Here is a 115343-nt window from a genome sequence, read left to right as displayed (position 1 = left end):
CTGACATTATCATCGACGCTAAATTTAAAAGCTTTGGCTGTGGCACGGCAATCGCTAGTAGCGACACTATGGCGGCGCTTTGTATCGGCAAAACCGTCGATCAAGCTGTAAAGATTACAAATTTAGATGTCGAGCGCGATATGCGCGATACCCCTGACGAGCCAGCTGTCCCACCACAAAAAATGCACTGCTCGGTAATGGCGTATGATGTCATCAAAGCAGCTGCGGCAAAATACAAAGGCATAGATCCTGAGCATTTCGAAGACGAGATTATCGTGTGCGAGTGCGCCAGGGTGAGCCTTGGCACGATAAAAGAGGTGATTAAGCTAAATGATTTAAAAACTGTCGAGCAAATCACACAATACACAAAGGCTGGCGCGTTTTGCAAATCTTGCATTAAGCCCGGCGGACACGAGGCTAGGGAGTATTATTTAGAGGATATTTTAGCTCAAACAAGAGAGGAAATGGAGCTAGAAAAACTCCAAGCCCAAGCCGGTGCGTGTGCTAGCTCTGGCACGGCGCCAGAGGCGAAACTAAGCTTTGAAGAGCTAAATTTAATCGGCAAATTTAAAGCGGTCGAGGCGATACTTGATAGCGATATTCGCCCAATGCTTCAAATGGACGGCGGAAATCTCGATGTCATCGACATCAAACCAAGCGATGATGGCAAAACTGACATTTATATTCGCTATTTGGGCGCGTGCTCGGGTTGCGCTAGTGGCGCAGGCGCGACGCTATATGCGATCGAGGCGGTTTTGAAGGATAATCTAAGCGAAAATATCCGCGTAATGCCGATTTGATGATACGCAGGCTAAATTTGGGCTTTTGCTTCAAATTTAGCCAAATTTAATACCCTAAAAACACTTGCTTTTAAATTTTAAATTCACAGATTGCTTTGGCGATAAATCGCCTTGCAATGAATTTAAAATTTAAACGCTAAATTCGCAAATTTCGCGCCATAATAAATTTTATTCTAATCCTAAATTTAGTATAATCGCGAGATATTTTTTATTTGAGGACAAATCATGAGACCAGTTATACTCGATAGCGTAAAACACGCAGACCTAAAATACCACGCAGACGCGATTCCAAACGAGCCGTTTGTGCCTGTAATCGCGCCTGAGGTTCCAGCGTGTTCTGATAAATTAGTCATCGTTTTTACAAACGAACCTGAGCCAAAAATGGTAGCACTTCTAGGCCGTTCAAAAAACCTTTTAATCGACAAAAGCTACAAAGGCATGGTGCCATCAGCTATCCAAAACTACCCATTTTTCCTAGCCAAAATCGAAGATCGCATGGTGATTTGCTTCGATGAGGACGCCAAACAAATCAAAGGCGAGGGCGAGGCGCTGTTTGAAGACGGCAAACCAACGCAGTTTTTGGAAAATTTGAAAAGCGTAATGAAAAACTACTGGGAGCTAAACGCCATTACTAGCGAGGCTGCAAAAGAGCTAAAAGAGGCTGGCGTTTTGGAGGCAAAAGAGCTAAATATCCAAAAAGACGGCGAGACAATTACGCTATTAAACGGCTTTTTGATACTAAACCGCGAGAAACTTTTGGGCCTAGATGATAAAAAACTAGCTGAATTTGCGCGCAAAGGCTATTTGGAGCTAGCGTTTTTCCACCTAAAAAGCCTAAGCAATCTACAAACCCTAGGCGATAAAATCATGGCAAAAGACGCGCCAAAAAGCAATTAAAGAGCAAATTTAAAGGAAATTTAATGATACCATTTAGCGATGAAGAGCTTTTAAATCCTGTCAAGGCTAGCCTCGATACTATCCGTCCAATGCTACAAAACGACGGCGGTGATATGGAGCTTCGTGGCATTAAAAACGGCGTTGTGTATGTCACGCTCACAGGACATTGTCATGGTTGTGCTGCTAGCGGACAGACGCTGAAATTTGGCGTAGAAAGACAGCTTCGTATGGATATCCACCCAGAACTTAGCGTCGTAAATATCCCACAAGGCGAGAATTTTGAGTTATAAATCAAAAGGGCTAAACGCCCTAAAATCTGGTAAATTCGAGTTTGCTAAAACATTTTTTGCCCTAGCGCAAGAGCAAAAACCAAGCGATGAGCTTTTGTTTTTAATCGAGCTTTGCGATTTGGGGCTTAGCGAGCCAGAAGAGGCCTTGATGCTGTATGAATTTTACACCCTAAAACCTAAGCCAAAACCTAGCGTTTTGTTTCGAATTTTAAACTCAATTAACGAAAAAATCGCTAAGAAAAATGCTGAAATTTCAAAGAAATTTTCAGATGAGGCTGAGGGGATAGACGCGATTTTATACAAAGATTTCATGCGCGCTGTAAAGGAGAGTGGAAGCTTCAAAAATGTCTTTGAGAGCGTGATTTTCTCGTCAAAAATCGCAGTTGAGAACAAAGACGAGATGATCGAGTTTTTGCAAAATTTGCTTGCAAATGGATTTGATGAAATTTGCATTAATTATATCGAGGCGAGTTCGGAGCATTTTGCTGGGGATTTGCGCCTAGATGAGATTATAAAAAAGATAAAAAATGAAAATAGGGATTAAAAATAGCTTTATCACCGATAATTCGGGTGAGTGCGAGAGCGGGTGCTATTTTGTGCAAACTAGCGCAAATTCCAAATTTAGCGCACAAGCCGAGCAAAACGGCGCACAAATCATTTCTATTGGCGAAGCAAAGGCGCTTTTAGGGATTGATGAGAGTATCAAAATCGTAGGTATTACCGGCACCAACGGCAAGACCACGACCGCCGCACTGATTTATTCCATGCTTTTGGATTTGGGGTATTCTGTGGGGCTGTGTGGCACCAGAGGGGCTTTCATAAACGATAAAAGAATCGATGAAAAGGGGCTTACGACAAGTTCTGTTTTTAAAACGATGAGTTATTTGTGGGAGGCTAGCAAACAAAAATGCGAATTTTTCGTTATGGAGGTTAGCTCTCACGCAATCGCGCAAAACCGCATTGAAGGGCTAAATTTCGCGCTTAAAATTTTTACAAATTTAAGCCAAGACCATTTGGATTATCATAAAACTATGAGCGAATACGCCGCGGTAAAAAGCTCGTTTTTCGCCGATGAGAGCGCAAAACTTATCAACAAAGACGACGGCCATATCGAATTTAACCTAAAAAATGCCCTAACTTATGGCGTGAAAAATCCAGCCACTTTTAGCGTGCTAGCTTACAGCGTAAAAGGTGCAATCGACGCTATGATAAAAACTCCAAATGGTGAGTTTGAAATTTCTAGCGAATTAATCGGCGAATTTAACCTTTACAACGCCCTAGCAGCCTTTGGCGCAGTTAAAATGCTAACTAATAAAAACGAAAAAGATATCGCAAAGGCAATGTCGAATTTCGCAGGGGTTGAGGGCAGGGTGCAAGTAGTAGCCAAAAACCCCCTTGTCATCGTGGATTTCGCGCATACGCCAGATGGGATCGAAAAGGTGTTAAATGCGCTTAAAGATAACGAATTAATCGTGGTTTTCGGTGCAGGTGGCGACAGAGATCCTCTAAAACGCCCATTAATGGGGGCTATGGTGGAGCATTTCGCTAAATTTGCAATCATCACTAGCGATAATCCACGAAGCGAAGACCCCGAAAAAATCATCGCTCAAATCGAAGAGGGTATGCGAGATAAAGAAAAAATCACAAAAATCGCGGATCGCAAAGAGGCGATTAAAAAGGCGATAAATTTGGCGCAAAATGGCGAAGTGGTCGTGATTTTGGGCAAGGGCGATGAAACATACCAAGAGATAAAGGGTGTAAAATATCCATTTAGCGATAAAGATGTCGTTTTAGAGATTTTAAAGGAGCAAAAATGAAAATAACAATGCTTCAAAGCAAAATTCACAGAGCCCGTGTAACGGACGCAAATTTAAATTATGTCGGCTCGATTACGATTGATAAAGAGCTTTTAAAAGCTAGCGGTATGATAGAGTTTCAAAAGGTTGAAATTTTAAATATCAACAACGGCGAGCGATTTAGCACATATATCATCGAGGGCGAGAAAAAGGGCGAGATTTGCCTAAATGGCGCGGCTGCGCGCAAAGTCTGTGTAGGCGATGTGGTAATCATCGTAAGTTATGCTGATATGAAACCTGAGGAAGCGAAAAAATTCAGGCCAAAAATCGTGCATGTAAATGAAAAAAACGAGATTGTGGAGTAAGAAATGTTTGAGGGAATGGATTTTTCTAAAATGGGCGAAATGATCGAGCAAATGCAAGAAAAGGCAAAGCAGATCCAAGAAGAAAACGCCAAAAAAGAATTTAGCGTCAAAGTCGGCGCTGGTATGGTCGCTATCAAAATCAACGGCGCTGGCGAGGTTTTGGATGTGGAGATCGACGATAGCCTTTTGGAGGATAAAGACAGCTTGCAAATTTTGCTAATCTCAGCGATAAATGACGCCGTAAAACTCATAGAAAACGAAAAGAAAAACGCCGCAACTGCCATGCTAGGCGGTCTTGGCGGACTAGGCGGATTTGGCGCGAATTAGGAATAAAAATGGAAATTTTAAAGGAATTTAAAGAGTATTTGCGCGAAAATCCACTTCATGCGCCTAGTTTTCACCCATATTTCGAAGAGGCGTTAAATTATATGTTAGGTGCTGGCGGGAAGCATTTTCGCGCTCAACTGCTTCTTGGTGTGGTCGCTGCTATAAATAAAAATAAATTTGCAGACGCCCTACCTGTCGCAAAAGCCCTAGAAATGGTGCATACATACTCGCTAATCCACGATGATTTACCCGCTATGGATAATGCTGATTTTAGGCGCTCTCATCAAACCATACACAAAAAATACGATGAGGTTACAGCGATACTCGTGGGCGATGCGTTAAATACTGACGCTTTTTTGGTGATTTCTAAGTCAAATTTAAACGCAGAGATTAAGGTAAAATGCGTTGAAATTTTAGCCAAAAATGCAGGTTCGGCAGGCATGGTTTTGGGTCAAGCGATTGATTGTTATTTTGAGAAAAAACACTTAGAAATATCGGATTTAAAATTTTTGCACCTTCACAAAACAGGCGCCCTAATAGCCGCTTCGTTTGAATTAGGCGCTGTTATAGCTGGTTTGGGCGATGAAAAGGCAAGGAAATTTTATGGCGTCGGGCTAAATTTGGGACTAGCTTTTCAGATACAAGATGACATCATCGACGCCACGCAAAGCTCCCAAACCGCAGGAAAGCCTACTATGCACGACGGGGATAAAAATTCTTTTACAAATTTACTCGGCGTCGAACGCGCCAAAGAGTATAAAAACTCACTCATTTCGCAAATCGAAGAAAGTATGAGCGATGAGAGTGAAAATTTGCAAAATTTAGTATCAAATTTGATAAACAAATATCTGAAAGGATAAAAATGAGAAGTAAAATTTCAAACACCATTAAATTTTTGAGTGCGGATATGATCCAAAAGGCTAATTCTGGCCACCCAGGCACTCCTATGGGGCTAAGCGATGTGATGAGCGTGCTTATGGAAAAGCTAGTGCATAATCCAAAAAATCCAAACTGGCTAAACCGCGATCGCCTCGTATTTTCCGGCGGTCATGCAAGTGCTTTGGTGTATAGCTATCTCTATCTGAGTGGGTATGATATCGCGCTGGAAGATTTGAAAAATTTCCGTCAGCTCCACTCCAAAACCCCAGGTCACCCAGAAATCACAACCCCTGGCGTAGAAATTGCCACAGGTCCGCTAGGTCAAGGCGTAGCAAACGCTGTGGGCTTTGCAATGGCGGCAAAATACGCTGCAAATTTGCTAAATGACGAAAACACAAAGGTAATCGATCATAAAATTTACTGTCTTTGCGGGGACGGCGATTTAGAGGAAGGTATCAGCTACGAAGCATGCGCGCTGGCAGGTTGCCACAGCCTAGATAATCTAGTCATTATCTACGATAGCAATAAAATCACGATTGATGGCTCAACTTCGATTGCGTGGGACGAGGATATCAAGGTTCGCTTCGAAGCCCAAGGCTTTGAGGTGGCTCGCATAGACGGACACAATTTCGATCAAATCGAATTTGCCCTAGACGAGGCCAAAAACAAAACAAAACCATACCTAATCATCGCAAATACCGCTATCGGCAAGGGTGCATTAGAGCTAGAAGGTAGCCACAAAACTCACGGCGCACCTTTGGGTGAGGATCTCATAAAAAGAGCCAAAGAGGCACTGGGCTTTAACCCTGATGAGAGTTTTAGTGTGAGCGAAGATGTGCTTTTCGCCACTCGCGCAGCCGTAGAAAAGGGCGATTTGGCTGAGAAACTATGGAACGAAAAAATCGCAAATTTAAGCGCGGAGAAGAAAAATTTATTAAACTCGCTTCAAAATCCAAATTTTGACGCTATACAATTCCCTGATTTTAGCGGTCAAAAGATCGCTACGCGCGATAGCAATGGCAAAATTTTAAACGCAATTGCGGCCGCGCTTCCAAGCTTCATAGGCGGAAGCGCAGACCTAGCAGCGTCGAATAAAACAGAGCTTAAAGGCTTTGGCGACTTCCCGTATGGCAAAAATTTCCACTTCGGGATCCGCGAGCACTCAATGGCTGCGATAAACAACGCAGTGGCTAGATATGGGCTGTTTATCCCATTTTCTGCGACATTTTTTATTTTCAGCGACTATCTAAAAAATAGTGCTAGAATGGCGGCGCTTATGAGCCTAAGACACTATTTTGTTTTCACTCACGATAGTATCGGTGTGGGCGAGGACGGCCCGACTCACGAGCCAATCGAGCAACTCTCAACCTTCCGCGCAATGCCGAATTTTTACACCTTCCGTCCGGCTGATGGCAACGAAAATGTAGAGTGCTGGCGCGCAGCACTTGCCACAAACGCCCCTGCTGCCTTTGTTTGCTCGCGCCAAGGCTTAGAGGCTTTGCCAAAGGCTGTATTTGGCGAGGCAAAAAACGGCGCGTATTTGATCAAAGAGTGCGAAAACGCCGATATCACGCTAGTAGCTAGCGGTAGCGAAGTAGGAATCTGCCTAAAAGCCGCAGCTCTGCTTCAAAGCGAAAATATCAGAGCAAATGTCGTTAGTGCGCCTTGTTTCGAGCTTTTGTGCGAACAAAGCGATGAATATAGGGCTAGAATTTTCAAAGGCAAAGTCCTAGCCGTAGAGGCCGCAAGTGCGCTAGAATGGTATAAATTCGCTGATGAAATTTTAGGTATGAAGAGCTTTGGCGAGAGCGCACCAGCTGGCGAGCTATTCAAACTTTTCGGTTTTAGCGATCTAAATGTCGCAAACGAAGCGAAAAAACTACTAAATAGATAATCCAAAATTTAGCCAAATTTCAAAATTTGGCTAAATTCCTTTTAAATTTTATTAAATTTCACTAAATTCTATTTACAATCGCTTGGCGAAATTGCGATAGAAGTTAGGTTGGTATCAATCCCAGGCAGGGTGTAGCGCCACTCCATGGCTATTTCGTTATCTCTGTATTCGGCTAACTCCTCGGCCTTGCAGTAAAGCTCCAAAAGCTCACCACTTTTCAAAACCAAATTCGAGCGCAATTTATCCTCGATTTGGCTGATTTTTTCCATTGCCTCTGGCGGAAGGTCGAATTCATAGTAGTGCGTTAAAAGATTGTTTTGGCAGGTTATGTCGTTATAAATCACAACGCCGTTTTTGTATGGCAAATCCTTTTTGCTAGCCTTGATTAGCGCGATAGTTTCGGCGTTTTGGCATTTATCGGCGTTTTCTTGTGCGTTTTTATTTTGATTTGGAATTGATACAATTATCGTTTGCGTGGAAACGGCTGGCGCCTCTGCCATCTCGGGCACACTTGGCGCGAGATTTTTTGTATTTGGCTCGTTTGAAACACTCGGCGCGCTTTTTTCTTGCGCGAAATTTGGCGCTTCTAGCGTCTTTGGCGCGCTTACAATTTCACCCAAGCCATCTTTGCTCGCATCAAAAGTAGCTGGCGTATTGGGCATGGTTAGCGTGGTATAATTTATAGGTTTTGTCGGTGTTGCGGAGTTTGCGGCAGCGATTTTGTCAAATTCGCGCGAAATTTCTAGCTCTATGGAATCATTTTTTTTCGTGTTTGCTAAGCGCTGTTTTCCTCTTTTTTTCTCCTCCCCGCACCCCGCTAAAAGCACCAAAAGACCAGCCAAAACTAGAAATTTTCTCATAAATTTCCTTTTTTTTAAATTTTGCAAGAATTATAACGATTTAGGCTTAAATTTGTAATAGCAAAATTTAGTCAAATTTAATATATGATTAAAATAAATTTACCACGGGAGTGTATAATCCTCACATTTTATCTCATTTTAAGGAGTTTTAATGAAAAAATCTCTACTTAGCCTTAGCGTAGTTGCGATGATTGCGCTTAGTGGTTGCTCTAACAAATCGGAAACTTTGGGACCTGATGTCTATGACGAGCATGGATTAAACCAAGAACAAAGCGCCAAAACTATCCAAATTCTCTCAATCGTCCCAGCCAAGGTCAGGGTCGATAATACCGAAAACAAACGCTTAGCCCAAGCCGCAGGTGGCGTAGTAGGCGCTGTGGGCGGAGCTGTGCTAGGTCATAAAATGGGCGGTCGCCACGAAACAGGCGGAGCTGTGGCTGGTGGCGCGATAGGTGGCGTGCTAGGAGCGGGAGCAGGATCGATGGTAAGCGATACCAAGGTAATCGACGCCGTGACAATCACATACAAAGAGGGCAAATCGCTTAAAAGCTCGACACAAGCAGGTCGCGTGTGCCAGTATGCTAATGGCGAAGCACTGATGATTTCATCATACTCTGGCGAGACGAGAATCCAGCCAAATGCGGTGTGCGCTGATTAAATTTAGCCGAATTTACCCGTGAAATTTACGGGTAAATTCCACTTTGCAAAAAATCTAAAATTTACAAATTTTTATTAAAATATAGGACAAATTTCAAAATTTAGGATTACAATGAAACTTCAAATGTCCCTAATCTCGGCTGCTTGCGTGGTGATAATCATAGCAGGACTTAAAGCCGCTGGCTCGATTATCGTGCCGTTTTTGTTAGCGATTTTTATCACGGTTTTGATTTCGCCACTAATGCTATCTATCCAAAAACTGCGCGTTGGGCGATTGTTTAGCTTTTTGATCGTGGTTTTGGGATTTCTTGGCGTTATGGGATTTATGGGCGATATCGTATTTAAGGCGGTCAGAGAGTTTTCGGCGCAGTTACCAGAGCTGGGGGCGAAATTTAACCAGGTCTTAGGTGGCGCGCAAGAGCGGCTGAATAATTACGGCATTGATTTTGATTTAGCTAGTCTCGGTGCTGAGCCCTCTGAAATGGTATCTCGCGCGACAGCTGTGGCGAAAAAAACAGGCGGAATTGTCAGCACTGGGTTTTTCGTCTTTATTTTGGTCTCGTTTATGGTCTTTGAAAGCTCAGTAATCGATGCGAAAATCAAATATTTTTCCGCTCGCAACCGCGGTATGCATAAATTTATGAAAAAATTTGCCCCAAGCCTGAAAAAATATCTACTTATCAAAACGATTTCAAGCGCCACGACAGGTGCGCTAATCGGGCTTTGTCTGTGGCTACTTGGCGTGCCGTATGCTGCGCTTTGGGGGATTGTAGCCTTTATGCTAAATTATATCCCTACAATCGGCTCCATAATCGCCGTTTTTCCGACACTTTTCGTGACATTGGCGACAATGGATTTAAGCGTGAGTATTTGGGTCGTGGCGATCTATCTCATCGTAAATGTCGTCATTGGAAATATCATCGAACCGCGCTTCATGGGCGAGGGACTGGGGCTTTCGACACTAAGCGTGCTTGGAGGTCTTCTTCTTTGGGGATTTGTCTTTGGTGTGGGGGGTATGTTTTTGGCTGTGCCACTTACTATGAGCATACAAATCGCGCTAAATTCGAACGAACGCACGAAATCTATCGCTACGCTTTTAAGCAATAAAATTGAGCATTAAATTTTAAAATTTCGCTAGGGAAATCCTAGCGAAATTTAGCTATTAAACATAGCCTTGATCTATCATCGCATCGGCTACTTTGCGGAAACCTGCGATATTTGAGCCAAGAACCAAGTTGCCCTCATCGCCGAATTCTTTCGAGGTTTCATAGCTAGTGCGGAAGATATGCCTCATAATCTCGTGTAACCTGCCATCGACCTCTTCGAAACTCCATGATTCAAGTTGCGCATTTTGCATCATTTCTAAGCCACTTGTCGCCACGCCACCAGCATTTGCTGCCTTTGCAGGGCCAAATAAAAAGTCTTTTTGGCTTAGCATAAAATCAATCGCAGCTAGCGTGCTAGGCATGTTTGCGCCCTCGCATACAAGGCGACATCCGTTTGCGTATAGTGTTTTGGCGTCCTCTAAGCTTAGCTCGTTTTGTGTAGCGCTTGGGAAGGCTGCGTCGCATTTGACGCTCCATACGCTGTTTCTGCCCTCCGGATACTCGCTAACTGGGGTAAATTTAGCGTTTTTGCGCTCTTTGGTGTATTCGGCTAGTCCTACTCTAAGCTCTTCTTTTAGTTTTTTAAGTAGAGCTAAATCAATGCCATCTGGATCGTAGATAAAGCCGGTAGAATCGCTAACGGTAACCGGTTTGGCTTCTAGTTGATATAGTTTTTCGACTGTGTAGATTGCGACATTTCCTGCGCCTGAGATTGCGCAGACTTTGCCACGAAGCGCTTCGCCTTTTTTAGCTAGCATTTCTTGTGCGAAATACACTGAGCCGTATCCTGTGGCTTGCGTGCGAGCTAGGCTTCCGCCCCATGCTAGGCCTTTGCCTGTAAGTGCGCCATCAAATCTGCGAGTGATTTTTTTGTATGCGCCATATAGGTATCCGATTTCTCTACCGCCCACGCCGATATCTCCTGCCGGGACATCTGTATTTTCGCTAATTAGTCTGTGAAGCTCTAACATAAATGCTTGGCAAAATCTCATAATCTCGCCGTCGCTTTTGCCTTTTGGATCGAAATTTGCGCCACCTTTGCCGCCGCCGATATTAACACCTGTGAGTGAATTTTTGAAAATTTGCTCGAAACCTAAAAATTTCAAAACACCCATATTTACGCTAGGGTGAAATCTAAGACCGCCTTTGTATGGACCAAGCGCTGAGTTAAACTCGACGCGGTATCCCGTATGCACGCAAGGCTCGCCACGATCGTTTGTATAGACTACGCGAAAGCTTAGGCTTCTCTCTGGCACGGTGATTCGCTCTAAAATTTTGTGTTTTGTGTATTTTTCTTCGCGCTCGATTAGGGGAGCAAGAGAGTTAAAAATTTCAGTCGCTGCTTGTATAAAAACTTCTTCGCCCGGATTTTGCTCTTTTAGGTTGTTTAACAACCCTGCCACATAACTGTTCATATCTCCTCCTTAAATTGGTTTATAATTAAATTTGCTTGCTTTTTTTAGGAAAATTTTAAGTGCGCGCCTCTCGCGCGCGCCGACTTTGTAGCTTATGAGTTGGAGGTATTCTAAGATGTCTTTTTCAGCAATTCCTCTGCTTCTAGCGTATTTGATGAGGATATATTGCGGGATTTTGACCTTAGTGCGCAAAAACGCCTCGGTAAGTTTGGCGTAAATTTCGTGGTTTTTAACGGAGCATAAAATTCCAAAAACAAATGGTAAATTTGTGTTTTTGTGCCAAATTTCGCCCAAATCGTAAAATTTCTCTTCCCCTTGCGATAAAATCGCGCGCAGAGCGTTATCGCCGATGATGACCTCGCCATTAATGCCTAAAATTCGCGAGAGCATATTTGAGCTCATCGAGGCTGGATCTAGGCGCGGTGTGCTAGCTTTGCGCACGAGCACGCTTTTTACCTTTTTTTGGGCGACTATGCCAAGAGGGTGGGTGGAGTATTTTTTGTGGCGGGATTCTATGCTAGAAATCACGGCCGCATCGACACGCATTGCGCGCAAATCGCGACAGAGCTTGCTAGGCACACCTTTTTTGAGTTCTATGAATTTTTTGGTATGCGCTGGCAAAGGTAGAGATTTTAAATACACATGAAAAGGGAGTAAATTTAAATAATCTATCTTGCCAAATCGCATCCATATTCCTATTTTAAAATTCGTAAATTATATTACTATTTTTGTAAGAAAAAGTTAAAATTTTAAAATTAATAAAACTAATAAATTTTGCCACCAAAGAAGTGGCAAAATTTGGATTAATCGACTTGTGAGATTGGGAGTGAGTTGTATTTGCTAAACTCGACTATGCCCTCGCCACCTTCTTTGAAGTGGATACTCACACCTTTGTCATTTTCCATGTAAATTCCGCTAGCTGAGCGTTGGCGAGTTAGGTTGTGAGTTTTGCCCTCGCTATCAGTTAAAACCGCTGTGTCAAACAAATCGTTTGAAGCTAGGCTTAGTTTTTTGCCATTTTCGGTTTTGAAATTTAGCACTTCCATTTTGGCGGTTGCTGTGGTGTGGTTTTGCTCGTTAATCGCGTCCTCTGGGGATTGGCGAAGTTGCTTTGAGGCACAACCTGCCAAAAGTAAAAGTGCAGTCATGCATGAGAGAATTTTGCTCATTTTCTATCCTTTTAAAATGAAATTTTACGCAAGAAAATCTTGCAAACGCGCAATTATAGTCAAAATTTTTATTTCAAAAGTAAATAAAAATTTACTATTTTCTACGATTTGCCTAAATTTGCGTTTATTTCATCAATCAGCGATTTTCGCGTCTCCCAAAGCTTAGCCGATAAATCTACTTTGTAGGTTTGTGGGTGGATATTTCGCAGGTATTCGCACCAAAATTTCGCCTTAGCCTTGCGCGAAAATTCGGCGATTTGCATGACGGATTTTTTCTCGCCGACAAATTTACCATTTACAAACACAGGCTTTAACATAGCTTTTGCGCTGAAATTTTCGAGTTTTTTGCGTTTGTAGGTGTAGAGTGGGTGGAAAATTTCAAGCGGTGCGCTCTCATCGATACTTTCATTTTCAAGCGTGATTAAATCCGCTAGTGCCATGCCACTATCTTTGTCATAGAGTCTGAAAAACTGCTTGTAACCGGGGTTGTTTATCTTGCGTGGGTCGTTTGAAATTTTAATCTTTGGCAAAATTTCGCCCTCTTTTTCGATACCGCTTAGCTTATAAACGCCGCCAAGGCTTGAACTATCGCCACCTGTGATTAATCTCGTGCCAATGCCCCAGCTATCAATTTTAGCGTCGAAAAGTTTGAGCTGATCGATCGCGTATTCGTCCAAATCGTTGCTGGCTGTGATTTTGGCGTCCTTAAATCCAGCGTTATCAAGCATTTTGCGAGATTGTTTGGTCAGATACTCCAAATCACCAGAATCAATGCGAATTCCAAGCGGTTTGTGGCCTTGCTCGCGAAGTTCTTCAAAAACCTTAATCGCATTTGGCACGCCGGAATTTAGCGTATCGTAGGTATCTACAAGCAAAAGCGCGGAGTCTGGGTAAATTTTGGCGTAAGCGCGAAAGGCCTCGATTTCGCTAGGAAAGCTTCCGATCCACGCATGAGAGTGTGTGCCGATAGCTGGTATGTCAAAAATTTTGGCAGCCAAAACATTTGAAGTAGCCACGCAACCGCCGATTATAGCGGCCTTTGCGCCAAAAATCGCAGCACTTTTATCCTGCGCTCTGCGAAGCCCAAACTCCATTACGCTACCTTCTCCTGCGCTGAAATTTATGCGCGAGCTTTTGGTAGCGATTAGGGTTTGGAAATTTATGGTGTTCAAAATCGCAGTTTCGATTAACTGCGCCTCGATGATATTTGCTTTGACGCGGATTAGTGGCTCGTGTGGAAATACGACCTCGCCCTCATCGACAGCGTAAATTTCGCCACTAAATTTGAAATTTTCAAGGTAGCTTAAAAATTCGTCCTTAAAACTCCCAAGCGAGCGCAAATACGCTATATCATCACTGCTAAAATGCAAATTTTCTATATAATCCACCACTTCGCTCATACCGCAAAATATCGCATAACCGCCGCCGCATGGGTTTTTGCGGTAATACATATCAAAAACTGCGACTTCGTGCGGTTTTAAGAAAAAATATCCTTGCATCATTGTGAGTTGATAAAAGTCAGTAAGTAGGGCTAAATTTGATGAATTTTCGAAATTTTGCATTTTTTAAATACCTTAAATTTTGAAATTTCCCGAAAACGGGAAATTTCGATTATTTTGATTGTAAAGATTTTTTGTAAGTCTCGAAATCGAAATTGCTTACTCTTGCGACGCCATCATCGATCGCAGCCTTTGCCACAGCGGCTGAAATGATAGCAAATACGCGCGGATCAAATGGATTTGGGATAATATAATCTCGTCCAAATTTCAAATCCTTTTTGCCTAGCATTTTTAGCACATCTGGGTGGATTGGCTCACGGGCTAGCTCCGCCATAGCGCGAGAAGCGGCTAGTTTCATATTTTCGGTGATTTTTTTAGCTCTTACATCTAGCGCGCCACGGAAAATGTAAGGGAAGCCCAAAACATTGTTGATTTGGTTAGCAAAGTCGCTTCTGCCAGTGCCTACGATCGCATCGTCCCTCACGGCATGCACCTCATCTGGGTAGATTTCAGGCACAGGGTTAGCCAGAGCGAAGATTATCGGCGTTGGCGCCATTGATTTTACCATTTCGGCTGTTACGACGCCCGGTTTGCTAAGGCCAAGAAACATATCAGCCCCCCTCATCGCATCTGCTAGGCTTCTATCGTTTGTGTCGATAGCAAATTCCATTTTTTGTGGGTTTAAATCGCTTCTGCCAGTATGAATTACGCCCTTTGAATCAAGCATAATTACATTTTTTGCGCCAAGACTTTTATAGAGTTTCGCGCATGCAATACCTGCTGCGCCAGCACCAGATACTACGATTTTCATATCTTCGATTTTTTTGCCACTGATGTAGGCTGCGTTGATTAATCCCGCACCTGTAATCATCGCTGTGCCGTGCTGATCATCGTGCATGACAGGGATATCGACGGCATTTTGTAGCTCTTTTTCGATCTCAAAGCACTCAGGAGCTTTGATATCTTCTAAATTTATTCCGCCAAATGTCGGCGAGATAGCTTTGCAAATTTCGACTATTTTTTTAGGGTCTGTTTCGTTGATCTCGATATCAAAAGCATCTACGCCAGCAAATTTTTTAAACAAAACCGCTTTTCCCTCCATTACTGGCTTTCCTGCGATTGCGCCTATATCTCCTAGCCCTAAAACGGCCGTTCCATTTGTGATAACTGCGACAAGATTTGATTTGTTGGTGTATTTGTATGCTAGCTCATTATCGGCCTCGATTACCTTGCAAGGCTCGGCCACACCCGGTGTGTATGCTAGGGTCAAATCCTCTGGTTTAGCGCATGGAGTTTTGACATTTATGCCGATTTTTCCACCGATATGATACTCTAACGCCCTTTCTTTCAAATCATTTTGTGCCATTTAAATTCCTTTCTGTAATAAGCTAGAAATTCTAGCTTTAACCTCGTCGCTACCTAAAATTTCAATCATTTCAAATATCGACGGACTTACGCTCGTTCCTGTTATGGCGACTCGCAAAGGTTGGGCTAAATCTTTTAGCTTCACTTCGTTTGCCTCCAAAAATTCCATTGTCTTCGCCTCGATTTCGCTTGCTACGAAATTTGAGGTTAAAATTTCTTGGAATTTTGCGAGTAAGGCTATCGAATTTTCGTTGATAAACTTTTTATACGCTTTTTCATCATAAATTTTTAAAGGATTGATTAAGGTTGCGATTCCGTTCGCCATTTCGGCTAGGGTTTTTGCCCTCTCTTTGTATTGATCAATGATAAGCTCTTTTTTAGGGTGCTGGACTATATCTACGCCAAATTCTAGCAGGTGGGCGCAGGCTTCGGTAACGCTTAAATTTTTAATGTAGTGCGCATTTAGCCAATCAAGTTTGGTTTGGTTAAATGTGCTTGCACTTTTGCCGATATTATTAGGATTAAAGAGTTTTTTCATATCGTCCATGCTAAAAATTTCATCGTCCCCATGAGACCAGCCAAGGCGGACTAAGAAATTTAGCAAAGCCTGTGGCAAATAGCCCATTTTTTTGTATTCCATGACATCTGTCGCGCCGTGGCGTTTAGAGAGTTTTGAGCCGTCAGAGCCATTTATCATAGCGACATGGTAAAATTTCGGAACCTTAAATCCAAGTGCGTTGTAAAGCACGATTTGTTTTGGGGTATTTGATAGGTGATCGTCGCCTCTGATGATGTCTGTAACGCCCATTAGTGCGTCATCTATAACAACCGTGAAATTATAAGTCGGCGTGCCGTCGCTTCTAGCGATGATAAAATCGTCTAAAATGTCTTTGGCTTCAAATTTCATATCGCCTTTGATACCGTCGCTGAATTCTATCGTGCCATCAAGTGGCGATTTTATGCGGATTACTGGCTCGATACCAACCGGCGGAGTGCCTGTGAAATCGCGATACCTATTATCGTATTTTGGGCGCTCTTTTCTGGCTTCTTGCTCGGCTCTTAGCGCGTCTAGCTCAGCCTTGCTCATATAGCATTTGTATGCTTTGCCCTCATCAAGGAGCTTTTGGACATATTCTTTGTATAAATCAAATCGTGAGCTTTGATAGACGATTTCGCCGTCGTAGTCTAGACTGCACCATTTAAACGCCTCTTCGATAGCCTTTGCAGCCTCTACCGAATTTCTTTTTAAATCCGTATCTTCAATGCGAAGCAAGAATTTGCCGTTATTTGCTCTTGCGTATAGGTATGAAAACAGCGCAGTTCTTAATCCGCCGATGTGCAAATACCCTGTCGGGCTTGGTGCGAAACGAGTTACAATCATAAATTTCCTTTTTAAAATTTTACTTTTTAATGTTATAATCGTGGGATTATAAAGCAAAAAGACTAAATAAAGGTTGAAAATGATAAAAAAACTAGCCGTTGTTGCACTTTTAGGTTTTGGCGCGTTAAACGCAAATGTCGTAAATAGCGTCGTGGCTGTCGTAGAAAACGAGCCGATTACGAATTACGAATTAGCCAGAGTCCAAAAGGCCACAGGTGCCAGCCCGCAAGCTGCAATGGAAATTTTAATCAAACAAAAATTACAAGATTCTGAGATTAAGCGCAGAGGAATCACCGTAAGCCCAGCCGAAATCGATAACCGCATAAAAATGATTGCCGAGCAGAACAAACTTAGCCTAGAACAGCTACAAAAGGCGCTAAAACAGCAAAAAATGTCAGAAGAGGCGTTTAGAGAAAATGTGCGTCGCGGAATTTTAGAAGAAAAGCTCTATGGGCCGCTTTTTGCCGATGTGCAACGCACCGTAACGCCACAAAATGTGCGTAGATTTTACGAGCAAAACCCGTCTTTATTCACGACCTTTGATAGCATTACGCTAACTCGCTATATCGCCAAAACCGAAAGCGCTCTTAATCCTATCAAACGCAATCCAAACGCACGACCAGGAAATGTGTATGTAATGCGTGGCACGCTAAAAGCCAATCAAATGGACGCAGGGCTAAAATACATCGTCACAAGCGTGGATAAGGGCAAATTCTCGCCAGTTATCCCTACGGCAAACGGATATGAGATGTTTTATGTAAATGACAAAAAGGGCGTGCAAATGGCAGATTTCGAAAGCGTGCAAGAAAAGGCAATCGAAGCCTATGTGACAAACAAACGCAAAAAAATGGTCGAGGAATTTAACGATAGAATCCGTTCTAACGCCAATGTCCGCATAATTGACCGCAACCTAAACCCTACAAATTCTACAAAAAAATCTAAATAACTTACCCAAAATTTTGGAAATTTTAAAATTTCCAAAATTTAAATTTTAATGAAATTTTGAAATTTAACCCACGCTAAATTTGCGAATTTAGCGTGGAATTTAAAGTGTAGTTTTGAAATTTATTTTAATTTCGAAGTTTCGATGATAAATGGCACTGAATTTAGGCCAGATGAGAAGTATTTATCGGCGATAGCTTTTGCGCTTTTTAGCTCCTCAGGGCTTACGCTTGAAGCGTTTGCTTTGTTATCTTCGGCGTAGTATTTGCGCAAAACAGCGATTTTTTCGGCGTCAGTTTTGGCTGATTTGACCTCTTTGTAAATCAGCGCTGATTTAGCATGACCGCTATCTCCATGCACTGATGTCATTACGATTTCGACATTGTTGCTTTTAAGTGTTCGCTCGATTTCGGCTAGCTCTCTACGACAAAACGGACACTCAGCGTCAGTTAGCATTAGCAAAGTTGGCTTTTTAGGGTCATTTCCAAGGGTAATGATATTGTCTTTGCTTTCGCTTTTATAGACGCTTGCTACCCCTTTTGAAAGTCTAGATTGTTTGATTTGATCTTTGTAAAGAATCTGTTTTTTAGGGTCGATTACATCCATTAAAACCAAATCTCCACTAGTGAAAATCACCTCTTCTTGTGAAATTTCGCCATTTGAAATTTTCAAAATCACAGCTTGGATATCTTTTAGCCCCTCTACTGGCATACGCTCAGCCACGCTGATTTTTAAATTTGCTGGCAAACCGCCATACATAGATAAAATTTCGCTATCGCTAAGCGCGGCATTTAGGCTTAGCGCGCCCGCAAGCGAGAAAAGTAAAACTTTTTTCATTTTCTTCCTTTTTTAAAAAATCCAACGATTTTAGCCAAAATTTGTAAATAACTTATTTTTTTAAGTAGCGTTTATTATCGATTGTGATGATATCGCCTAGATTATCGAGGTATTCTAGGTAAGAAATCGCAAATTTCCTGCTTAAATTTAGCCCCTCTTTGACATTTGCTACATCGGCAAAACCAGCTTCTTTTATCAAATCATAAAGCTTTTTGATAATCTGGCTTAAATTTCCAGCCTCCACAAATAGATTGTGCGCTAGGCGAACTACCTTTTTAGAATATGTTAGTTTTTTCAGAGCGTCATCGCCACTGACGCGGTCGATATCGAGCATTTCGTAGATATTATATGGCGCAAGCGGGGCGATTCCGCCTTTTTTGATGATGTCAAAAATTTTGCCCTCCAAGCTCTGTTTTAAATCCTGTAAATTCGCCCCTTTTTTGATATACACGCCACCAGTTTTTTCTATCACACCGGCCCTTTCTAGCTCGCTAAGCACGAGGGAGGCTAAGCTTTCGCTAGCCCAAGAGAGTTTTAGGGCGATTGAGGTTGGGGAAAATACAGCGTGCGGGTTTTTGGCTATGATAAATTTAATCAGCTCTTTGATATCGCCAATCGCGCTATTATCATACACGCACAGCGTCGCTTCGTCAAAATATGTATTTGGTATCGTTTTAGCAATCGCTTTTGCGCTATCATAATCCATATCAAATCTCTGATACGCCGAAAACAGCCCAAATCCGTGGCGGTGAAATTTGCTTAAAATTTCAAAGGCTTTTTTGAAATTTTTGTGCAAAAGTGCGGTCAAAAACTCAGCCTTATTTGCCTTTTTTAGTGGCTCGATGACCGCATTTAGCACCCTTCCGCCCCCACACACGCGAGAGTTTGCCAAACATACAAATGGCTCGTCAAATTTCAAAAACATAGTTTTTTCAAATTTGAAATTTATCAAAAATTCGTCACTTCCAAGCTCTTTGATAATGCGCGCTTTGGCTGGCGTTTGCTTTGAGCCCACACAAAAGCTCACATCTTCCCCATGCGCTATTTTGCCACGAAAGAGTGTATCGGCTTCGTTAAATCCCCTAAAAAAGCCCTTTTTAGTGAGGATATAGCCTCGCTCTAATTCGCTAGTTTTAGCGTCAAGCGCGATTGCTACGCGGTTTGGCGCATACGCAACCTGTGTGTCGGTATCGTGGATTTGCAGGCTTTTGGCGGTTAAAATTTTGCCACAATCTGCGCAAAGAAGCTTTTCGCCCCGCGAAATCGCCCCGCTAATAAGCGAGCCAGTTACCACCGTGCCAATGCCTTTTAAAGTAAAAATTCTATCTATATAATAATGCAAAATTCCCCCATTTTTGCGCGCTTTTGGCTTTATGTTAAATAGATAAGATTTAAGCTCGTCAATGCCTAAATTTGTCTTTGCGCTTAGGAAAAATGTGTTTAAAATTTGCAAATTTGAAAATTTGGCTATAAATTCCTCGCACTCTTTTTTAACTTCGCTTTGACGCGCAGAGTCTGTGAGATCGCACTTTGTGATACACAAAACCACGCTTTTTACATCTAAAAGCGATAAAATTTCGATATGCTCCCTGCTTTGGGGCATTAGCCCGTCATCACTAGCGACAATCAAAAGCGCGCAATCAAACGCATACGCCCCACTAATCATGGTTTTTACTAAATTTTCGTGTCCCGGAACATCAATAAATGCGATATTTGCGCTTTTTGATTTTAAATTTGAAAAGCTTAAATCAATCGTGATTCCGCGCTCAATCTCGCTTGCTAGCCTGTCGCCATCAACGCCATTTAGCGCCTTTATAAGTGCGGTTTTGCCATGATCGATATGCCCTGCTGTGCCGATTATGACGCTATTCATACATTTCCTTTAAAATTTTTATTAGTTTTTGCAAATCATTTTGTAAAATGGCGCGAAAATCAAGCAAAAATTTATCATTTTCAATGCGCCCGATAATCCCGCGCGCCCTAAATTTCGCCGAAATTTCCTCTGGGCTAGCGTTTTGGTTAAGCACCAAAGCGACGCTATCGTAGTTTTTGCAAGGCAGACTCCCGCCACCCACAAAGGTTTTTGTGCGAATAAGGCTTGCTTGAAATTTAGTGTTTTTTAGCGCGTCCAAAACACCCTGCGCGCGCCTTTCAAGCTCGCTAAGGGGCAAGTGAATTTGATCAATCGTAGGAATTAGCGAAAATTCTTTGTTAATGTAAGCCTTAATCGTTTCGTTTAAAATCGCAAGTGTGATTTTATCAGCGCGAAGCATACGCAAAAGCTGATTTTTGCGCAATTTTTCGACTAAGGATTTCTCGCCCAGGATTATTCCACACTGCACACTTCCAAAAAGTTTATCCCCGCTAAAACTAATCAGCCTAGCCCCGGAGGCTAAAATTTCGCCAATTTTTGGCTCGTTTTTAGCTAAATTCGCGCCTAAATCATTTACGCTCCCGCTTCCAAGATCGTAATAATCAATGATTTCGCTAAATTTTTCCTCTTCGCAAATTTTAAATTCCAGCTCTTTTTTCTCGTAAAATTCAGCCTTTTTTTCGCTCGCAAATTTTGCTAAATGCGAAATTTCGCCTATTTCCACACTTTGCGTGAAACCTGAAATTTCAAAATTTGAACGATGAATTTTCATCAAAACTGCCGTATTTTCGTTTATGGCGTTTTGATAATCCGAAATTTTAGTCTTATTTGTGGTGCCAATCTCACGCAAAATCGCCCCAGAGTTCGCCATGACCTCGCTCACTCTAAAACTCCCGCCGATTTCGACTAGCTCACCACGACTTACCACGACTTCGCGCCCCGTAGCAAAGGTATTTAGCACCAAAAACACAGCCGCTGCGTTGTTATTTACCACAAGTGCGCTCTCGCAGCCAAAAAGCTCAGCCAAAAGCGCGCTAGTATAATCGTAGCGATTGGCGCGCGTTCCGCTATCTAGGTCGAATTCGAGGTTAGAGTAGGCGCAAATCGCCCCCTGCGCGCGAGATAAAATTTCAGGCGAAATCACGCTACGACCGAGATTGGTGTGAAGCACGACGCCGGTTGCGTTGATGAGCGGACGAAGTGCGAGATTTGCGAATTTTTCGTAGCGAGATTTGATTTGCGCGATGATTTGCTCTTCGCTAGCGCACGAATTTTCGCTATTTACTAGGCTGGTTCTAAATTCGTTTATAATCTCTTTTGCGATTCGCAAAACCACGGGCTTCAAAAGTCCGTGAAATTCCGCGCTATTTGCGATTTTATCGACTTTGGGAAGTTTGATTTGCATTTAAAAAATCCTATAAATTTTGTTTTTACGGACTATTTTTATCACTATTTTTATTAAAATTTAACATGCCAAAAAAATTACAAATTTAACTTATGTTTAGTTTAAATTTACATTTAACGATTGTTTAGAAAATGAGTGTAAAAAATGCGAATTTTGTTTTTAGGATAGAAAATGAGTGAATACGGATTTAGCCCAGTGGGCGTAAAAGAGGCTATTTTAGGCGATAGCATAGAGGTTTGCACTGATAGCGACAGACACTTTGTCGTGGCAAATTCGCCTAGCTTAAAGGCTGAAATTTACGCGCCAGAGATAAATTTTTATATAAATTCCACAAACGATGAAATGCTTCAAATCGCTAGAAATGTTGAAATTTTATACGAAGCAAAGGCGGTAATGTTTGATTATGGCGCGGATAATGCCTATCAAAAACCAGTGGGAAAAAATATAATTTTCGTAAGCGATAATGAGCGCAAAAGCTGTGTAAATGCGCTCAAAAATGCTGGATTTAAGGTGATTTGCCTAACTCACGCTGAGATAAAATTTGTCTATGGTGGGATTGGGGATTTGAGTGTAAGCGTGCTAAGTAACACCGATGAATACGAGGTTGAGGCTGATTTTTTCCTAGTAGAAAATGCAAAAAGCTATCAACTTCGCCAAAGTGGTTGCTATGAAATCGCAGGGTTAAATGATGATGAAATTCTAGCTCTCGTATCCGAAAAATCGCCGATTTACACTTACAAAAACAACATTTCATTTAACGCAAACCTCTGTCAATACGAGGGCAGGAGAGTGGAACTGTGCGCTAAATGCGTGGAGGTTTGCCCTAGCGTGGCGCTTTTGAAAGATGAGCAAAATCGCAAGCTTGAAATTTCGCATATTGATTGCATAGCCTGTGGTAGGTGTGTGAGCGTCTGCCCCACAGGTGCGATTAGCTCGGCAAAACAGCCACCAATCGCGATTAGCCAAATGGCAAAACTCTACGCCGGCAAAATTCCACTTCTTGCCCATGAGGCGAGCTTTGGCGAGATTTCGGGCGTGAGTTTGCCCTGCGGCGTGCTTCCATTTGGAATTTTTGCTAAATTTCAGCTAGATGAGGTTTTTTTGCTTAGCATAATGCAAGAAACAGGCTCGCAGGTTGTGCTTTTTGAGGGCGAGATTTGCGAAGCCACAAAAGATGCGATAAATCTCATAAATAGCGCGACAATGGCGATTTATGGCGTGCAGGGAGTGTTTGTGGCTAGCGATGAGGCCCAGCTAAAAACTGCGCTAAATTTGGCTAAAAGCGGGCAAAAATGGAAATTTAGCCTAAATGAGACAAATTTAAGCAAAATTGAAATTTTCTCATCTCGCATGGCATTTATGGTGGGCGAGGGCGATTACGGCGTGGTCGCAAACGGCGCGTCGCAAAGCCACGCTAAAATCAGCATAAACGAGCAAACCTGCACGCTGTGCCTATCGTGCGCGGGCGCGTGCAACACAGGCGCACTTTTTGCCGATAAAAGCGATAATTCGCTCAAATTTAACGCTTCGCTTTGCGTGGGGTGCGATTACTGCGTGCGAAGTTGCGCCGAAAAAGATACAATGGCGCTTGATTTGTGTGGCGTAGAGCTTAAAAAAGAGTTTTTCGAGTATCAAATTTTAGCTCGCGACGAGCTGTTTGAGTGTATCGAGTGCGGCAAAAAATTTGCCACAAAAAAGGCGATTATGAAAATCGCAAATTTGATGAGCGCGCACTTCGCGGACGACGCGGATAAGGCAAAAACGCTGTTTTGTTGCGCTGATTGCAAGGCGAAAATTATGATTTTAAAGCAAATGCAAGAGGAGATTTGAAAATGGATTTAAATTTGATTAAGGCTAGGTCGTATTATTATGAATTTTTCGCAATTCCGTTTTTTTTCTACGAAAACGGAGCTAAATTTAGCCTGTGGAAAGAGCAACTCGAATTTCTAAAATCATCGCCGATTAGCGAAGCGGACGCTAAGAATTTTGAAATTTTGCAAAATTTTAGTTTTGAGGAGTTTAGGCGCGAGCAAAACGATGTTTTGTTTGATTTTTCCTTTGTCAATGTCCCAACGACGGCTAGTTTTTACGACGAGGGCAGGGACGAGGGCAGGATGAAAATCCTCATCACAAACACCCTTAAAAAGAGCAAATTTCGCCGTAACAGCGAGCTTTGCAAGGATAGCGAGGATTTCGTGGGGTTTATTTTTTATCTGCAATCTTCGCTTTTGCGCGATGAGGCGGAGGCGCAAAATGGAAATATTTTCCTTTCAACCGAGCTTTTTGCAAGTGTGATAAATGAATTTTGCGACCATTTTATGGGGCTTTTAAAAGAGCATAAGAGTTCGAAATTTTTTAGGGCGTTGGCTGGGATTATGGAGAGTTTTTTTGCTTTGGAGCGTTCGCTTTTGGCCCTGCCAAAACCGCAAAAAGATAAAAACATCGCCAAAGAATCAATTAATGCCAAGCTTTATCGCGGAAATTTTAAAAATGCGAAGCACAATTTCGAATTTGACGAGTAAATTCGCTAAAATTTTGGCGAAATTTGGCTAAATTCGCTGAATTTTAGCCTTTCTTAAAATAAAATTAATCTTAAATTATAATTTTATTTTTAACCGCTTTATTATCAACTTTTCGTTAATATCAGCTATTTTAAGATATGTAGCAGGCGTTACGACAAAGATTAAAATAAAATTTCCTTTTAAAGGAGAGATTATGCAAAGCAAACGCAGAGATTTTCTCAAAAAATCTCTAAAAGTCGGCGCCGTCGGTGCCGTAGGTATAGCCGCTAGCGTGGCTAGTGCAAACGGTGATAAAGACACTTCCCAACCAAACACAGTTCGCGGAAAATCACCAAAAAAAGAGGTGCTTTACTTTGAAAGTGAAGCGTGGCAAAAATACTACAAAGTAGCGTATTAGGAGTAGATTATGAGTGAAAATACGATCGGCAGAAGGTCGTTTTTAAAACTCGCTGCTTTGGGCGGTGCTAGTGTAAGTGCGTTTGGAGCTAACGACACACTTCGCGAGGCGACGGAGCAAGAGATTAAAAACCCTTTTCCAAATTCGGTTTATAAAAAGACGGTTTGCTCGATTTGTTCGGCAGGGTGCGGTATCATAGCCCAAGTCGATGAGAGCACAAACACTTGGATTCGCCAAGATATGGCGGTAGATCACCCGATTTCGCAAGGAAGTCATTGCTGTAAGGGAATCGATCAAATCGATTTAACCAAGTCAAAAATGCGTTTAAAATACCCACTTAAAAAAGTTAATGGTAAGTGGGAACGCATAAGCTGGGAGCAAGCAGTTAATGAAATTTCAGCAAAAATGCTAGAAGTGCGAAAAGAAGATGGTCCAGATAGCGTAGAATTTTTAGGTTCAGCTAAATTTTGCAACGAACAGGCATTTTATTTTAGAAAATTTGCAGCATTTTGGGGTTCTAATAATATAGACCATGTTGCTAGAATTTGACATAGCGCAACAGTCGCCGGTGTGGCGAATACATGGGGTTATGGCGCTATGACAAATCACTTCGGTGATATGGCAGCAAACTCAAAAATGATACTTTTCATCGGTGCAAATTCAGCCGTGGCAAACCCAGTTGGTGGTATGAAACACGCTCTGCAAGCCAAAGATAGAAACGGCGCGAAAATCGTCGTTGTAGATCCTGCATTTACTAGAACTGCGGCCAAGGCTGATATGTATATTAGAATTCGCCCAGGAACGGACATTGCCTTTATTTATGGTATGCTTCATCTGATTTTCAAAAACGGCTGGGAAGATAAAGATGTCATCGCAAATCAATCTTACGCAATTGATGAAATTCGCGCAGAGGCCGAAAAATGGACGCCAGAAGAGACAGCAAATGTTACAGGCTGTAAGATCGAAGAGTTGCTCGAATTTACAAAAATGTTTGCTACGACCAAGCCAGCTACGCTGATTTGGGCTCTTGGTATCACTCAGCACTCTGTGGGTAGCTCAAATACTAGAATTCTTTCGATTTTGCAATTAGTTTTAGGAAATATGGGCAAACCGGGCGGTGGAACGAATATTATTCGTGGTCATGATAATGTCCAAGGCTCTACCGATATGGGCGATTTGGCTGATACACTGCCAATGTATTATGGATTAGGTGATGCGGCGTGGAAACACTACTGCAAGGGCTGGGGCGTGGATTTTGATACATTTGTCAAACGCTTCGCTACAACCATTAAAGAGCCAAAACAAGGCGGAAAAGTTCCTGGAACGAATTTTGATGAGTATTTCCATGTCGATCCAAACGCCGAAAAAGAAATAACTTGGCGCAATGAAAAAGGCTATTCGCTCTCTAAATGGTGGCAAGGTGTCTTAAAAGAAGAAAAAACATATTCGAGTGGAAATTTAAGAGTTCTTTGGGTTCAAGGAACAGGAATTACCTCTATGGCGCATTTGACTAAAATTCAACAAGCTGTTGATAAGCTAGATATGCTCGTCGTAGCCGAGCCTTTCTTAAACGAAGTTGCGATTTTAAGCGATAGAAAGGACGGCATTTATGTCCTTCCTACTTGCACGCAGTTTGAGACAGAGGGGCATTTACAAGCTACAAACAGAACTGGTCAGTGGCGTACTCAGGTCATCAAACCAATCTATGAGAGCAAGGAAGACCACGAGGTAATGTTTATGTTCGCCAAAAAATTTGGCTTTTATGATGAATACACTCGCGGTATGAAAATGGAAGTCGTAAATGGCGAAATCAAGCAGGTAAAAGCCGATAATGAGCCTTTCATCTGGCCAGATGACGCTACAAACGAGATCGCAAGGTGCGGTCATAGTATCGGCGCACAAGGTAGAACCGCAGAGAGATTAAGACGCCACCAAAGAAACTGGGAATTTTTCGATCCTGATACGCTAATGGGAATTGGTGGCGAAGTCGAGGGCGAATACTTCGGACTTCCGTGGCCTTGCTGGGACATTAAGCACCCAGGCACGCCTATTTTGTATGATTTAAGCAAACCTTATGAAAAGGGTGGTATGGGATTTAGAAATCGCTTTGGTTTAGAGCACGACGGCGTTTCACAGCTAGCAGGCGAGGACATAACTTTGCCAGGAGCGAAAATTTCTGGCGGACATGCACATTTGCTAAAAGATAATATCGAAGAAATGCTAGGAATCACGCTTAGCGAGGAAGAAAAGGCGAAAATGGGGCCTAGTTGGAGTGATGATTATAGCGGAATCATCAACCAAAAAGCGCGTGAATTTGGAATTTGTCCTTGTGGAAACGCAAGGGCTAGGGCGAAAGTTTGGGAGTTTGCCGATCCTATCCCTAAACATAGAGAGCCGTTACACTCTCCGCGCTGGGATTTGGTAGAAAAATATCCTACATTTGACGATCAGGCTAAAAATTTCCGTGTCGAGGTTAAATTTATCAGCGAGCAGAAAAAGCAGGATTGGAGCAAGGATTTCCCTACGATTATGAGCTCAATGAGACTTGTAAATTTAAGCGGTGCTGGTATGTTAGAGCGCACTAGCAAATACCTTGCAGCAATCACGCCAGAGATGTTTGCCCATGTCAATCCAAAACTAGCGGCAGATTATGGTATAGCTGACGGGGCGATGATGTGGATACACTCGCCACAAGGCACGAAAATCAAGGTCAAATGTATATATTCGCACTCTGTTACGCCAGATCGCATAGTGTTGCCGTATAACTTCGCTGGAATTATGCAGGGCGTGGATCTAAGCTCGCGCTATCCAGAGGGGGCGAAACCTTATGTCATCGGCGAGAGTTCGAACACTATCACGAATTACGGCTTTGATATAAATACGCAAATTTCGGAATTTAACGCCGGACTTTGCCGTTTGGAAAAAGCGTAAGGAGTAGATAATGGGAAGAATGAAATTTTATGTAGATGTCCAAAGATGTATCGCATGCTACGGCTGTCAAGTGGCCTGCTCTAATGCGCACGAAGTCCCTGTGGGCATTAATAGACGCAAGGTTTTAATCCTAAATGAGGGTGTCCCTGGCAAAGAGGTGGCTAGCTCGATCGCATGTCAGCACTGCACAGACGCGCCATGTGCGCAGGTTTGTCCAGTACAGTGCTTTTATATCAGGGCTGACGGAATTGTCTTGCATGATAAAGATAAGTGTATCGGTTGTGGATACTGCTTGTATGCGTGTCCGTTTGGTGCGCCGCAGTTCCCACGAGATGGCGCTTTTGGCATAAAAGGCGCAATGGATAAATGCACAATGTGCGCAGGCGGACCAGAAGAGACATTTTCTAGTGCTGAGCTTCACAAATACGGCCAAAACCGCATAGCCGAGGGCAAGGTGCCAATGTGCGCGGCGATTTGTTGCACAAATGCGCTTTTAGTCGGCGATAGCGCGAAAGTTTCGGAAGTTTATCGCAAACGCGTGCTTACTCGGGGCACAAATTTATAAAATTTTGGGAGAGAAATCTCCCAAAATTTCTTAATTCTATAAATTCTTAATCCTAAATTTGCTACAATCTCTGAAATTTTTTCGGAGAAATTTGATGAAAATTAAAATTTTAAGCGTTTTTACGATTTGTATTTTTGCGTTTTTTACAGGTTGCGCAAAAGCGCCGGTAAATAGCGGGATTGTGCGCACGAGCGAGCCGATTTTTATCACAAAAATGCCAGAGAAAAAATTCATCAGCGTGAGTTTTACAAATACTAGCACGAGTGATTTAAATCTAACCTCGGCTGTGAGCGAGTATCTGGTAAAAGACGGATTTGTGGTAGTAAAAAACGAAAAAGACGCCACGATTAAGGTGGGCGGAAATATAAATTATTTTCGCTTACTAAGCGTTGGTGGGGATTATTATGCAAGGCCTAGGTTTAGTTTTGGCTTTGGTTTTGGTGGTGGCAGAGGTCATAGACACAGCCACTGGGGCGTAGGTATGGGATTTCCGATGTTTTATGATCCATGGTATGATGATGTCCCCGAAAGGCTCTATGACGCGCAGGTTGGCTTGCTAATCAGTGTGAAAAATGGCAAAGCTTGGCAGGATTATACTACGAATTTGACCTATCAAAACAGTAGCTCAAATTTGTCAAAATCGCGCGCAATCGACGCATTTAATTATAAAATTTACGAACATATAAAACAAATTTTAAGTAGGTAAAAATGATAATAAACGAAAATAAAAAACCAGTTAGAGCAACCTTAGTCGCTGCCCTTATTTTGGCGGTTTGTGGCGGATATTTGTATCATATCGGATATGGTGGGATTGCACTTTTTATGTCAGCGACTTGTGCTGTGAGTGCGCTGTTTTGTCTGAAAAAAATGTTTAGCAAAAAACATATCGAAATCACCGATGATGCCCTAAAAATCGTCATAAACGAGCGCGAGTGTGAGTTTAAATTCGCCGATATTAAAAATATCAATGTCAAAACTTTCACCGCTGGCAAAAAGCAGGTTAAGCTTTTAAATTTCGAATTCAAGCGCGCTCTGGATTTAGACGATACTTATAACTTCTTGCATTTTTATACTGATAAAGAGGCTACGATGCCAGATATCTACGAAACCTCAATATATGAAATAAATAAAATTTTGCGCGCTAAAATGGGCTTTGAAAACGAACCCGAAGAGCCTAGCGCAAATTCTAAAAAACACGGCAAACGCAAATGATAGACCCAGCCATCACCAGCGCATTTTTGCGCGGGGCTGGGCTCATGCTATCGATGATTGTGGCGATTGGCGCACAAAATATCTTTGTCATCTCGCAAGGCCTAGCCAAAAGCTATATTTTCGTCGTTTGCGCACTTTGCACCCTGCTTGATATCGTTTTTACGGGCTTTGGCGTCTTTGTCGTGGGCGAGAGTTTCGCTAAAAACGAGCTTTTGACACTGATTTTGGGTGTGAGTGGAATTTTGTTTTTGCTAAGTTATGCGCTAGCCTCATTTCGTAGCGCATACAAAGGCTCGCACTTTGCCAAAATCAAAAACGCCAAAAACGCCTCACTACTTCCGGTGGTTTTAAAAACCCTAGCCGTAACCGTGCTAAATCCGCATGTTTATTTAGATACTATCGTCGTTATCGGCTCGACATCAGCACCCGTGCCAAGCGAGCTAAAAATTTGGTTTTTTTGCGGGGCGGTTTTGGTATCCTTCGCGTGGTTTTTTAGCTTAGGATACGCTGCTAGGGCGCTTGCTGGGCTGTTTGCGAACGAAAAAGCATGGCGGATTATAGATAGCGTGGTGGGCGTGATAATGGTCTATATGGCGTATTTGATAGCGGAATTTTTGTTTAAAATTTAGCTTTTAAGTGCGTTTTTGATAAAATTTGCAAATTTTGTTTAAAGGAAGAAAAATGAGCCATATTTTGATTATCGGAGCAGGTGGAGTAAGCCGCGTAGCAACCGTGAAATGTGCGATGAATTCGCAGGTTTTTACCAAAATAACTCTTGCAAGTAGAACTAAAAGCAAATGCGATGAAATCGCTAAATTTATAAAAGAACGCCTTGGCGTAGAGATCGCAACGGCCAAAATCGATGCTGATGATACCGAAGCTGTGGCAAAATTCGCCAAAGAAATCGGAGCAGATTTGCTTTTAAATGTGGCTTTGCCTTATCAAGATCTCACATTGATGGACGCTTGTTTGAAAGCGGGAATCCCATATATCGATACCGCAAACTACGAGCACCCAGACACAGCGCACTTTGAATACAAACTTCAATGGGCGAAAAATGATGATTTTAAAAACGCAGGAATTCCCGCACTTCTAGGAAGCGGATTTGATCCGGGCGTTACAAATGTATTTTGCGCCTATGCACAGCAAAATTTATTCGATGAAATAAATGAGATTGATATACTTGATTGCAACGCAGGAGACCACGGATACGCGTTTGCGACAAATTTTAACCCAGAAATTAATTTGCGTGAAGTATCAGCTAATGGCAGATACTGGGAAAATGGCTCGTGGATCACCACAAAACCGCTTGAAATAATGATGAAATGGGACTATCCCAAAGTCGGCGTGAAAGATAGCTATTTGCTTTATCACGAAGAAATGGAAAGTTTGGTTAAAAATATCAAAGGCTTAAAACGAATTCGCTTTTTTATGACCTTTGGGCAAAGTTATCTTACGCACATGCGTTGCCTAGAAAATGTCGGTATGCTTCGCATTGACGAAGTCGAGCATAACGGCATGAAAATCGTGCCAATTCAATTTTTAAAGACGCTTTTGCCTGATCCCGCAAGTCTAGGACCACGCACCAAAGGCAAAACAAATATCGGCTGTGTGATAAAAGGCGTCAAAGACGGCAAAGCTCGCAAGGTTTATATTTACAATGTCTGCGACCACGAAGAGTGCTACGCAGAGACTGGCGCGCAAGCCGTTAGCTACACCACAGGCGTGCCGGCTATGATAGGCTCGATGATGATAGCAACTGGCAAATGGAGCGGAAAAGGCGTATTTAATATGGAAGAATTTGATGCCAAGCCATTTATGGACGAGCTAAATCGCCAAGGCTTATCATGGGAAATCATCGAAATGGATCCAAACGAAAGTAGAGTTGTGGAGTAAAATTTGCCCGTAAATTCGCTAAATTTTGGCTCAAATTTGAGCCAAAATTTTAAATTTAAAGCAAAACCTTACCCATACTACTACTTATAAAATCCACAAGAAACGGCATTATAGCGCACAAAACCGCGCACAAAGCCACGGCGAAATTTATCGGCGCGCTACTTTGGCGCAGTGCGGCGCGAAATTTAGCCGAGCGAAAGTCCGCCTCGCACAAAAACATACACACGATTAAACGCAGATAATAATACAGCGCAACCGCGCTATTTACTGCCATTATCACAGCCAAGCCGTAAAATTCGCCCCTAATAGCAGAGCCAAGCAAATATAATTTACCCCAAAACAGCCCAAACGGCGGAATCCCAGCAAGGCTCAGCATAAAAATAACCAGAGCAATCGCGCGCAGTGGAAATGTGTGGATAAGACCGTTAAATTTCTCGTATGGATACTCAAAACGGCTCCAAATTTCGTTACTTGCGCCGTGCAAATCCCTTTTCTCTCTCGCGCTCCAAAGCACGGCAAACGCGCCTAAATTCGCCATTGCGTATAAAACCCAATAAACAAAAAGGCTTAAATTCGCTTCCGTCGTGCCGATAACTATGGCGCAAAGCCCAAATCCAGCGTGGCTAATCGCGCTGTAAGAGAGCATGCGTTTGACATCGTGCTGGACTAGTGCCATGACATTTGCCACGCTCATTGTAAGCACGGCGATTGCGTATAAAACCGAGTTAAGCCACGCTACGCCTATGTTTTGCAAACCTTCAAAAAGCCTAATGGCTACGATGAAGGCTGCGATTTTAGGCGCGACGGACATAAAGCCACTAAGGGCTGAGCTAGCGCCCTCGTAAGCGTCCATAATCCATGCGTGAAATGGGATAAACGATAGCTTAAAGCCGATAGAAGCTATCATAAATGCACTTGCGCCAAACAGAGCCGCGCTCGTGCTAAGGCCTGAATTTTGCGCAATCATAGCGATTTGCGAAATTTCAAACGAGCCTGTGATTAAGAAAAATAGCGCCGCGCCAAATGCGTAAAATGCAGAACCCAGCGCGCCCATTACGAAGTATTTGAGCGCAGCCTCAGCAGAGCGCGCGCGGTTGTGCATGGCAATGAGTGTATAAAGTGCCAGCGATGAGGTTTCAAGTCCAACGAAAATCATCATTAAATTTTCGCTTGATACCATAAATTCATACCCTAAAATCATAAAAAGAAAAATGGCGAAAAACTCCGCCACGCTGTATTCGTGCGCACTTTTAGCCCCCAAAGATAGCCAGATATAAAACACGCTACAACCCAAAATTATGAGTGTTGCAAGAATTGCTAGATTATCAACTAGCATAATATCGAAAAAGCCTCTTGCGCCGCCGCTGTATCCAAAAACGAAGCCAAAGTCCAAAATAAGGGCTAAAAGTGTGATTATGGCGTAGAAGTTTTGGGGTAATTTGCGCCCAAAAAGGCAAAGTACTAAAATCAGTAGCGCAAACACGCACAAAATCGCCATTGGCACGATTACGGCTAAATTTAAAAGACTATTTTGCATTTGTCACCACCTTGAAATTTGCTTTTTCTATATAGTTTTTGGTGGCTAAATTTTGGGCGTTGTGCGCCATGAGAGCGATATTTTCGCTCACACTTGGCGAAATGCGACTAAGCATAAAATTTGGCGCGACACCTAGGAAAATGCACAAAACACAAATCGGAACAATGCTTGAAATTTCACTAAATTTCAAATCTTTTAAGCTTCTGTTTTGTTCGACGCAAATTTTGCCAAAAAATGTTTTTTTGTATAAATTTAAGCTATAAATCGCCCCCATAACTATACCAAATCCGCCAAAAAGTGCATACGAAAAGCTGATTTTATAAATGCCAAGCAGACTTAAAAACTCGCCCACAAATCCAATCGTAAGCGGAAGTCCAATCCCACTAAATAAAACCACGCCAAAGCAAAAGGCATAAACTGGCATAATTTTGGCAAGTCCGCCAAATTCGCTTAGTAGCTTTGTGTGGCGTCTATCATAGATAAATCCCACAAGCATAAAAAGCCCGCCAGAGGTGATTCCGTGGCTAATCATCAAAAATATCGCCCCGCTAATGCCCTCGCTTCCAAGCGAGAAAATGCCTAGTATTATCACGCCCATGTGAGCGATAGAGCTGTAAGCGACGACTTGTTTTATGTCTTTTTGCGCAAATGCGATGAAGCTGGTATAAATCACCATAATTATCGCCAAAACGCACATTAAAGGGGCGAAATGCACGCACGCATCAGGGAAAAGTGGCAACGAAAATCGCACGAAGCCGTAGGTTCCCATTTTTAGCAAAACAGCCGCTAGCAAAACAGAGCCGATTGTAGGAGCCTGTCCGTGCGCGTAAGGTAGCCAAGTGTGAAATGGAAACATCGGCGTTTTTATCGCAAAAGCAATTCCAAAAGCCAAAAATAGCAAATTTTGCGCATTTATTGGCAAATTTAGCCCCTGCCATGCGATGAGATTAAAGCTTAGTTCGCCCGTGGATTTGTAGTATAAATACGCCATTGCGATTAGCCCCACGAGCAAAAACATAGAGCCAAAAAATGTGTAGATAAAAAATTTCACCCCAGCATAAATCCTGCGCCCGCTTCCCCACGCGCCGATGATATAGAGCATTGGGATAAGAGAGAGCTCCCAAAATATATAAAATAAAATCGCATCAAGCGCGACAAAAACCCCAATCATCGTCATTTCTAAAAACAAAACCGAGATGATTAAATTTTTAACCCTCTCCCTTATGCTTAGGCTAATTAGGGCCAAAAATGTCATTAGCGTGCTTAAAATCACCAAAAATAGGCTAATCCCATCTACGCCGATAAAATAGCTTATCCCATACGCGCTAATTATGCTAGCCGAGGTGCTAAACGCAATTCCGCCCTCATAAAAAGCCAGCAAAAAGAGCGAAAGCGCAAATTCTATCAAGCTCATAATCACAGCGTATGTTTTTATGCTCCTCTCATCGATAAAAACCCCAAGCGCCCCAGCAATGGCTGGGAAAAATATAATTAAACTTAAAAAATGCTCCATAATCTACCTTAAATCAAAAATACTAAAACCAAAAGCGCAAAAAAGCCAAAAATCATCAATCTCAAATTTGCACTCAAATTTGTCCCGTCGTTTGCGCCTTGGAGCGCAAAGCCCATTTTTAGTAGCGCCTTGGCGATTAAATCTACAATACTATCAATGATCGCGCTATCTATTTTGGCGCAAATTTGGCTTATGATTTTATAGCTTCCCACTATGAAAATGTCGTAAAATTGCGGTATGAAATACTGTGCGCTTAAAATTTTGTAAATTTTAGAATTTTTCAAATTTGGGCTAAATTTTGCGTTTTTATACGCAAAAATTGTAGCGATTGCCACAACGCTAATAGCACCTAGCGTCAAAGTGATTAGTAAAATTTCTGTGTTGTGCGAAATTTCATTATGAAAGCTTGGCAAAACATAGCCCACAAAGCCGTAAAACTCAGGCGCAAAAAAGCCGCAAATCATCGTCAAAACCGCCAAAACGCTCATTGCAAGCAGGGCATAAGACTTCGCTTCGTGCGGGTGGTGGTCGTATTTTTTTTCGCCAAAAAAGACAAGCATTAAAAGCCTAAAACTATAAAATGTAGTCAAAATTGCGCCAAAAAACAAAACCGCCCAGATAAAGTGCGCCCCGCTAGCAAAGGCAGTTTCTAAAATTTTATCCTTTGAGAAAAATCCAGAAAATGGATAAAATCCGCAAAGTGCTAGCGAACCGATACTCATAAGCGCAAGGCTAGGCTTCATAAATTTAGCCAGCGCGCCCATTTTTTGGATATTTAGTTTGCCCGCCATAGCGTGCATTACATTTCCAGCCCCAAGGAAAAGAAGCGATTTAAAAAACGCGTGAGTTACAAGGTGAAAAAGCGCGATAGCATACGCCCCAAGCCCTGCTGCTACGAACATATAGCCAAGTTGCGAGAGCGTAGAGTAGGCTATGATTTTTTTAAGATCATTATGCACGCACGCCATTGACGCGGCAAAAATCGCTACAAACGCCCCAAGATAGGTGATAGCTTGCGCCACATCAGGGGCGAGCGCAAAGATAGAATTTGCCCTAATCACCAAATAAACGCCAGCCGTAACCATAGTCGCAGCGTGGATTAGCGCAGAAACCGGCGTCGGTCCTGCCATAGCGTCAGCTAGCCATGTGTGAAATGGAAACTGCGCGCTTTTGCCCATAGCACCGATGAAAAGCAAGGCAGCAATGAGCGCAAGTGCGCCCCTATCGGCACTGCTAGCATTTGCTAGGACATCATCATAGGCAAACGAGCCGAAATTTAGATAAATCGCAAAAATTCCAAGTAGCATGGCAAGGTCGGCTACGCGGTTCATGATAAAGGCTTCGTTCGCGCACCAGCTGTTATTATCCCTATCGTGCCAAAAGCCGATTAGTAGCCACGAGCAAAGCCCCACGCCCTCCCAGCCGATAAAAAGCCCGATAAAGTTATCGCTTAGCACTAAAACTAGCATTGAAAAGACAAAAAGCCCAAGGTAAGCGAAAAATTTGGCAAAGCCCGGGTCTTTTTGCATATAATAAATCGAATAAATATGCACCACAGAGCTTACAATCCCCACGGTAATCGCCATAATCGTGCTAAGAGCGTCAATCATCACGCCGTATTTTATGTTTAGTTCGCCCACACTTATGAAATTTGCTAGCGCAATGTCCATACCGCCGTTTTGCAGGACAAATTCCACTAGCCACAGCGAAGCGATTGTGCCAAGCACTATTAGGCACGAGCAGATGATGCCTACGAATAATTTATCTTTTAATTTGATAAAAATCCCAGCGAAAATCGCCGAAACTAGCGGGGCAAAAAGTGCGATTAATAGCCAAAAAAACATAGTATCAAGCATTTTTTTCTCCGCGCGGAATTTTAAAATTTACAAAACTATCTATTTCGATACTGCCTGTTTTTTTATACCATAAAATCAAAAGTGCTAACCCCACGGCGATCTCGCTAGCAGCGATTGCAATGATAAAAAGGGCGAAAATTTCGCCATTTAAATTTTGGTGAAATTTAGCGATTGCCACAAGGGCTAAATTTGCCGAATTTAGCAAAATTTCGGTTGAGAAAAATAGCATTATTAAATTTTGCCTTTTCATAACCCCCACAAGCCCCAAAACAAACATAAGACTTGCCACGATTAAATAGTGATTTAGGCTCATGCTTCCTCCTTTATTGCGCTCTCTTCGTAGCTTTGGCAAACATCCATTTGTTTGTGAGTTAGCACGATAGCGCAAATCATCGCCACAAGTAGCATTATGGCGACCACCTCGAAAATCAGCAAATATTTCGTAAAAAGCAGAGTTCCGATAGCTTGGATATTGTCGCTATTTGGGATTTTTAGGCTTGGCGCGTCATTTGCGATGAGCGCACCTGAGATGATTAGCACTAGCAAAAGCGCGATAAAAACGGCTAAGGTGTAGAAAATTTTGGCATGTTTTGCGCTCTCTTTAACATTTTTGCTAGCGTCAAAAAACATAAGCGAAAATCCATACAGCACCATTACAGCGCCCGTATAGACTATGATTTGCACTACGCCTAAAAATTCAGCCCCGAGCAAAAAGAAAAATCCGCTCAAAAATATCATGCCACCAGCTAGCGCGCTCATAGCATAAAGCAAATTTCGCGAAAACACGCTCACGCTAAAAAGCCCCAAGGCAAGGATTGCGAAAAAATAAAACGCAAAAGCCTCTATCATAAGCTCTCCTTTTCATCGCTAAAATACGCAGTAGGCGTGCGCTTCACGCGCGCTCCTGCGTCCGCGTCCAAGTTTCCATAGCCTTCGAATTCTTTATTTGCATCTACTAAGCACAAATCCTCGCCCCTGCTTAAAAAATCCTCTTTAAATCCATAATACGCTCGCTGTTCGCTTGCTAGCTCGTATTCGCTACCATGGACGATTGCGATTTCTGGGCAGACATCGGCGCACAGCCCGCAATACACGCACCTGCCTAAATTTATGGAGTAGTTTTCGACCTTTTTGCGTCCGTCGCTTCCAAGGCTAGTTTGCATAGCAATACAGTTTGAGACGCAGATTTTTTCGCATAGCCCACAGCCTATGCAACGCTCATTTCCGCTTTCTAGCAATCTCATTAGCCTATGCACACCACGATACCTTAATCCCAAATCAAATTTTTCTTGCGGATAGATTAGGGTGTGTGTATTGCCACGGGCAAGCATTTGGCGAAGCACGACCCAAAGCCCCACAAAAAGCTCGCCTCTAAATGTGCGAATTAAAAATTCTCTAAATTTATCTTTGTTATTTAAAAGTGGTTTTCGTTTGTCGATTTCTTTGTAAATTCCCATGTTTTTTCCTATAAAATCACAATGCCAGTGATTAAAATACTAAGTAGCGCTAGTGGCATGCAAACCTTCCAACAAAGCGCCATTAGCTGGTCTGGGCGCAGGTGCGGAAATGCCGCTCTGCTCCATAAAAACAAAAAGAAGAAAAAGCCCGCTTTAAGGGCTATCATCACCCAGCCAGGAATAAACCAAAAGCTATTGTATCCGCCAAAAAATATGAGCGAGATTACGATAGAGTAAGTTATCATATTGGCGTATTCGCCGATGAAAAACATACCGCCCCTTAGCCCAGAATACGCTGTGCTAGCCCCTGCTAAAAGCTCGGTTTCGTTCTCGGTAAGGCAAAGTGGCGTGCGGTTACACTCCACAAACGAAGCGATTAAAAATAGCGCGAAGCATACTGGCTCTTTCCACACGAACCACTTCTCAATACCGCCACTTTGGGTATTTACGATATCAATTAGCGAGAGTGAGCCCACAATCATAATAATCGGAATTAGGCTTAAAGCATTAATAACCTCAAAGCTAATTAGCTGCAAAAATGCGCGAAATGAGCCGATTAGGCCGTATTTATTATAGCTTGCCAAACCTCCAATCACTAGCCCATAAACGCCAGCAGCACTAGCTCCAAGCAAAAACAAAAGCGCGACATTTATATCAGCGATAATCGGGCGAATAGTATGCCCAAAAAGGCTAAATTCGGGCAAAAGTGGCACCACACTAATAGCCACAAGCGCAGCTGCCGCTGATATAATCGGCGAAATTTTATAAAGAAACTTATTTGCATGCGTTGGAATCGTATCTTCTTTGGTGATTAGTTTAATCATATCGGCTACGACTTGAAGCACGCCAGCTGGCCCCACGATAGCAGGACCTAATCGGCGCTGCATATAGGCGATGACCTTGCGCTCGATATATGTCGCAAAGCCCGCCATTGTGGCGATTAGAGCGATGATGATTAGACATTTGGCAAAGGTAAATGCGAAATTTAAGGCAAACTCACTCATTATTGCCTCCGATTTTTTCGATTTTTACGGCTTTGTAGCGCGAATTTACAAAAATATTTTGCGTAGGGATTTTTGCGTCAAAATACGGCAAATAAATTCCGCAAAATTCATTGTCAAATTTGACTTTGACTACGATTTTTTCGCCCTCACACTCGATTTTTACTATATCGTTTAGAGCTAAATTTAGCTCTTGTGCGATTTGTGGGTGCATAAATATCGCGCCACTTTCGCCAAGAGCTGCGCTAATGCCGGTAAAGGCGTTAAACTGGTGAAGCGGGTTTGCTTCATAGATTAAAATTTCGCCATTTTTAGCGCAAATCTCATCTGAAACAAAAATGTCAAATTTATTAGCATTTGGCGAAATTTGGCGGTTTTGCAGAGCGTATCCGCGGTGATTTTCCCCGCAGTTGTCATAAAAATTCTCTAAATCATCAAATTTGATTTTTTTGAAATACTCGCCCAAATTTGGCGTGTATGAAATCGCGAAAGAGGCATTAACGCCAAGGGCGTTTGCGATATCGTTTAGCTCGTATCCACCGTATGCCAATGCCGCATTTGTCGGCACTACGCGCTTGTCGTAGTTAGTAAATGTGCCCTCTTGTTGCACTAGGCTAGGCGCGTGTAAATTCGCTTCACTCACACCAAATTTAAAATCGCCGTCCTCGTTGTATCCTAAAATCTCGCCAGCTCCCTTTTCGCCAAGGTTGCAGATTAGCGCCACGCCAAGGCTGTTTGTGCGAGGCGGTATGATTAAGACGCTAAAATTCGTGTATCGCTCAATCATGCCAAGCAGTTTTGCAATGGTGTTTGAGCGTGGGTGTTTGATAAAATCCTCGCCGATGATTAGGGCGGGATTTTGGGCGTTTTGGCAAATTTCGCGGAGGGCGTTTTCGTCTAAATTTAGGTTTTTTGCGAAATTTGAAACTTTATTTTCGCCTGAAATTTCAAAATTTGCGCCCAGTTTTTTATCCAGCCACTCTGGCATTTGCGCGCCAAAATTTTGCAAAATCCATAGCAAAATTTGCGCTTCCAAACCCGCCTTGTGCTGGCATGAGATGAGATTTTTGCCAAATGCGTCTAGCCCGCTATCGCGCACGGCGTGAAAATACAGAGCGCGCGATTTTCGCACTTTTAGGGCGTTATTTAGCGCGTAGGCCAAATTTGGCGCGTCCGAGCGCAAAAAACTGCCCGCACACACGATAAAATCGCTATTTCGCACGGCTTGTTCGCTCCCGCTGTATAATTTCATACCGCTATATTCGCTAAAATTTCGCAAAAAATCTTGATATCTTTTGGCCTCGTAATTTATCAAATTTAAGTCAAATCTTTCGCGCAAAAGCTCTAAAATTCGCGCTTCCTCGTTTGTAATGAAGCTGTTAAATTTGATATTTTTGATAACGCCAGTTTTTATTTTTTCTACAATTTCGTTAAATTTGGCTTCATTTTTAACCGCGTTTTCGTTCGAAAAATCCCAGCCAAAGCGCGCCCCAGCGTGAAGAGGGGCAAAATTTATATCGCTACTTACGCGGTAAATTTTCTCGCCACTCTCGCTTATGGATTTGCGTTTTACCTCGTAAAAAAGCAGTTCGCAATCGCTCGTGTGCGGGTTGGAGGCTGGTATTTTGCGAAGCTCCCAAGCATTTGAGCTGTATTTAAAGGCACTCACGATTAGCGCGCCAGTAGGGCATGCGGCCGCGCACTCGCCGTAATTTACGCAATCATCATCATCGCTAACGCGCGCGATTAGGCTTTTTTGCATTTTATTTAGCACGGCGTAGGCGTCTTTTGGCATGCTGTCTTTTAAATTTGGACTTAGTGGCTCGCCCTGGCGTGCTACTAGTTTAAAGGCGTCAAATCCTAGGCGATCTTTGGCGGTTTTTATGCAGCGCTCACACACAATGCAAAGGCTAGGATCGTAGCTCAAAAACCCCCAATCCTCTACCTTTTTCGCGCTATCAACCACGGCGAAAGATTGAGTGCTAACGCGCATTTGCTGGGTTAGGTTTTGCAATTCGCACTCGCCACTTTTATCGCATACACCGCACTCCAATGGGTGATTTATACAATAAACCTGCATTATGGCGTTGCGCTCTTTGCTTAAATTTGGCGAGTTTGTGATCACGCTCATGCCCTCTTTTGCCTTGGCGTTACAGCTATATACTACCTTTTCATCGGCTTCGACCATACACAGCCTGCACGCTAGCGTGGGCGACGCGCCATGCAGGTAGCATAGAGTCGGGATATAAATCCCGTTTTCGCGCGCGATTTCTAAAATGCTCTGCCCTTCGCTAAATTCGCAAATTTGCCCGTCAATTGTAATTTTTGCCATTAAATCCTGCTTATTTTGGCTATTTCGAAGTCATAGCCACTAAAATTTTCTCCCCCAAAACCAAGTCTTGCGACCGTGCCTTTTAAATTTGCGTCTAATTCAAATTTGCGTTTTACGCTAAAATTTGGCGTGCTTATCTCGCACATATCGCCGTCTTTGATCTTTGCGACCATGCTAAAATACGCCCCACCGACGAATTTATCGTCGAGGCTGTGTTTGAAAACCACGGCACCGTCGAAGCTTTCAAGCTCTTTTAGCTCGGTTAAATTTTGCTTTTGCGGGCAAAATTCCTCGCCATTTAGGCGCAAAATTTTAAATTTATACTCATCTTGCAAAAGCGATAAAAATGTTTGGATATTTGCTTTATCGCTGTGAGTGTCGATAAGAGCGTCATCTATAATGAGGATTTCGCAACCACTCAAAAATTCGCTCAAAACCTCGATTTCCTCGTCTCCGACATTGCTCTCTGCGCTCATAAACGCGTCGTCTAAATCCTCAAAAAACGCCTTTTGTGTGGCGTCCAAATTTGGCAAACTCATACACAAAAGCGCCAAAACATAGCCCTGTGCGCCGATTTCGCATTTGATTAAATTTTCATAGCCCTCATCTTGCAGAGCAGAAAGGGTTAAAATTTCATCATTTTTAAATTTTTCCCATAAATTTGGTGCTTGCAATCTTAGCAACGAAGCGCAATTTAGTATTTTCATTTTTTTCCTTTTCTAGCGACTATCATCCAGTCAGCTTGGTTGTATCTAAGTGAGTTTAAAAGTGTCGAATTTAGCCCTTCCACGAGGTTTGCACTGGCTTTGATTTGGTCGAATTCGCCCATTTCAAAGATAAAAATCATAGTCTCGTTTGGGGCAGAGTTTTTCAAAATTTCCCCCATGCGGTTTAGGAAATTTCCCCGTAAATGGCGCAAATCGTATCGTTTCATCGATCCACCTCGCCAAGAAGTATGTTTGAACTACCGATTATCGCGGCTGCGTCGGCTAGGTAGTGGCCTGGCAGTATCTCCTCATACAGCGCGCAGTGCCAAAAGCTAGGCGTGCGCACTTTGAGCCGATACGGGCGCGAATCCCCTGTGGAGTAAATGTAGTATCCAAGCTCGCCCTTTGGGGTCTCGGTAGCGTGATAAATCTCGCCAGCAGGGGGTTTTAGCCCTTGCGTAATCAAAACGAAATGTTGCATGAGCGAGTAGTTTTGCGTCATAATCTGCTCTTTGCTAGGGCTTATGAATTCCGGATTATCGGCTAAAATTCCAGCTGGCGAGCTTTTATACAGCCCCGCACACTGGCGCAAAATTTTAAGACTTTCCTTCATTTCGGCGATATAGCATTTATACCTAGCGTAGCAATCCCCGGCGTTCGCGTAAGGCACATCGAAGTCTAGCTCGTCGTATATGAGATAAGGCTCCTCTTTTCTGATATCCCATTTATGTCCGCTAGCCCTTAGCATGACGCCAGAACAGCCCAAATTTAGGGCGTCTTCTTTGGAGATTACACCGACATCTTGGGTGCGCAAAAGCCAAATTCTATTATTATCTAGCAAATCTTCAAATTCTTTAATATCATTTGGGAAATCATCGCAAAAGCTAAGCATTTCCTCGCACCAAAGCTCAGGCAAATCCACAAAAACGCCACCGATTTTTATGCTGTTGTGTGTTAGCCTTGCGCCGCAGTATTTTTCTATGAGATCCAATACATGCTCGCGCGAGCGAAAGCAGTATAAAAATACGCTCATAGCCCCGATATCTAGGGCGTGCGTGCCCAAAAAAAGCAGGTGAGAGCTAATGCGATTTAACTCTAATAAAATCGTGCGAATGATCTGCGCTCTGCGTGGCACCTCGATATCACATAGCTTCTCCACAGTAGCGCAAAATCCGTAGTTATTCGCGCTTGCTGCGATATAATCCATGCGATCAGTTACTGGCACAAATTCGCTATAAATCATATTTTCTGCCATTTTTTCCACGCCTCGGTGCATGAAGCCAACCTCTGGGCGTGCGCGCACGATTAGCTCGCCGTCGAGTTCTAAGACTAATTTTAGCTGACCATGCGCGCTAGGGTGCTGGGGGCCGAAATTTAGTATCATATTGCTCCCAACGCGCGTAAATTCGGCATTTTCGAAAAATGGTCTAAGTTTGGTCGGTTTTTGCATTATTTTCTCTCTGTTATGATTTTGTGTGCGCCGCGTTTGGCCTTTTTGATAAAGCGCACTCCGCCAGATTCTTGGTATTCTTGCGCGCTAGCTTTGCTCGGTCTAGCCTCGCCATAAGGGGTCTCGTGGTTTATGCGCGAGAAATTAAATGTATCTTTGTCATCAACCATAGCCGAATCGCGGTTTTCCTCGCCGATTAATTCTCTATTTTCGCGCCCGAAAATTTTATCCACCTCATACCATTTGGCAAATTCATCGCCTTGGAGCGGATATGATTTTAAAAGTGGGTGGCCAAACCAGTCATTTGGCATTAAAATTCGCCCTAAATTTGGGTGGCTCGCAATCCATACCCCCATCATATCGTATAATTCACGCTCCGCCCAGTTCGCGCTTTTAAAAATACCTGTCGCGCTTGGCAGATACTCGCCGGTTTTTACGAAGCATTTTGCTCTCATACGGCGCGCTCTGCCGATGTCAAGTAGCTGATAAAAGACCTCGATTCCACCACTTTTAGCTATGAAATCAACCCCGCTTAGCTCGCATAAAATTTCATATCCTAGCTCTTTGCATGCTTGAAGCGCAGACAAAATTTCATCTTTTTGCGTGTAAATTACAAGGGTATCGAATTCGACATAGGCGTTTAAAATTTCAAATTTGGCTAAATTTGATAAATTTTCAAAATCATCGCTAAATTTGGAATTTTTCGGGTCAAATTTTTCACTTTTTTTGGGGACGAAAAATCTATCGTTGTAGTAGTTTTTCGCGCTTTTATCGCCCTTTGGTGTGTATTTTCTCATCAAATCAGCCTTTTTGGTTTTTGCGTTCTATTTGCTCTTTCGCGGCGGATTTTTTTCTGCAAAATCATCAGCGCAAACTGCAATGTCTCTGGTCTGGGTGCACAGCCTGGCAGGTAAATATCCACAGGCACCACTCTATCGCAGCCCTGAACCGTGGCGTATGTGTTAAACATACCGCCTGTATTGGCGCAAGAACCCATTGAAATCACCCATTTTGGCTCAGGCATCGCGTCATATAGTCTGCGGGTGAATTCGGCGTGTTTTTTCGTAAGCGTGCCTGCGATTATCATCACATCGGCTTGTTTGGCTGAGGCGCGAAAAATCGTCCCAAACCTGTCGAAATCATACCTGCCAGCGCCTGCGGCCATCATCTCTATCGCGCAACACGCTAGCCCATAGGTCATAGCCCACAGCGAATTTGACCTGCCCCAATTTATCAGCTTATCGGCAGTGGTAAGCACGATAGGAAGGCCATTTTCTTTGGTGTAGTTTATTTTGTGCTCTGCCATGAAAGCGCTCCTTTTTTCCACGCATAAACAAATCCCACGCCAAGCAATGCGATGAATAAAATCATCTCGGCAAATCCAAACGCGCCTAAGAGTTTGAAATTCACAGCCCACGGAAACATAAAGATAATCTCAACATCAAAAAGTATAAATAAAACAGCGACTATGTAAAAGTGTGAATTTATCGAATTTGGCTGTTTTACGGCCTCTGGGCCTGCTTCGTAAAAATCATTTTTCAATCTCTCATCATTGCGATTGGCGAGTTTTTTACTGATAATCGAGCTAAATTTCACGGTGAGTGAAAACACGCAAAACGCCAAAATAAACATAATAAAAATGCCTAAATATGACGAATCGTTTGGAAGTCTTGACATTTTTTACCTTAAATTTGAAAATTTGGCTTAATTTTATCATTTTATGATTTATAAAATCTTACTTTGCGTTTTAAATAAGCTTTTTCATAAAAATTTAAGAAAAAAGATAAAAAATGTCAATATAAATTTTGCCCCCGTTTTTTAGTTTTTTTTAAATGGATAAAGGGTAGAATTGAAAGGTTATTTTTAAATTTTTGGGGATAAATTTTGAAAACACAAAAAATCAACCTCCTTTTAATCGGCATAACTCTTGGTGCGATGATATATTTTTTTATTTGGGGTTTTGGATTTATAGGAAATGCTAATAAACTAATCTTCGTAATCTCCGTATTTTTGGGCGTTTTCATGGCGTTTAACATCGGCGGAAACGATGTGGCAAATAGCTTTGGCACAAGCGTGGGAAGCGGGACGCTGACTATCACGCAAGCCCTATGTATCGCGGCTGTGTTTGAAGCAAGTGGCGCAATCATCGCTGGTGGCGAGGTTACGGCGTCGATTAGAAGTGGAATTATCGATTTTGGTGGCTCTCACATACACCCGAGCGATTTTATTTATATTATGATGAGCGCGCTTTTTGCGGCTGGGGCGTGGCTACTTTTCGCTAGCAAGCACGGACTTCCGGTTTCGACCACACACGCGATTGTAGGCGGAATTGTCGGCTCTGGCGTAACGCTTGGATTTTTGATGAATAATCCTGAAATTTCAGCCCTAAGCTTAGTGCAATGGGGCAAAATCGGCAAAATCGCCAGCTCGTGGGTGCTCTCGCCACTTCTTGGAGGGCTTATTTCGTATGGGGTATTTTGGCTGATTAAACACTATATTTTGGATTATAACAAATACGCGCAAATTCGCATTGATCGCATAAAACGCGAAAAAAAAGCACTTCGCAAACTGCACAAAAAAACATTTGAAACGCTCGATGATATCCAAAAAATCGCCTACGCAGAGGCTGTCAATCACGATATCTACGCTATGAAAGACCCTGATTTTGATCCGAGCGAGCTAGATAGCGATTATTATAAAAAAATCGTAAATTTAGATAGGAAAAAAGAGGGCTTAAAATCGCATAGAGCGCTAGAATTTGGAATTCCAGCCGTGGCAGGGATTGGGGCTTTTGTAGTTTCGTCTATGCTGATTTTTAAGGGATTGCAAAATTTAGATTTAGGGCTAAGCGATATTCACAACTACCTAATTATCGGCATGGTTACGGTGGTAACTTGGCTTTTGATGTTTATTTTCGCCAAGACTTTGCGCAGGTCTGATCTGCATAAATCGACATTTTTGATGTTTAGCTGGTTGCAGGTCTTAACAGCGTGCGGATTTGCCTTTTCGCATGGCTCGAACGATATCGCAAACGCCGTAGGGCCGTTTGCTGCGATACTTGATACGCTTGCGAGTGGTTCGATTAACGGTGATAGCCCTGTGCCGCCGCAAATCATGGTAATGTTCGCCGTAGCGCTTATCGTGGGGCTTTGGTTTGTGGGAAAAGAGGTAATTGCCACCGTGGGGACGAATCTGACCGAGATACACCCTGCCTCTGGATTTAGCGCGGAGCTAGCTAGCGCGATCGTAGTCATGGTAGCCTCTGTGTTAGGGCTTCCGATTTCATCGACGCATGTGCTAATCGGTGCGATTTTGGGAATCGGCGTGGTTAATGGCAACACAAACTGGTCTTTGATGAAGCCAATAGGGCTAGCGTGGATTATCACTCTTCCTGCCTCATCGCTTTTAGCCGCGGTGATGTTTATAGTTTTAAGGCATGTGATTTAAATTTTAAATTTGGCGTTACGAGAAATGCGAAGCATTTCCGTAAAATAAAACCAGCTAAATTTTAAAAAGCAACGCTTTTTAAAATTTAGCCACCTTAAAAGCGTCGTCGGGGGTTGGGGGTTTGTAAGGGGGAAGGGGCGCGACCTCGCAATTCAAGCCCCCTTCCCCCTTACGAGAAAAGCACGGTGCAATCTAAAATTTAAAAAAAATCGTTCAATGCTAAATTTAAGTAGAATTTTGAATTTAAATTTCCCTAGATTGCTTCGAATTTGCTACGCAAATTCTCGCAATGACAGCGAATTTGCAAATTTGGAATTTTTATTTCGTAGATTGCTTCGGCGTTATCACGCCTCACAATGACACAAAATTTTTTTGCTCATAGCTTGCGCCATATTTCTTACAATGACAGATTGTGCCAAATTTAGCCGTTTTTACCCAAAAATTCTAAAATTTCTCTCTCTAAAATTTCGCTTGGGGCGTGTATTTTGCCCTCAAACTGCGATTTGTTAAATGTGCGCTGGCGTTTGGCGAGCTGGCGCGTGTGGATTGTGATGAGCTCCTCGCAACTAGCCCTTGAAATCTCGCCTCGCAAATACTCCCCGCACTCCTTCAAACCCACGCAGGATAGGGATTTGCACTCATATCCATATCGCTCAAACAAAAATTTCGCCTCATCTAAAATTCCCGCTTCAAACATTTTTTTGGTTCGAAGTGTGATTCGCTCGTTGATTTCGTCCTTTTCGCGCAAAATTTCAAAAATTTTGAGATTTTTTATCACGGGCTGGGCAGTATTTTTGCGCAAAAATTCGCTTGGAATTTCGCCAGTAGCGACATAAATGCTATACCATTTGCGCAGTCTAAATGTATCAAATGCGCTAAATTTGGCGCAAAACTCACTATCAATTTTTTGCGCAAGCGCGAAAATTTCGCTATTTTGCGGGAAAATTTGAGCGTCTTGGATTTTGGGCGCAAGGCCTGAGAGCATGGATTTTAGGTAAAATCCGCTTCCGCCTGTGATGATGAGTGGAATTTGCGATTGCGCGGCAAATTCGCGCGCTTTTTCGTATTCTTTGATAAACTCGCCCGCGCTAAAATATTCGTTTGGTTCTATCAAATTTATCCCAAAATACGGCACCTGCGCTAGCTCGTCTTTGCTGGGTTTTGCGCTAGCGATGTCGATTAGCTTATAGACACAAAGTGCGTCCAAACTCAAAATCGCAGCGCCTGTTTTTAGGGCGATTTTGTGCGCTAAATCCGTCTTTCCGCTGGCTGTCGTGCCGATGAGTGCAAGTTGTAAAATTTCGCTCAAATTTTGCCTTTTATTAAATTTTGGGGCTAATTTTAGCAAATTTAAGATAGAAAAATTTAATTATAAATAGATTTTTTGCCAAATTTTTGCTAAAATACCGCCCGAAATAAGGGAATCTATGGAAAAATTTAAACAAATTTTAAAAGATATCAACGAATTAATAGTTTTCAAACACTCGGTTTTTGCCCTGCCGTTTATTTTCGTGGCGATGATAACAGCCTCAAAGGCGCAAAACGGCTCAATGTGGTTTGGCTTTGGACTTTTTGTTTTGGGGATTTTGTGCGCCGTGAGTGCTAGAAGCTTCGCAATGGCCGTAAATCGCTATTTGGACGAAGAAATCGACCGAAACAACCCTCGTTGCGCTTCTCGCCCAAGTGTCGATGGGCGCATAGGTCGCAAAAATATGCTAGCTTTTATCGCGCTAAATGCCGTGATTTTCGTGGTTGTAGCCTATTTTATCAATAGCCTTGCCTTTGGGCTTAGCGTGCCGATTTTGATCGCGCTTGGCTCGTATTCGTATTTCAAGCGATTTAGCGAAACTGCGCATTTAATGCTAGGTCTTTGCCTAGGCCTTGCACCGATTGCCGGAAATATCGCAGTAACAGGCGCGATTTCGATTTGGTCTGTGGTGCTGTGTCTGGGCGTGGTGTTTTGGGTAGGGGGATTTGATGTGCTCTACTCGCTCCAAGATATGGAGTATGATAGGCAAAATGGGCTATTTAGCATACCGTCGCGTTATGGCAAAGAGGCTTCGATGTTTATTTCGAAGCTTTTTCATGCAATTTGTGTGATTTTTTGGTTTTTATACTGTGCGCTGGCAAATTTAGGCACATTTGCCTATATCGGCGTGGCTGTGTGTGCGCTGATTTTATACAAAGAGCATAAAATCGTCGAAAAAGATTTTAGCAAAATCGATAGAGCGTTTTTTACTTTAAACGGATATTTGGGTATTATATTCTTTATATTTGTTTGGATAAGTTTGTTTTAAGGAGATAAAGTGGATTTAAATATGCTTATTATTTTGGGACTTTGTGTAGTTATAGTTTTGATTTTAATCGTTATGTTTATCAAGGACAAACAGACAGATAAAAAATTCGAACGCTTCGATCAGGTCATCACCGATAGCATGCAAGAAAACTATATGTTAAAGAAAAAGCTCGAAGAGCTTCACGCTATGGTAGAAGGCGAGGGCAAAGGCGTAGCCAGCCTAGATATCAACGCAGTCGCTGATGTCATCGATGAGGTGATCGAGCAAAGACTAAGCGGGGTTTCGGCTTTGGTCGATACTAGGGTCGAGGCACAAATCCGCCCGCTTTTAGAGCAGTTAAAAGAGCTACTTGTAAGCGTGAAAAAATAAACCAATCAATATAAAAATAAAATTTTGCAAAAAGAATTTTATTTATATATAATCGCTGAAATTTAGAAATTTAAGGTTTATAATGCTAATCGACAAATTTGGTAGAAATATTAATTATTTGCGAATTTCAGTTACCCAAAAGTGCAATTTCAGGTGCCGTTACTGCATGCCAAACACCCCATTTGAGTGGGTGCCTAGGGAAAATCTTCTAAGCTTTGAGGAGATGTTTAGCTTCGTCAAGGTCGCAATCGATAAGGGCATAGAAAAGATCCGTATCACAGGTGGCGAGCCACTAATCAGGCGAGATATCGCAAAATTTGTCAAAATGATAAGCGATTATGCGCCAAGTATCGATTTAGCCCTTACCACAAACGGATATTATCTCAAAAATTACGCCAAAGATTTAGCTGAGGCTGGGCTAAAACGCATAAATATGTCGCTTGACTCACTTCGCCCAGAGCGCGCCAAATACATCGCTCAAAAGGGCGTTTTATACAATGTCTTAGAAGGTCTTGAAACAGCGCTTGAAGTGGGGCTGAAAGTCAAACTAAACACCGTCGTTTTGCGCGGGATTAATGATGATGAAATTTGCCATTTAATCGAATTTGCCAAAGAACGAGGCGTGCAAATTCGTTTTATAGAGTTTATGGAAAACACTCACGCGCAAAATTTAAAGGGCGTGAAATCAAATGAAATTTTAAAAATCATCGGCGAAAAATACCAAATTTCACCGCTTCAAAAGCAAGCCACCTCCCCAGCTTCGCTTTATGCGTTAGATGACGGCTACACTTTTGGCATAATTGATCCGCACAAACACGATTTTTGCGCTAGTTGCAATAGGCTAAGACTTAGCGCAGAGGGGCATTTGATACCGTGTTTGTATTTCGAGGACGCCCTAAGCATAAAAGAGGCTGTGCGCGCCGGCGACATCGCAAAAGCCAGCGAAATTTTAGCGCAGGTCTTAGAAAACAAACCAGAAAAAAATCGCTGGGAAATCGGCGCTCAAAACGAAATTTCAAGCCGCGCATTTTACCAAACCGGTGGTTGAGATTGCGCCTAGTAGAGAGCTTTTTAAGTATCCAGGGCGAGGGCAAATACTCAGGCAGACTCGCGCTGTTTATGCGCTTTGCAGGGTGCAATCTAAAATGCGCTGGATTTGGCGTGAGCGCGCGCTCAATTAAAACTGGCGAAATTTTGGTTGGGTGCGATACAATCCGCGCGGTGCAGACGGGGCATTTTGAGAGTGAAGAAATCACTAGCGCAAGCCAACTTTTCTTAAAATTTTATGAGCAATTATTAGAAAAAAAATATAAAAATGTTATCGTCGTCATCACCGGCGGAGAGCCACTTTTGCACCACAAAAACGAAATTTTTATTGAATTTATCCAAATTTTACAAAGGTTAAATTACCAGGTGCATTTCGAAACAAACGGCACGATTTTAATCGATTTTGAAAAATTCCCGTTTTACAAAGATTGCGTTTTTGCTATCTCGCCGAAGCTTTCAAATTCGGGCGAACCGCGCGAAAAACGGCTAAATTTCGAGGCTTTAAAAGCGATTAAGAAAAATGCAAAAGATAGTTTTTATAAATTTGTAATTTCGCCTGAATTTGACGCCGAGGCTGAAATTTGCGAAATTTTAGCAGAGTGCGAAAACGAGGTTTTTTGTATGCCTCTTGGCGCAAACAAGGCGGAGTTGGAGCAAAACGCAGAATTTGTCGCTAAATTTTGCATAAAAAATGGTTATAATTACTCCGATAGAGCGCATATTAGAATTTGGAACGATAAGGAAAGTGTATGATAATCAGAAAAATGTATGAGTTCGAAAACGCCCATATAGTGCGCTTTTGCGGGTCGCAAAGGTGCAGACAGAGTATCCATGGGCACTCGTATAAATGCGAGGTTTTACTTAGCTCAAATTACCTTGATAATGCTGGCATGGTCTATGATTTTGGCTATATGAAGCTTGGAATTAGGGATATAATCGATAGTTTTGACCATGCTACGACGATATTTTCTGGCGAGAGTGATGAGTATAAAAACGATTTGAAAAAATACAGCGCGCGCTGGATAGAGATCCCGCAAAATGCGAGCGCGGAGCAGTTTGCGAGAATATTTTTTATCTTAATTCGCAGACTTTTAGAACTAAGCGAAATGAAAAACGGCGAGCGCGAAGTAAGGCTTCATAGCGTCATCGTGCATGAGACTTCCACGGGCTATGCGCAGTGCTTCGAAGAAGACGCCGATAACGAAAATATGGGCAAAATCGAGCTAGAAGAGATTAAATTTTCCCCAGGCGTAATGGCTGAGTGGAGAGATAAAAAAATGTTTGAAAAGCTCGTAAATGGCGTGAAATTTAGCTACGAAAAGGATTGCTAATGAGAGCGAAAATTTTGGGTATTTTTGCGGTTTTAGCACTTTTTACGGGGTGCAAAGAAGAGGAAGAAAAGGTGCTAGAAAAGCCGCCTGTATCTAGCGAGGTGCCTAGTGATGTGAGCATCGCAAACCCTGACCCGCTCCCGCAAATCAACCCGCAACTCCCGCCAGAACCAGTGGTAGAGTAATGGAGTATATGTTTGCTAGCGCGCTAGGCTTTCATAAATTTTTCGCCTTTGTCTTTGGCGTGCTTACGATTATTTATTTTGCATTAACGCGCCTTAAAATCGATAAAAACATTAAATTTTACACTTTAAATTCAGCCGAGAAAAACGGTGTCGTGAAATTTCCTGCTTTGCGAAATTTAAGAGGGATAAAAGCGCGCAAAAAGCTTTTTAATGGGCGAAAATATTTAGCTAGAATTCGCAAATTTTTGCCTGTGTATTACGCTGTTTTGGCAGCGATTGTAACAACTGGGGCTGTGATGTTGCCAGTAATGGCTAGCGTGAGCGTGAGTGTGGGGCTAATGTGCGTAGGCGCAGTGTGCATAATGGGGCTGTGCGCGGTGGGATACAAACGCCTTAAATGCGCATTTTTGGGGCAAAAATTTGAAATTTATCGCGCGCAAATAGCTAAAATTTTGGGCGCAATTTTTGCGATAATTTTGATAGTGAGTTTTATATAATGGTATTTTTTTATGACAAAAACGCAGGAAGCGAAATTTTAGAAATTTTGGGCGAAAATTTTTCGCATTTGCGCGCTAGACGCCTTAGCGTGGGCGATAGAGTGGATTTTAGAAATTTGCGCGATGGGGGCAATTATATCTATGAAATTACCGAAATTTCGCGCAAAACCGCGGTAGCGAATTTGGTTTTTAAAAACTCCGTTATCGCGCCAAAGCACGAATTTTGCCTTGCTTGGGCGGTGGTCGAGCCAAGCGTGATTGAAAAAACACTTCCTAGCCTAAATGAAATGGGCGTGGCAAAAATCATTTTCGTTTATAGCGATTTTTCGCAAAAAAATGTTAGGCTGGATTTAGAGCGCATGGGGCGAATTTTGATAAATTCGTCGTGTCAGTGTGGGCGAAATTCTATTATAGAGCTTGAAATTTTAGCTAGCTCTGACGAGCTTTTGGCTAAATATCCAAATTCGGTTTTGATTGATTTTGAGGGCAAAAGTTTGGAGATTTTTGATAAAAACGAGATTCCTTTTATAGGACCCGAGGGTGGATTTTCCGAAAATGAACGCAAAAAATTTAGCAAATCTTACGAGCTAAATTTACCATATATTTTGCGCTCAAACACCGCGATAATGACTGCTTGCGCAAGGTTGATTTTCTAAAAAAGTCAAATTTGATTTTTTAAAAATTTTATTGTATAATCGCAACCTTTTAAAATTTGCAAGGAGTTAAAATGAAAAAAGATATTCACCCAAATTATGTTGAAACAACCGTAACTTGCGCTTGTGGCAACACTTTTAAAACACGCTCAAACAAAGAAGAAATCCGTGTAGATATCTGCTCAAACTGCCACCCATTTTTTACAGGTAGCGAAAAAATCGTAGATAGCGCGGGTCGTGTTGAGAAATTCAAACAAAAATACGGAATGAAATAATTGCTTTATTTCGTTCCTACGCCGATAGGAAATCTCGCTGACATTTCAACCCATGCCCTTGAAATACTCACCAAATGCGAGATTTTTATCTGCGAGGACACAAGATTTAGTAAAAAACTTCTAAACTTACTTAGCGAAAAATATCAAATAAATTTCGGCCAAAAAGAGTTTTATTCGCTTCACACGCACAACGAAAGCGAATTTTTCGCCAAATTTGACACCTTAAATTTCACCCAAAAAAATTGCGCATTTTTAAGCGACGCTGGCATGCCTTGCATTAGCGATCCAGGGATTGCGCTTGTGAAATTTGCCCAAAATAACGGCATTGAATACGAAATTTTAAGCGGGGCAAACGCGCTTTTGCTAGCAGTCGCGGCTAGCGGGATAGTGCAGAAGGAATTTTGCTTTTTAGGCTTTTTGCCAAATACCGGCAAAGAGCGCAAAATCGCCATAGAAAACATGCTTAAAAACCCCTATCCATGCGTGATTTACGAATCACCAAAGCGGATTTTAAGCCTTGTTTGCGATATCGAAAATTTAGACGAAAATCGCCAAATTTTCGCCATAAAAGAAGCGAGTAAAAAATTTGAAACCAAATTTTTTGGCAGCGCAAAAGAGCTGGCCCTCACTCTAAAAACCGCGAATTTAAACGGCGAGTGGGCTGTGGTGGTAGCTGGTGCAAAAGAGGCAAATTTCGAAAAAATCAGCGAAAACGACATTAAAAGCCTCGAAATTTCGCCCAAAATCAAGGCAAAATTGCTCGCCAAAATCACCGGAAAATCTGTCAAAGAAATCTACAATGATTTGATAAAATAAGGCATCTCTTAACCATTTTTTGCTAAAATCGCAAAATGATTATTTACGGAAAACAATTATTTTTACATATTTTAGAATACCATAGCGAAAAATTTGTTCGCATTATGCTTGCCAAGGAGTGCGAGAGCGATATTTTTCGCTGTATTGCGCGCACTGGTGTCAAAGTCGAGCGCGTAGATAGCAAAAAAGCCCAAGCTTTGGCGCATGGTGGCAATCATCAAGGTTTTTTAGCCGAGGTTAGCGAGTTTGAATTCGCTGAGTTTGCGAGTGTGAAAAACGATGAATTTTTGGTCGTTTTATACGGGCTGACCGATGTGGGAAACATCGGCGCGATTATGCGCACGGCTTACGCTTTGGGCGCAAATAGCGTGATAATTGTCGCAAATAATCTAAACATCGAAGGCATTTTAAGAGCTAGTTCGGGCGCAGCCTATGAGCTAAATGTAGTTAGGCTTAGCGACGGGCTAGGCGCATTAAACGAGCTAAAACAAGCTGGGTTTGAAATCTGCGCTGCCAGTGCGGACGGAGAAAATTTCAAAGAGCTTAAATTTGCCAAAAAAAGGGCGCTTGTCATGGGAAATGAGGGGTTTGGAATCCCTGCAAAAGTGCTTAAAAAATGTGATAAAAAAGTATCGATCAAAATGCGCGAGGGCTGGGATTCGCTAAATGTAAGCGCCGCTTTTGCGATACTTTGTGATAGGATTTTAAATGGATGAGAAGGAAAAAAAAGATCTAGATTTAGAGCGTTTGCGAGGCATGGATTTAGGCGAGGTCGCCAATGCAACGCATATAGAAGTGGAAAATTTAAAAGCGATTTTAGATAAAGATTTTCAAAAACTTGCGAATTTCAATGTCGCTGGATATATTAAAATTTTAGAGCGCGAATTTGGGCTGGATTTGAGCGAGTGGTTGAGCGAGTTTAGGGCTGCAAAGGCTAGTTTTGAACCAAACAAAAGAGCCCATGTCGAAAAGGTCTATGCGCGTGCAAGTGGCAGCAAAAGAGAGGGTGGAGGCTGGATAATATGGCTAGTGGCGATATTTTTGATAATCGCTGCGATTTTTTATTTCGAGCTTCATAAGAAATTTAATGAATTTTTAGGCTCCATGCTAAATGAAGAAACTAGCGCCACATACTCCGATAATAGCGTGGTTAGCGATACGCAAAAACAGCTAGAAAATGTAGGCATCAAGCCTTATGAATCGCCGCGCGCATTGGAATTTAACGCTAGTGCTTATAGCGCCAGCGATTACAACGCAAGTGCGCCAAATGCGCTAGATCGAAGCATACAAATCATCAAAGCAGAGGCTAATGCAAGCGACGCAAACGCAAGTGATAGCAATGCTAGCGATAATAACACAAGCGCGAAATTTAGCCCAAGCGACGAGCTTAAACTCACACCGCATGTTAAAATTTGGCTAGGAATAATAAATTTAACTACTGGCAAAAAACGAGAATTTGTCACAACCGAAAGCTATACGCTAAGTGCTAGCGACGAGCTTTTAATCGCTACTGGGCATGGTATGTTTGACATAGGAAAACCGGGCGATCCAGTGAAATTTAGCGAGAAAAACACAATCAAACTCCACATCAAAAACGGCGAAATAAACAAAATTTCAAACGAAGAGTTTATTCGGCTAAATAAGGGCAAAAAGTGGTAAAAATCGTTTTCGCGCTCGCGTTTTGTTTGGGGCTGGCTTTTTGTGCGAGCCCTAGCGAAATTTTGGCGCGTTACGATATCAACGCAAGTGAAGATTTGAGCGATAAAAACGGCTTTGCTGACCTTACAAAGATAAGCAAAATTTTAGAAAAAAACCAAATTTTAAATTTCACTCCAAGCGATAGGGCGCGCGGGATTGAGATAAAATTTCTAACAAAGCAAAATTCAAAATTTCTTTTAAAACCGCTAAATTTGGTCTTTGACAGGCTAAATTTAGAGAATTACAAAAATTTAGCTTTTCTAAATTTAGACGAGGGCGAAAAGCTAAGAAGCATACTTTTGCGCACAAACCGCATGATCGATCCTGGCGCGATTTACGCAGAGCTTAAAAAGCATAAAATTTATGTCGAGGATTTTATGATTTTAGGTGATGTAATGCTGTTTCGCCTGAATTTTGAGAGTATGAATTTACTCACAAACAAAGAACAAAACGAGCTAAAAAGTAGCTATTTTATAAATATCGCAAACACCAAAAAGGCGCTTATTAAAACCAAAGGCGCGCAGGTTTGGTATCCAAACATAGCCTTTTATGACAAAAATTTAGATGAAATTTCAAACAAAATCAGTGAGGCAAAAGTAAAAGAGTTGGAGATTAAATTCCCGCCAAATGCGCATTATATGCACCTTTGCGACGCATTTGCTGGGGAAAATATCAAACAAGGATTAGAAATCAAACTTATAGGAGGATGAGATGTTTGACGAGATTAGATTTGGCAAAATCGAGCGATTGCCTAATTATGTTTTTGCTGAGGTCAATGCGATTAAAATGGCAGCACGCCACAAGGGCGATGATATAATCGACTTTTCTATGGGTAACCCAGACGGCCGCACGCCACAGCACATCATCGACAAGCTTTGCGAAAGCGCGCAAAAGGACAAAACTCACGGATATAGCGTAAGTCAGGGCATTTACAAGCTTCGCTTGGCATGTGCTAACTGGTATAAGCGCAAATACGGCGTTATGCTTGATCCTGATAGCGAAATCGTCGCGACAATGGGCTCGAAAGAGGGTTTTGTGCATTTAACAAGCGCGATAATCAACCCTGGCGATGTAGCCGTAGTCCCAGATCCTGCCTATCCGATTCACACCCAAGCCTTCATTATCGCAGGCGGAAATGTGGTGAAAATCCCTTTGCCTTATGATACGCAAACTTTGGAATTTGATGAGAATAAATTTTTCATCGAACTTCAAAAAACATTTGATGAGAGTATCCCTAGACCAAAATATGTTGTGGTAAATTTCCCGCACAATCCAACAACCGTAACCGTCGAAAAGAGCTTTTACGAGCGCCTTGTAGCAATGGCAAAAAAAGAGAGATTTTATATCATCAGCGATATAGCTTATGCTGAGATTAGCTTTGATGGGTATAAAACTCCAAGTATCTTTGAGGTCGATGGCGCCAAAGATGTCGCAGTCGAGGCATACACGCTATCGAAAACCTACAATATGGCTGGCTGGCGCGTGGGATTTGTGTGCGGAAATAAACGCCTAGTTGCCGCGCTTAAAAAGATCAAATCGTGGTTTGATTATGGTATGTTTACTCCAATTCAAGTAGCAGCTACAATTGCACTCGATGGCCCGCAAGAGTGCATTGATGAGATAAGGGCGACTTACCAAAAACGAAGAGATGTCTTGCTAGAAGCCTTTGGCAACGCAGGCTGGGAGATCGCGACCCCACAAGCTAGCATGTTTGCATGGGCGAAACTACCTCCGCAATGCGCTGGATTAAAAAGCATGGAGTTTTCAAAACAGCTTCTAACGCAGGCTTGCGTGGCTGTTAGCCCAGGAATTGGCTTTGGAAGTGCGGGAGATGATTATGTGCGAATTGCCTTTATCGAAAACGAAAATAGAATCCGCCAAGCAGCGCGAAATATCAAAAAATATCTTAAAGAGGTCAAATGAGAGTAGCGATTTTAGGCGTCGGAACCGTCGGTAACGAGGTAGCAAACATACTCATCGAAAACGAAAAGCTAATCACTGCGCGCGCTGGGGTTAAAATCGAGCCAGTTATCGGCGTGGTGCGAGATCTAAGCAAAAAGCGCAGTGTTAAAATCCCGCTAAGTGATGATTTAAATTCAGTCATAAACCGCGATGATATCGATGTTTTTGTCGAACTCATGGGCGGGGTCGAAAAGCCTTATGAGATAGTTAGTGAAATTTTAAAACGCAAAAAGGCTGTCGTTACCGCAAATAAGGCACTTTTGGCTTATCATAGATATGAGCTTGAAAATTTAGCCGGCTCAACGCCTTTTGGTTACGAAGCTAGCGTAGCGGGCGGAATTCCGATAATCAAGGCTTTGCGCGAGGGTTTAAGTGCGAATAAAATCGAAAAAATCATCGGTATATTAAACGGCACTAGCAATTATATCCTCACAAATATGATGCAAAAAAACGAAAATTTTGAAGACGCGCTAAAAAAGGCGCAAGAGCTAGGCTATGCTGAGGCTGATCCGACCTTTGATATAGGCGGATTTGACGCAGCACATAAACTGCTAATCCTAGCTAGCATTGCTTATGGGGCGCAGGGTAGGCCTGAGGATATTTTGATTAAAGGTATTGATAGGATTAGCAAAGAAGATATATATTTTGCGCATGAATTTGAGTATGTAATCAAGCTTTTGGCGATTGCAAAACGCATTGACGAAAGCCGTGTCGAGCTTCGTGTCCATCCAGCCCTAATCCCGCAAAACGCAATGCTTTCTAAGGTCGGCGGGGCAATGAACGGCGTGAGCGTTTTTGGGGATTGTATGAGCGAGAGTATGTTTTATGGACCAGGAGCTGGTGGTAGGGCTACGGCAAGTGCAGTTATAAGCGATCTAATCGATATCGCTCGCGGTAACAAAAGCCCGATTTTAGGCTATAAAAAAGAGCTTGAAAATGATTTTGTGATTTCGCCTATGGGTGAAATTCGCACGAAGTATTATTTGCGAATTCGCGTCAAAGACGAAAAGGGTGTTTTGGCTAAAATTACAAATATATTAAGCGAAAACAACCTCTCAATTGATAGCTTTTTGCAAAAACCAAAGCAAAAAACCGAAGAGTGCGTTACGCTGTTTTTCACCACTCACACGAGCTTAGAGGCCGATGTCAAGCGTGCTATGGGCGAGCTAGACGCGCAGGAGTTTATCATACAGCGACCATTTATGATTAGAATCGAAGAGTAATGGGGCTAAAAAATTATCTCTTTGGATTTTCTGCCGAGGATAGGGCGGCTGGGTGGTTAGAGCAGAATAAATTTAAGATAATCGCGCGAAATTTTCACTCGCGATTTGGCGAGATTGATATCATCGCGCAAAAAGATGAAATTTTGCACTTTATCGAGGTTAAGGCGACTAGTGGCGATTACTGCGCTGCTAGCCGTGTAACGCCTGCGAAGATGAGCAAAATTTTAAAGGCGATTGATTATTACATTTTGACAAACGAAATTTGCGATGATTGGCAGATTGATTTAATTGAAATTTATCCGCAACGGATAAATTTTATCAATAATATTTCATTATAACCCAAATTTTTACCTTTCATTAATATTGTAAAACTATAATAGTCCGATTTTCAACCAAATTTATTTAAAGGAGAATTTATGGGAAAATATATCGAACTTACATCTGTAAATTTCAAAGATGTAGTGGGCGAGGGCGTTGCGTTAGTTGATTTCTGGGCTCCATGGTGCGGACCATGCCGTATGATAGCCCCTGTCATCGACGAGCTAGCAAACGAGTTTGAGGGCAAAGCTAAAATTTGCAAGGTAAATACCGATGAAGCGCAAGATTTGGCAGTAGAATTTGGCGTTCGCTCGATCCCAACTATGCTATTTTTCAAAAACGGCGAAGTTGCAGCTCAACTAATCGGCGCACAATCAAAACAAGTAATCACTGATAAAATCAACTCATTACTTTAAAATTTAAGGGCGAAAGCCCTTTTTATTTTTCACTGAAATTTAGTCCTAAATTTGATTAAAAAATAAAACAAAGGAGAAAAAATGTTAGATTTAGCAATCATCGGTGGCGGTCCAGCTGGGCTAAGTGCTGGACTTTACGCCACAAGGGGCGGACTTAAAAATGTCGTAATGTATGAAATGGGTATGCCAGGAGGCCAAATCACAAGTAGCTCTGAAATGGAAAACTACCCTGGCGTAGCGACCGTGATGGACGGCATGAGCTTTATGGCGCCATGGCAGGAGCAGTGCTTTCGCTTCGGGCTCAAACACGAAATGATAAGCGTCGAGCGTATCAAAAAAGACGAAGACGGCGCATTTAGCATAATCTTAGAGGGTGGCAAAACCGCTCGTGCCAAGGCTGTAATCGTAGCCACTGGCTCGAAACCTCGCAGAGCAGGGGTCAAGGGCGAAGATGAGTTTTTCGGACGCGGGGTCAGCACATGCGCTACTTGCGACGGATTTTTCTATAAAAACAAAGAAGTGGCCGTCCTTGGCGGTGGAAATACTGCGCTCGAAGAGGCGCTGTATCTAGCAAATATCTGCTCGAAAGTCTATCTAATCCACAGAAGAGACGGCTTCCGCGCTACGCCAAACACTATCGAAAAGGTCAAAAATAACGAGAAAATCGAGCTTATCACAAATGCCATTGTCGATGAGATCAAAGGCGATAATAGCGGAGTAACGGGCATTGTCGTTAGCGATAAAAACACAGGCGCAAAAAGAGAATTGAGCCTGCCTGGGATTTTTACCTTCGTGGGGCTTGATGTGCGAAACAGCGTGCTAAGGGACGAAAACGGCGATTTTATTTGCAATATGAACGACGAGGGCAAGGTCGTGGTAAATCTAAAAATGCAAACAAGCCTGCCTGGTCTTTTTGCGGCGGGTGATTTGCGCATAGATGCGCCAAAACAGGTCGTTTGCGCAGCCGCTGATGGCGCGACAGCCGCCCTTGGCGTGATTTCATATCTAGAACACTCAAATTAATCAAATTCTAAATTCTTAAATTTCAAACCCCAGCCACACTTTGTGGTTGGGGTTTATGTAAATTTAAAATTTTTCAAAAATACTAAGTTTAAATTTTAAATTCGTATAAATTTTGCAGAATTGTGAATTTTTGAAAATTTTGCGCTAAGAATTTTGAAATTTTGAAATTTAGACTTTGGCGAGAGAGTGAGGGAATCGAACCCCCCAGAAAGCGGTCAACCGCCCTCTTATCGGATTTGAAGTCCGCAGACGCCACCAGGTCATCATCCTCTCCAAAACTCGCCATTATAGCAGGCTAAATTTGATTTTAGATTAAATTTTTAACCTAGATTTGCTCATTAAGAGTGAAGGCAGGATTATGAGCGCGCCAAGCAACAAAAGCGCCATTACAAGGCAGATCAAAAGCCCAAAATAAATCGTCGGCCAAAAATTGCTTATCATCATAACGCTAAATCCTAGAATTATCGCAAATGATGTGTAATACATCGCATACCCGATACTAGCGTGGCTTGCGCGGATTGCCTCTGCGCTATCTTGCGTGCGCGCGAACTCGCGTCGGAAGCGAAATAGATAGTGTATGACATCATCTACGCCGATACCGATACTAATCGCGGCAATCGTAATACTCATGATATCTAGCGGAATGCCCAAAATCCCCATTATCCCAAAGCATACGCAAAGCGGGATTAGATTTACCACAATCGCGATAAATGCGTAGCTTAGCGAGCGGAAAATCAAGCAAAACAGCACAAATAAAACCCCAACCGTAATGCCAAGCGTGCCGATTTGCGAGCTCATTAGGGTTTGGAGCATGTTATTATAAAGCACCATTATACCGCTTACTTGCGCGCTTACGCCGTCATTTGCAAGCAATTTATCTAAATCATTTTGTAAATTTTGCAAAAATTCATTTCTGCGCAAATTTGGATCGCTATCAATCGTGCGAACGCTAAAATGCGCCTCATTTTCTTCTATGCTGACATAGGGCGAAAGCACCATTTCTCGGTAGTTTTGGGGCAGTTCGGAGTAAATTAGCGCTAGCATTAAATCATCTAGCTCCTCGCCTGAGTTTATCTCGCGCCCGACCTGCAAAAGCGAGCTTAGCGAGCTTACCTGCCCGATAAATTTGTGATCGCTAATGTTTTGGTCTTTTAAAAATGCGTGAGTTTTATTGATAATTCGCATTTTTTGGGAGTTAAACCAGTATTTTGGGTCGTTTTCGTTCGCGGCGTATTCAGCCTCGAATTCGTCCATTTCATCGCTTGGCGCGCTCTGCGATTTTGGGAATTTTATCACGATATCGAGTGGAATCGTGCCTCCAAGCTTGGTGTCGATGACCTCCATACCGGCATAAATCGGGGTATTTTCCTTAAAATAGCCAATGAAGCTGTTTTCCACGCGCAATTTGCTAATCCCAAAAATCCCAGCCAAAACAGCTAGCGCGCAAACTGCGTAAATTTTGCCTCTGTGATTTAGGGCTAAATTTGCGCAAAAATGGGTGAAGCGAAACTGTTTTTCAAAACTACGATTATTATGCGTGCGCCTAGATATGCTCATCACCGCGCCAAAGAGGCAAAACACCACGACTAGCGAGCACGCAATTCCCACGCTCATCATAATTCCTAGCGAAATTACAGGCTTAATATCGCAGAAGATTAGCGACATAAATCCCACAATCGTGGTAAAAATCGCAAAAAAGCATGGCTTAGCCCGCTCGCGCAAGACCGCATATACTAGCTGGCGTTGCGAAAAGCTAGGAAATCTGGCGCTGTATTCGCGGTAAGCTACGATTAGGTGGATACACACAGAAACCGTGATGATTAGCACAAGGGCAATGAAATTCGAGCTAATTACGGTGATTTCAAAGCCCAAAAGCCCGAAAAGTCCGCTACTAATCATTACCGAGTAAGCGCAAATGATAAGCGGAAGCACGATGAATTTCGCCTGCCTAAAAAACAGCCAAAAGCACGCTAGCAAGAGCACCAGCGCGCCCACGCCATAAGTGCTAAGGTCATTTCTGACATAGCTTATCATATCATCGGCTATCATATTTATACCGCCCAAAAACAGCCGCTCGCTAGGGTGCGCGTTAGAAAATTCGGCGATTATGGCTCGAAGGTTTTGTAAATTTTCGTGGTCTTTGATACGAAGTTCATCTCTGTAAGCTTTGAAATTTTGCTCGGCAAGTTTTAAATTTTGCTTTAAATTTGAAATTTCGGAATTCGCCAAATTCGACTTTTTTGCCAAATTTATGGCGTTTTTCGCACTATCTCGCGCACGAAGTAGCTCTTCGTATTTTTTCTCTGGTTTTAAATTTATCAAAATTCCAGTCGTGCCAAAATCAGCGCTGACTAAATTTGAAGCGTAAAATGGGCTGGTTAGTAGCTCACGCTTAGCGGCAGCTAGGTCGATATCTGCGTCTTTTAGCGTGGGGATATGTTTTAAAAGCTCGCTTAAATCGCCCTTGCGGTTTAACAAAAGCGGCACATTTCCCAAATCCACCACGCTATCAACGAAATCTAGCGCGCTAAATTTGGCGTTAAGTTCTGCTATGTTTGATAGCGTCTGTTTGCTTAGCAAGTCTTGCGAGGGCGTGTATGCCACGACGAAAAAATTCGGAGTAGCATACCTTGCGCTAACTTCGCGCCAAATCTCTAAATCCTTGTCGTTTTCTAAAAGCAGGGTTTGGCTAGAAGCGTCGATTTGCAGGTGCGTGCAAAAATAACCAAAAAAGAGCGCAAGAGCGCTAAATATGGCTAAAACGCTCTTTGGAAATTTGACAATTAAGCGAAAAATGCGTTTCAAGCGTTATTTGCCACTTTCGATTACGGTCGCATTAAGGCGTTTTAATAGCTCGTCAAAGCCCAAATTTTGCGCGACATCGCCAAATTGTGAGCGGTAGGTTTGGATTAGACTAACGCCCACGATATCGACATCGTAAATGCGCCAATCGCTGTTATTTGGGAAAAATTTAAAATCGATTGCGTAGTTTTTATCCTCGCCGATGATTTGCGTTTTTAGCACGCGTCTTTTTTCGCTTGGAGCTTCTTTGCTTAAAATTTTCATATCTTGGTCGGTATAAAGCGAGAGTTTATCGATAAATGAGCGTTTCAAATGCGCTTCGTAAGCTTTGTTAAACTCGGCGATTTGGGCGTCTGAAAGGTTCGCATAATGCTTGGCAAGGGATAGTTTTGCCATTTGTTTATAGTCGAAATACTCATCAAATAGAGCGAAAATTTTGGCTGGTTTTGCGTCCTTTGCGAGCGCGCCGTCCCTCATAATCGAAACTGCTGTGGCAACCTTTTGGCTCATTACTGGCTCGATATCAGCGTCGCTAATAGCGTGTGAAAAACTAAAAAGCAAAAACGCCAAAGTTAAAATTTTAAAAAATTTCATTTTTATTCCTTTATTTTTTGTTCTCTGCTTTGCTCATAAGCATCGCGTAAAAATGGGTATAAATCCACAGCCCCGCTTGTCATTTTCTCGTAAAATTCAGGATCGCGAGAGTAATCGTTAAAAATCCTAAACGCATTTACCGACATACTTACGGTGCTATCGTCGATATAGTTTATCGGATTGGTGAAAAAATCGCCCACAAGCCCGAAAGTATCGCGTAGGTTGCTAGACCCTAGTATCGGCCAGACGATATGCGGTCCTGCTGGCACGCCCCAGTATCCTAGCGTCTGCCCGAAATCCTCATCGTGGCGCGGTATGTTAAAATGCAAGGTCGCCGCGTCGCTAAGCCCAGCAAAACCGATTGTGGTGTTTATCAAAAATCTCTTTGTCTCGTCCCAAGAATTTTCCCATTTGCCCTGTAAAAGGTTGTTTGTCAGGCGCATTGGATACATTAGATTGTGGAAAAAGTTCGCAAACGCCCCTTGTATGGGATCTGGCATGACATAATCATAGCCTGTGGCCACAGGTGTCACCAAATAGCGATAAAACACATCGTTAAAGCCCGTCATTACGCGGTTATAGCCACTTAGCGGATCGAAAACTTCCTTTTGACTATACTCGGCGTCAAACTCATCAATCTCAGCGCTAGTATCGGTGGCATACAGCGCACAGCTACACGCAACAGCGCATAAAAAAGCTCTATGAAATTTCAACCCTTATCCTTTTAAATTTAATCGAAAGGGCGATTTTACAAAATTTAAGTAAATTTTTGTCTATATGTGAAATTAAAATTAAAATAATGAAATAAAATCCCATAAAAAGGTATTTTTAAGCTTTTTAAATATATTATTTTATACAGATAAAATCAGAAAAAGTAAATGAAATAAAAAGGAAAATTTATGAACGCTAAATTTGCGCTAGAACTTTATCTTAGCAAGGATACGACGCTGATTTCACGCCATATCGCCTTGCTAAAAGCTGTCGATGAAACTAAATCAATCACCAAAGCCGCCCAAAAAATCGGCATTAGCTACAAAAACTGCTGGGATAGCCTAAATTTGATAAACAATGCCAGCAAAAAGCCTCTGATTTCTCGCGCGCAAGGCTCGAAAAAAAATAGTGGCTCGGAGCTCACTGACTACGCTAAAAGCCTAATTCGCTCCTATGATATCATCAGCAGGGTTGGCGATAGTTTTTTAGAGCAAATTTTAAAGGCCGATGATATTAGCGATGAAAATTTAATTGGACTTGAAAGAATCGGCATAAAACTCTCAGCCAGAAATCAATTAAACGCCGTAATTAGCGAGATTAGCAGAGGCGCGGTCGATAGCATAATCACGCTCACGCTTTCAGGTGGCGAGAAGCTAGACGCGCAAATCACAATCGAAAGCGAAAAAAACCTAGAATTAAGGCCTGGCAAAGAGGTTTTGCTAATTTTCAAAGCCCCAAGTGTGAAAATTTTAAAAGGCGAAAATTTGGGCGAGTGTAATGGCGTGAAATGCAAAATCAGTGATGTCAAAATCGGCATTAAAAACGCTCAAATTTGCCTTGATACCGCAGGTCATCAAAACATAATCGCCATAATCGCGCGCAAAAGCGCAAATGAGCTAAATTTGGGCGTGGGCGATGAGGTGCTAGCATGCATAGAGCCCGATGATATCATTATTGGCGTGTGATTTGAGCGATAAATTTTAAAATTTAAAATCCATTTTTGAAGGAGAATTTATGAAACACAAATTTTTACTTTGCGCTCTTGCGCTATGTGGCGTCTTAAATGCGGGCGAGGTATCTATCGCGGCGGCTGCGAATACGACTTACGCTTTTGACGAGATTAAGTCTGAGTTTGAAAAGCTAAACCCAGATACTAAGCTAAATGTGAGCCTTGGTGCAAGTGGTGCGTTTAATACGCAGATCAAAAACGGCGCGCCATTTGACATTTTTATGGCGGCTGATATGAAATTTGCCGATGATTTGTTTGAGGCTGGTTTTGCTACGGCAAAGGCGCAAACTTACGCCAAGGGCAAGGTTGCAATGCTAAGCGTGCGTGGTGTGGATTTAGGGAAAGGGCTTGACGCGCTAAAAGACGAAAAGGTAAAAACGATTTCTATCGCAAACCCAAAAACAGCCCCTTACGGCACTGCTAGCGTGGAAGCTATGCAAAAGGCTGAAATTTTTGATAGCGTAAAAGGAAAAATAATCGAGGCTAAATCAATCGGCGAAGCCCTAACTCAGGCGCTAAGTGCCGCTGATGTGGGATTTATCGCAGCCAGTGCGATGTATGCGCCAAAAATGAAAGATGGCGGTTGCGCGGGTGCGCCGTGCGAGGAGGGCAAACATTTCGTGCTAGTGCCTAGCGCGCTTTACGAGCCGATCGCGCAAGGCATGGTAATACTCAAAAAAGCCGAAAACAACGCCGAAGCAAAGGCGTTTTATGACTTTATTTTAAGCGATAAGGGCAGGGAAATTTTCGCAAAATACGGATATGAGTTTTGAGAGTTAGGGTAGAGCAAATTTTAGCGAGCGAGGGAATTTATAAAATTCTTTTCTCGCACGGGCTTTGTGGAGTTTTTTTAGAACTCCCAAAGCCCCTTAGCGTGGGATTAGGCGTAGAAATTGGCTTTAAAGCGACACAGGCAGTATTAGCGCGCAAAAAATGCGAAATTTCAGCAGAAAATGAAATTTGTGCCGAGATTTCAGATATTAAATTTGGCGAAATTTTATCAAATTTAAGCTTTTGCAAAAGTGAGCAAAATTTAGAATTTGACATTATCGCAACCACGCAGAGCGTGCGAAATTTAGGGCTTTGCGTGGGCGATGAAATTTACATTTACGCAAATGCAAGCGCGATTTTTATAGAGAAAATTTATGATTAAGATTGATTGTGAAAAACGGCTAAACGAAAATTTTAAAATTAGTGTGAATTTAGAGATAAAAAAGGGCTCCTTTGTCTGTCTGTATGGGGCTAGCGGATCTGGTAAAACTACGATTTTAAGGCTACTTGCTGGCTTTATGAAAATAGATAGCGGGGCGATTACAAACGGCGAAATCACGCTAGATAATGGGCGAAAATTTATGCACGCTAAGCAGCGAAAAATCGGCTTTTTGTTCCAAGACTACGCGCTTTTTGAGAATATGAGCGTGATAGAAAATCTACTTTTTGCCAAAAAAGATTTGCAAAAAGCAGGCGAAATGCTAAAATTTTTAGAGCTTGAAAAATACGCAAATTTCGCCATTTCGCAGCTCTCTGGCGGACAAAAACAGCGCGTGGCACTAGCCCGTGCGCTCATGCAAAGCCCAGAAATTTTGCTACTTGATGAGCCATTATCGGCGCTAGATTACAAAATTCGTGAAAAAATCCAAGACTATCTCAAAAAAATCCATGAGAAATTTCGCCCTACAATTATCCTTGTCAGCCATGATATCAGCGAGATTTACAGGCTGTGCGAGCGTGTGTATGAGCTAAAAAATGGAAGCCTTGTGCGCGAGGGTTCGCCAAGCGAAATTTTCTTGCAAACTAGCGGTTCGCAAAAATTTAGCTTTCGTGGCAAGGTGGTTGCTTTGCGCGAAGCAGGTGGCGTAAATATCGCTATAATCGCTGTTGGGGCGCAACTTTGCGAAGTGGTTTTAAGCGTGAGCGAGGCTAGGGATTTGCGCGTGGGTGATAGCGTGAGCGTGGGCGCAAAAGCCTTTAATATAAATTTGAAAAAAATCGAGGAAAACAGTGATTGAAGCTTTACAAAATTTAGACCTTACGCCGTTTTTGATTTCGCTTAAACTCTCGGTGGTGACGACATTTACTCTGTTTTGGATTTGCCTGTTTTTGGCATATTTTATGGCGTATAGGGAGTTTCGCGCCAAAAGCGTGATTGAAAGCGTCATTTCGCTTCCGCTCGTGCTTCCACCAAGCGTGCTGGGATTTTATCTGCTTGTGTTTTTATCGCCGTATTCGACGCTTGGCAAATTTTTCGATGAAAATTTTGGTGTGCGATTTGTCTTTAATTTCAGCGGTTTGGTGATTGCAAGCTGTATTTACTCTCTACCATTTATGTTTTCGCCAATGCTTAGCGGGTTTCGTTCGATTCCAATCTCGCTTCGCCACGCTTCGTGGTCGCTAGGTAAGGGATTTTTTGCTACGCTTTTTAGGGTGCTACTACCAGCGATGAAACCGTCTTTACTAAGCGCTGTGGTGATATGTTTCGCGCACACTATGGGAGAATTTGGCGTGGTGCTGATGATAGGTGGCTCTGTGAGCGAGCAGACCAAGGTAGCTTCGATTGCGATTTATGAGGCGACTGAAATTTTAGATTTTACCAGCGCGCATTTATACTCGGCGATTATGCTGATTTTTAGCTTTTTGGTGCTTTTGGCTATGCATTTTTTGGGAGAAAGGTCAAATAAAATAAGACTTTAATCACTTTTTTGCTAAAATGGCGCGAAAAATTTAAATTTTTGGCATAAAAATGGAAGATAAAAGAGTAATAACCAAACGATTTTTTATAGCTTTGATTCTTGGAATTTTGGCTATTTTCGCGCTTGTTTTTTGCATTTTTGGCTTTGTAGGCTCAAATATCCAAGCCGAGCTTTCTACCAAATTAAGCGTAGCAAAAAATGCTGTAAAAGACCGCAACGCCGAGCTTTTTAGCGAACTTGAAATTTTATCTGAAAACCTTAAAACCTATCAAGGTTTAAAAACCGAAAACGAGTATGCAAGAAGAACCTTGTATTTCCGTCTCATCGAGCATACAGCCTCGCAAAAGCAAAATTTCGACGCGATTTTTTATGTCAGGGCTGTGGGTAATAAAGACGAGGTTATAGCTTCGTATTTCAATGATTCTGCTATGGCAAATTTGGGCGAACTTAGGCTTGATAATTTTATCTCAAAAATCAAAGACAACCGCTATATATCGCGCTTCATGCAGATTAATGGCGCAAATAGATATTTTTTGATCCAAAAGGTCGAGGTAAATACATTTTTGATAGCCTTTGCAAACACAACCTCGCTAAATGACAAATTTGCCGGCCTTGGCGAAATTTTGATTTTTAACAAAGAGGGCGAAATTTTTAATATCACAAACGATATTTTCGCACTTTATACAAATAGATTTGATTTCGAAGGCGAGAAAAAACTCAAAATTTTAAAAAGCCTTGGAGAGCGCAAATTTGTCTATTTTGAGAAATTTGATGATTCGAACAATTTCATAATGATAAGCAAAAATTTAAAAGAATATCTAAGCCCAAAAAACCTTTTGGTTTTGCTAGCGCTTGGGTTTTTGTTTTTGTATTTGCTAATCACTTTGATAAATTACAAATTTTTAAAACGCCGAATTTTCGATCCTTTGCACCTGCTTCACAGCTCGGTTTCAGGCGGTGTGTATAAATCCACAGCGACCAAAATCGAAACCATGGGCGCGCTAGATCAAATTTTAGAAATCGCGCAAAAACTCGATGAAAGCGTGCAGTATTCTGGTAGGGCTAGCAAGGTGGATTTCACATTTTTCGACGCGCTGAAAAAAAGCTCACTAATGATTTTTAGCGTCGAAAACACTAATGGCATGATAAACAACGCTAGCCTTAGAGCCAAGGAGCTTTACGGCGATGATATCGTGGGCAAAAATATCTTTACACTAGAAGCGACTTCGCTGTATGAAAACGCCCGCCAAAGCCAAATTTCACTTTACACCAAAGAAAATTATGTTATCCACACGCACGATACCCCAAACGGCAAAAAGGATATGTATATCAAAAAGACCTTTGTGCGCAATGGCGAGGATATTTTGGTGCTTTATGTCTTGCTGGACGCCTCAAAATACCGTAAATTTTACACCGATACCAAAGAGAAGTATAAATATCTAAATGACGCCCCAATCGTAACCGTAGTCATCAAAGGTGGCGAAATAATCGATGTTAGCGCTAGTTCGCGTGAAATTTGGGGATATGAAAATACTCAAATTTTAGAGGGCAAAACATATTTTTGGAGCCTATTTCAAAAAAGCGACGCCGATTCTTTGCAAAACGAGCTAAGAAACCTTATGAGCGATACTAGGCAAAATAACGAGGTTACTAAGCGGGTTTATCCGATTTTGCATAGAAATTCGATTAGAGCGTTTTATGAGATTACGATTTGTCTGTATAAAAAAGAGCGCAAAGTCGTTATGTATTTTACCAACATACACGATAAGCTTATGGAAATCAACAAACTCAAATCAGATATGAAAAGCAACGAAGAGCTTTTAAAAACCAGATCGTATAGCCCATGCACGATTGATTTGCTAGCCAAAAAAATCATGCTTAGCAAAGAGTATATGGAGATTTTAGGTAGTAAGGAAGCCAGCGTCGATACAGAGATGAGTATAGGCGATTTCGTAGCGAAAATTTACTATGTGGATTTGAAGAAATTTAACGACGAACTCAACAAATGCAAGCTAGGCATAAGCGATGAGATTTCATGCGAAATCAGAATCAAGCTAAACGACGAGCTAAGCGATAACGACGAGCTAAAATACGCGTGGATTAGCCTGCAAGGATATGCTAGCAAAAAAGAAAAAAGAAGTGGCGGTGCCGAAGAAATCGTCGCTACTATCGAGGATATCACCGCTAAAAAAGACATTGAAGCTGAGCTAAATCTAAATTCAAATGTATTTTTAAGGTCGTTAGAGGCGATTGTCATCACAGATGATATCGGTAGGATTATCCGCGCAAATAGGGCATTTTATACGATTATGCAATTTAGCGAAACCGATGTCGTGGGCGAGGTGCCAGAGTATTTCAGAGTAGATCACGACGGCGGTATAATGGGCGAAATCAAGGAAAAACTAGACAAAGAGAGCCTAAGCTATACAGATGAAATTTACTGCGTCAAGAAAAACGGCGATGATTTCCCTGCGCTGTTTTCGGCTATCGCGATAAAAGATGAATTTGGCGTGGTAAGCAACTATATTTTAATGTTTAACGAAATTTCTGAGATTAAGAAAAAAGAGAGCGAGCTTGTCAAAATCGCTCACCACGACGCGCTCACAGGTTTGCCAAATAGAATTTACATTATGAACGCAGCGGGCGAGTATCTAAGCGCGGCAAAGGAACAAAACAGGCTTGCGGCTGTGCTATTTATAGATTTTGACGGATTTAAGGCGATTAATGATAATTTCGGCCACGATGTGGGGGATTTGTTTTTGCAAGAGGTCAGCAAGACTATGAATAACCTACTTCGCAAGGGCGATATTTTAGCTAGACTTGGCGGAGATGAATTTGGCGCGATTATCGGGGATTTGAAAGACGAAAAAGCAGCGCACGCGCTATTAGAGCGACTTTTAGGAATTGCGAATAAGAAATTTAATCTCGACGGCAACGAGGTAAGTGCGAGCGTGAGTGTGGGTGCGGCGTTTTACGACGGAAGCGAAGAAATCGATTTCAACGAGCTTTTAAGCAGGGCAGATAGGGCGATGTATCGCGCTAAAACGAGCGGAAAAAATAGATATTGTATCTTTGATAAAGAGAATTTCGACGATTTGCAAATCAGCGAGGAAAGGCTGAAAAAATCTATCGAAAACAACGAATTTTTCATGCTTTATCAGCCTATCATCGATGATAAAGACAAAATTTACGGCTACGAGCTTTTGCTTCGTTGGCGACGCGAAAATTTGGGCGTTTTATTGCCTAGCGACTTTTTATTTGATATCAGAGAGCCGAAACTTGAAATTTTAATCTCTAAATTTTCATTTACGCAAATGTTGAAATTTAACAAAGAGACAAATTCTCTCTGCTCGATAAATATCAGTCTAGAAGTCCTAAAAAGCGATGAATTTTATCATTTCGCTTCGCGCGCGATAGAAAAATACGCGCCAAAGACAGAGCTATTTATGTTTGAAATCACTGATTTTAACGACAGAACTGCGGCTGATTTTAAACTCATTAGACAAAGATACGCTGATTTTGGCATTAAATTTGCTCTAAATAATGCAAATCACCAAAATTCAAAATACCTAAAAGGTATGCCTTTTGATATCATTAAAATCGATATGAGGCTCTGCCTAGATGTCGCCAAAAAGCGTGAAGGTATAAAAAATCTGCTAGATTTAGTGAAATACTTGCGCGGCGAGCTGAAATTTGAAAAACTAGGCGCGCAGGGTATCGAAAACGCGCTCTCACGCCGTTTGCTTAAAAATTTCAAATTTAATTTTATGCAAGGAAATTTCCTCGGAAAAGCCGTCGATAGAAGAGAAATCACCGCTATCATCGCCAAGCTAAAAGAGGCTAAGGGCGCTAAACCAATCACAAAAGATGAGTTTGAAAACTTTTTGATTGCCCTTGATTACAAAAATATCGCGCTTGAATTTTTAGAAAACGCAGAACACGGCGATATCACCGATCTTCGCTTCGAAGTTTTCCAAGAAGAAATCAAAGAGATCAAAACCAGAATCGAAAAATCCACAAGCCATAAATTTATGCTAAATACAGAAATTAATAAGCAAATTTTGGATATTCTTGCGCTTGAATTTGAAGATTTACAAAGCTTCATTACAAAATACAAAGCGCGAGTAGATAAGTTTATACTAAATTTGGAGGAATCATGATAAATAGCGTCAGTGCGGACTTTGATCACGAAATACCAAATGGTTCGCGCCTATATTTTGGCACAAGCGCAAAACTAAAAAGAGAACTCGAAAATAAAGCTAGCAAAATTTTAGAAAATCACGGATTTAGCGAAATTCTCACGCCGTATTTTTCGTATCATCAGCATTTGAGCGTGGCTGGGGCGAAGCTTTTGAAATTTTCCGATCCTAGCAACCACGAAATCGCGCTTCGTGCCGATAGCACGGTCGATGTCGTGCGAATCGTGCGCCGAAGACTAAAAGATGAAAGCCTAAAAAGACTTTTTTATATCCAGCCTACATTTAAATACCCTAGCGAGGAATTTTACCAAATCGGCGCAGAGTTAATAGATGAGAGTAACCTAGCCTTGGCGATAAAAATCGCAATAGAAATTTTTAGAGAATTTAGCTTAGAACCTGTTTTACAACTAAGCAATATCGAAATTCCAAAGCGAATTTGCGAAATACTAAATTTACCAATTAGCGTTTTTGAAAAGGGCGAGATTGAGACGATTTTGGCTCAAAACTGCGACTGGCTAGCTAAAACAGCGCGCGCGACAAATTTGGGCGATGTGGAGAATTTACGAAAAATCGTCCCAGAGGAGATCAAGCCTTGTTTAGATGAAATTTTAAATTTAGGCGTAGAGTATAAAAATATCAGAGTTTCACTTTTGTATTATTCAAAAATGCGCTATTACAAGGCGCTATTTTTTAGATTTTTAGACGAAAATAGCGTGCTTTGCAATGGCGGAAATTATGAGATTGACGGATTGAAGTCGAGTGGTTTTGCACTTTTGGTTGATGCATTGATAGAAAAATTAATGATAAAGGATTAAACATGAGTAAGGTTGATGTAATCGTAGGCGCTCAATGGGGCGATGAGGGAAAAGGTAAAATCGTAGATATGATTAGTGCTAATTACGATTTCGTATGCAGAAGCTGTGGCGGACACAACGCCGGTCATACAATCATCGTAAATGGCGAAAAATACGCGCTTCACTTAGTCCCAAGCGGTGTTTTGCACAAAAATATCATAAATATCATCGGAAATGGCGTGGTCATTAACCCTGATGTTTTAATCACTGAAATGGCGCAATTTGGGGATTTGAAGGGTAGATTTTTTATCAGCGAAAAGGCGTTTTTAAATTTAGAGTATCACTCGCTAATCGACCAAGCTAAGGAAAAATTAAAAGGCGATAAGGCTATTGGCACCACAGGCAAGGGTATCGGACCTGCGTATGCGGATAAAATTTCGCGCACAGGACACCGCATAATCGAGCTTTTAGAGCCAGAGAAATTAACAGAAGCCCTAGTTAGGGATTTTGCGAGCAGGGCGCAACTTTTCGAGAGTTTAAATATCAAAATTCCTGATAAAATGGAAATTTACGAGGAAATCAAACGCTACAAATCTGTGCTAGAACCATATATCGCAAACACAACTAATATGATTTGGAAGGCGCTTGATTATGACAAAAAAGTCCTTGTCGAGGGGGCGCAAGGAAGTTTGCTAGATATCGATCACGGCACATATCCGTATGTAACTAGCTCTTCGACTATCGCAGCTGGGGCTTGCACGGGTCTCGGACTAGCGCCAAAAGATGTTGGCGAGGTCATCGGAATTGTCAAAGCCTATACTACGCGCGTAGGAAACGGCGCTTTCCCAACAGAGGCCAAAGATGAGTATGGCGACAGACTTTGCGAAATCGGGCATGAGTTTGGCACTACGACAGGTAGAAGACGCAGATGTGGGTGGTTTGACGGCGTAGCGGCGAAATACACATCTAGAATCAACGGAATTGATAAATTTGCCCTTATGAAACTCGATGTTTTAGACGGATTTGAGAGTATTAAAATTTGCAAAGCATACAAGATAAATGGCGAAGAGATTGATTATTTCCCAATCGAGCTTGGCGTGGTAGAGCCTGTATATGAGGAAATGCCGGGCTGGGATAGCGTAAAAGGAATTAATAAATTCGAAGATTTGCCACAAAATGCGCAAAATTATATTAGAAAAATCGAGGAACTAACAGGCACAAAGGTAGGGTTTATCTCTACTAGCCCTGAGCGAACAGATACAATTATATTATAAGAAAGGCGGATAATGCGAATACAACTAGCACATGTTCCATACATAGCGCAAAAAATTGCGATAGATATATTAAATTCTGGCATGGTTACACTTAGCTCTGGCGTCGAGCCCATAGCCAAGGTAGCCTCAGAAATCATCAAAACTGATTTGCAAAAAGAAAAAGCCATAGACGAGCGCGCTAACGAGCTAATGGACGAGAGAATCGATGAATTTGACGAAATGAATGTAAATAAAAAAGATATGTTTTGGCTCATCAAGCGCAAACTCGCCGCACAAGAGAATTTCGAGCTGATTTTCGAGGATAGATACTCAAATATCTCGCATGAAATTTTAGAGACGATTTGGAAGAAAAATTTAGTAGATTATCAAGTGAGCGAAAACCGCATTAAAACTATCATTTACAACTCAATCGAGGGGTATTTGAAAATTTACAAAAAAATCGAAGAAGATGTCTATGAACTCATGCAAGGACATGGCAAAAAGCTAATCCCAGGCACCGAGGAATACGAGCTTGTGTTTGCGCAAACTTACGAAAAAGAGCTTAAAAAAAGAGGTATGCTGTGAAAGCGTATGTTTATTTAGAAAACGGCGTGTTTTTGGAGGCAAAGGCGTTTGGCAAGGGTGGAAGTGCCTTTGGCGAGCTTGTATTTAACACCTCTATTACAGGATATGAAGAAATCATCTCAGACCCTAGCTATGCTGGGCAGTTTATAGTATTCACTATGCCAGAAATCGGCATTGTAGGCACGAACAGCGACGATGAGGAGAGTGGCAAAATCCACGCTAGTGGAATTTTTATCCGCGAGTTTAACAACACTCCCTCAAATTTCAGATCCGAGCAAAATTTGGAAGAGTATTTCATCAAAAACGGCAAATTTGGCGTATATGATATAGATACGAGGTATCTTACAAAAATGCTTCGCGATGAGGGAAATTTGCGGGTTTTTGTATCTACTGAAATCAGCGATAAAGAAACCTTGAAAAAAGCTCTTCAAGACTCAGCTAGGATTGAAGAGGTTAATTATGTCAGCATTGTAAGCACCAAAACCCCATATATCCACGAAAAAGGCCATTGGGACGCGAATAAAGGCGCTTATAGCACGCCGAAAAAAAATGGCAAAAAAATCGCTGTAATGGATTATGGTGTGAAGCGAAATATCCTAAATGAGCTTTGCGATTTGGGCCTTAGCGTGGAGGTTTTCCCGTATAATACTAAGGCAAAAACGCTGATTGATAAATTTAACTCTGGCGAAATTCACGGCGTATTTTTATCAAACGGCCCTGGCGAGCCAAAAATGCTAAAAGATGAAATCGCGCAAATCAAAGAGATAATCGAGGCTAGGATTCCGATTTTTGGCATTTGCCTTGGTCATCAGCTGCTTTCAAACGCTATGGGCTATGAGACATACAAACTCAAATTTGGCCAGCACGGCGCAAATCACCCTGTGCAAAATTTGTTTAACAAATCTATCGAAATCACAGCGCAAAACCACAACTACAATGTGCCAGAATCCATAGCTGAGATTTGCGATATCACGCACAGAAATCTATTTGACGGCACAATTGAGGGCGTGAGATACAAAAACTACCCTGTTTTTTCAGTCCAACACCACCCAGAAGCGAGTGCCGGACCAAACGAAAGCAAATACATTTTCAAAGAATTTTTAGAAATTTTATGATTAGTTTTTTTGCTATCATACCCGCCACGCTAATGCTGAGCTTGACGCACTGCATTGGCATGTGCGGGGGCTTTGTGATAGCATACAATGCAAAACTAGCTAGCCTTAGCAGGGCTAGGGCGTTTTTTTTCTCGCTTGTTTATCAAATTTGTAGAATTTGCGCTTATATCATGCTTGGCGCACTTGGTGGGGCATTTGGCTCGGTCATAGTTTTTAGCGATAAAACAGCTGGTTTTTTGCAGTTTGGCGTGGGAATTTTGCTAATTATTTTTGGGATTGCCCTACTAAAACGGGGCGCACTTTTAAAATTTATCGAAAATCAAAAAATTTATAATCTTTTTTTAGCCAAACCTATGAAATTCGCCCTTGGCAGGGAGGATATTTTGGGGTTTTGTCTGCTTGGGTTTTTAAACGGACTTTTGCCATGCGGGCTAGTTTATACCTACCTAGCCATGGCGATAATGAGCCACGATGCCCTGCAAGGCGCGCTTGTAATGGCGGTTTTTGGATTATCTACCTTGCCTGCGCTATTAGTTTTTGGTGGCGTGGCGAATTTCATCAGCGCAAAATTCTCGCGCGCTATGCTTTTTATCTCTTCAATCATCATAATTGCCTTTGGAATTTATCAATCTTACAACGGATTTATTCTCACAAGATAAAATTTTTAAATTTTAAGTTTTATATAAGTTAAATTTTGAAAAAATGGCAAATTACATTTTAAGGGGCGTTTTATGAGTGATATTTTAAAAAATTTAAGTATATTGTTGGTCGAAGATGAGAGTAAGATGAGAAACTCTCTAAGAAACACTTTTGAAGGAATTTTTAAAAATGTCTATGAGGCCAAAGATGGCGTAGAGGGACTTAAAAAATTTAAAAAATACAATCCAAATTTGGTCGTTACAGATATTTTGATGCCTATCGAAGACGGGCTTGAAATGACACGCCAAATCAAACAAATCTCCCCAGATACCCCAGTTGTCGTGCTTAGCGGATTTAGCGAGAAGGCTCAGCTTCTAGGGGCAATCGAGGCAGGTGTAGCCAAATACTTCATAAAACCTGTTGATATGGAAGAATTTAAAGAAGCGATAAAAAGCCTAATGAGCGCAAAACTTAGCGTTAGTAGCGTGGTAGAAATTTCAGGTGGATATAGTTTTGATCCGCTAAAAAGGGTCTTAACTCACGGCGAAGAGGAAATTTCGCTTACGAAAAAAGAGTTAGCCTTTATTTCGCTTTTGGTCTCGCGAATCGATACTTTGGTCTTGCACGAAGAGATTAAACGATATGTCTGGGCGAACGACAACTCAGTCTCAGATGTGGCAATCAGAACTTTTATCAAACGAATTCGAGATAAAATCGGCGCAGATGTTATCAAAAATATCCCAAGTTTGGGCTATAAAATCGAATCTAAAAAAGAGTAAAATTTTTGTTGATAAAAATGTCACAAGTTTAAAACTTTTGCAAACAAAAAGTTAATAAAAAGTCAAATTTAAGCTTTTTAAAACTTATTAACTCTTATAATCCTCCATAAAGTTTCTCGACTTTTAACCAAATTTTAAAGGAGGGTTTTATGAATCCTGAACAGGCATTACGCAGTGGCAAGATGCTAAGCTACGATTATACAGTGGCGAAATTGTTTTTGTATTCTACTCTGGCATTTGGTATCATCGGTATGCTTATAGGCACGCTTATAGCATTTCAGCTAGCATATCCAGATCTTAACTACTTGCTTGGAGAGTATGGTACATTTGGCAGACTTAGACCATTACACACAAATGGTGTCATTTATGGTTTTATGCTATCTGGAATTTGGGCTACATGGTATTATGTAGGACAGAGAGTTTTAAAAGCATCGATGAGCGAATCAAAATTTTTGATGTGCGTGGGTAAATTGCACTTTGTGATTTATATCCTAATCATCTTACTCGCTGTGGTTTCGCTTTTAGCTGGTGTTACTACATCAAAAGAGTATTCTGAGTTAGAGTGGCCTATCGATATTTTGGTTGTTGTCGTGTGGGTTTTATGGGGAATTAGCATTTTTGGTCTAATCGGTATCAGACGCGAAAAAACGCTTTATATCTCTGTTTGGTATTATATCGCTACCTTCCTCGGCGTTGCTATGCTATATTTGTTTAACAACATGGAAATTCCAACTAGATTGCTTACTGGCATGGGTAGCTGGATACACTCTGTATCAATGTATGCTGGCACAAACGACGCTATGGTTCAATGGTGGTTCGGTCACAACGCCGTTGCGTTCGTATTTACCGTAGCGATTATCGCTGAAATTTATTATTTCTTGCCAAAAGAGAGCGGTCAGCCGATTTTCTCATACAAACTATCTTTGTTCTCATTTTGGGGATTGATGTTTATCTACCTATGGGCTGGCGGTCACCACCTTATCCACGGACCAGTTCCTGATTGGGTTCAGACAATGGGTTCGGTTTTCTCTGTCGTTTTGATTTTGCCATCTTGGGGAACAGGTATTAATATGCTCCTTACAATGAGAGGCGAGTGGAATCAGCTAAGAGAGAGCCCGCTAATCAAATTTATGATTTTGGCTTCCACTTTCTATCTATTCTCTACTTTGGAAGGTCCAATCCTTTCTGTCAAATCAGTAAATGCCCTAGCGCACTTTACAGATTGGATCCCAGGACATGTCCATGACGGCACACTTGGCTGGGTTGGATTTATGACAATCGCTGCTATGTATCACATGGTGCCTAGAATGTTTAAAAGAGAGCTTTATTCAAAATCTTTAATGACAGCTCAATTTTGGATCCAAACAACAGGCGTTGTGCTATTTTTCAGCTCAATGTGGATTGCTGGTATCACACAAGGTATGATGTGGAGAGCAACTGATGATTATGGCAACTTGCTATACTCATTTATAGATACAGTTAGCGCGCTAGTTCCTTATTACTGGATTAGAGCGATTGGTGGTTTATTATACTTCATAGGTTTGTGTATGTTTGTATATAATATCTTGATGTCTATTCGCGCAGGCAGAAGCTTAGACCAAGAGCCTAGAAGCGCTTCACCTATGGCTGCGTAAGGAGAGAAAGATGTTTAGTTGGTTAGAAAAAAATCCGTTCTTTTTTGCGGTTGGTGTTTTTGTAGTCATCGCTTATGCTGGTATCGTTACGATTTTACCAGATTTTGCTAACAGCGCTCGTCCAATCGAGGGCAAACAACCATATACTGTTTTGCAACTCGCTGGTCGCCATGTCTATATCCAAGAGAGCTGTAATGCCTGCCACTCACAACTTATTCGTCCGTTCAAATCAGAAACTGACAGATATGGTGATTATTCAAAAAGTGGTGAATTTGCTTATGATAGACCATTTTTGTGGGGTTCTAAAAGAACTGGCCCGGATCTTGCTAGGGTCGGACGCAACAGAACCACAGGCTGGCACGAAACTCACATGAAAGATCCAAAAGTCCTAGTCGGCAAATCAATCATGCCTGCATACAAATCTATGTTTAAGAAAAACGCAGATATGCAAACAGCCTATGCAGAGGCTTTGACGATTAAAAAAGCCTTCAATGTCCCTTATGATACAGCTGGCGCACCAAAGCTCGAAGCTGATCCTAGCAAGGACGCTATGTCAAATTTCGAAAGTTATAAAGCTGAAATGATGGCAGAGGCTGAGGCAATCGTAAATGATATGCGCGACGAAGATGTCAAAGCGGCATTTAAAAACGGCGAAATACGCGAAATCGTTGCGTTAATAGCATATTTAAATAGCTTAAAATAGGGGGTTTGCGATGAGTGCTGATTTCATTAGAGAGTTACAAGCTTATGGCTTTATAGCTTTTGTCATATTGGCCTGCCTTGGAGTTTATGGATACTGGTTTCATTTGAAGCACTCTGAAAAAACAGGGCGCAGAAACTACGAAAAGTATGCAAATTTGGCGCTTGATGATGAGCTTGGCAGTGAAATCATAGAGTCTCGCACACCTACGAAAGAAGAAAAAGGAAAATGATATGAAATGGCTAAATTTAAGCGATAATGTTAATGTTGCGGCGCTGATAGCGTCGTTTATACTTGTCGCAGTTACGGCTTTTATCGTTAAAAAATATGCTGGTCAAAGTAAAAGCTTAAACGAAACTACCGAGACAACTGGCGAAGATTTTGACGGAATTGCCGAGCTAAAAAATGGCTTGCCAAAAGGCTGGGCTATATGTTTTGTTTTGATGTTTGTCTATGCGTTAGTGTATTTTTTCATCGCTTATCCGCTAAATTCTTACTCACAAATCGGCGAGTATAACGATGAGGTAAAGGCACACAACGCTAAATTTGAAAAAACCTATGCAAACGCTGATAGCACTACGCTAAAAGCTATGGGCGAGTCGGTGTATTTGGTGCAATGCTCACAATGCCACGGACTTGACGGAGATGGAATCGATGGAGAGTCTGCTGACCTTACTAAATGGGGCAAAGAAGCTGGCATAATTGACGCTATCAACAAAGGCTCAAAAGGCCTAAACTATCCACTTGGCGAAATGCCAGCAGGTATGGTTAGCCCTGAGGACGCAAAAGCAGTAGCTGCATTTATGGCAAAAGAAATTTCTAGCCTAAAAGCTACAAAAAATGAAAATTTGGTTGAAAAAGGTAGAGAGCTATGGCCTACTTGCGCTGCTTGCCATGGTGATGACGGCAAGGGTATGGACGGCTCAGCGCCAGATCTTAGCAAATACGGCTCGGCTGAATTTAGCGTCGATGTGCTAAATCGTGGCAAAAAAGGCTTTATCGGCACAATGCCAGCCTTTGATGACGGGCGTTTAAACGATGTGCAAAAACGCGCCGTTGGCGAGTATATCAACTCTATCAAATAAAGGGGCGATTATGGAAAATGTAAAAAGATCGGTTTTTGCGCTAAATGGCGTAACTGGAATGCTAATCGCAACTGCGCTTTTGCTGGCGATTCTTGCATGCCTTACCTGCCTTGGCATTAAGACACAGCAAGCCGTCATGGATAAGCCTTATGAGCTAAAAGACATTAGCTCTGTAAGCGAAAAAAGCTCAGTCGATACGCAAAAAAAAGTATTTGTGATAAAGGATAAGTGATGAGTGATGCATTGATTGAAAAATTGATTTTACTTGGTTGTATCGCTTTGGCTGTGGCAACTGCTGCCTCTGTTTTGACTAGAAATATCCTATTTATCGGTTAATGAGAGCAATTTTTGCGATTTTTTGCCTGTGCATTTTAGCGCAGGCAAAATTTGTTTTAAACACAGGCGAGATTATCACGCCTATGCTTGCAGAAAAAATCGAAATTTTAGGCGCTGAGACGCAGGATAAAACCGGCGTGGGCGTCTATGTCCTAGCCACGCAGAGCCTTGGTGGCGCAAGTTTAGAAAATTATGCCCTAAATTTCGCTTCGAATTTAAGCTCGCCTTATGCGCTTTTAGTTTTTGCCGATGCTGAGCACAAAGTCGAAATTTACGGCTCGCCTGAGGCGTTAGCGCTTTTTGATAGAGAGCAAATTTTAAGCGTGGGAAGCCGTGGGCGCATAATTCCAATCATCGCTTCGCAAAAAAAAGATCTAAACCAAACCCAAAAAATCGGCGTTTATAACGCTGCGCTTTTAAACGGATATGCCGAGATTTGCGACCAAATCGCCGCTTCAAAGGGGGTTGGGTTGGAGAATTCTATCGGCAATACAAACAACAATTTCATAAATTTCTTGCGCTATATTTTTTACGCGACGCTGATTTTCGCGCTGGGCTCATATCTATACAAAAAAGGCAGAAAAAATGGCGCAAAATAAAAAAACTCTCTGGCCCTATGGTATCGCATTTAGCATAGTAGCAATCATCGCAGCGTGCGTAGCGACGATAATTTTCTCGCTAGATTATCCGGTGCATAGCGATAATTTTTACTTCGATAAATACCAAAAAGTCGATGAGAATTACAACGAAATTCAGCTAAAACAGCAAAATTTCGAAAAAAAATATGAGGTAAATTTTGAAATTTCAAATCCGCAAAATACAGAAAAATTTAGCCTAAATTTGCCGATAAAAGCGAAAAATAATGCCAAATTTGATAAAATCTCAGCCGAAATTTTACTTACTAGACCAGATAGCACGACTTTTGATAAAAGGCTTAATACGCAGTTTTTAGATGGTGCGTTACGAAGCGAAAATTTTAGTATCGAAAAGCTTGGCAGGTGGCAGGTAATGGCGAAAATTTCAGATTCCATAGACACAGGATTTTACAAATTTGAATTCAACGCAACCAAAACAACTTCGGGTATTTACGACTTACAGATCCTTGAAGGAGGCCGTAAATAGGGCAGAGTGCGGAATAGTTTTTGCCGAAAGTTTAAGCGAATTTTACAAAAAGGCGGTTTTTGTAAATGGCTTTGATGAGTGCGGGCAGATTGAGCGCACACTTTTTATGCAAGAGGCCGTCAAAAATACCAAAAATGCAAACGAAAAACTCCGCTTCCCAAGCGAATTTTTCGAATTTATGCAACACAAAGATTATCTGTTTAAATTTTTCAAAGAGCTTGCTAGCGAAAAGGTGAGCCTGCAAACTCTCGATTTTAGCGATACTTACGCGCAATACAGCGAACATTTCGAAATCTTAAAAGAGCTTTTGCAAAATTACCAAAATTTTTTGCAAAACGCTAAAAGCTACGATGAAATCACGCTTCCGCAAATTTATGAATTAAACGAAAATTATCTCAAAAGATTTGATAGCATTGAGATTGATATCGACGGAAATCCGAGTAAATTTGAGTTTGAAATTTTAAAGCAAGCTTCGCAGGTTACGCAAATTTATCTAAATTTTAAGGCAAGTAAATTTAATCAAAAAACGCTTCGTAGTATTAGCGAGCTTTGTGGGCTTAACTTTGAGAGCGGATTTAGCTATAAGCTAAATTTAAGCGAGAATAAAATTTTAGAGCCTTACACCGCGCCAATCCCGCAAAATAGTGAAATCGTGCTAAAAGGATTTGAGCTTAGGGCTTTGCAGGCTTGCTATATTTTTGAGAAAATTTCAAAATTTATTAGTCTTGGAATTAATCCGGAAAAAATCGCAGTAATTCTGCCTGATGAGAAATTTGCTAAAACCCTTAGAGCTTTGGACGAAAAAATTAACAAAAACGCCCCAATGCTGAATTTTGCTATGGGCGAAAGTGTCAGAGATAGTCTATTTGGCGTGAGTTTGGCTAAAATTTCAGAGTGCATTAAAGAAAACATAAGACCAAATTTCAACCCACAATATCTAAATTTGAGCAAAGACATTTCGCGGGATTTGCCAAATGAGTATGATTTGTTTTTTAAAGAGGCCAGGATTAGTGAAAAAATTTTTGATAAATTTAGAGAAAATTTCAACAAAAGCGTAGAATTTGAGATTTTTGATGCTTGTATAAATGAGCTTTTGCGCGCAGTCAAAACCAAAAACGATGCCCTAGCAAACAAGCTAAAATCGCCAAAATTTTTAATCAAAATTCTAAACGAAAAATTTGGCGAAAACCTTACGCTATCAAATTTGATTGATCTTTTCCTTGGCGAGCTAAAAAATGTCAAACTCGATGATATTAATGGCGGAAAGGTTACTGTAATGGGGCTTTTGGAGAGTCGTGGTGCAAACTTTGAGGCTGTGATAATCCCTGATTTCAACGATGATTTTGTGCCAAAGCGAAGCGAGGGCGAGATGTTTTTAAACAGCACTCTTCGGGCCAAGGCTGGGCTAATTAGCCACAAAGACAGGGAGGATTTGCAGAGGTTTTATTACTCTTGTTTGATTTTTGGCGCGAAAAAAGTGGCGATTTGCTACCACGACACAGCGGAAAAATCGCCGTCTAGGTTTTTGAAAAATTTTAACACGCAAGAGGATATGGACGAGTTTAGTATGCAAGATTATTTGCGCATTTTTAATGGCAAAATCTATGAAAAGCCAGAATTTAGCGATTTTACGCCAAATATGAAGCATGATTTTTTTGCCCAGCCTGTTTCGCACGCTAGATTTGATACATTTAGCACATGCAAAAGACAGTATTATTACTCATATATTTTAAATATCAAAGAGGGGCTGAAATTTGGCGAGGATAACGCTTCTATGGGAAATATTTTGCATGAGGCGTTTGAGGAGTATTACGCTAAATACCCTAAATTTAACTACGCAAAATTTGAGGAAATTTACCTTAAAAAGGCTATGAAAAAAAATGCCGATTTTTACAGCATTTATTATGATTTATGCAGGGTTAAATTTTTGGCTAAAACCTTAGACGAACACGAGCAAAAGTGGAATTTTTCGCAAAGTGAGGCGAATTTTGACGGCGTTAAATTTAACGAATTTGCCACAATTAACGGAAAAATCGATCGCATAGACACAAACGAAAGTGGCGATAGATTTATCATTGATTACAAAAGAGGCGATTACAACGCCAAATCAATGCAGCTAAAATTCTACAAAGCCCTTTTGGGCGATGATGAAATGGAGGCTGCGTATCTCTCGCTAAGGGATAAAAAATTTGTTTTTGATGAAAACGAAAAAGATGATGCCGGAAAAAGCGCGTTTGAAATTTTATCTGAAAAATTTGAAGAAATCAGAGCGCTTTGCGAAAGCGAAATGAGTTTTGAGCGCGCGAGCAAAAGCGGTGTGTGCAAATATTGCGCGTATAAAATAATCTGTAAAGGCGAAATCAATGATTAAGATGAAGACAAATGAAGGCGAGGACGCAAGATATCTAGCGCTTGAAGCTAGCGCAGGTAGCGGAAAGACATTTTCTTTGGCGGTTAGGTTCGTAGGGCTCGTGCTTTTGGGCGAGAATATAAATGAAATTTTGGCTTTGACCTTTACTAAAAAAGCGGCCGCTGAGATGAAGGTGCGCATAATTGATACATTTTCGCTGCTTCACACGCCACAAAAAGAGGCTGAGCTTGACGCGCTTTGCGTGCTTTTGAGCAAGGAAAAAGAGGAAATTTTGCGCCTTAGAGATGAGCATTTGGCGAAATTTATGGATTGCGCTTTAAATATTTCGACCTTTGATGCGTTTTTTGGCAAAATACTGCGCGCGTTCGCCCTAAATGCGGGGATTAATCCAAATTTTCAAAACGACGATAATATACTAAAAGCCCAAAATGACGCCTTTATCAAAGAAGCTTTCAAAAATGATGAATTATCGGGCAAAATGTATGAATATATAAACGATGCAAATTTAAGCAAACAAGCGTTTTTTGGGGGCATTGCCGAGCTGTGGAAAAATGGAATAAGTGCAGATATTAGCCAAAGCAAAGCCCCGAATTTAGACGAAATCAATGAAATTTTAGCCCGTATGCGTGAAATTTTAGTGCGCAATAAAGCGAGCGATAAACAAATAAACTATATGGCTCCAACCAGCAGTATCAGTGAGCTAAGTAACACAAAGACTAGGCCGTGGTTTGATAAACCAAGTTTAGATTACAGAACTTTTGCTAAGGCTTTTTCGCCTGATTTAGATGATGAATTTGCAAATTTAAAGCGCGCAATGCTTGAATATGCGATAAAATTTGAAAATTACCAAATTTCATCTTTGGCAAAATTTCTAAATTTTTATTCGCAAAACAAAAAAGAACTTAGCAAAAAAAGCGCTAAGATGACATTTTCTGATGTTAGCGTGGGCGTGCATGAGCTATTTTGCAAAACTGGCGAGATTGGAGAGCACAATGATTTGCTCTATTTCAGGCTAGATTCAAAAATCAAGCACCTTTTAATCGACGAGTTTCAAGACACCAGCGTTTTGCAGTATGAAATCATGCTTCCTTTGATTGATGAAATCGTTGCGGGGCTCGGTCAAAGTGGGCTAGGAAGCCTTTTTTATGTGGGCGATAAAAAGCAAAGTATCTATAAATTTCGCGGGGCAAAAAAGGAGCTTTTCGATTCGCTCAAAGATAGGCATAATCAAATAGTTTTGGAAACTATGCCAAAAAATTATCGCAGTTTAAAGCTTTTGGTTCGATTTGTAAATGCGATTTTTGGGAATTTGGTGGCAAATGAAGAAACGGGCGAAAAATACGATTACAAACCGCAAGAAGCAAATAAATTTAATGAGAGCAAATTTAGCGCAGAGGTTTTAGATAAAATTTTAAAATTCCCAAAAGAAAATAAAAATTTATCGTTTTTCACGCCAGATGACGACGATTTTGGCTATATTTGCGCTAAGACATACGAAGATGTTTGCGAGGGCGCTGTAAGCGAGGCTATACGCTTGATTAAAGAGCACAGCGTAAGCCCTAGCGACATAGCGATTTTGTGCTGGACGAATAAAGATGTAGCAAAGATACAAGAGCTTTTGTCGCTAAAAAATATTCCATCATCGACCGGCGCTACGAAAAAACTAATCGCTACGCCCCAAGTTAAGGCGATTAGCGAGTATGCGAAGTATCTAATTAGCAAAGATGAAATTCACGCTTTCAATATAAAATCGCTTTTAAATTTAAGCGACAAGCCAGATTTTAGCCCAGTTTCGCTAAGTGATGAGGCTGTGAGCGTAGCTAAGACAATCGCTGAAAATTTGGGGCTAAATTTTGGCGATGAAAATTTGCTCATATTTTTTGAAATTTTGCAAAAGTATGATAGCTTCGCGCAGTATCTTTTCGCAGATGATAACAGCGACGCCTATGCCAAGGAACTTAGCGGGGTCAAGATTATGACCGTGCATAAGTCAAAGGGGCTAGAATTTGCGCATGTGATTTTGTGCGATTTGCTTAGCAAAGGAGGCGGCGATAGGGATAAATTTATGCTAGGCTACGACGGGCAGTGGCGCATAAAATACCGCATGACAAATAGAGAAATTTACGATGCAGAGTATGCAAAATTTAAAAAAGATAGCGAAAATTTGGAGCGAGCTGAGGTTTTTAACAAGCTATATGTGGGCTTTACAAGAGCCGAAAAATCGCTGATAATCGTAAAAAAAGGCGGTGATTTAAATGGAAACAACCCTAGCTATTTTACGCCTTATACTTCAAATAAAGTGGATAAGAAATTTTTAGTTATCGAGGATTTTGAGTATGGATACATCATACCAAGTAGCGTCACGCCAGCGCTAGTGCAAAAACCAAAAAAGATAAATCTACAACCAGTCGCGAAACAAAATATCACAGAGTATGAAAGAGCCAGCGATAGGGCTGTCGTGGCGGAATTTAGCAAGGTTTATAAGGGCGAGGCGTTGCACTACACGCTTGAAATGCTCGATGATTTTGAGATTTCTAGCTTGGAGAGTGCGCTAAATTTGGCAAAAAATCGCTACGCGAAATATTTGGATTCGAGCGATTTTGATGAGATTAGGCAAAAGGTCGAAAGTTTGTGCGCTAATGAGGAGTTTTTATCATACATATCAGGGTGCGAAATTTACAAAGAAATTTCGATAAAACGGGAAAATGGTGGAGTTTCTAGGGTGGATTTGATGTGCGTTAGAGATGATGAGGTTTTGCTTTTTGACTACAAAAGCTCTCCATATTTTTTAGAAAAAAACAAAAAACAGATTAAATCATACAAAAAAGATTTAATCCTATCAAGCAAAAATCCAAATTTGAGTGTTCGCACATTTATTGTGGTTTTAGAAAATTCTGTAAAAATCGAAGAGGTAAAAGAATAAATTTAACTCCCAAAATGGGAGTTAAATTTTAGTATAGCACTACATGGACATTTCGTGGTCCATGCACGCCAAGAACTGTGATAAGCTCGATATCTGCGGTGCGAGATGGTCCCATGATAAAGTTGATATTTGTAGGCAACTCATCTTTTGTAACCTCTGCTAAGGCTTTATCTAAGCTTTCTACAAGGGCATTTTTTCTAAGCAAAATAATGCAGTTTGTCGGAAGCAAGCTAAGAAGTCTTGGTTGTGCTTTTGAGCTAACTACGCAGCATACGCCAAAGTTTGAAACGCCAAGTTTTGCTTGAATAATCGAAGTATCCGCATCAAAAAGCGCTTCTCTTATCTCATTTACTGGTTTGTCAAACGGCAATTTTTCTGCTTGCAATTTGTCTGTTTTAATTGGCAAATCTGAACCAAACATAACTGTTTTTGCGCCGACTGTTTTGACGATCTCTTCTACTAGCGCTTGAAGTCCTTTTTCGTCTGTCTCATGAACAACGGCTTTATTGTTTGTCAAATTTGTCTTAAAGTTTTCATATTTATCGCCTTCGTTTTCGACAAATTTAGTTATATCTAGTGGTTCGATTTCTGTTCTTTTAGCTACTCTGTTTGATCTAATTTTAGCTAAAATTGTCTCTTTGCTACTCATAGATTACTCCTTCGATTTTTTGGATATCTGCGTGTAGATTTCCTTTTAAGACAGGTGCTGAGCGATGTCTTGTCCATAGTTTTACCACAGGGATTGAATCTGCCTTTTTAACTACGAAATTTGAGAATTTAGAAGCTATGGAAATTCCAGTTCTCCACATAAATCCATTTGTAGCAACTGTTCTAAATCCAGCAAATCCCATTGCTTCGATTTTGCTGTGTTCTAGCAAATCAGAGCCTTTTGCTTTTTTCTTACCTTCACCGACTTTATTGCTTCTTAGCTTTCTGATTGTCTCTGCTAACGGAATTTTAACAGGGCAAACTTCGCTACATCTACCACAAAGTGAGCAGAAATTAAGAATATCTGCATTTTTTTCCATACCAAAAATTTGTGGGCTGATTACTTCGCCGATTGGTCCTGGATATACAGCGTGGTATGTGTGACCGCCGATTTTCTCATAAACAGGGCAGTAGTTCATACAAGCACCGCATCTAACGCATCTTAGAGCTTCGAAGTATTCTTCATTTGTTAGCATATCGGTTCTACCGTTATCTAGTAAGACAACATGGACTTCTTTTGGACCGTCTAACTCGCCCTCTTTTCTAGGGCCTGTGATGATGTTGTTATAGCAAGTAATAGGCGCACCTACGGCTGATGGAGTAACAGGCGAGTGAGCGCTTACTACATCTTCAAATGTCTCTAAAACTTTTTCTATACCACAGATTACGATATGCACATCAGGGGCTGTGGTACACATTCTACCGTTACCTTCGTTTTCTAGCAACCAAATGGCTCCTGCCTTGCTAATACCAAAATTTGCGCCTGAAATTCCGATTTTCATCGTTCTAAATTCGTTTCTTAGGTGGTTTCTAGCTATTGCATTTAGTTTTTCAGGTTCGCTCTCTAATGGCGCACCTAAGCGCTCTTGGAAAATTTTACCGACTTCATTGCGGTTTTTGTGAATCGCAGGGACGACGATATGAACAGGCGGATCTTGGATTAATTGGATAATCAACTCACCAAGGTCGGTTTCTTGGGCTTTGATGCCTCTTTCTTCTAAATAGTGGTTTAGGTGAATTTCTTCACTAGCCATTGTTTTTTGTTTTAGAACTTTATCTCCGTTGTGAGATTTTATAATTCGATAAATTATCTCGTTTGCTTCCTCGCCATTTACTGCCCAATGCACTTTCATGCCGTTTTTTGTAGCATTTGCTTCAAATTCGAGTAGTCTTTCATCAAGTGTCGCAAGAGAGTTATTTTTAACGGTTCTTGCTCTGCTTCTTAACTCATCAAAATTTTTAAATTTTGTAGTGCTAAGTCTGTTTCTGTTACCTTGAAGAGTGTGCATTGCAGAGTCAAGGTTTGCTCTTAGTTGTTTGTCAGCAAGCTTTTGATTTACTAAATTTTCATGATTCATCATAGCGCTGCTCCTTCAATTCTTTTGATTATGAAATCATATAGATGAATACCTTTTACTCTTGAACCATTTTTTTTCATAGTTCCTGCGATATTCATCAAACAGCCGCCATCACCTGAAACGATATAATCAGCTCCGCTTTCTTCTATGAATTTAATCTTTTGTTGAACCATAGCGTTAGAAATTTCAGGCTCTTTTACAGCGAAAGTTCCGCCAAATCCGCAACACTCCTCTTCTCTTTCAAGCTCGATTAATTCCACATTTTTGAATTGAGCTAACAAATTTTTAGCGTTTTGGATTGATTTTTGGACGCGCAAAGCGTGGCAGTTCGAGTGCCAAGTGATTTTTACTTTTTCGCCTTTGTCTTCGTATTTGACATGCAAAACCTTGTCCAAATACTCGCACAAATCATAAACCCTAGAACTGAATTCTTTGACTTTTCCTTCGTATTCTGTGCCTTTGAAAAGCTCGACATAATCGTGCTTCATCATACCAGCGCACGAACCAGATGGAACGATAACAGGATAATTTTCGCTAAAAAGATTGATATTGTGTAGGGCTATTTTTTTAGTGTCTTCAAAATAACCTGTATTGTAGCTTGGTTGGCCACAGCAAGTTTGATCTTTTTTGAAAATAACCTCTACACCCTCTCTTCTTAAAAGCTTAACTGCATTTAAAGCGGTATCGGTAAAAACCGCGTTGCCAAGACAGGTTGCAAAAAAATAAACTTTATTCACCTTTATTCTCCTTTCTCGAATAAATTTAAATTTAAACTAGTTATTTTATCACGCTTTTGGAATATTTTGTATTAAATTTGGATTAAAATAACATTAAATTATAATTAAAATGAAATGTAATTTTTTTATTACAACATTTTTTAAGTTTAAAAAAAGAAAAATTTGAAAATTCTAAAATTTAAGTGCAAAAATAAGATAAAAAAATAGTGAAATTCTATCCGCAAAGATAGAATTTCACTCATAAAATTTATAGCAATATCACACCGATTATAACGGCTATTATTGCATAAAATACTGCTGGGGCTATATTGTAAGTAAGACATCTAGCCTCGCCTTTGCCTAGCAAGCCCACGGTTGCGCAAACAGCGACGATATTGTTGATACAAACCATGTTACCGATAGCACCACCAACATTTTGAAGTGCAACAATAACTTCGGTTTTTAAGCCAACAAGCGTAGCTGTTTCGTATTGAAGACCTGAGAAGAGCATATTTGATACTGTGTTTGAACCAGAGAAAAATGCTCCAAGAATACCAACTAGTGGCGCAACAGCAACATAAGCTTGACCTGAAATATCAGCAAAGAATTTCGCCATAAGCTTAATCATAGAGTAGTTAGTTCCATCGACTGTTGTGCCGACATTTAACATGATTTGAACCAAAGCCAAACCAGCTGCTAGTGGAATTGCTGCTGCTGCAACTTGTTTGAAAGTTTTGCTCCAAGCCTCTTTTACATCATTGCCACTCATTCTGTGCAAGAATATAGTAAGGATAGCAACCAAAATAAATGGAATAATACCTGGTAAATAGCCGTAGTTGAAGCTATATGCAGTGCCAGGGACACCAAACATCAAGTTATCAGGAGCAGTAAATAGATTTATTTTCCAGCTTTGTAGAATTGGTTTTAATCCGATTGCAGGAATACGAGTAACAACTAGTATAAATGAAATAAGGATGTATGGTAACCAAGCCATAAACAATGACATATCTTTTTTGCTACTCTCTTCTTGTTTAGGTGCATTTTCAGAAGCCTGAGTTGAACCTATCCAAAATTCTTGCCATTGTGCGCGAGGAACGAAATCCCAGTTCTCTTTTGGAGTCATAAATCCAGCTTTTGCAGATGCGATAAGGATACCAAGAGATATAAGACCAGCAAGAAGTGATGGTAACTCAATACCCAAGAATTTTGCGCCTATCAAATAAGGAACGATGAAGCTAACTGAGGCAAGCATAGCAAATGGCAATGCAGGAAGAGCATCTTTGAAGCTTCTGTTTTTACCGAATAGTTTTACCATTATCATAACAACGATAAAAGGAATAAAAATAGCGCCTACTGAGTGGATGATAGCAGTATTTGTGCTAACGGTAGTTATATACGGTTCTATATTTCCACCGCTTCCTTCTACAAGACTTTGAACGGTAGTTTTAACACCAAATGTTGGAGTTCCAACCGCACCGTAGCTAACAGGTGAGCTGTTTAGCACAAGACATGCAAGAGCTGCACTAAGAGCAGGAAAGCCAAGACCTACTAGAAGTGGAGCAGCCAAAGCAGCAGGTGTTCCAAAACCAGCCGCACCCTCAATAAATGCACCAAACGCCCAACCAATAATCAATACTTGAACACGGCGGTCAGTTGAAATTTTGGTAAAGCCGTTGTTGATTGATTGCATAGCGCCTGAGTATTTCATAGTGTTTAATATCAAAATAGCACCAAAAATGATGACTAAGATATCAAACGCCTTCATAAAGCCCAAAAGCACATACGCCAAAACGCTGGTGCCATCGGCATTTATACTAAACGCAGACAGAGCTATACCAATCGCTAAAAACATGGCAACACTAAGCGAGAGCTTAGAACTAAGTTTAAACCCTATCATCATAACCAAAATGACGACAATAGGTAAAAAGGCTAGCAAGGTATGCATCGTTAGATCTCCTTTGCAAGATAAATTTAGATTATCTTTTGATAATTCTTAAATCGAAAGTCTATACAAAAATAAATAAATAATAAATAAAAAAGAATACTTTAATTATTTTTTAAAAAAATTTTAAAGAAAATATATTTAAGGTATTAAATTTCGCAAAATTTTGCCCCAAAAAACTTAAATTCTTTAAATTTTACTTAAATTCAGTTTTTTATAAGGTTATTTATGTAAAATCCCATTTTTCAAAATTTTTAAGAAGGCGGAAATCATGACAGAAATTACAAAGCCTAGCGAAGTCAAACGCGACTGGGTTGTTATTGATGCAACTGACAAAAGATTCGGTAGAATGCTAACCGAAGTCGCAGTTTTATTGCGCGGCAAACACAAACCATGCTACACACCAAATGTTGATTGTGGCGATTATGTCATTATCGTAAATGCTTCAAAAGCAGTTTTTACAGGTGCAAACAAAGGCGAGGATAAGCTATATCATAGCTATTCAGGGTATTTTGGAAGTCTAAAAAGCGTTAAATTTGAGGATATGTTGAAAAACAATCCTGCTAAATTATACAAACTTGCAGTTCGCGGTATGCTTCCTAAAACAAAACTAGGTAAAGCAATGATTAAAAAGCTTTTCGTTTATGAGGGTAGCGAGCACCCACATACAGCGCAAACAACAAGTAAAGGAAAATAATTATGGCAACAATTTACGCAACAGGCAAAAGAAAAACAGCCGTAGCTAAGGTATGGTTAAAACCAGGTAGCGGTAAAATGGTTGTAAATGGTATGGACCTAAATACTTGGCTTGGCGGTCACGAGGCTATTAAATTAAAGGTTATTCAACCGCTTTTAGTTACAAAACAAGAGACATCTATGGATATCACTGCTCAAACACTAGGCGGTGGCTATTCAGCACAAGCTGAGGCATTGCGCCACGGTATTTCACGCGCACTAGCAGCTATGGATAAAGATTTCAGAGCAGCTCTAAAACCAAAAGGTCTTTTAACTCGCGATTCTCGCTCAGTAGAAAGAAAGAAATTTGGTCGCAGAAAAGCGCGCAGAAGCCCACAATTCTCAAAAAGATAATAGGGTTTTGGCTGTTATTTTTCAAGGTTTTTTTAAACTTAATTGGAAAATTTTAAAAAATTTTAAAAAAAGATTTACTATAATTAAAAGTTTTAAATTCATTTCGAAAGGATGTTTAATGAAAAAAGTTTTACTTGCACTAAGCTTGTGTGCATCAAGTGCATTACTCGCAACAGATGCGGATTATCACTGGGAGATCACTCCTACAATCGGTGGTATGACTCACGAAGGTAACATGGATTTGGATTCAAATTTCATGGCAGGTCTTCGCCTAGCTAAAAACCTTCAAGATTCATTTATCGATCAAATCGAGTTAGGTTTTGACTATTCTCGCGATATCGGTTTAGAGGATCTTGCTCACAGAAATGGTGGCAAAGAGCCAAACGCTAAATACTACCACATCAATTTGGTAAAAGATTTAGTAAATTTCACTGACAACTTCAAACTATATGGCTTAACTGGTGTTGGTTATATGGATTATAGCAAAGATGTATATAATGACGGCGACCAAGACAGCGGTTTCTGGCAATATGGTCTAGGTATGAAATACTACATCACAAGAAACTTCGCTACAAAACTTGAAGCAAGAGACGCTATCAGATTCGAAGACGGCAACCATGTTCTATTCTACACACTTGGCTTCGCTGTTGATTTCGGTAAAAGATTTGCAGACGCTGCAACTGGCTGCGTAGATTCAGACAATGACGGCGTATGCGATGATATGGACAGATGCCCAGGCACAGCTGCTGGTGTAGTTGTAGATGAATACGGCTGCGAAAAAGTAATCAGACTAAACCTAGGCGTAAATTTCGCTACTGATAGCTCAAAAATTTCAGACGAATATATGAGCGAAATCAAAAATGTAAGCGACTACCTAAATGAGCACTCAGATTACAGCGTAATCCTAGAAGGCCACACAGATAGCACTGGTTCAGACGCTTACAACCAAAAACTATCTGAGAGAAGAGCAGCTGCTGTTGCTGGCGCATTGCAAAACTTCGGCGTTGATGCTGCTAGAATTTCTAGCGTAGGCTATGGCGAGTCTCAACCAATCGCTACAAACGCTACAAAAGAAGGCCGCGCTCAAAACAGACGCGTTGATGCTAAATTTAGAAAATAATCTTTCTAAAAATTTTAAGCGGGGCTTAGGCTCCGCTTTTTTTATTTACAAAAATGCAGAAATTTAACACTACAATTTTATTTGATTTAGACGGGACTTTGATAGATTCGACCTCTGCGATTTTGGAGGGTTTTGCTTATGCTTTTTCTAAAATGGGCGAGGCTTGCCCAGATGATGAAGCGATCAAAAAACTAATCGGCTATCCACTCGATGAAATTTTCGCTGGACTTGGTGTAGTGGGCGATACGAGCGAATATGTAAGGCTCTATAAAGAAAAATATGTCAAAATTTATCTAGATCAAACCACGCTTTTGCAGAGTGCTTACGAAGCTGTGGAATTTGGTGCTAAATTTGCAAATTTAGGCGTGGTTACCACGAAAACATCGAAATTCTCTAAACTCTTGTTAGATAAACTTGGCGTTGGCGAGTTTTTCAGCGTGATAATCGGCAGAGAAGATGTAGAGCATGTCAAACCGCACGCCGAACCTATCATAAACGCGATGAAGGGATTAGGTTTGCCTGTGGATAAGAGCGTTTTTATGGTGGGCGATACGAAGCTCGACGCACTAGCAGCGAGCAACGCCGGAGCGCGTAGCGTGGGTGTAATGTGTGGGTATGGCGATGAGGCGCAGCTTAGAAAGCACTGCGAGTTTGTCTGCGAAAACGCTTATGCGGCAGTTAGTTTAATCAAACAAAATTTATAATTCCCCTTGGGCTATCGTCTAATGGCAGGACAACGAACTCTGGATTCGTGAATATAGGTTCGACCCCTATTAGCCCATCCAAAATTTTAAATTTTTTCAAAATTCACAAAAAACTAAAAATTCACTTTTTTTGTTATAATTCTGCCTTATTAAATTTTTTAAATTTGGAGATTTATGTGAAAAAGATAATTTTAATACTATTGATATTTTTGACACCATTTATAATAAGACAAATTTTTCTAAATGCCGGCCAAGGCGATAAAGAGTTGATAAATTCGCCAGAACTTGATAGCAAAACAAACGAGCAAATGCAAAATTTATTTAAACTTGCATATTATCGCACTGCTTACAATGTCGCTAAAATGAATAAATTTAGACAAAAACTCGACAATAAGGAAATAACTGTTGCCGAATTTGAAGAAGCTATAAAAGATTTAAAGATAAAAACTACAAAAGATTATTATGACAATCTTGGCATTTTTAGAGAAATCAAACTTTCAAAACACGCCAATTTTATGGTTAGCTCTGCCGTTAGACAAGATGATATAAAAGAGCTCCCTAGCGAAATTTGTATGCTTGAAAATTTGGAAGAAATCGATGTAGAAGGCACAGGTATCACCGACCTGCCACCTTGCGTGATAAATTTAACCAAGCTTGAAAGGCTAAATTTCGGTAAAACTTACATAAAAGAAATCCCTGAAACCATAAGCAAAATTCCAAATCTAAAACGCCTATCTTTGCGAACTTCTAAGCTAGAAAGATTAGGAGAACACATATCAAATTTAAAAAATTTAGAAAAGTTAGACATTTCGCAAACAGCGATTTCTGAAATACCACCGCAAATCGAAAATCTTGTAAATTTAAAAGAGCTTCGCTGCTACAACTGCGACAATCTAAATTCACTGCCAAAAGAACTTGCAAATTTGAAAAATTTAGAAGTTTTGTATTTAATGAATTTAACCATAAAGGAATTTCCAGATGAACTTCTAAATTCAAAAAGCCTAAAATCACTCGTTATAAGCTTTGAAAATTTCCCACAAAATTTTGCAAATTTGCAAGGTTTAGAAATATTAGACATCGGAAAAATCAATATGGAGAATTTGAGCGAAATTTTAAAATTAAAAAATTTGAGAATTCTAGATATAGCAGGAAATATTACCGCTATACCCGATGAAATCGGCAATCTAGACAAACTTGAAGAATTTTATTATAGACATGGGGATTTGGAAACAATCTCACCAAAAATCGCAAATCTAAAAAATCTAAAAGAGCTTTGGATTAAGGGCAACAAAAAACTATCGCAGTTGCCAGAAAATTTGGGCGATTTAGAAAGCTTAGAAACCTTGCTTATATATGATACGAATATAACCAAACTGCCACAAAGCATGGCAAATTTGAAAAAATTAGACAAACTTGGGATTTCAAATACCAAAATTGCCGAACTTCCAAATGGATTTGGGAATTTAGAAAATTTAAGAGAGTTAATTATGGATAACACTGAAATCACCGAATTCCCAAGCGGTTTTGAAAATTTGCAAAATTTAGAACAGCTGTATTTCAAAAACACGCCGATTAAAAACCAAGAAATTTTATCAAAAATGCCGAATTTAAGGATTATTGAGAAATAAATCAATTTCTGCGACTAAATTCATCATATACAAATTTAATCAAAACTTCTTGTAACCTTGAAATTTGGCGAATTTGCGTTCGCCAAATTTTGCTAAATTTTATATTTTCGCAAACACTGCCTCTAATTTGTCTGATTTGTCATTGCGAGTGCGCATTTTTAATAAAAGCGAATTCCTTTGCGCTAAATTTGCTGTCATTGCGAGAAAACGAAGTTTTCGAAGCAATCCAGAAAAATTTAAATTCAAAATTTAACCTAAATTTAGCATTGAACGATTTTGTAAATTTTAGGCGAAATTTTGCTTTTCTTGTAAGGGGGAGGGCGCGCTTTTTGCGAGACGCTACCCTCCCCCTTACCAACCCCCACCCCTGTAAAACGCTAGAAGTGGCTAAATTTAGAAAAACTTCGTTTTTCTAAATTTAGCTGGTTTTATTTTTACGGAAATGCTTCGCATTTCTTTGCAAAGATAGATTGAGTAAATTTTTGCCTTAAATTTCACCAAATTTTATTTGATTTTTTCCTTGCCTTTGTATGTGGCGACGACCTTTGTGGTGCCGTCTTTTTTGATTGCGATGACATCGTAAATCTCAGGCTCGGCGCCAACTTCCATGCCCGGGCTTTCTAGTGGCATGGCAGGAACTGCGATTCCTACAATATCGCTTGGTTTTTGATTTAGGATTATGCGGATTTCGCCTGCTGGGACATGGCCTTCGACGACATAGCCATCAATCAGCGCAGTGTGGCAGCTAGCAAGCTCCAATGGGACTTTTTCATCGTATTTTTTTTGGATAAAAGCCTCATCGTCTAGGTAGATGTGTTTGGTCTCAAATCCATTTTCGCGCAGATAAGCCGACCATTTGTGGCAGCACTCGCAGGTTAAGCCCTGATAAATTTCGATGAAATTACCAGCGTGCAAATTCGCGCAAAATGCGCCAAAAAGCGCTGTGGAGAGTAAAATTTTATTCATTATAAATCCTTTGATTACAAAAATTGTGGCGATTATATGACAAAAGATTAAATTTTAAAAATTCCTTGCCAAATTTGGCAAGGAAGGTGGATTATAAGCATTTTGAGATTGCTGATGAGATCGCAGATTTAGGGACATAACCCTCAGAATCGCTAGTCAAAGAGACATCGCAACCTGGCTTGTAGTTTTTCCAAGTGTAGATATTGCCGTTGTTTGCGGTAGTGCGGATAGAATCTGGCTGTTTATTCCACGCTGAAATTACTTGGTTGATATGAAAAGCATCGCTTTTATTGACTACGGCATCGGTTGTGCTTGCATCTGGTAGGTTCTCTTCGACCATTTCTACGGTGTCGTTTGAGACCTCTTGGACTTTGTCTGTCACACCACTTATGCTTGGCTCATTTGCTGGGGCAGTGGTTTGAGAAGCGCTTTGAGTGCGTGCGCCGGTTGGTTGGTTGGCTATATTCCAGTTAGAACAGCCTGTGAAAATAGCGGATAAAAGGATTATCGCAGCTAATTTTTTCATCTAAATTCTCCTAAAATAAATTCAGGCTGATAGTATCACATTTATGTTTAGTTTAAAATTAAAACTGCAAATATCTTAAATTTTATTATGTGTTTCAGTAGGAATTTATGAAATTTAAGATAAAATCCCAAGTTTATTACCAAATCGGGCTATTAAATTTTGCAATGCAAATGCCCTTTTGGCTACCAAATTTTTAAGGAGCTTTGATGTATGCAATCATCAAACACGGCGGCAAGCAATATAGAGTAGAAGAGGGAAACTACCTAAATCTAGATCATTTTGCAGCAGAGCCAAAAAGTAAAGTCGAACTTAGCGAAGTTTTAGCGCTAAATGACGGCGAGTTAAAGGTAGGTGCGCCATTTGTTAAGGGTGCAAAGGTGGTTTTAGAGGTCGTTACAGAGGGTAAAGACAAAAAAGTCGTAATCTACAAAAAACGCAGAAGAAAAGACTCAAAATTAAAACGCGGTTTCAGACGCCAATACACTCGCGTCAAAGTTGTCGCAATCAATGCATAAAGGATAGCTAATGGCACACAAAAAAGGTCAAGGTTCAACCCAAAATAACCGTGATAGTATCGGACGCCGCTTAGGTGTGAAAAAATTCGGTGGCGAGTTTGTTAGAGCTGGCAATATCATCATCCGCCAAAGAGGCACTGCAACTCACCCAGGTAGCAATGTAGGTCTTGGCAACGATCACACAATCTTCGCTCTAATCGACGGCGTAGTAAAATTCGAGCGCAAAGACAAAAATCGCAAACAAGTATCAGTTTATCCTGTTGCGTAATTTTAGGGGCATTTCGCCCCTTTTCTTCTTAAAATTTCCACTTTAAAAAGTATTTTTAACCGATTTGGCTATAATTGCCGTTTTTAAATTTAAGGATTGTTATGTTTATAGATAGTGCAAAATTTAGTGTAACTTCCGGCAAGGGCGGAGCAGGGTGCGTAAGTTTCAGACGCGAAAAATTTGTCATTTTAGGCGGACCTGACGGCGGAGACGGCGGAGCAGGTGGCGATGTATTTTTTAAAGTAGATAAAAACTCCCATACTCTTTCATTTTACAAAGGCAAACGCGCTTTTAAAGCCCAAAATGGCGCGCCCGGCGAGGGTCGCAAAAAAACTGGCAAAAGTGGCGAGGATCTATATCTCATAGTGCCGCCTGGAACGGCGGTGTATGACGATGATAGTGGCGAGCTTTTGCTTGATTTGACGATTGACGGGCAAACGGAGCTGTTTTTAAAGGGCGGCAAAGGGGGTCTTGGAAATGTGCATTTTAAAAACTCCGTAAATCAGCGCCCAGAATACGCCCAACCAGGGCTTCCTGGCGAGGCTAAAAATGTGCGATTAGAGCTAAAACTCATCGCGGATGTCGGACTTGTAGGCTTCCCAAATGTCGGCAAATCCACGCTAATCTCTGTCGTTTCAAACGCCAAACCCGAAATCGCAAACTACGAATTCACCACAATCACGCCAAAGCTTGGCATGGTTAGCGTAGATGAGTTTAGCAATTTCGTGATCGCTGATATCCCTGGTATCATCGAGGGGGCGAGCGACGGCAAGGGGCTTGGGCTAAAATTTTTGCGCCATATCGAGCGCACTAAAATTTTGCTTTTTATGCTTGATCTTGCAAATTATCGAAGCCTAGGCGAGCAATACCGCGCACTTCGCGCCGAGCTTGAAAAATTCTCGCCAGATCTCGCAAAGCGCGCCTTTGCGATTGCGCTTACGAAATTTGACGCATGCGAAAATTTTGAGGAAAAATGCGATAAATTTTTGCGCGAATTTGGATACGAAAAAAGACAAGATTACGAAATGTTTGGCAAGCTCGATGAGAGCAAACCAGCCTTTGTTATGGGGATTTCTAGCGTTGTGGGCGCAGGTATAAACGAGCTAAAATTTGAGCTATTTAAACTTGTGAAAAAAGAGGAAAAATGAAAATAGTTTTTATGGGCACGCCAGAGTATGCGACGACGATTTTAAGGGCATTGGCGGCTAAATTTGAGATTGTGGGGATATTTTGTCAGCCAGATCGCCCTGTGGGTAGAAAACAAATTTTAACCCCGCCAAGCGTGAAAATCTGGGCGCAGGAAAATTTGAAAAGCGTGCCGATTTTTCAGCCAAATAGATTGCGCGAGGGTGATAATGAGCGCATTATCAGGGAGCTTGCGCCTGAATTTATCGTCGTGGCAGCTTATGGTCAAATTTTGCCAAAAGGGATTTTAGAAATTGCACCGTGCATAAATTTGCACGCTTCTATTTTGCCAAAATTCCGTGGTGCTAGCCCTATCCAAAGCGCGATTTTAGCGGGAGAGGCGCAAACTGGCGTAACGGCAATGCTCATGGACGAGGGGTTAGATACTGGCGATATGCTGGGTTTTGCCCGCACTTCGTGCGAGGGCAAAATGGCTAGCGAGCTTTTTGACGAGCTTGGAGAGTTAGCGGCGGGGCTGATTGTCAAAGTTTTGCAAAATTTCACCCAAATTTCGCCGATTAAACAAAATTCCGCCCTTGCTTCGCATTGCAAAAAAATCCTTAAATCCGACGGCCTTGTGGATTTTAGCGAGAGTGCAAGCGAGATTTATAATAAATTTCGCGCTCTAACTCCGTGGCCTGGAATTTACACCGCCTCGGGGCTTAAAATTTTAAATTTAGAATTACTAAGCGATTTAAAAGATAAAAATTTTGACAACGCTGGCCAAATTTTAAGTATCCAAAAGGACGGATTTTGCCTTTCTTGCAAAAGGGGAGCGATTAAAATCACGGCCTTGCAAGAACCAAGCAAAAAGCCCATAAGTGCGAGTGATTTTATAAATGGCAAACGACTGGGCGTAGGCGAGTTTTTATGCAGATAGAATTTGCTGGGATTTTGCCCTCGACGCAAAGTGAATTAATCGAAAGATTGAAAAACGGAAGCGTTCGCGCGCCCTTTTGTCTAGTGGCGCAGGCGCAAAGTAGCGGTCTGGGCTCGCGCGGAAATGGCTGGGAGAGTGCAAGCGGAAATTTGGCGTTTTCGTTTTGCGTGGAGATTAGCGATTTGCCAGGGGGCGTGCCACTGCAATCGAGCAGTATTTATTTTGCGATGATAATGAGAGAATTTCTTGCTTCGTGCGGTTCTGAAATTTGGCTTAAATGGCCAAACGATTTTTACATAAATGATCGCAAAATCGGCGGAATTTTGACTAACAAAATCAAAAATATCCTAGTTTGTGGCATAGGTATAAATCTAGTTAGCGCGCCCGAATTTGCGGGTATATTAGACATAAAAATCACTCCAAAAGACGCTGTGGAGGGGTTTTTAAATTTATACAAAAATAAAATCTCGTGGAAGCAAATTTTTAGTAAATTTTCGTTACAATTCCGCCTGTCTCAAAATTTTTGCGCTCATATCGAGGGCAAAAAAGTCCCACTCTCGCAAGCGAGGCTCTGCGACGACGGGGCGATAATAATAAATAAAAAGAGGATTTATAGTTTAAGATGAGCGAGATAATAACGATTGCAAACCAAAAAGGCGGTGTAGGCAAGACAACCACAGCGATAAATTTAAGCGCGTCGCTTGCGATGAAAAAAAAGCGAGTGCTTTTAATCGATGTCGATCCGCAGGCAAACGCCACGACTGGGCTTGGGTTTAACAGAAGCGATTTTGAGTTTAATATCTACCATGTCCTAACTGGTCGCAAAAAACTCTCCGAAGTCATACAAAAAACACAAATGGAGTATATGGATCTAGCCCCTTCAAATATCGGCCTAGTTGGTATAGAGCGCGAAAGTGCTGACGAGGCTGATTTCAAACTCATCCTAAAAAACAAAATCGAAGAGATAAAAGATATATATGATTATATCATTATTGATTCGCCGCCTACGCTTGGCAGTATCACGGTAAATGCCCTGGCAGCTAGTAATAGCGTGATAATCCCGATTCAGTGCGAATTTTACGCATTAGAGGGTGTCGCACTCGTGCTAAATACCATAAAAATCGTCAAACAAACCATAAATAAAAATTTGCAAATCAGGGGCTTTTTGCCGACAATGTATTCTGCGCAAAACAACCTTGCCAAGGAAACTGTGGCGAATTTGCAAGAGTATTTTGGCGAAAAGCTATTTTACATCGGCAAGGACAAAAACCTTGTCGTAATCCCACGCAATGTAAAACTCGCCGAAAGCCCAAGTTTTGGCAAACCGGTAATTTTATATGATAAAAAATCGGCCGGTTCGCTAGCGTATCAGGATTTAGCAAAAGCAGTAATGGAGAAAAGATGAGCAAGGTCAAAAAAAGTGTGCTAGGACGGGGTTTAGGCAGTATTTTAGAAGATGTCGAAAAGGCATACACAAAAGAGCTAGAAGATGGACAATCTGAAAATTTAGTCATCGAAATCGATGTAGATAAAATTTCGCCAAATCCATATCAACCAAGGCTAAATTTCAACGAAGAAGCACTTCGCGAACTAAGCGAGAGTATCCTTAGACATGGCCTTATCCAGCCAATCGTAGTCATCGAAAAAAATGGCGCCTATGTCCTAATCGCCGGCGAGAGAAGACTAAGAGCAACCAAGCTAGCAGGTCTAGCTAAAATCAAAGCCGTCGTAGCGGACCTTGGCTCGCAAAACATGCGCGAACTAGCCCTAATCGAAAATATCCAAAGGGAGAATTTAAACCCAATCGAGCTAGCCAAATCATACCGCGAACTAATCGAAGAGTATAAAATCACGCAAGAAGAGTTAGCCGATATCATCAAAAAATCCCGCACGCAAATCACAAACACCATGCGTTTGTTAAATTTATCAGCCCCGCTCCAAGATGCTTTGCGCACAGAAAAAATCAGCCAAGGCCATGCTAAGGTCATCGTAGGTCTTAGCGAAGATGAGCAAATTTTGGTTTTAAATACAATCACTGGACAAAAACTCAGCGTCAGAGAGACCGAGGATTTGATTAAAAAGCTAAAAAGCAAAGAAAATGTCAAAACTGCAAACAACCATAAAGAATTCCAAACCTTTAAGCCAGAACTTATGAAGCTGAAAGAAAAATTAAACAAATTTGGAAAAATCAGCGTGAAAGATAAGAAAATTCTCATAGAATTTAGCGAAATTTCACAAATTTCAGACTTTATGAAACAAATAGGTTAAAATTATATTAAATTTTAATCTTAATTATTGTAGTATCCCAAGTTTATATAAAATTTAGCCAAGGAGGTGTAATGCTAGAAATTAGTGTATCTGCAATGCTGACGACAATCATTGTGTTTTTAGCTTTAATAGCATTTTTAAATACCAAGCTTTACAAACCGCTTCTTGCGCACATGGAAGCGCGCGAAAAAGCGATTAGAGAAGATGAGGAAAATGCTAGAAAAAACGCACAAGATGTCGATTCTAACAAAGCAGAGATAGCAAAGGTTCTTGACGCTGCGAGGGTCGAGGCAAGTAAAATTAAGCAAGAAGCGGTAGATAGCGCAAAAGAGGTTGCTAGCAAAGAAATTGCTGAGCAAAAAGCTAAATTAGAGGCCGATTTTGCGAAATTTAGCGAAAGCTTAAACGAGCAAAAAGCAAGCTTAAAAAGTGATTTGAGTGCGAAAATCCCTGATTTCAAAGACGAAATCAAATCCGCACTTTCAAAAATTTAAGGAGTCGGCGTGAAAAAATATCTAATTTTCCTTATTTTGCCACTTATCTCGCTAGCTAGCGGACATGACGGCCCCAAAGACTACGATATAGTATGGAGAACGATAAATTTCGTATTGTTTTTCGGCATTTTATATTACCTTCTAAAAGGCCCTGCAAAAGACGCTTTCAAAGCCAGAATCGATAGTATTGCTAAACGCCTTGAAACAAATCAAAGAATTTTAAAAGAATCAAATGAGAAAAAAGAACAAGCAAAAAAAGATTTAGAAGAGGCAAAAGCCCAAGGCGCATCTTTGATCGAAACTGCTAAAAAAGAGGCTGTGTTTGCGGCTGATAAAGTAAAAGCAATGAGCGAGCAAGAGATTAAAAATTTAAACAAATCTTTCGCTGAGCAAAAAGATTTCGAAACACGCCGTATCGAAAAAGAGGTCGTAAATGAAATCTTAGATGAGGTTTTTGCAAAAGATACTATGGAATTCAAACAAGACAAGCTTCTTGATATCATTGAGAAAAAGGCTGTGTGATGATAGATAATACGGCGAAAAAATATGTAAGCGCGCTGATTAAAACTTATAAAAAAGACGAATTAGGCGCTGTTTTAGGCACATTGGAGACTATCTCATCTGCGTTTAAGGTTTCAAAATTTGGCGATATTATAAAATCTCCAACAATCAAAGACGCCGATAAAGTGAATTTAATACTTTCTTTTATCAAAGATCCAAGCGATAAAATCGTAAATTTCATCAAATTTCTTGCCAAAAACAGAAGAATTGGTTTGATTCCTCAAATCACAGATGATTTGCGTAAAAATATCTCTGCTATGGATAACAAATTCCACGGCAAAATTTACTCAAATCAAGATATTAGCGAGGATAAAATCAAAGATTTGCAAGGCAAAATTTCAAAGAAATTTAACGCCGAAATTTTACTCGAACTAGTCAAATGCGACTACGAGGGTATCAAAATCGAGGTCGAGGATTTGGGATTTGAGATTAGTTTTTCAATCGATAGATTGAAACAAAAAATGAGTGAATATATTTTAAAAGCAATTTAATAAGGAGTAAAGTGTGGGTGCGAAAATTAAAGCAGACGAAATTAGTAGCATAATTAAAGAGCGAATTGAAAGCTTTGATCTTAGCGTTGATGTCGAAGAGACAGGTAAGGTTGTATCTGTTGCTGACGGTGTCGCTAATGTTTATGGCCTAAAAAATGTTATGGCTAATGAAATGGTTGAGTTCGAAAACGGCTCTCGCGGTATTGCGCTGAATTTGGAAGAAAGCAGTGTCGGTGTCGTTATTTTGGGCGATACAAGCGGTATCAATGAAGGAAGTAGCGCAAAAAGACTTGGCAAACTTTTGCGTGTTCCAGTAGGCGACGCGCTAATCGGACGCGTTGTAAATGCCCTTGGCGAGCCGATTGACGGCAAAGGTCCAATCGATACAAATACAACAAGATTCGTTGAAGAAAAAGCAAAAGGTATTATGGCTAGAAAATCAGTTCATGAGCCACTTCAAACAGGTCTTAAAGCGATCGACGCCCTTGTTCCAATCGGTAGAGGTCAAAGAGAGCTAATCATCGGCGATAGACAAACAGGTAAAACAACCGTTGCAGTTGATACTATCATTAACCAAAAAGGTCAAGATGTCGTTTGTATCTATGTCGCTATCGGTCAAAAACAATCAACCGTAGCACAAGTCGTTAAAAAACTAGAAGAATACGGCGCTATGGAATACACTATCGTAGTTTCAGCTGGTGCTAGCGAGGCCGCTGCGCTTCAATACCTAGCCCCATATTCAGGCTGCACAATGGGCGAGTATTTCAGAGATAACTCACGCCATGCTTTGATTATTTATGATGATTTAAGCAAACACGCTGTTGCATACCGCGAAATGTCATTGATTTTAAGAAGACCACCAGGTCGTGAGGCTTATCCGGGCGATGTTTTTTATCTACACTCTCGCTTACTTGAAAGAGCTAGTAAGCTAAGTGACGCGCTAGGTGCTGGTAGCTTAACAGCGCTTCCTATTATCGAAACACAAGCGGGCGATGTTTCAGCATATATCCCTACAAATGTTATTTCGATTACTGATGGTCAAATTTTCCTTGAATCGGGTCTATTTAACTCAGGTATCCGTCCTGCGATCAATGTCGGTCTCTCAGTTAGCCGTGTCGGTGGTTCAGCGCAAATCAAAGCGATTAAAAAAGTTTCAGGCACACTTCGCCTTGACCTTGCCCAATACCGCGAACTTCAAGCGTTCGCACAATTTGCAAGCGATTTGGACGAAAGCAGTAGAAAACAACTAGACCGCGGTCAAAGAATGGTTGAAATCCTAAAACAACCACCTTATAGCCCGCTTCCAGTTGAAAATCAAATCGTCATTATTTTTGCAGGTAGCAAGGGATATTTAGACGATGTCGCACCAAGCGCAATCGGCAAATTTGAAGCTGAGCTTTATCCATTTATCGAGGCTAAATACCCTGAAATTTTCGAGCAAATCAGAACCAAAAAGACTTTGGAAAAAGATTTAGAAGAGAATTTGGCAAAAGCATTAAATGACTTTAAAGCGACATTTTCGGCATAATAAGGCTAAAAAATGGCAAATTTAAAAGATATTAAGTTAAAGATAAAAAGCGTAAAAAATACAGAAAAAACAACAAAAGCTATGAAGCTTGTTTCTAATGTAAAGCTTAAAAATACCAAAGAAGCTGCTATGCGCTCTCGTGCTTATGCTGTGAAGATTAACGATGTTCTTGGCGAAATTTCAGCACGAATCAAAGACTATGTAGCTGCTAGCGTAGGTGATGATGATAAGCTAAAAATTTTTAACACAAGCAGAGAAGTCAAAGTTGTTGATTTGCTTTTTATCACAGCAGATAAGGGACTTTGCGGTGGTTTTAATATCAATACCATTAAACAAGTAAAAGCCCTAATCGAAGAGTATAAAGCGAAAAATGTAAAAGTTCGCCTAAGAGCTGTGGGTAAAAAAGGCATTGAGTATTTTAACTTCCAAGGTGTCGAGCTTTTAGAAAGATATGTTGGCGTGAGCTCATCGCCAAATCCTGAGAAGGCTAACGATATCGTAAATGCTGCGGTTGCTGATTTTAGAGAGGGCAAAACTGATAAAATCGTTCTTATCCACAATGGATATTTGAATATGATTTCGCAAGAAATGAGAGTTTCTACCCTCGTGCCTATCGGACAGCCAGAGATAGATGAGAGTGCTTTTAAAACTGGTTCTGTAATGGAAGTAGAAGTTCAGTATCCAGAAGATGAAGAAATTTTGATGATGAATTTGGTGCAAAGCTATTTGAGTTATAGTATGTATTATGCTCTGATAGATTCACTTGCAGCAGAACATTGTTCTAGAATGAATGCTATGGAAAACGCGACAAACAACGCAAAAGAGCGTGTCGCTCAGCTAAATTTGGCATATAATAAAGCTAGACAAAGTTCTATTACTACTGAGCTGATAGAGATTATCAGCGGTGTAGAATCAATGAAATAATAAATGAAAGGAGAATTAATGAAGGGAATAATTTCTCAGGTAATGGGTCCTGTCGTTGATGTCGATTTCAATGACTACTTACCTAAAATTAACGAAGCTATCGAAGTCAAATACGATGTCGAAGGCGAATCAAAAAGATTAATTTTAGAAGTTGCAGCTCACTTAGGTGATAACCGCGTAAGAACAATCGCTATGGATATGAGTGATGGTTTGCGCCGTGGTTTGGAGGCCGTGGCACTTGGTGCGCCTATTAGCGTTCCAGTTGGCGAAAAAGTTTTAGGTAGAATTTTTAATGTTACAGGCGATTTGATTGATGAGGGCGAAGAAGAAAATTTTGAAACTCGCTGGTCAATCCACAGAGATCCGCCAAGCTTTGAAAACCAAAGCACAAAAAGCGAAATTTTCGAAACCGGTATCAAAGTCGTAGATTTGCTAGCTCCTTATGCAAAAGGTGGAAAAGTTGGTCTATTTGGCGGTGCCGGTGTTGGTAAAACCGTTATTATTATGGAGCTAATCCACAATGTTGCTTTCAAACACAGCGGTTACTCTGTATTTGCGGGCGTTGGCGAGCGAACAAGAGAGGGAAACGACCTTTATAACGAAATGAAGGAATCCGGAGTTTTGGATAAAGTTGCCTTAACCTATGGTCAAATGAACGAACCACCGGGAGCAAGAAACCGTATCGCTTTGACTGGTCTTACAATGGCTGAGTATTTCCGTGATGAGCTAGGACTAGATGTTTTGATGTTTATTGATAACATTTTTAGATTTTCTCAATCAGGTTCAGAGATGTCGGCGCTTCTAGGACGAATTCCAAGTGCCGTTGGTTACCAACCGACTTTGGCAAGCGAAATGGGAAAACTTCAAGAGCGTATTACATCGACTAAAAAAGGCTCAATTACATCAGTTCAAGCTGTTTATGTTCCTGCTGATGACTTAACTGACCCTGCTCCTGCAACGGTTTTTGCTCACCTTGATGCGACAACTGTTCTAAACAGAGCGATTGCAGAAAAGGGAATTTACCCTGCGGTTGATCCACTTGATTCAACTTCAAGAATGCTTGATCCTCAAATCATCGGCGAAGAGCATTACAAGGTAGCTCGTGGCGTTCAAGCTGTGCTTCAAAAATACAAAGATTTGCAAGATATTATCGCAATTTTGGGTATGGACGAGCTTAGCGAAGAAGATAAACTTGTGGTCGATAGAGCTAGAAAGGTCGAGCGTTATCTTTCACAACCTTTCTTTGTCGCCGAAGTTTTCACAGGAAGCCCTGGTAAATATATCAGCCTTGAAGAGACTATCGCTGGATTTAAGGGAATTTTAGAGGGTAAATATGATGATTTACCTGAAAATGCTTTCTATATGGTAGGAAATATTGACGAGGTAGTGGCAAAAGCCGAAAAAATGAAGGCATAGGAATCTGCTATGAATAAATTTTTACTATTAGAAATCGTTACGCCAGAGGGTTTGGTATTCTCTGGCGAAGTTGCGTCTGTCCAACTTCCAGGTCAAACTGGCGAACTTGGCGTTTTGCCTGGACACTCTACCTTGCTGACTGGTCTGAAAAACGGCAACGAGGGTGGTATCGTTGAGATTGTAGATAAAGAGGGCAAAAAGCAATTAGTCATAGTAAATGGTGGATTTTTAAAAGTCGATGAGGAAAAAACCACTATTTTGGCAACTCAGGCTGTGGCGATAGGTGGCGATAGCGAAAATGCTGTCGCAAAATCGTTGCAAAAAGCCAAAGAATTGCTAAATTCTATCAGCACAGATACTATGGCTACCTCTGCTATCATGGCCAGAGTTGATGAATTTGCAAGGCAAAAATAAGTATGTTGGATCTTATTTTAAGTTATTTTACAAGAAGCACATTTATTACGATATTTGTGCTTTCTTGGCTTTCGATATATTTTATAGTTACATTTACCATTTTAATTTCGCGCTACGCAGGGCTTAGTGCATGGCAAGTCAAAGAAACAAAGGCGCTAGAATCGCTTTTAATGGGTGGCAAGATTGCACTTTCTGGATCGATTTTTCAAAAAATTACTCCCGAGCGAACGACCAAAGAGGCCCTAAATGTCTATAAAAGCAAGGCTGAGCGCGACGCTACTAGCGGGCTAACTTGGCTTTCTATCATCGCTTCGACATCGCCTTTTATAGGGCTTTTTGGAACGGTTGTTAGTATTTTGGATACATTTTCAAAGTTAGGGGGCGGAAATTCAGGAATAGATACCATCGCACCAGCTATTAGCGAGGCTTTGGTTGCGACAGGTTGTGGAATTTTCGTCGCTATTCCTGCATATACTTTTGCTTTACTTATTAAGCGTAAAGCTTATGAGGTTACAAGCATTATAAACCGCACATCTGATATCTTGCTTCATAAAGCAGGCGTAAAGTAGAGTTGTATGTATAATTTCGATGAAAATCCTGAATTAAATATAACTCCGCTTGTCGATATTATGCTGGTTTTGCTCGCTATTTTAATGGTGGCGCAAACCGCGATTATTTATGATGAGAGAATCGAACTTCCAAGCGGTTCGAAATCGGCTTCATCGCAAAATACAGCCGAATTTATGCTCGTGCGCGTAGATGCAGATAGTAAAATTTATATTGATACCAGCACTATGAGTTTGGCTGAATTTCCGGATAATTTGCAACTCATCAAAAGCAGTGGCAAATACGCTGTGGATAAGCCGGTTTATATCCAAGCCGATAAAAAAATCATTTATGATAATGTAATGTTTGTTTTAAAGACGCTAAAACAAGCTGGTTTTAATAAGGTTGTGCTTCAAACAAATGGCTAGATATTCAAATTTCACCGGGGTTAGATATGATAATTTCAGATCATTTCTAATCGCTTTGGCTCTATATTTTAGCTTGCTTGCTATTTTTCTTTATCAAATTTCAGAATACAAAAACAAAGCGAAAAAATACACCGATGATTTGGGCGCGATTATGGATATCGCAATCCCGATAGATTTTGACGATTCTCCGATACCAACAGCCCCAAATATCGCCGAAGAGGACAAAGAGGGCGACCAACACGAGCAAGAAGAAAAACCAGTCGAAGAAGAAACTCTAAAAACTACGACTGAGGTTACTACCCCACCTCCACCACCTGTGCCAAAACCAGAGCCAGCAAAGGAAGAGGTAAAAAAAGAGGAGCCAAAACCAGAGCCTGAGCCAGAACCAATCCCGGAGAAAAAGCCAGAAGAGCCAAAGCCAAAAGAGGAGGCTAAAAAAGAGCCTGAGCCAAATTTGAACGATCTGTTTTCTGATACTACGAAAGATAACAAAAAGCTAAGCGAGAGTGTTTCTAAAAACGACGCTGTGCAAAGTAGCAAAAAATCAGACAAGCAAACCCAAACCAAGGCGAAAAATCAGGCGACTTCGCGCAACGCGCTAGTAAAATCAAATGTCGTTACTGGCAAAACCCAGCTTACTGGCGAATACGACGCATACCGCGGCAAGATAAACAAAATCCTCCAACGCCTTTGGAGTAAATACGCAACCACCGTCAATGACGATTCCACCGTCGTTGTAACCTTTGGCGGGGACGGCAGGATTAGCGATTATCAGATCAAAAGACTTGGAGCAAATACCGAATTTAACCAAAAACTAAGAGATTTCCTAGGAAATTTGGAAATGCAAAATTTCCCAAAATCGCCTGACGGGAAGCCTTTTATTTATGAGATAAATTTAAACGATGTAGTTAGAAATAAATTTTAATTTACAAATTTTTACTACAATTGCATTTTTTTAAAATTTTGCAAGGAGAGATAATGAAAAATTTAATGTTGATTTTTGCATTTTGTATGGCTGTTTTTGCGGCAGATGCGACGACTACGATTACAAACGAGGGCGTAAGCCTGCCAAGAATTGTCGTTCAAAATGCATCAAATCTTTCAAACGCTGAGTTTAACAACAAATTTTTTAAACTCATGGTAGGGGATTTAAAGGTTGGCGCTACTTTCGATGTTAGCGACGAGTATTTGGTGAGCGATTATAACGGGGACTCTAATTCAAATTTAGGCGAGCTAGGGGCTGCGCTTATCGTAAGATACGCAGTTAGCGACAAAACATCGCCTATGAATTTAAAGGCCAAAGTCATCGAGGCTGGGACTGGCAGAGTAATGTATGAGAAAAGCTTTTCTCTCTCAAACGCCGAGAAATACCCATTTTTGGCTCACATGGCAGTTTCTGAAATCGTAAAAGAGCTAGGATATTCTGATGTGGATTGGATGAAAGAGATGATTTTGCTCTCTCGATATACTTCGACAAAAGAGAGTGAGATTATGGTGGCTGATTATACGCTGACATACCAAAAGGTAGTTTTGCGTGGTGGATTAAACATCTTCCCTAAATGGGCGAGTGCGGCACAAAATGAATTTTACTATACTTACTATGTGAATCAAAATACCCCTGCGATTTATAAATACAACCTTTCAAACGGCTCAAAAAGTAAAATTTTCACAGGCAAAGGTATGACAATCGTAGGCGATGTAAGCTCTGATGGTCGCAAACTTCTAATCACAAACGCACCAAAAGACCAGCCAGATATTTATCTATACGATATAGGCTCAGGTTCGGCTAGACAGATTACAGATTATCCAGGAATCGATGTAAATGGAAATTTCATCGACGGCGATTCAAGGGTAGCTTTCGTAAGCGATAGACTTGGGTATCCAAATATTTTTGCCACTAGCATAAATGGTGGAAATGTAACACAAATGGTATATCACGGCAAAAATAACAACTCAATTAGCACAAATGGAAACTACATAGTTTATTCTAGTCGCGACGGATCTGGTAGCTTTAATATCTATATGATCTCAACTCAAACAGATATGATTCGCCAGCTAACATCTGGTGGCAAAAATATGTTCCCTAGATTTTCTAGCGACGGCGGCAGTGTTATGTATATCAAACAAGCAGGCGGTGGAAGTTCAGTAGGAATTATCCGTGTAAATGAGAATAAAAGCTTTCAATTTCCATTAAAAATCGGTCAAATTCAATCGGTTGATTGGTAATTTTAAATATTTTTATGCTATAATCTTGTAATTTTTTTTGAAAGGATAAGTATGAAACATTTAGTTTTAACTTCAGTTGCAGTTGCTGCTCTACTTTTGAGCGGTTGTTCTAAAAAGAATCCAGAGGTAGATTCAAATTTAAGCGATGCTGACAGATTGGCTGCATTAGCTGCTCAAATTCAAAGCGAAGTTGGCAATGTATATTTTGATTTCGATAGATTTAATATCCGCGCTGATCAACAAGGTACAATCAACAACAACGCAGCTTTATTCAACCAAGCTGGCGCAGAGGCTTTAACTGTTAAAGTTGAAGGTAACTGCGATGAGTGGGGCACAGATGAATACAACTACGCTCTTGGTCTAAAAAGAGCAAAAGCTGCAAAAGATGCATTGGTTGCACAAGGCGTAAATGGCGACAGACTATCAGTTGTTAGCTACGGCGAGAGCAATACAGTATGCAAAAATGGCACAAAAGAGTGCGACGCTCAAAACAGACGCGACGAATTCAAAGTAGGTTTCTAATTTGAGTTTCAAATCAAATTTAGCTGTGGCGCTTCTTGGCGTTACAGCTTTTTTACATGCAGAAGTTTCGGCATTTGACGCTGGCAATATCGGTTCAGATAGCTCTTATGGTCTGACAGAAAACGAGCAATTCCTACGCGACAATCGTAAAAAAGTAAATGATATGCAAAACAACCTAAATAGTGTTAATGAAAACATGGAGGGTTTGCGCACTGTCGTAGAAGGAGCTAATGAAAAAGTTTCAAATTTAGAAAGCAGAGTGGCTGATTTAGAGATTCGCACGACTGGTCGCAGTAATGGCAGCAGCGAGCTAGATCAGATGAAAAAAGATATTGCATGGCTAAAATCTCAAATTTCTGAAATTAATGCAAAACTTGGAAATTCAAGTGTAAAAAAAAACGCTGAAATAAGCAAAAATACTGGCGCTCAAAGTGCCAAGGGCGCTAGTGCAACTACCACAAATAAATCAAATTTTAGCGCCAAAGATAATGCTTCAATCGCAAAAGAGGCAGAGGAATTATTTAAGAAAAAAGACTATGCAGGCGCCAAAGAGCGCTACGCTTACCTTGCTAGCAAAAATTATCAACCAGCAAGATCAAATTATATGTTAGGCGAAGTGGCGTATTTTTCGGGCTCTTACGGGGACGCGATTAATTACTACAAAAAGAGCATTTCGCACAATCAAAAACAAGACTACACACCAAGACTTTTATATCACACAGCAATTAGCTTCGATAAAATCGGGGATAGCGCAAGCGGAACGAAATTTTACAACGCTCTAAAATCATCTTACCCTGATTCAAAAGAGGCCAAAGCTGCACCAACACGCTAAAATCAAAATTTGATAAATTTTAATTTAAGGAGAATTTTATGGCGCAAAACAGAGTTATAAAAATGTATTATGAGCTAAAAGACGCAAATTCAGGCGAAATTTTAGAGTCAAATTTCAACGCAAATCCGATTGCCTTCATCACTGGCAAAGAGCAAATTATCCAAAAACTAGAAGATGAAGTTCTAAGTCTAGGCGAGGGCGAGAGCAAAATCGTTAGAATTTCCCCAAGTGACGGCGTTGGCGAATACAACGAAAACGCTATCCAAATTTTGCCAAAAGAGGAATTTGCAGGTATTGATTTGGTCGTAGGCATGGAGCTTTTCGGTCAGGCAGAAGACGGCGCGACAACCCGCGTAATCGTCAAAGCAATCGGCGAAGAAGATGTTACGATTGACTTTAACCACCCATTTGCGGGCAAAGAGTTAGAATTTAATGTCAAAGTCGTCGAAAACCGCGAGCCGAGCGAAGACGAGCTAATGACAGGCGTGCCAGAGGGCGAACATACTTGCGGTTGTGGCGGACACGGACATCATCATGGCGAAGACCATGAGTGCTGCGGCGGACACGGACACCACCACCACGGAGATCACGAGTGTTGTGGCGGGCATGGACACCACCACCATGGCGATCATGAGTGCTGCGGCGGACATGGTCATCACCACGAGGACTAAGATATGAAATACGCATTTATTTTCCCGGGTCAAGGCTCACAAAGTGTGGGTATGGGCAGAGAAATTTACGAGAATTTTGCCAGCGCAAAAGAGCTTTTGGACACTGCTAGCGCGCATACCAAAATCGATTTTGCAAATTTGCTTTTTGAGGCAAATGACAAACTTGATATTTCTGAATTTACTCAGCCAGCAATCGCGCTAAATTCGATGATGTGTGTTTTGGCGCTAAATGAGCAGATTAAAATTTCGCCTGAGTTTTTGCTGGGCCACTCGCTTGGCGAGTTTAGCGCACTTGGCGCTGCTGGCGCGATTGAGGCAAAGGAAATTTTAAGGCTTGTAAATATCCGCGGGAAATTAATGCAAAATGCTTGCGAGGGCAAAAATGC

121 protein-coding genes, 2 tRNA genes and 2 pseudogenes (2 of these 125 cut by a window edge) are annotated in these 115343 nt (G+C 41.2%); 90 read left to right on the top strand and 35 right to left on the bottom strand.

The features are described from left to right. The 9 genes from OFO01_RS01845 to tkt all read left to right on the top strand — a co-directional run. Window positions 1-800, top strand: partial view of an iron-sulfur cluster assembly scaffold protein gene (locus OFO01_RS01845; protein WP_270858481.1) — the 3' portion only. It extends 202 nt beyond the left edge of the window; the window shows 800 of its 1002 coding nt (coding positions 203-1002); its start codon lies off the left edge, out of view; it ends in the stop codon at window positions 798-800. Window positions 801-1025: 225 nt separating this feature from the next. After that, on the top strand, window positions 1026-1697 hold the full coding sequence (locus tag OFO01_RS01840) for a SapC family protein (RefSeq protein ID WP_270858480.1): 672 nt from the start codon (window positions 1026-1028) through the stop codon (window positions 1695-1697). A 23-nt stretch (window positions 1698-1720) separates the two neighbouring features. Beyond that, entirely contained in the window at window positions 1721-1987 is a 267-nt protein-coding gene (locus OFO01_RS01835; protein ID WP_270858479.1) for a NifU family protein, read from the top strand. Beyond that, window positions 1977-2531, top strand: coding sequence for a histidine kinase (locus OFO01_RS01830; RefSeq protein ID WP_270858478.1), 555 nt, complete (start codon window positions 1977-1979; stop codon window positions 2529-2531). Before OFO01_RS01835 ends, OFO01_RS01830 begins: the two co-directional genes overlap by 11 nt. After that, window positions 2515-3804 carry a UDP-N-acetylmuramoyl-L-alanyl-D-glutamate--2,6-diaminopimelate ligase gene (locus tag OFO01_RS01825; RefSeq protein ID WP_270858477.1) on the top strand — a complete coding sequence of 430 codons (1290 nt, stop codon included), beginning with the start codon at window positions 2515-2517 and terminating at the stop codon, window positions 3802-3804. Before OFO01_RS01830 ends, OFO01_RS01825 begins: the two co-directional genes overlap by 17 nt. Continuing rightward, complete coding sequence (gene panD / locus OFO01_RS01820; protein ID WP_270858476.1) at window positions 3801-4148, top strand: aspartate 1-decarboxylase; 348 nt, start codon at window positions 3801-3803, stop codon at window positions 4146-4148. The genes OFO01_RS01825 and panD overlap by 4 nt, the downstream gene beginning before the upstream one ends. Before the next feature lie 3 nt (window positions 4149-4151). Continuing rightward, complete coding sequence (locus OFO01_RS01815; RefSeq protein WP_270858475.1) at window positions 4152-4475, top strand: YbaB/EbfC family nucleoid-associated protein; 324 nt, start codon at window positions 4152-4154, stop codon at window positions 4473-4475. 8 nt (window positions 4476-4483) lie between these two features. Further along, window positions 4484-5335, top strand: coding sequence for a polyprenyl synthetase family protein (locus OFO01_RS01810; protein WP_270858474.1), 852 nt, complete (start codon window positions 4484-4486; stop codon window positions 5333-5335). A gap of 2 nt (window positions 5336-5337) precedes the next feature. Beyond that, the gene (tkt, locus tag OFO01_RS01805) at window positions 5338-7248 is read left to right on the top strand and encodes a transketolase (RefSeq protein ID WP_270858473.1); all 1911 of its coding nucleotides are present in this window, start codon (window positions 5338-5340) and stop codon (window positions 7246-7248) included. A gap of 68 nt (window positions 7249-7316) precedes the next feature. On the opposite strand, the gene OFO01_RS01800 is transcribed toward tkt, so the two are convergent. Continuing rightward, complete coding sequence (locus tag OFO01_RS01800) at window positions 7317-8108, bottom strand: hypothetical protein (protein ID WP_270858472.1); 792 nt, start codon at window positions 8106-8108, stop codon at window positions 7317-7319. Window positions 8109-8259: 151 nt separating this feature from the next. Between OFO01_RS01800 and OFO01_RS01795 the strand changes: the two genes are divergently transcribed. Together OFO01_RS01795 and OFO01_RS01790 are read left to right on the top strand one after the other, a co-directional pair. Beyond that, the gene (locus OFO01_RS01795) at window positions 8260-8766 is read left to right on the top strand and encodes a glycine zipper 2TM domain-containing protein (protein ID WP_270858471.1); all 507 of its coding nucleotides are present in this window, start codon (window positions 8260-8262) and stop codon (window positions 8764-8766) included. Between the two features lie 111 nt (window positions 8767-8877). Then, on the top strand, window positions 8878-9885 hold the full coding sequence (locus OFO01_RS01790; RefSeq protein ID WP_270858470.1) for an AI-2E family transporter: 1008 nt from the start codon (window positions 8878-8880) through the stop codon (window positions 9883-9885). Window positions 9886-9927: 42 nt separating this feature from the next. Here OFO01_RS01790 and gdhA read toward each other — a convergent pair whose 3' ends face one another. From gdhA to gltX, 6 genes are all read right to left on the bottom strand, one after another. Then, window positions 9928-11286, bottom strand: a complete 1359-nt coding sequence (gene gdhA, locus OFO01_RS01785) for an NADP-specific glutamate dehydrogenase (protein ID WP_270858469.1) — start codon at window positions 11284-11286, stop codon at window positions 9928-9930. A gap of 9 nt (window positions 11287-11295) precedes the next feature. Then, window positions 11296-11973, bottom strand: coding sequence for an MqnA/MqnD/SBP family protein (locus OFO01_RS01780; protein WP_270858468.1), 678 nt, complete (start codon window positions 11971-11973; stop codon window positions 11296-11298). A gap of 116 nt (window positions 11974-12089) precedes the next feature. Next, window positions 12090-12455 (bottom strand): hypothetical protein, encoded by a 366-nt coding sequence (locus OFO01_RS01775; protein ID WP_270858467.1) that lies wholly within the window; start codon window positions 12453-12455, stop codon window positions 12090-12092. 101 nt (window positions 12456-12556) lie between these two features. Then, complete coding sequence (locus OFO01_RS01770; protein ID WP_270858466.1) at window positions 12557-14017, bottom strand: nicotinate phosphoribosyltransferase; 1461 nt, start codon at window positions 14015-14017, stop codon at window positions 12557-12559. 49 nt (window positions 14018-14066) lie between these two features. Continuing rightward, window positions 14067-15320 carry a malic enzyme-like NAD(P)-binding protein gene (locus OFO01_RS01765; protein WP_270858465.1) on the bottom strand — a complete coding sequence of 418 codons (1254 nt, stop codon included), beginning with the start codon at window positions 15318-15320 and terminating at the stop codon, window positions 14067-14069. Then, window positions 15321-16700, bottom strand: a complete 1380-nt coding sequence (gltX, locus tag OFO01_RS01760) for a glutamate--tRNA ligase (protein ID WP_270858464.1) — start codon at window positions 16698-16700, stop codon at window positions 15321-15323. Window positions 16701-16779: 79 nt separating this feature from the next. On the opposite strand from gltX, the gene OFO01_RS01755 reads away from it, so the two are divergent. Then, on the top strand, window positions 16780-17646 hold the full coding sequence (locus OFO01_RS01755) for a SurA N-terminal domain-containing protein (RefSeq protein WP_270858463.1): 867 nt from the start codon (window positions 16780-16782) through the stop codon (window positions 17644-17646). Between the two features lie 119 nt (window positions 17647-17765). Here OFO01_RS01755 and OFO01_RS01750 read toward each other — a convergent pair whose 3' ends face one another. The 3 genes from OFO01_RS01750 to selA are packed head-to-tail and all read right to left on the bottom strand — an operon-like array spanning window position 17766 to window position 21757. After that, entirely contained in the window at window positions 17766-18479 is a 714-nt protein-coding gene (locus tag OFO01_RS01750; protein ID WP_270858462.1) for a histidine kinase, read from the bottom strand. 52 nt (window positions 18480-18531) lie between these two features. Continuing rightward, complete coding sequence (gene selB / locus OFO01_RS01745) at window positions 18532-20352, bottom strand: selenocysteine-specific translation elongation factor (RefSeq protein WP_270858461.1); 1821 nt, start codon at window positions 20350-20352, stop codon at window positions 18532-18534. Then, window positions 20345-21757, bottom strand: coding sequence for an L-seryl-tRNA(Sec) selenium transferase (selA, locus tag OFO01_RS01740; RefSeq protein ID WP_270858460.1), 1413 nt, complete (start codon window positions 21755-21757; stop codon window positions 20345-20347). The genes selB and selA overlap by 8 nt, the downstream gene beginning before the upstream one ends. Window positions 21758-21928: 171 nt before the next feature. On the opposite strand from selA, the gene OFO01_RS01735 reads away from it, so the two are divergent. The 9 genes from OFO01_RS01735 (at window position 21929) to OFO01_RS01695 (ending at window position 31280) form a co-directional block, all read left to right on the top strand. Beyond that, on the top strand, window positions 21929-23587 hold the full coding sequence (locus OFO01_RS01735) for a 4Fe-4S binding protein (protein ID WP_270858459.1): 1659 nt from the start codon (window positions 21929-21931) through the stop codon (window positions 23585-23587). Between the two features lie 2 nt (window positions 23588-23589). Next, a complete protein-coding gene (locus tag OFO01_RS01730) occupies window positions 23590-24279 on the top strand; it encodes a hypothetical protein (RefSeq protein ID WP_270858458.1) in 690 nt (229 codons plus the stop codon). A 193-nt stretch (window positions 24280-24472) separates the two neighbouring features. Beyond that, window positions 24473-24676 carry a twin-arginine translocation signal domain-containing protein gene (locus OFO01_RS01725; RefSeq protein WP_270858457.1) on the top strand — a complete coding sequence of 68 codons (204 nt, stop codon included), beginning with the start codon at window positions 24473-24475 and terminating at the stop codon, window positions 24674-24676. A 9-nt stretch (window positions 24677-24685) separates the two neighbouring features. Then, the gene (locus OFO01_RS01720; RefSeq protein WP_270858456.1) at window positions 24686-27607 is read left to right on the top strand and encodes a formate dehydrogenase subunit alpha; all 2922 of its coding nucleotides are present in this window, start codon (window positions 24686-24688) and stop codon (window positions 27605-27607) included. Between the two features lie 10 nt (window positions 27608-27617). Further along, window positions 27618-28172, top strand: a complete 555-nt coding sequence (gene fdh3B, locus OFO01_RS01715) for a formate dehydrogenase FDH3 subunit beta (RefSeq protein WP_270858455.1) — start codon at window positions 27618-27620, stop codon at window positions 28170-28172. 94 nt (window positions 28173-28266) lie between these two features. Beyond that, on the top strand, window positions 28267-28878 hold the full coding sequence (locus OFO01_RS01710; protein WP_270858454.1) for a hypothetical protein: 612 nt from the start codon (window positions 28267-28269) through the stop codon (window positions 28876-28878). Window positions 28879-28880: 2 nt separating this feature from the next. Then, on the top strand, window positions 28881-29384 hold the full coding sequence (locus OFO01_RS01705; RefSeq protein ID WP_270858453.1) for a hypothetical protein: 504 nt from the start codon (window positions 28881-28883) through the stop codon (window positions 29382-29384). Beyond that, the gene (locus OFO01_RS01700; protein WP_270858452.1) at window positions 29381-30013 is read left to right on the top strand and encodes a LysE/ArgO family amino acid transporter; all 633 of its coding nucleotides are present in this window, start codon (window positions 29381-29383) and stop codon (window positions 30011-30013) included. The genes OFO01_RS01705 and OFO01_RS01700 overlap by 4 nt, the downstream gene beginning before the upstream one ends. A 52-nt stretch (window positions 30014-30065) precedes the next feature. Beyond that, window positions 30066-31280, top strand: a complete 1215-nt coding sequence (locus OFO01_RS01695; protein ID WP_270858451.1) for a saccharopine dehydrogenase family protein — start codon at window positions 30066-30068, stop codon at window positions 31278-31280. Window positions 31281-31335: 55 nt separating this feature from the next. On the opposite strand, the gene nuoN is transcribed toward OFO01_RS01695, so the two are convergent. Genes nuoN through OFO01_RS01625 form a run of 14 tightly spaced genes read right to left on the bottom strand, consistent with a single transcriptional unit; the run spans window position 31336 to window position 44810 of the window. Beyond that, window positions 31336-32817 carry an NADH-quinone oxidoreductase subunit NuoN gene (gene nuoN, locus OFO01_RS01690; protein ID WP_270858450.1) on the bottom strand — a complete coding sequence of 494 codons (1482 nt, stop codon included), beginning with the start codon at window positions 32815-32817 and terminating at the stop codon, window positions 31336-31338. After that, window positions 32807-34330 (bottom strand): NADH-quinone oxidoreductase subunit M, encoded by a 1524-nt coding sequence (locus OFO01_RS01685; protein WP_270858449.1) that lies wholly within the window; start codon window positions 34328-34330, stop codon window positions 32807-32809. Before OFO01_RS01685 ends, nuoN begins: the two co-directional genes overlap by 11 nt. A gap of 8 nt (window positions 34331-34338) precedes the next feature. Further along, window positions 34339-36186, bottom strand: coding sequence for an NADH-quinone oxidoreductase subunit L (gene nuoL / locus OFO01_RS01680; RefSeq protein WP_270858448.1), 1848 nt, complete (start codon window positions 36184-36186; stop codon window positions 34339-34341). Beyond that, entirely contained in the window at window positions 36179-36499 is a 321-nt protein-coding gene (gene nuoK / locus OFO01_RS01675) for an NADH-quinone oxidoreductase subunit NuoK (protein ID WP_270858447.1), read from the bottom strand. Before nuoK ends, nuoL begins: the two co-directional genes overlap by 8 nt. Further along, complete coding sequence (locus tag OFO01_RS01670; RefSeq protein ID WP_270858446.1) at window positions 36496-37035, bottom strand: NADH-quinone oxidoreductase subunit J; 540 nt, start codon at window positions 37033-37035, stop codon at window positions 36496-36498. Before OFO01_RS01670 ends, nuoK begins: the two co-directional genes overlap by 4 nt. Next, a complete protein-coding gene (nuoI, locus tag OFO01_RS01665; protein ID WP_270858445.1) occupies window positions 37032-37643 on the bottom strand; it encodes an NADH-quinone oxidoreductase subunit NuoI in 612 nt (203 codons plus the stop codon). The genes OFO01_RS01670 and nuoI overlap by 4 nt, the downstream gene beginning before the upstream one ends. A gap of 8 nt (window positions 37644-37651) precedes the next feature. Then, a complete protein-coding gene (nuoH, locus tag OFO01_RS01660) occupies window positions 37652-38647 on the bottom strand; it encodes an NADH-quinone oxidoreductase subunit NuoH (RefSeq protein ID WP_270858444.1) in 996 nt (331 codons plus the stop codon). Then, entirely contained in the window at window positions 38640-40976 is a 2337-nt protein-coding gene (locus OFO01_RS01655; RefSeq protein WP_270858443.1) for an NADH-quinone oxidoreductase subunit G, read from the bottom strand. Before OFO01_RS01655 ends, nuoH begins: the two co-directional genes overlap by 8 nt. Further along, window positions 40976-41683, bottom strand: a complete 708-nt coding sequence (locus tag OFO01_RS01650; RefSeq protein ID WP_270858442.1) for a hypothetical protein — start codon at window positions 41681-41683, stop codon at window positions 40976-40978. Before OFO01_RS01650 ends, OFO01_RS01655 begins: the two co-directional genes overlap by 1 nt. Continuing rightward, window positions 41680-41910, bottom strand: a complete 231-nt coding sequence (locus OFO01_RS01645) for an NADH-ubiquinone oxidoreductase subunit E family protein (protein ID WP_270858441.1) — start codon at window positions 41908-41910, stop codon at window positions 41680-41682. Before OFO01_RS01645 ends, OFO01_RS01650 begins: the two co-directional genes overlap by 4 nt. Further along, the gene (gene nuoD / locus OFO01_RS01640) at window positions 41907-43133 is read right to left on the bottom strand and encodes an NADH dehydrogenase (quinone) subunit D (protein ID WP_270858440.1); all 1227 of its coding nucleotides are present in this window, start codon (window positions 43131-43133) and stop codon (window positions 41907-41909) included. The genes OFO01_RS01645 and nuoD overlap by 4 nt, the downstream gene beginning before the upstream one ends. Then, window positions 43133-43930: an NADH-quinone oxidoreductase subunit C gene (locus tag OFO01_RS01635; RefSeq protein ID WP_270858439.1), complete on the bottom strand. Its 798-nt coding sequence runs from the start codon at window positions 43928-43930 to the stop codon at window positions 43133-43135. The genes nuoD and OFO01_RS01635 overlap by 1 nt, the downstream gene beginning before the upstream one ends. Further along, a complete protein-coding gene (locus tag OFO01_RS01630) occupies window positions 43930-44439 on the bottom strand; it encodes a NuoB/complex I 20 kDa subunit family protein (RefSeq protein WP_270858438.1) in 510 nt (169 codons plus the stop codon). Before OFO01_RS01630 ends, OFO01_RS01635 begins: the two co-directional genes overlap by 1 nt. Beyond that, window positions 44421-44810 (bottom strand): NAD(P)H-quinone oxidoreductase subunit 3, encoded by a 390-nt coding sequence (locus OFO01_RS01625; protein WP_270858437.1) that lies wholly within the window; start codon window positions 44808-44810, stop codon window positions 44421-44423. The genes OFO01_RS01630 and OFO01_RS01625 overlap by 19 nt, the downstream gene beginning before the upstream one ends. A 207-nt stretch (window positions 44811-45017) precedes the next feature. Here OFO01_RS01625 and OFO01_RS01620 point away from each other — a divergent pair, with 207 nt between their 5' ends. Continuing rightward, window positions 45018-46580, top strand: a complete 1563-nt coding sequence (locus tag OFO01_RS01620; RefSeq protein WP_270858436.1) for an inorganic phosphate transporter — start codon at window positions 45018-45020, stop codon at window positions 46578-46580. 421 nt (window positions 46581-47001) lie between these two features. Here OFO01_RS01620 and miaA read toward each other — a convergent pair whose 3' ends face one another. Further along, complete coding sequence (gene miaA, locus OFO01_RS01615) at window positions 47002-47880, bottom strand: tRNA (adenosine(37)-N6)-dimethylallyltransferase MiaA (protein ID WP_270858744.1); 879 nt, start codon at window positions 47878-47880, stop codon at window positions 47002-47004. Between the two features lie 127 nt (window positions 47881-48007). On the opposite strand from miaA, the gene mqnP reads away from it, so the two are divergent. The 18 genes from mqnP (at window position 48008) to trxB (ending at window position 60690) form a co-directional block, all read left to right on the top strand. After that, window positions 48008-48877 carry a menaquinone biosynthesis prenyltransferase MqnP gene (gene mqnP, locus OFO01_RS01610; RefSeq protein WP_270858435.1) on the top strand — a complete coding sequence of 290 codons (870 nt, stop codon included), beginning with the start codon at window positions 48008-48010 and terminating at the stop codon, window positions 48875-48877. Between the two features lie 9 nt (window positions 48878-48886). Then, window positions 48887-49246, top strand: coding sequence for a hypothetical protein (locus OFO01_RS01605; RefSeq protein WP_270858434.1), 360 nt, complete (start codon window positions 48887-48889; stop codon window positions 49244-49246). 82 nt (window positions 49247-49328) lie between these two features. Then, window positions 49329-50294: a GTP 3',8-cyclase MoaA gene (gene moaA, locus OFO01_RS01600; protein ID WP_270858433.1), complete on the top strand. Its 966-nt coding sequence runs from the start codon at window positions 49329-49331 to the stop codon at window positions 50292-50294. 2 nt (window positions 50295-50296) lie between these two features. Beyond that, on the top strand, window positions 50297-51046 hold the full coding sequence (locus tag OFO01_RS01595) for a 7-carboxy-7-deazaguanine synthase QueE (RefSeq protein WP_270858743.1): 750 nt from the start codon (window positions 50297-50299) through the stop codon (window positions 51044-51046). After that, window positions 51043-51624, top strand: coding sequence for a 6-pyruvoyl trahydropterin synthase family protein (locus OFO01_RS01590; RefSeq protein ID WP_270858432.1), 582 nt, complete (start codon window positions 51043-51045; stop codon window positions 51622-51624). Before OFO01_RS01595 ends, OFO01_RS01590 begins: the two co-directional genes overlap by 4 nt. Beyond that, complete coding sequence (locus OFO01_RS01585; RefSeq protein ID WP_270858431.1) at window positions 51624-51809, top strand: hypothetical protein; 186 nt, start codon at window positions 51624-51626, stop codon at window positions 51807-51809. The genes OFO01_RS01590 and OFO01_RS01585 overlap by 1 nt, the downstream gene beginning before the upstream one ends. Further along, a complete protein-coding gene (locus OFO01_RS01580; RefSeq protein WP_270858430.1) occupies window positions 51809-52306 on the top strand; it encodes a hypothetical protein in 498 nt (165 codons plus the stop codon). Before OFO01_RS01585 ends, OFO01_RS01580 begins: the two co-directional genes overlap by 1 nt. After that, complete coding sequence (locus OFO01_RS01575; protein ID WP_270858429.1) at window positions 52306-52962, top strand: 16S rRNA (uracil(1498)-N(3))-methyltransferase; 657 nt, start codon at window positions 52306-52308, stop codon at window positions 52960-52962. The genes OFO01_RS01580 and OFO01_RS01575 overlap by 1 nt, the downstream gene beginning before the upstream one ends. A 71-nt stretch (window positions 52963-53033) precedes the next feature. Then, window positions 53034-53234 (top strand): 50S ribosomal protein L31, encoded by a 201-nt coding sequence (gene rpmE / locus OFO01_RS01570; protein WP_270858428.1) that lies wholly within the window; start codon window positions 53034-53036, stop codon window positions 53232-53234. Next, complete coding sequence (gene rsmI, locus OFO01_RS01565; protein ID WP_270858427.1) at window positions 53235-54050, top strand: 16S rRNA (cytidine(1402)-2'-O)-methyltransferase; 816 nt, start codon at window positions 53235-53237, stop codon at window positions 54048-54050. It begins immediately after the preceding gene. Between the two features lie 35 nt (window positions 54051-54085). Further along, window positions 54086-54766, top strand: a complete 681-nt coding sequence (rlmB, locus tag OFO01_RS01560; RefSeq protein WP_270858426.1) for a 23S rRNA (guanosine(2251)-2'-O)-methyltransferase RlmB — start codon at window positions 54086-54088, stop codon at window positions 54764-54766. After that, window positions 54759-55709, top strand: coding sequence for a helix-turn-helix domain-containing protein (locus tag OFO01_RS01555; RefSeq protein ID WP_270858425.1), 951 nt, complete (start codon window positions 54759-54761; stop codon window positions 55707-55709). The genes rlmB and OFO01_RS01555 overlap by 8 nt, the downstream gene beginning before the upstream one ends. Beyond that, window positions 55703-56458: a hypothetical protein gene (locus OFO01_RS01550; RefSeq protein WP_270858424.1), complete on the top strand. Its 756-nt coding sequence runs from the start codon at window positions 55703-55705 to the stop codon at window positions 56456-56458. Before OFO01_RS01555 ends, OFO01_RS01550 begins: the two co-directional genes overlap by 7 nt. Before the next feature lies 1 nt (window position 56459). Next, complete coding sequence (locus tag OFO01_RS01545; RefSeq protein WP_270858423.1) at window positions 56460-57671, top strand: LL-diaminopimelate aminotransferase; 1212 nt, start codon at window positions 56460-56462, stop codon at window positions 57669-57671. After that, window positions 57668-58933, top strand: a complete 1266-nt coding sequence (locus OFO01_RS01540; RefSeq protein WP_270858422.1) for a homoserine dehydrogenase — start codon at window positions 57668-57670, stop codon at window positions 58931-58933. The genes OFO01_RS01545 and OFO01_RS01540 overlap by 4 nt, the downstream gene beginning before the upstream one ends. Continuing rightward, a complete protein-coding gene (locus OFO01_RS01535; protein WP_270858421.1) occupies window positions 58933-59271 on the top strand; it encodes a YraN family protein in 339 nt (112 codons plus the stop codon). Before OFO01_RS01540 ends, OFO01_RS01535 begins: the two co-directional genes overlap by 1 nt. A gap of 78 nt (window positions 59272-59349) precedes the next feature. Beyond that, window positions 59350-59667, top strand: coding sequence for a thioredoxin (trxA, locus tag OFO01_RS01530; RefSeq protein WP_270858420.1), 318 nt, complete (start codon window positions 59350-59352; stop codon window positions 59665-59667). A gap of 81 nt (window positions 59668-59748) precedes the next feature. Next, the gene (trxB, locus tag OFO01_RS01525) at window positions 59749-60690 is read left to right on the top strand and encodes a thioredoxin-disulfide reductase (RefSeq protein ID WP_270858419.1); all 942 of its coding nucleotides are present in this window, start codon (window positions 59749-59751) and stop codon (window positions 60688-60690) included. A 176-nt stretch (window positions 60691-60866) separates the two neighbouring features. Here the strand turns inward: trxB and OFO01_RS01520 are convergent. The 4 genes from OFO01_RS01520 to OFO01_RS01505 form a co-directional block, all read right to left on the bottom strand. Next, window positions 60867-60964, bottom strand: a tRNA-Sec gene (locus OFO01_RS01520). Window positions 60965-61002: 38 nt separating this feature from the next. After that, window positions 61003-63495, bottom strand: a complete 2493-nt coding sequence (locus OFO01_RS01515) for an efflux RND transporter permease subunit (RefSeq protein ID WP_270858418.1) — start codon at window positions 63493-63495, stop codon at window positions 61003-61005. Window positions 63496-63498: 3 nt separating this feature from the next. After that, entirely contained in the window at window positions 63499-64086 is a 588-nt protein-coding gene (locus OFO01_RS01510) for a Tgt2/MlaC family protein (RefSeq protein ID WP_270858417.1), read from the bottom strand. Window positions 64087-64088: 2 nt separating this feature from the next. Beyond that, the gene (locus tag OFO01_RS01505; RefSeq protein ID WP_270858416.1) at window positions 64089-64799 is read right to left on the bottom strand and encodes an MlaA family lipoprotein; all 711 of its coding nucleotides are present in this window, start codon (window positions 64797-64799) and stop codon (window positions 64089-64091) included. Between the two features lie 186 nt (window positions 64800-64985). On the opposite strand from OFO01_RS01505, the gene OFO01_RS01500 reads away from it, so the two are divergent. The 22 genes and pseudogenes from OFO01_RS01500 (at window position 64986) to OFO01_RS01400 (ending at window position 88031) form a co-directional block, all read left to right on the top strand. Then, a complete protein-coding gene (locus OFO01_RS01500) occupies window positions 64986-65762 on the top strand; it encodes a TOBE domain-containing protein (protein ID WP_270858415.1) in 777 nt (258 codons plus the stop codon). A gap of 49 nt (window positions 65763-65811) precedes the next feature. After that, window positions 65812-66579, top strand: coding sequence for a molybdate ABC transporter substrate-binding protein (gene modA, locus OFO01_RS01495; RefSeq protein WP_270858414.1), 768 nt, complete (start codon window positions 65812-65814; stop codon window positions 66577-66579). Continuing rightward, a complete protein-coding gene (locus tag OFO01_RS01490; RefSeq protein WP_270858413.1) occupies window positions 66576-66959 on the top strand; it encodes a hypothetical protein in 384 nt (127 codons plus the stop codon). Before modA ends, OFO01_RS01490 begins: the two co-directional genes overlap by 4 nt. Continuing rightward, window positions 66952-67815, top strand: a complete 864-nt coding sequence (locus tag OFO01_RS01485) for an ABC transporter ATP-binding protein (RefSeq protein ID WP_270858412.1) — start codon at window positions 66952-66954, stop codon at window positions 67813-67815. Before OFO01_RS01490 ends, OFO01_RS01485 begins: the two co-directional genes overlap by 8 nt. Then, complete coding sequence (gene modB, locus OFO01_RS01480) at window positions 67811-68497, top strand: molybdate ABC transporter permease subunit (protein WP_442868033.1); 687 nt, start codon at window positions 67811-67813, stop codon at window positions 68495-68497. The genes OFO01_RS01485 and modB overlap by 5 nt, the downstream gene beginning before the upstream one ends. 49 nt (window positions 68498-68546) lie before the next feature. Next, window positions 68547-72656: a sensor domain-containing diguanylate cyclase gene (locus tag OFO01_RS01475; RefSeq protein ID WP_270858410.1), complete on the top strand. Its 4110-nt coding sequence runs from the start codon at window positions 68547-68549 to the stop codon at window positions 72654-72656. Continuing rightward, window positions 72653-73510, top strand: a complete 858-nt coding sequence (locus OFO01_RS01470; protein WP_270858409.1) for an ATP phosphoribosyltransferase regulatory subunit — start codon at window positions 72653-72655, stop codon at window positions 73508-73510. The genes OFO01_RS01475 and OFO01_RS01470 overlap by 4 nt, the downstream gene beginning before the upstream one ends. A gap of 2 nt (window positions 73511-73512) precedes the next feature. Then, window positions 73513-74763, top strand: coding sequence for an adenylosuccinate synthase (locus tag OFO01_RS01465; RefSeq protein ID WP_270858408.1), 1251 nt, complete (start codon window positions 73513-73515; stop codon window positions 74761-74763). A 12-nt stretch (window positions 74764-74775) separates the two neighbouring features. Beyond that, window positions 74776-75327 (top strand): DUF507 family protein, encoded by a 552-nt coding sequence (locus OFO01_RS01460; RefSeq protein ID WP_270858407.1) that lies wholly within the window; start codon window positions 74776-74778, stop codon window positions 75325-75327. Continuing rightward, the gene (gene carA / locus OFO01_RS01455) at window positions 75324-76442 is read left to right on the top strand and encodes a glutamine-hydrolyzing carbamoyl-phosphate synthase small subunit (RefSeq protein ID WP_270858406.1); all 1119 of its coding nucleotides are present in this window, start codon (window positions 75324-75326) and stop codon (window positions 76440-76442) included. The genes OFO01_RS01460 and carA overlap by 4 nt, the downstream gene beginning before the upstream one ends. Further along, entirely contained in the window at window positions 76439-77101 is a 663-nt protein-coding gene (locus tag OFO01_RS01450) for a sulfite exporter TauE/SafE family protein (protein ID WP_270858405.1), read from the top strand. Before carA ends, OFO01_RS01450 begins: the two co-directional genes overlap by 4 nt. Window positions 77102-77173: 72 nt before the next feature. Then, window positions 77174-77521 (top strand): annotated as a pseudogene (locus OFO01_RS09000) (response regulator transcription factor); the annotation flags it as partial. Between the two features lie 90 nt (window positions 77522-77611). Next, a pseudogene (locus tag OFO01_RS08995) lies at window positions 77612-77860 on the top strand (helix-turn-helix domain-containing protein); the annotation flags it as partial. Window positions 77861-78042: 182 nt separating this feature from the next. Next, window positions 78043-79494, top strand: coding sequence for a cytochrome-c oxidase, cbb3-type subunit I (gene ccoN / locus OFO01_RS01440; protein ID WP_442867883.1), 1452 nt, complete (start codon window positions 78043-78045; stop codon window positions 79492-79494). Window positions 79495-79504: 10 nt separating this feature from the next. Further along, a complete protein-coding gene (gene ccoO, locus OFO01_RS01435; protein ID WP_270858402.1) occupies window positions 79505-80197 on the top strand; it encodes a cytochrome-c oxidase, cbb3-type subunit II in 693 nt (230 codons plus the stop codon). A 10-nt stretch (window positions 80198-80207) separates the two neighbouring features. Next, a complete protein-coding gene (locus tag OFO01_RS01430) occupies window positions 80208-80426 on the top strand; it encodes a cytochrome c oxidase, cbb3-type, CcoQ subunit (RefSeq protein ID WP_270858401.1) in 219 nt (72 codons plus the stop codon). A 1-nt stretch (window position 80427) separates the two neighbouring features. After that, complete coding sequence (locus OFO01_RS01425) at window positions 80428-81279, top strand: c-type cytochrome (RefSeq protein WP_270858400.1); 852 nt, start codon at window positions 80428-80430, stop codon at window positions 81277-81279. Between the two features lie 10 nt (window positions 81280-81289). Further along, window positions 81290-81511 carry a DUF4006 family protein gene (locus OFO01_RS01420; protein WP_270858399.1) on the top strand — a complete coding sequence of 74 codons (222 nt, stop codon included), beginning with the start codon at window positions 81290-81292 and terminating at the stop codon, window positions 81509-81511. 103 nt (window positions 81512-81614) lie between these two features. After that, on the top strand, window positions 81615-82214 hold the full coding sequence (locus tag OFO01_RS01415) for a TPM domain-containing protein (protein ID WP_270858398.1): 600 nt from the start codon (window positions 81615-81617) through the stop codon (window positions 82212-82214). After that, complete coding sequence (locus OFO01_RS01410; protein WP_270858397.1) at window positions 82201-82737, top strand: 4-hydroxy-3-methylbut-2-en-1-yl diphosphate synthase; 537 nt, start codon at window positions 82201-82203, stop codon at window positions 82735-82737. Before OFO01_RS01415 ends, OFO01_RS01410 begins: the two co-directional genes overlap by 14 nt. Continuing rightward, on the top strand, window positions 82667-85108 hold the full coding sequence (locus tag OFO01_RS01405) for a PD-(D/E)XK nuclease family protein (RefSeq protein WP_270858396.1): 2442 nt from the start codon (window positions 82667-82669) through the stop codon (window positions 85106-85108). The genes OFO01_RS01410 and OFO01_RS01405 overlap by 71 nt, the downstream gene beginning before the upstream one ends. Next, window positions 85101-88031 (top strand): RecB-like helicase, encoded by a 2931-nt coding sequence (locus tag OFO01_RS01400; RefSeq protein ID WP_270858395.1) that lies wholly within the window; start codon window positions 85101-85103, stop codon window positions 88029-88031. Before OFO01_RS01405 ends, OFO01_RS01400 begins: the two co-directional genes overlap by 8 nt. A 28-nt stretch (window positions 88032-88059) precedes the next feature. Here the strand turns inward: OFO01_RS01400 and OFO01_RS01395 are convergent, their stop codons facing one another. The 4 genes from OFO01_RS01395 to OFO01_RS01380 all read right to left on the bottom strand — a co-directional run bounded on the left by OFO01_RS01395 (window position 88060) and on the right by OFO01_RS01380 (window position 92758). After that, the gene (locus tag OFO01_RS01395; protein ID WP_270858394.1) at window positions 88060-88680 is read right to left on the bottom strand and encodes a LutC/YkgG family protein; all 621 of its coding nucleotides are present in this window, start codon (window positions 88678-88680) and stop codon (window positions 88060-88062) included. Continuing rightward, a complete protein-coding gene (locus OFO01_RS01390; protein ID WP_270858393.1) occupies window positions 88673-90100 on the bottom strand; it encodes a LutB/LldF family L-lactate oxidation iron-sulfur protein in 1428 nt (475 codons plus the stop codon). Before OFO01_RS01390 ends, OFO01_RS01395 begins: the two co-directional genes overlap by 8 nt. Then, window positions 90097-90834 carry a (Fe-S)-binding protein gene (locus OFO01_RS01385; RefSeq protein ID WP_270858392.1) on the bottom strand — a complete coding sequence of 246 codons (738 nt, stop codon included), beginning with the start codon at window positions 90832-90834 and terminating at the stop codon, window positions 90097-90099. The genes OFO01_RS01390 and OFO01_RS01385 overlap by 4 nt, the downstream gene beginning before the upstream one ends. 247 nt (window positions 90835-91081) lie before the next feature. Further along, window positions 91082-92758, bottom strand: a complete 1677-nt coding sequence (locus OFO01_RS01380) for an L-lactate permease (RefSeq protein ID WP_270858391.1) — start codon at window positions 92756-92758, stop codon at window positions 91082-91084. 268 nt (window positions 92759-93026) lie between these two features. Between OFO01_RS01380 and rplM the strand changes: the two genes are divergently transcribed. The 6 genes from rplM to OFO01_RS01350 all read left to right on the top strand — a co-directional run bounded on the left by rplM (window position 93027) and on the right by OFO01_RS01350 (window position 97296). Beyond that, window positions 93027-93452, top strand: a complete 426-nt coding sequence (gene rplM, locus OFO01_RS01375; RefSeq protein ID WP_270858390.1) for a 50S ribosomal protein L13 — start codon at window positions 93027-93029, stop codon at window positions 93450-93452. 2 nt (window positions 93453-93454) lie between these two features. After that, window positions 93455-93844, top strand: coding sequence for a 30S ribosomal protein S9 (gene rpsI / locus OFO01_RS01370; protein ID WP_270858389.1), 390 nt, complete (start codon window positions 93455-93457; stop codon window positions 93842-93844). Window positions 93845-93962: 118 nt separating this feature from the next. Continuing rightward, window positions 93963-94964 carry an OmpA family protein gene (locus OFO01_RS01365; protein WP_270858388.1) on the top strand — a complete coding sequence of 334 codons (1002 nt, stop codon included), beginning with the start codon at window positions 93963-93965 and terminating at the stop codon, window positions 94962-94964. Between the two features lie 53 nt (window positions 94965-95017). Next, entirely contained in the window at window positions 95018-95668 is a 651-nt protein-coding gene (locus OFO01_RS01360) for an HAD family hydrolase (protein ID WP_270858387.1), read from the top strand. 7 nt (window positions 95669-95675) lie between these two features. After that, a tRNA-Gln gene (locus OFO01_RS01355) sits at window positions 95676-95749 on the top strand. 95 nt (window positions 95750-95844) lie between these two features. After that, a complete protein-coding gene (locus tag OFO01_RS01350) occupies window positions 95845-97296 on the top strand; it encodes a leucine-rich repeat domain-containing protein (RefSeq protein ID WP_270858386.1) in 1452 nt (483 codons plus the stop codon). 504 nt (window positions 97297-97800) lie between these two features. Here OFO01_RS01350 and OFO01_RS01345 read toward each other — a convergent pair. Next, window positions 97801-98262, bottom strand: a complete 462-nt coding sequence (locus OFO01_RS01345; protein ID WP_270858385.1) for a DUF411 domain-containing protein — start codon at window positions 98260-98262, stop codon at window positions 97801-97803. A 91-nt stretch (window positions 98263-98353) separates the two neighbouring features. Next, a complete protein-coding gene (locus OFO01_RS01340; RefSeq protein WP_270858384.1) occupies window positions 98354-98788 on the bottom strand; it encodes a hypothetical protein in 435 nt (144 codons plus the stop codon). Between the two features lie 206 nt (window positions 98789-98994). On the opposite strand from OFO01_RS01340, the gene rplU reads away from it, so the two are divergent. The 22 genes from rplU to fabD all read left to right on the top strand — a co-directional run. Further along, complete coding sequence (gene rplU, locus OFO01_RS01335; RefSeq protein WP_270858383.1) at window positions 98995-99303, top strand: 50S ribosomal protein L21; 309 nt, start codon at window positions 98995-98997, stop codon at window positions 99301-99303. Between the two features lie 10 nt (window positions 99304-99313). Then, window positions 99314-99571: a 50S ribosomal protein L27 gene (gene rpmA / locus OFO01_RS01330; protein ID WP_270858382.1), complete on the top strand. Its 258-nt coding sequence runs from the start codon at window positions 99314-99316 to the stop codon at window positions 99569-99571. A gap of 101 nt (window positions 99572-99672) precedes the next feature. Beyond that, window positions 99673-100719 carry a GTPase ObgE gene (obgE, locus tag OFO01_RS01325; RefSeq protein WP_270858381.1) on the top strand — a complete coding sequence of 349 codons (1047 nt, stop codon included), beginning with the start codon at window positions 99673-99675 and terminating at the stop codon, window positions 100717-100719. Continuing rightward, window positions 100716-101636: a methionyl-tRNA formyltransferase gene (gene fmt, locus OFO01_RS01320; protein ID WP_270858380.1), complete on the top strand. Its 921-nt coding sequence runs from the start codon at window positions 100716-100718 to the stop codon at window positions 101634-101636. The genes obgE and fmt overlap by 4 nt, the downstream gene beginning before the upstream one ends. After that, entirely contained in the window at window positions 101627-102262 is a 636-nt protein-coding gene (locus tag OFO01_RS01315; RefSeq protein ID WP_270858379.1) for a biotin--[acetyl-CoA-carboxylase] ligase, read from the top strand. The genes fmt and OFO01_RS01315 overlap by 10 nt, the downstream gene beginning before the upstream one ends. Beyond that, window positions 102259-103041 carry a ParA family protein gene (locus OFO01_RS01310; protein ID WP_270858378.1) on the top strand — a complete coding sequence of 261 codons (783 nt, stop codon included), beginning with the start codon at window positions 102259-102261 and terminating at the stop codon, window positions 103039-103041. The genes OFO01_RS01315 and OFO01_RS01310 overlap by 4 nt, the downstream gene beginning before the upstream one ends. Beyond that, the gene (locus OFO01_RS01305; RefSeq protein ID WP_270858377.1) at window positions 103038-103904 is read left to right on the top strand and encodes a ParB/RepB/Spo0J family partition protein; all 867 of its coding nucleotides are present in this window, start codon (window positions 103038-103040) and stop codon (window positions 103902-103904) included. Before OFO01_RS01310 ends, OFO01_RS01305 begins: the two co-directional genes overlap by 4 nt. Before the next feature lie 71 nt (window positions 103905-103975). Next, window positions 103976-104398, top strand: coding sequence for a F0F1 ATP synthase subunit B family protein (locus OFO01_RS01300; RefSeq protein ID WP_270858376.1), 423 nt, complete (start codon window positions 103976-103978; stop codon window positions 104396-104398). Between the two features lie 9 nt (window positions 104399-104407). After that, on the top strand, window positions 104408-104920 hold the full coding sequence (locus OFO01_RS01295) for a F0F1 ATP synthase subunit B (protein WP_270858375.1): 513 nt from the start codon (window positions 104408-104410) through the stop codon (window positions 104918-104920). Further along, window positions 104920-105450, top strand: a complete 531-nt coding sequence (locus OFO01_RS01290; RefSeq protein ID WP_270858374.1) for a F0F1 ATP synthase subunit delta — start codon at window positions 104920-104922, stop codon at window positions 105448-105450. The genes OFO01_RS01295 and OFO01_RS01290 overlap by 1 nt, the downstream gene beginning before the upstream one ends. A 13-nt stretch (window positions 105451-105463) precedes the next feature. Beyond that, entirely contained in the window at window positions 105464-106978 is a 1515-nt protein-coding gene (gene atpA, locus OFO01_RS01285; RefSeq protein WP_270858373.1) for a F0F1 ATP synthase subunit alpha, read from the top strand. A gap of 12 nt (window positions 106979-106990) precedes the next feature. Continuing rightward, window positions 106991-107902: an ATP synthase F1 subunit gamma gene (gene atpG, locus OFO01_RS01280; RefSeq protein WP_270858372.1), complete on the top strand. Its 912-nt coding sequence runs from the start codon at window positions 106991-106993 to the stop codon at window positions 107900-107902. Between the two features lie 18 nt (window positions 107903-107920). Beyond that, entirely contained in the window at window positions 107921-109318 is a 1398-nt protein-coding gene (atpD, locus tag OFO01_RS01275; protein WP_270858371.1) for a F0F1 ATP synthase subunit beta, read from the top strand. Between the two features lie 9 nt (window positions 109319-109327). Continuing rightward, the gene (gene atpC / locus OFO01_RS01270; protein WP_270858370.1) at window positions 109328-109732 is read left to right on the top strand and encodes an ATP synthase F1 subunit epsilon; all 405 of its coding nucleotides are present in this window, start codon (window positions 109328-109330) and stop codon (window positions 109730-109732) included. Window positions 109733-109734: 2 nt separating this feature from the next. After that, window positions 109735-110301, top strand: a complete 567-nt coding sequence (locus tag OFO01_RS01265; protein WP_270858369.1) for a MotA/TolQ/ExbB proton channel family protein — start codon at window positions 109735-109737, stop codon at window positions 110299-110301. Between the two features lie 6 nt (window positions 110302-110307). Further along, entirely contained in the window at window positions 110308-110706 is a 399-nt protein-coding gene (locus OFO01_RS01260; protein ID WP_270858368.1) for an ExbD/TolR family protein, read from the top strand. Further along, the gene (locus OFO01_RS01255) at window positions 110699-111631 is read left to right on the top strand and encodes a TonB C-terminal domain-containing protein (protein WP_270858367.1); all 933 of its coding nucleotides are present in this window, start codon (window positions 110699-110701) and stop codon (window positions 111629-111631) included. The genes OFO01_RS01260 and OFO01_RS01255 overlap by 8 nt, the downstream gene beginning before the upstream one ends. 53 nt (window positions 111632-111684) lie before the next feature. Next, entirely contained in the window at window positions 111685-112932 is a 1248-nt protein-coding gene (tolB, locus tag OFO01_RS01250; RefSeq protein ID WP_270858366.1) for a Tol-Pal system protein TolB, read from the top strand. A 51-nt stretch (window positions 112933-112983) separates the two neighbouring features. Further along, window positions 112984-113454 carry an OmpA family protein gene (locus tag OFO01_RS01245; RefSeq protein ID WP_270858365.1) on the top strand — a complete coding sequence of 157 codons (471 nt, stop codon included), beginning with the start codon at window positions 112984-112986 and terminating at the stop codon, window positions 113452-113454. Between the two features lies 1 nt (window position 113455). Continuing rightward, window positions 113456-114286, top strand: coding sequence for a hypothetical protein (locus tag OFO01_RS01240; RefSeq protein WP_270858364.1), 831 nt, complete (start codon window positions 113456-113458; stop codon window positions 114284-114286). A 38-nt stretch (window positions 114287-114324) separates the two neighbouring features. Beyond that, window positions 114325-114957 carry an FKBP-type peptidyl-prolyl cis-trans isomerase gene (locus OFO01_RS01235; protein ID WP_270858363.1) on the top strand — a complete coding sequence of 211 codons (633 nt, stop codon included), beginning with the start codon at window positions 114325-114327 and terminating at the stop codon, window positions 114955-114957. A 3-nt stretch (window positions 114958-114960) separates the two neighbouring features. Beyond that, on the top strand, window positions 114961-115343 hold the 5' end (the start) of the coding sequence (gene fabD, locus OFO01_RS01230) for an ACP S-malonyltransferase (RefSeq protein ID WP_270858362.1). 547 nt of this gene lie beyond the right edge of the window; the window shows 383 of its 930 coding nt (coding positions 1-383); the start codon lies at window positions 114961-114963; its stop codon lies beyond the right edge, outside the window.

It is taken from the genome of Campylobacter sp. JMF_01 NE2 (genome assembly GCF_027737365.1).
Classification (GTDB): domain Bacteria; phylum Campylobacterota; class Campylobacteria; order Campylobacterales; family Campylobacteraceae; genus Campylobacter_B.
Note: the sequence above shows the minus strand (reverse complement) of the source record. Positions and strands in the feature narration are given on the sequence as shown.

Coding starts and splice junctions, on each gene's coding strand:
- OFO01_RS01540 (WP_270858422.1), top strand. CDS start 57,668: ATGAGAGTAGCGATTTTAGGCGTCGGAACCGTCGGTAACGAGGTAGCA.
- selB (WP_270858461.1), bottom strand. CDS start 20,352: ATGAATAGCGTCATAATCGGCACAGCAGGGCATATCGATCATGGCAAA.
- OFO01_RS01710 (WP_270858454.1), top strand. CDS start 28,267: ATGAAAATTAAAATTTTAAGCGTTTTTACGATTTGTATTTTTGCGTTT.
- nuoK (WP_270858447.1), bottom strand. CDS start 36,499: ATGAGCCTAAATCACTATTTAATCGTGGCAAGTCTTATGTTTGTTTTG.
- OFO01_RS01245 (WP_270858365.1), top strand. CDS start 112,984: ATGAAACATTTAGTTTTAACTTCAGTTGCAGTTGCTGCTCTACTTTTG.
- rlmB (WP_270858426.1), top strand. CDS start 54,086: ATGATTATTTACGGAAAACAATTATTTTTACATATTTTAGAATACCAT.
- OFO01_RS01590 (WP_270858432.1), top strand. CDS start 51,043: ATGATAATCAGAAAAATGTATGAGTTCGAAAACGCCCATATAGTGCGC.
- tolB (WP_270858366.1), top strand. CDS start 111,685: ATGAAAAATTTAATGTTGATTTTTGCATTTTGTATGGCTGTTTTTGCG.
- OFO01_RS01535 (WP_270858421.1), top strand. CDS start 58,933: ATGGGGCTAAAAAATTATCTCTTTGGATTTTCTGCCGAGGATAGGGCG.
- OFO01_RS01755 (WP_270858463.1), top strand. CDS start 16,780: ATGATAAAAAAACTAGCCGTTGTTGCACTTTTAGGTTTTGGCGCGTTA.
- OFO01_RS01300 (WP_270858376.1), top strand. CDS start 103,976: ATGCTAGAAATTAGTGTATCTGCAATGCTGACGACAATCATTGTGTTT.
- OFO01_RS01625 (WP_270858437.1), bottom strand. CDS start 44,810: ATGTCAAGACTTCCAAACGATTCGTCATATTTAGGCATTTTTATTATG.
- OFO01_RS01790 (WP_270858470.1), top strand. CDS start 8,878: ATGAAACTTCAAATGTCCCTAATCTCGGCTGCTTGCGTGGTGATAATC.
- OFO01_RS01575 (WP_270858429.1), top strand. CDS start 52,306: ATGGTATTTTTTTATGACAAAAACGCAGGAAGCGAAATTTTAGAAATT.
- OFO01_RS01815 (WP_270858475.1), top strand. CDS start 4,152: ATGTTTGAGGGAATGGATTTTTCTAAAATGGGCGAAATGATCGAGCAA.
- OFO01_RS01305 (WP_270858377.1), top strand. CDS start 103,038: ATGAGCAAGGTCAAAAAAAGTGTGCTAGGACGGGGTTTAGGCAGTATT.
- OFO01_RS01545 (WP_270858423.1), top strand. CDS start 56,460: ATGTTTGACGAGATTAGATTTGGCAAAATCGAGCGATTGCCTAATTAT.
- OFO01_RS01260 (WP_270858368.1), top strand. CDS start 110,308: ATGTATAATTTCGATGAAAATCCTGAATTAAATATAACTCCGCTTGTC.
- fmt (WP_270858380.1), top strand. CDS start 100,716: ATGAAAATAGTTTTTATGGGCACGCCAGAGTATGCGACGACGATTTTA.
- OFO01_RS01800 (WP_270858472.1), bottom strand. CDS start 8,108: ATGAGAAAATTTCTAGTTTTGGCTGGTCTTTTGGTGCTTTTAGCGGGG.
- OFO01_RS01555 (WP_270858425.1), top strand. CDS start 54,759: ATGGATGAGAAGGAAAAAAAAGATCTAGATTTAGAGCGTTTGCGAGGC.
- OFO01_RS01510 (WP_270858417.1), bottom strand. CDS start 64,086: ATGAAATTTTTTAAAATTTTAACTTTGGCGTTTTTGCTTTTTAGTTTT.
- OFO01_RS01340 (WP_270858384.1), bottom strand. CDS start 98,788: ATGAAAAAATTAGCTGCGATAATCCTTTTATCCGCTATTTTCACAGGC.
- OFO01_RS01380 (WP_270858391.1), bottom strand. CDS start 92,758: ATGCATACCTTGCTAGCCTTTTTACCTATTGTCGTCATTTTGGTTATG.
- OFO01_RS01365 (WP_270858388.1), top strand. CDS start 93,963: ATGAAAAAAGTTTTACTTGCACTAAGCTTGTGTGCATCAAGTGCATTA.
- OFO01_RS01580 (WP_270858430.1), top strand. CDS start 51,809: ATGGAGTATATGTTTGCTAGCGCGCTAGGCTTTCATAAATTTTTCGCC.
- OFO01_RS01400 (WP_270858395.1), top strand. CDS start 85,101: ATGATTAAGATGAAGACAAATGAAGGCGAGGACGCAAGATATCTAGCG.
- nuoD (WP_270858440.1), bottom strand. CDS start 43,133: ATGCAAAAACCGACCAAACTTAGACCATTTTTCGAAAATGCCGAATTT.
- OFO01_RS01635 (WP_270858439.1), bottom strand. CDS start 43,930: ATGAGAAAATACACACCAAAGGGCGATAAAAGCGCGAAAAACTACTAC.
- mqnP (WP_270858435.1), top strand. CDS start 48,008: ATGGAAAAATTTAAACAAATTTTAAAAGATATCAACGAATTAATAGTT.
- gltX (WP_270858464.1), bottom strand. CDS start 16,700: ATGATTGTAACTCGTTTCGCACCAAGCCCGACAGGGTATTTGCACATC.
- nuoH (WP_270858444.1), bottom strand. CDS start 38,647: ATGAGTGAGTTTGCCTTAAATTTCGCATTTACCTTTGCCAAATGTCTA.
- OFO01_RS01765 (WP_270858465.1), bottom strand. CDS start 15,320: ATGGCACAAAATGATTTGAAAGAAAGGGCGTTAGAGTATCATATCGGT.
- OFO01_RS01775 (WP_270858467.1), bottom strand. CDS start 12,455: ATGAGCAAAATTCTCTCATGCATGACTGCACTTTTACTTTTGGCAGGT.
- OFO01_RS01265 (WP_270858369.1), top strand. CDS start 109,735: ATGTTGGATCTTATTTTAAGTTATTTTACAAGAAGCACATTTATTACG.
- OFO01_RS01485 (WP_270858412.1), top strand. CDS start 66,952: ATGATTAAGATTGATTGTGAAAAACGGCTAAACGAAAATTTTAAAATT.
- OFO01_RS01840 (WP_270858480.1), top strand. CDS start 1,026: ATGAGACCAGTTATACTCGATAGCGTAAAACACGCAGACCTAAAATAC.
- tkt (WP_270858473.1), top strand. CDS start 5,338: ATGAGAAGTAAAATTTCAAACACCATTAAATTTTTGAGTGCGGATATG.
- OFO01_RS01315 (WP_270858379.1), top strand. CDS start 101,627: ATGCAGATAGAATTTGCTGGGATTTTGCCCTCGACGCAAAGTGAATTA.
- OFO01_RS01655 (WP_270858443.1), bottom strand. CDS start 40,976: ATGGCAAAAATTACAATTGACGGGCAAATTTGCGAATTTAGCGAAGGG.
- OFO01_RS01705 (WP_270858453.1), top strand. CDS start 28,881: ATGATAATAAACGAAAATAAAAAACCAGTTAGAGCAACCTTAGTCGCT.
- OFO01_RS01695 (WP_270858451.1), top strand. CDS start 30,066: ATGAGCCATATTTTGATTATCGGAGCAGGTGGAGTAAGCCGCGTAGCA.
- OFO01_RS01460 (WP_270858407.1), top strand. CDS start 74,776: ATGCGAATACAACTAGCACATGTTCCATACATAGCGCAAAAAATTGCG.
- atpC (WP_270858370.1), top strand. CDS start 109,328: ATGAATAAATTTTTACTATTAGAAATCGTTACGCCAGAGGGTTTGGTA.
- ccoN (WP_442867883.1), top strand. CDS start 78,043: ATGCTAAGCTACGATTATACAGTGGCGAAATTGTTTTTGTATTCTACT.
- OFO01_RS01500 (WP_270858415.1), top strand. CDS start 64,986: ATGAACGCTAAATTTGCGCTAGAACTTTATCTTAGCAAGGATACGACG.
- OFO01_RS01670 (WP_270858446.1), bottom strand. CDS start 37,035: ATGATAGAGGCTTTTGCGTTTTATTTTTTCGCAATCCTTGCCTTGGGG.
- modA (WP_270858414.1), top strand. CDS start 65,812: ATGAAACACAAATTTTTACTTTGCGCTCTTGCGCTATGTGGCGTCTTA.
- OFO01_RS01835 (WP_270858479.1), top strand. CDS start 1,721: ATGATACCATTTAGCGATGAAGAGCTTTTAAATCCTGTCAAGGCTAGC.
- OFO01_RS01360 (WP_270858387.1), top strand. CDS start 95,018: ATGCAGAAATTTAACACTACAATTTTATTTGATTTAGACGGGACTTTG.
- OFO01_RS01430 (WP_270858401.1), top strand. CDS start 80,208: ATGAGTGCTGATTTCATTAGAGAGTTACAAGCTTATGGCTTTATAGCT.
- OFO01_RS01825 (WP_270858477.1), top strand. CDS start 2,515: ATGAAAATAGGGATTAAAAATAGCTTTATCACCGATAATTCGGGTGAG.
- OFO01_RS01770 (WP_270858466.1), bottom strand. CDS start 14,017: ATGCAAAATTTCGAAAATTCATCAAATTTAGCCCTACTTACTGACTTT.
- OFO01_RS01735 (WP_270858459.1), top strand. CDS start 21,929: ATGAGTGAATACGGATTTAGCCCAGTGGGCGTAAAAGAGGCTATTTTA.
- rplM (WP_270858390.1), top strand. CDS start 93,027: ATGACAGAAATTACAAAGCCTAGCGAAGTCAAACGCGACTGGGTTGTT.
- trxB (WP_270858419.1), top strand. CDS start 59,749: ATGTTAGATTTAGCAATCATCGGTGGCGGTCCAGCTGGGCTAAGTGCT.
- trxA (WP_270858420.1), top strand. CDS start 59,350: ATGGGAAAATATATCGAACTTACATCTGTAAATTTCAAAGATGTAGTG.
- OFO01_RS01795 (WP_270858471.1), top strand. CDS start 8,260: ATGAAAAAATCTCTACTTAGCCTTAGCGTAGTTGCGATGATTGCGCTT.
- OFO01_RS01780 (WP_270858468.1), bottom strand. CDS start 11,973: ATGCGATTTGGCAAGATAGATTATTTAAATTTACTCCCTTTTCATGTG.
- OFO01_RS01465 (WP_270858408.1), top strand. CDS start 73,513: ATGAGTAAGGTTGATGTAATCGTAGGCGCTCAATGGGGCGATGAGGGA.
- OFO01_RS01395 (WP_270858394.1), bottom strand. CDS start 88,680: ATGAGTAGCAAAGAGACAATTTTAGCTAAAATTAGATCAAACAGAGTA.
- nuoI (WP_270858445.1), bottom strand. CDS start 37,643: ATGGGAATTTACAAAGAAATCGACAAACGAAAACCACTTTTAAATAAC.
- rplU (WP_270858383.1), top strand. CDS start 98,995: ATGTATGCAATCATCAAACACGGCGGCAAGCAATATAGAGTAGAAGAG.
- OFO01_RS01475 (WP_270858410.1), top strand. CDS start 68,547: ATGGAAGATAAAAGAGTAATAACCAAACGATTTTTTATAGCTTTGATT.
- OFO01_RS01255 (WP_270858367.1), top strand. CDS start 110,699: ATGGCTAGATATTCAAATTTCACCGGGGTTAGATATGATAATTTCAGA.
- OFO01_RS01585 (WP_270858431.1), top strand. CDS start 51,624: ATGAGAGCGAAAATTTTGGGTATTTTTGCGGTTTTAGCACTTTTTACG.
- OFO01_RS01630 (WP_270858438.1), bottom strand. CDS start 44,439: ATGGCAGAGCACAAAATAAACTACACCAAAGAAAATGGCCTTCCTATC.
- obgE (WP_270858381.1), top strand. CDS start 99,673: ATGTTTATAGATAGTGCAAAATTTAGTGTAACTTCCGGCAAGGGCGGA.
- OFO01_RS01420 (WP_270858399.1), top strand. CDS start 81,290: ATGGAAAATGTAAAAAGATCGGTTTTTGCGCTAAATGGCGTAACTGGA.
- ccoO (WP_270858402.1), top strand. CDS start 79,505: ATGTTTAGTTGGTTAGAAAAAAATCCGTTCTTTTTTGCGGTTGGTGTT.
- nuoL (WP_270858448.1), bottom strand. CDS start 36,186: ATGCTTGATACTATGTTTTTTTGGCTATTAATCGCACTTTTTGCCCCG.
- OFO01_RS01450 (WP_270858405.1), top strand. CDS start 76,439: ATGATTAGTTTTTTTGCTATCATACCCGCCACGCTAATGCTGAGCTTG.
- nuoN (WP_270858450.1), bottom strand. CDS start 32,817: ATGCAAAATAGTCTTTTAAATTTAGCCGTAATCGTGCCAATGGCGATT.
- fdh3B (WP_270858455.1), top strand. CDS start 27,618: ATGGGAAGAATGAAATTTTATGTAGATGTCCAAAGATGTATCGCATGC.
- OFO01_RS01650 (WP_270858442.1), bottom strand. CDS start 41,683: ATGAAAATACTAAATTGCGCTTCGTTGCTAAGATTGCAAGCACCAAAT.
- OFO01_RS01700 (WP_270858452.1), top strand. CDS start 29,381: ATGATAGACCCAGCCATCACCAGCGCATTTTTGCGCGGGGCTGGGCTC.
- atpD (WP_270858371.1), top strand. CDS start 107,921: ATGAAGGGAATAATTTCTCAGGTAATGGGTCCTGTCGTTGATGTCGAT.
- OFO01_RS01235 (WP_270858363.1), top strand. CDS start 114,325: ATGGCGCAAAACAGAGTTATAAAAATGTATTATGAGCTAAAAGACGCA.
- OFO01_RS01415 (WP_270858398.1), top strand. CDS start 81,615: ATGAGAGCAATTTTTGCGATTTTTTGCCTGTGCATTTTAGCGCAGGCA.
- rpsI (WP_270858389.1), top strand. CDS start 93,455: ATGGCAACAATTTACGCAACAGGCAAAAGAAAAACAGCCGTAGCTAAG.
- OFO01_RS01310 (WP_270858378.1), top strand. CDS start 102,259: ATGAGCGAGATAATAACGATTGCAAACCAAAAAGGCGGTGTAGGCAAG.
- moaA (WP_270858433.1), top strand. CDS start 49,329: ATGCTAATCGACAAATTTGGTAGAAATATTAATTATTTGCGAATTTCA.
- OFO01_RS01645 (WP_270858441.1), bottom strand. CDS start 41,910: ATGAAACGATACGATTTGCGCCATTTACGGGGAAATTTCCTAAACCGC.
- OFO01_RS01425 (WP_270858400.1), top strand. CDS start 80,428: ATGAAATGGCTAAATTTAAGCGATAATGTTAATGTTGCGGCGCTGATA.
- OFO01_RS01290 (WP_270858374.1), top strand. CDS start 104,920: ATGATAGATAATACGGCGAAAAAATATGTAAGCGCGCTGATTAAAACT.
- rpmE (WP_270858428.1), top strand. CDS start 53,034: ATGAAAAAAGATATTCACCCAAATTATGTTGAAACAACCGTAACTTGC.
- OFO01_RS01750 (WP_270858462.1), bottom strand. CDS start 18,479: ATGAAAAAAGTTTTACTTTTCTCGCTTGCGGGCGCGCTAAGCCTAAAT.
- OFO01_RS01730 (WP_270858458.1), top strand. CDS start 23,590: ATGGATTTAAATTTGATTAAGGCTAGGTCGTATTATTATGAATTTTTC.
- OFO01_RS01725 (WP_270858457.1), top strand. CDS start 24,473: ATGCAAAGCAAACGCAGAGATTTTCTCAAAAAATCTCTAAAAGTCGGC.
- selA (WP_270858460.1), bottom strand. CDS start 21,757: ATGCAAATCAAACTTCCCAAAGTCGATAAAATCGCAAATAGCGCGGAA.
- OFO01_RS01685 (WP_270858449.1), bottom strand. CDS start 34,330: ATGGAGCATTTTTTAAGTTTAATTATATTTTTCCCAGCCATTGCTGGG.
- OFO01_RS01345 (WP_270858385.1), bottom strand. CDS start 98,262: ATGAATAAAATTTTACTCTCCACAGCGCTTTTTGGCGCATTTTGCGCG.
- OFO01_RS01470 (WP_270858409.1), top strand. CDS start 72,653: ATGATAAATAGCGTCAGTGCGGACTTTGATCACGAAATACCAAATGGT.
- rpmA (WP_270858382.1), top strand. CDS start 99,314: ATGGCACACAAAAAAGGTCAAGGTTCAACCCAAAATAACCGTGATAGT.
- atpG (WP_270858372.1), top strand. CDS start 106,991: ATGGCAAATTTAAAAGATATTAAGTTAAAGATAAAAAGCGTAAAAAAT.
- OFO01_RS01410 (WP_270858397.1), top strand. CDS start 82,201: ATGGCGCAAAATAAAAAAACTCTCTGGCCCTATGGTATCGCATTTAGC.
- OFO01_RS01810 (WP_270858474.1), top strand. CDS start 4,484: ATGGAAATTTTAAAGGAATTTAAAGAGTATTTGCGCGAAAATCCACTT.
- panD (WP_270858476.1), top strand. CDS start 3,801: ATGAAAATAACAATGCTTCAAAGCAAAATTCACAGAGCCCGTGTAACG.
- gdhA (WP_270858469.1), bottom strand. CDS start 11,286: ATGAACAGTTATGTGGCAGGGTTGTTAAACAACCTAAAAGAGCAAAAT.
- OFO01_RS01390 (WP_270858393.1), bottom strand. CDS start 90,100: ATGATGAATCATGAAAATTTAGTAAATCAAAAGCTTGCTGACAAACAA.